The sequence below is a fragment of the Streptomyces platensis genome (genome assembly GCF_008704855.1).
GTDB classification, from domain to species: Bacteria; Actinomycetota; Actinomycetes; order Streptomycetales; family Streptomycetaceae; genus Streptomyces; species Streptomyces platensis.
In genome coordinates this window covers 6,349,536-6,464,878 of record NZ_CP023691.1, presented here as the reverse complement: position 1 = coordinate 6,464,878, position 115,343 = coordinate 6,349,536, and the positions used below count along the sequence as shown (strand labels likewise).

The window sequence follows — 115,343 nt, the reverse complement described above, 5'->3', positions numbered from 1 at the left end:
CCCCTGCTCGCGCTGCTCCCGCAGCTCGGCGATGGCCGCCTCGAAGTCGTCAAGCGAGTCGAAGGCCCGGTAGACGGAGGCGAAGCGCAGGTACGCGACCAGGTCGAGTTCCTGCAACGGCCCCAGTATGGCGAGCCCGACGTCATGGGTGGACAGCTCGGCACTGCCGGTGGCGCGCACCGCCTCCTCGACCCGCTGGCCGAGCTTGGCGAGGGCGTCCTCGGTGACCGGCCGGCCCTGGCACGCCTTGCGCACTCCCGCGATGACCTTGTTGCGGCTGAAGGGCTCGGTGACCCCGCTCCGCTTGATCACCATCAGTGACGCCGTTTCGATGGTCGTGAAACGGCGGGAGCAGTCGGGGCACTGGCGGCGCCGACGGATCGCCGTCCCGTCATCGGTGGTGCGGCTGTCGACGACCCGGCTGTCCGGGTGCCTACAGAAGGGGCAGTGCATGGCTCCACCCTCCTCACCCTGTGATATACGGACGTACGTACGCCAACGAGCCCCGCGTACCGCGACAGACCTCTGACCGGTCCGTACGGGCCCTTCGGAGCAGTCACCAGCATAGGCGATTCCCGACCCCCTGAGGGACCAGGCACCACAACTTCTGGGTGACCGAACGCATTCAACCACTAGATGTGGTGTCGGCCCGCTTACATCTGCCTACCGCGTGTCGCGGTGGAGGCGGGCCGGGCGGTCGCCCATGAGAGTACGGGAAGCCACCCGGCCGGCGGTGCGGCGGGGCCGGGATGACAGAATCGACCGGTCGGGACGGCCGGCCACCGACGCCCTCGCAGACGACGGTCCGGCCCGCCGCCCGGCCGCAAAACCCGGCGCACGCAGTCCGCTGCGGGACCGGAATGCCGCTCGGCCATACACCTAGCCACTCGATCCGGGTAGGCAATAGCCGAATATTTCACTCGAACGTGTGTTTGGCGCAACCTTTCGAAAGCAACTACCGTTGGCTAACTAGGGAGAACATTTCGAGAGGGGCCGACGTGACCACCACCGCAGACAGCGCGACCATCACCGCACAAAGCCACTCCCAGAGCCGGTTCGAGCACCCGCAGAAGGCACAGCGGCCGATGGACGACGCCACGTTGGACTCCGAAGAGCAAAAGCCCCCCCGCGCCCTGCCCGGCCGGCCCCCAGGGATCCGCGCCGACAGCTCGGGGCTCACCGACCGCCAGCGCCGGGTGATCGAGGTGATCCGCGATTCCGTGCAGCGGCGCGGCTACCCGCCGTCCATGCGCGAGATCGGCCAGGCCGTCGGCCTGTCCAGCACCTCGTCCGTCGCCCACCAGCTCATGGCGCTCGAACGCAAGGGCTTCCTGCGGCGCGACCCGCACCGCCCCCGGGCGTACGAGGTCCGCGGCTCGGACCAGACCAGCACCGCCGCGACGGAGACCGCGGGCAAGCCCGCCGCGTCCTATGTCCCGCTGGTCGGCCGGATCGCCGCCGGTGGCCCGATCCTCGCCGAGGAGTCGGTCGAGGACGTCTTCCCGCTCCCCCGCCAGCTCGTCGGCGACGGCGAACTATTCGTGCTGAAGGTCGTCGGCGACTCCATGATCGAGGCCGCCATCTGCGACGGCGACTGGGTCACGGTCCGCCGCCAGCCGGTCGCCGAGAACGGTGACATCGTCGCCGCGATGCTGGACGGCGAAGCCACCGTCAAGCGCTTCAAGCGCGAGGACGGCCATGTGTGGCTGCTGCCGCACAACTCCGCGTACCAGCCGATCCCCGGCGACGAGGCGACCATCCTCGGCAAGGTGGTGGCGGTACTGCGCCGCGTCTGACCCACCCCTCACGACCGAGCCCCGGAACCACTGCGCCGGTTCCGGGGCTCTGTTTGTGCGCCTGAGCCGGCGCCGCTTTCGCGGATGGGGTTGCTGTCCGGTGGGGGTTGCTCAATTGAGGCTTGCGGCGCAAGACCCCCCGGGTGGTGCGCCGTCTAGGCGTCGGCCTGTGGGGTCTTTGCTGCTGCGTCGATGGCGGCCAGGGAGCGGCGGACCTGGTTGCGGTCGGTGGTGTACCAGAACTCGGGCATCGACTTGCGGAGGAAGGAACCGTAGCGGGCCCGCTCCACCCTGGGGTCGAGAACGGCGACCACCCCGCGGTCGCCGGTGGCGCGGACCAGACGGCCGGCGCCCTGGGCCATCAGCAGGGCCGCATGAGTCGCCGCGACCGCCATGAAGCCATTGCCGCCGGCCTCCTCCACGGCCTTCTGCCGGGCGCTCATCAGCGGATCGTCCGGACGCGGGAACGGCACCCGGTCCATCACCACCAGCTGGCAGTTCGCCCCCGGCACATCGACGCCCTGCCAGAGGGACAGCGTGCCGAACAGGCAGGTACGGGCGTCCTCGGCGAAGGTGCGGATCAGCTCGCCGAGGGTCTCCTCGCCCTGGAGGAGGATCGGCAGATCCAGCCGGCCGCGCAGCTCCTCCGCGGCGGCCTGGGCGGCGCGCATGGAGGAGAAGAGGCCGAGGGTGCGGCCGCCCGCCGCCTCGATCAGCTCGGTGAGCTCATCGAGCATGTCCGTACGGCTGCCCTCCCGGCCCGGCTGGGCCAGATGCTTGGCGACGTACAGGATGCCCTGCTTCGAGTAGTCGAAGGGGGAGCCGACATCGAGGCCCTTCCAGAGCGGGACGTCCTCGCCCTCCGTGCCCTCGGGGGCCAGCCCCAGGGAGGCGGCGACCCCGTTGAAGTCGCCGCCCAGTTTGAGGGTGGCGGAGGTGAGGGTCACCGAGCGGTCGTCGAAGAGCTTCTCGCGCAGCAGGCCCGAGACGGACAGCGGCGCCACCCGGAGGGACGCGCCGAAGCGGTCATGGCGCTCGTACCAGACCACGTCGTACTCGGAGCCGTTCGCGATGCGCTCGGCGACGGCGTGGACGTTCTCCAGCGAGGCGAGGGCCTGCTTGCGGACGGCGTCCTCGTCCTGGACCGACTTGTCGCGGGTCGAACCGAGCGCCGAGATGACCGTACGGGCCGCGTCCCGCAGCGCCATCAGGCAGTAGCCCAGATCCTCGGGGATCTCCTCCAGGCGGCCGGGCAGGGCCAGCTCCATGAGGCGTTCGAAGGTCTCCGACGCCGTCTGGAGCTGGTCCGCGGCCTTCTCGTTGACGAGCTTGGCGGCCCGGCGGACGGCGCGGTTGACCTGGCCGGGGGTGAGCTCGCCGGTGGCGACGCCGGTGACCCGGGAGACCAGCTCATGGGCCTCGTCGATGATCAGGACCTCGTGCTGCGGGAGGACCGGGGCGCCCTCGATGGCGTCGATGGCGAGCAGCGCGTGGTTGGTGACGACCACGTCGGCGAGCTTGGCGCGCTCCCTGGCGGCCTCGGCGAAGCACTCCGCCCCGTACGCACACTTCGAGGCACCCAGGCACTCCCGGGAGGAGACCGAGACCTGGCCCCAGGCGCGGTCGGAGACCCCGGGGGTCAGCGCGTCGCGGTCGCCGGTCTCGGTCTCGTCCGCCCAGTCGCGCAGTCGCAGCAGGTCCTTGCCGAGCTTGCTGGTGGGCGTCGCCTGCTCGAACACGTCGAAGAGGCCGTCCTCCTCTTCCTGCGGGACACCCTCATGGAGGCGGTGCAGACACAGGTAGTTCGAGCGGCCCTTGAGCATGGCGAATTCCGGGCGGCGGCGCAGCAGCGGATGCAGGGCCTCGACCGTCCGCGGCAGATCGCGCTCCACGAGCTGGCGCTGGAGCGCCAGGGTGGCCGTGGCGACCACCACTCTCTCGCCATGGGCGAGCGCCGGGACCAGATAGCCGAGGGACTTGCCGGTGCCGGTGCCGGCCTGCACCAGCAGGTGGGCCTGGTCGTCCACGGCCTCGGCGACGGCCTCGGCCATCGCCACCTGGCCGGGGCGCTCGGTGCCGCCGACGGCGGTGACGGCGGCGTGCAGCAGATCGGGGAGGGAGGGCTTTGTCATAGCGCTGCAAGCCTACGCGGGACCACTGACAGCCGGGTCCGTCACGGCATGTGGAGCGGATTGGGGACGGTGCCGTGCACGGCCGCGTGCGGGCGGTCGGTGCGGTCCCGGTAACCGTCCACATGCAGACGGTTGCGGTTCAGACACAGCCGCTCGATCCGCGGGGTGAGCAGGTCGAAGGTCTCGTGCCGCTCCTTGAGAGCGGGGAAACGTTCGTGGTGGCGCAGGATCTCCGCCCGTACGAGTGACCAGAACTCGGCCTCGGGCACGCCCAGTTGGTCCGCGCACAGCGGCGCGAGGTAGCGGAAGACGCCGACGAACAGGCCGGAGTGGATGAACTGGGTGAGGAAGGCGGGCGGTTCGGTCAGCAGCACCGCCCGTACGTCGTCCGGCATGGAGTCGTGCTCAGAGAGCGGCACGGAGCTGGTGTTGACGTCGTCGACGAAGTCCTTGACCGCGAGGCGGGTGGGGACGTCGTGCTCGTCGAAGACGACGATGGCGTTCTCGCCGTGCGGGGAGAAGACCGTGCCGTATTGGTAGAGGAAGTGCAGCAGCGGCGGCAGCAGCGCGGCGAACAGCCGGGCCAGCCAGGCGCGCGGGGCCAGCCCCGAGCGGCGCACCAGCTCCGCGGTCAGGGCCCGGCCCCGGGAATCGGTCTGCAACAGCGCGGCCAGGGTGCGGGCGCGTTCGCCGGGGTCCAGCTGGCCGCTGACGGGCTCGCGCCAGATACAGCCGAGCAGCTCCTTGAACTGGTACGGGACGCCGGGCAGCCGGTCGTAGAGGGGGTGCTCGACAGTGACGGACGCGGTCTCACCGAGCAGGATCACCCGGGTCTCGTCGCGCAGATACGGGTCGGCGTCGCGCAGGCCGTGGACCCAGCGGGTGACGGCGGGCGCGGCGAGGGTGCGCTCGGTGGGCAGGCCGCGCCAGACGAGGGTGTTGAGGATGGACAGCGGCAGCTTGACCGTCCGGGCCTCGGGCCGGCTGAGGTTGAGGAAGGTGCGGATCGACTGCTGCGGCAGGCGGAGGTCGTTGTCAGTGGGCAGCGCGATGATGGATCTGTCCGCGAGTTGCGGGGCGAAGAGCGGGGCGATGGTCTCGTCCCATTGCCAGGGGTGCACGGGGAGATAGAGGTAGTCGGCGGGGTCGAAACCCTCGTCGCGGATGGTGCGGGCGAAGGCGTGCCGGGTGGCGGGGGTGAGTTCCTCGCCGTAGAGACGGTCGGGGGTGGCCAGGGTGGGGATACCGCGGTAGTGGGCGATGCTGTGGTGCGCGGCGAGCCAGGGCAGGCGCCGGGCGGTGCGGGCCTCGGGGGCCCAGGTCGCCGCGTCGGTGGCGGAGAAGCCGAGCCGGCCCTTGTTCGCGACGAGCCAGGGGTGGCCGGTCTGGTGGCCTTCGAGGGAGGCGTAGTCCAGGTCGGCGAGTTCGGCGGCGCCGAGCGCGGTGGCGTCGAGGCGGGTGTCGGCGGCGAGGGTGGCGGTCAGTTCGCGGATGAGGTGGCCGGTGGTGTCGCCGGACAGGCCCAGCACGGTGTCGTGGGCATGCGTGAGGAAGTGGAAGGGGTCGGTGTCCGGGGTGATCGAAGCGGGGTCGACGCGCCAGTGGCCGTAGGCGCCGCGTCGGGCACGGAAGCGGTAGACCAGGGCCTCGGTGACCGGCAGGCGGTATTGCGGGGTGCCGTCGGGGGCGGTGCCGTCGGGCTCGGGGGTGAAAACTTCCTCGTAGGCGAACTCCGCCAGGATCTTGGCGAACAGTCGGCGCGCGGCGTGCTGCCAGGCGCGGTGCGAGGGCTGGGGCTGGGGCTGGGGCTCAGGAGACAAGGCGGGACTCCTCGAAGCGGGACCGCCCCGGCTCGTACGGGGGACAACCGGGGCAGCGTGGTGGACGGCGGACCGGAGCGGGACCGTCGACGGACGGTCCCGGGGTCAGAGCAGGCGGCGGCGGGCGCGGTCGCGGACCATCAACGCCGCGCGTTTCGCGGGCAGTTCGATCTCGTCGGCGCAGCGGAACCCCGCGCTCAGGAAGGCCGCGACGGAGGCGGTGTTGCGCAGATCGGGCTCGGCGACGACCCGGGTGCACTGCGGGCGGTGGTCGAGGATGAGACCGGCGGTGGCACGCAGCAGGGTGCTGCCCAGTCCGCGCCCCCGGTCACCGGCCCCGCCGATGAGCAGGTGGACACCGGTGTCCTGGGGCCGGGCGGCGTAGTGGCGGGCGAGGGGGTCGAGGTCGGCGCGGTAGATCTCCCAGTAGCTCATCGGGACCCCGGCCAGCACCCCCAGGCAGGGCACGCTGCGGCCGTCGCCGTCGAGCTGGCCGCGCAGATGGGCGGCGGTGGTCTCCGGCGGCCCCGCCAGCTCCCAGAAGGCGGCGACGGCCGGATCGTTCATCCAGCCGGTGATCCGGTCGAGATCGCGGTCCGGCCGGACGGGCACGAGCGCGAACGGCCCGGCGGGTGTCTCGGCCGCGCCCCAGCCCGCCAGGTTGTCGAGCAGCGGCCCGGCGGCCGGGGCGTCCGGGGACATCGCCGGCCGCGGACCGTCGTCGGCCCGCGCGCTGCGTTCCGGCGGGTGCTGCCGGCCAAGCGTGTCAGCGGAGCTGAGGCCGGGGTCGGTGGGTGGCACGGCGACGCTCTCCTCTCGTGGCCGCGTGCCGCGTGGCCGTATGGGTCGCGGGGCGCCGGCGCCGGGGACGGGATGCGGGGGTCTGCTGTCGGGGGCCGCGGTGGGCGGCTACGGGGCGAGGGGGTTGGGCAGGGTGACGTAGACGGACTGGGTTTCGACCGGGCCGACGAGTTCGTCCAGGCCGTGCAGCCGGGTCGCCAGGTTGGCCTTGCAGCGCAGGGTGCGGGCGGCGAGCAACTGCTCCGGGAGCGGCGAGCGGTGGGCCCGCGGGGCCGCGGCGGCATCGGCGAGGAACCGGCGGAAGGCGGCGAGCAGGATCTCCTCGCGGACCAGGCGCTGGGAGCCGAAGGCCCCGATGAGGCCGAGGACGTTGTTGATGCCGAGGTAGTAGGCGAAGCGTTCGTCGGTGACGTCGTCGGCGACGAAGGAGTCGCTGGCCGCGCCGATGCCGGGCAGCCGTCGTTCCAGTTCGGCGCGGCGCGAGGTGCGGAAGTAGTAGCCCTGGTTGTCGCGGTAGCGGCCGCCGACCGGCCAGCCGTCAGGGTCCAGCAGCACCACGGTGTTCTGCTGATGGGCTTCCAGCACGATGCCGGCCGTGCCGTCGAGCCACAGCACGGGCCGTACGACCGCTTCGAGGTAGCGCAGGAACCACTCGGTGGCCACCGCGTCCAGGGGGCGGCCGGTGCGGGCGGCGAGCGTGGAGACGAGGTCTTCGAGGCGGGAGCGCACGCCGGAGCGGCCGGGCCAGGGCCGGAGGGAGGTGAGGCCGGCGATGCAGACGGCGTCGTCGGTGGTGCTGAAGGGGTTGTGGCGGATGACGACGTCGAGGCCCTGGACGGGTTCGCCGTCGAAGCCGTCGACGGCGAGATAGGCCGGGTCGCGGACGATGTCGAAGCCGGGGTGGACGGTCTGCCACTGCTTGGCGAGGCCGGTGCGCAGCAGCCGGTGCACCTCGACCCCGCGGGCCAGTTCCTTACGGAGGTTCTCCCGGCGGGAGTTGGTGATGCGCAGCCCGAGGGAGAGCTTGAGCATGGCGTCCGCGTCGGGGCGGTAGACCGTGCGGACGGAGGAGGTGGGGTGCCAGAGCGGGCCGTGGACGCCGAGGTCGTGCAGCAGACCGGCCTCGCGGAGGGCGGTGACATCGGAGCGGTCGGCGAGTTCTCTGGCCTGCCAGGGGTGCAGCGGCAACGGCACGGTGCCGTCCGGGAGTTGGCAGCCGCTCCCCGCGAACTCCCGGGTGAGATGGTCGGCCGGTACGGGCTTGCCGCGTACGGTCCAGGCGGAGTCGGCGGCCAGGACGGAGCGGTGCACGGCCATCCAGTGCAGCGGGAAGGCGCCGCGCAGTTCGGGCGAATAGGCGCGGGTCTCGGCGTCGGAGAGACCTTCGCGGCTCTTGGGTGTGGGGTGCAGCGGGTGGCCGAGGAGGAGGGACTGTTCGGCTTCGAGGAAGAGGGCGCCGTGGTCGTCGGCGGGCCGGGCGCGCCGGTCGGTGAGGAAGGCGGCGACATTGCGGACGGAGTTGGCGACCCGGCCGACGAGTTCGGTGCCGTCGCCGTCCGGTGCCTGCTGCGGCGTGGCGTCCGGTTCCGGCCGCTCCCCGCCGTCCGCCACCCGGTGCTCGCCGCCGTCGGAGGCCCGCCGGTCGCCGTGCGCGGCCTCCCGGCGCAGCATCGCGGCGAGGGTGACGGCGTCCAGCGGGGCGGCACCGGGCGGGGCGCCTTCGAGGGTGGGGGCGCCCAGGCGGTGCCAGCCCGTGGGGGACCAGTAGCGGACGGGGATGATCAGGGCGCTCGCGGCGGCGGCCCGCAGCGGGAGGCGCAGCCGGCCCTCGGCCGGGTGGTGGGTGCCGCTCTCCCGGAGCCAGCAGCGCAGGAGGTGCTCGATGCCCGCGGCGTCGGCGGCGACCGCCGGGTCCGGGTGGTCGAGCGGGTCGTGGTCACCGCGGGCGCGGTCGTGCGGGGCGGCGCCGCCATGGGCGGCCAGTCCGTCCGGGGACTCATAGGACTGCTGGTGGCAGGCCTCGTCCGGGGCCCGCCGCTGCTGGCGCGGTACCGACTCGATGATGCCCGCGCCCTGGTGGGCGGGGATGCGCTCGGCGGGCTGGCCGCCGTCGGGGCCGGGGCGTTCGTTCATGGGGTGGTGCCTCGCAATGTCGTGGGGGACGAGCCCATCGGCCCGGGGGTGGTGCGGACCGCCGCCGTGATGGCGTCGGCCAGGCGGTCGAGGATGGCGTCCGCCTGTTCGTCGGTGATGGTCAGGGGTGGCAGCAGCCGGACGACGGCGGAGTGCCTCCCGCCCAGTTCGACGATCAGGCCGCGGTCCAGGCAGGCGTCCCGGACGGCGGCGGCGAGCTCGGGGGCGGCGGGGCGGCCGCCGGTGGCATCGGCGTCGGCGTCGCGGTCGACGAGTTCGACACCGAGCATCAGGCCGCGGCCGCGGACGTCGCCGATGCAGTCATGAGCGGCGGCGAGGGAGGTGAGCCGGGCGAGCATCCGGGCGCCGAGCTCCCCGGCCCGCCGGTCGAGGCCGTTCGCGCGGACATAGGCGAGGGTGGCGGCGCCGGCGGCCATGGCGAGCTGATTGCCGCGGAACGTGCCGGCGTGCGCGCCGGGCTGCCAGGCGTCCAGTTCCTCGCGGTAGACGATCACGGCGAGCGGCAGGCTGCCGCCGATCGCCTTCGACAGCACGATCACGTCGGGCACGATGCCGCTGTGGTCCACCGCCCAGAAGGCGCCGGTGCGGCCGACCCCGGTCTGCACCTCGTCCACGATCAGCGGGATCTGCCGGGCGGCGGTGATCTCCCGCATCCGCCGCAGCCAGCCGTCCGGTGCGGGGATCACCCCGCCCTCGCCCTGGACGGGTTCCAGGATCATCCCGGCCGGGCTGGGCACCCCGCTCTTGTGGTCGTCGAGGAGGTTCTGGGTCCAGCGCGCGGCGAGTTCGGCTCCGCGCTCGCCGCCGGTCCCGAAGGGGCAGCGGTAGTCGTACGGGTAGGGCAGCCGGACCACGCTGGTGTGCTGCGCTCCCCCGGAGGCGGCCAGCGCCTCCGAGGTCATGCCGTGGTAGGCGCCGGAGAAGGCCATCAGGCCGTCCCGGCCGGTCGCGGTGCGGACGAGTTTGAAGGCGGCCTCGACGGCGTCCGTGCCGGCCGGGCCACAGAACTGGATGCGCGCCTTTTCGGCCAACTCTCCGGGCAGCGTGGCGAAGAGCTCGGTGGTGAAGGCGTCCTTGACGGGTGTGGCCAGGTCGAGGACGTGCAGCGGTGCACCGGAATCGAGGACGCTGCGGATCGCTTCGAGCACCACGGGGTGGTTGTGGCCGAGCGCCAGGGTGCCGGCGCCGGAGAGACAGTCGAGATAGCGCCTGCCGTCGGCGCCCTCGATGGTGAGCCCGCGGGCGCGTACCGGGACGATGGGCAGCGAGCGCGCGTAGGTGCGGGCGGCGGACTCACGCAGGGACTGCCGGCGCAGGATCCCCTCGTGGGCCGGCGCGGCCGGCACGGTTTCGGTCAACGCCACGGCAGTTGTGTCCTCCTGCTGGTGAGCTGCGGAAGGCCGCGGGCCCTGCGGGCGGCCCGGCCGTTCCCCGTCCGTACCAACGACGGCGGCGACGTGGGATCACGGTTGTCGCCAAGATCCTTGGCGGCGTGGAACCGGGTACCCGAGTACCGCCGTCCCCATCGTCACCGGCATAGTGGGGTGTTGCACCGGGATCTTGAGGTTCATGACAAAGAAGGAACCGGCGCAAGATCAGCTCACGTCACACCGGCTCAGTCCGATTCACCAGGGGGAACTCACCCATGCGATCCATACGTCGGCCAGTCCTGGCCGCCGCCGCTCTCACCGCCGTCCTGGCGCTGACCGCCACCGGCTGCGGGCCGGAAGGCGACAACGCGGACGCCAAGCCCACCCAGGCCGCCGGCCAGGAAGCGGGCGGGGGTGACTTCAAGATCCCTCAGGACATCCAGGACAAGCTCAGGGAACACGGCGTCGACCTGGACAAGTGGAAGAACGGCGAGTGGAAGAACTGGGACCGGGACAAGTGGCTCCGGGAAGCCGGGGAGTTCATCAACCCGATCATCAAGGACTTCTGGGACAAGGACAAGATCGACAAGGTCAAGCCGCCCCAGGACCCCAGCAAGCCTGAGGACATCTCCGAGGACCAGGGGAAGACCGACCCCGAGCCGTCCGCCGTCCCGGCGCAGGCCGTCAAGACCCCGTACACCTCCACCGCCCCCGGCGTGGGCCTGCTGCTCTTCAGCACCCCCGAGGGCGATTCGCGCTGCTCCGCCACCGTCGTCAAGGACCCGGCGCACCCCGGTAAGTCCAACCTGGTGTGGACCGCGGCGCACTGTGTGCACGCCGGCAAGAACGGCGGCTGGTACCGCAACATGATGTTCGTGCCGAACTTCAACAAGACCGGTGGTTCCGCCGCTGAGTTGAAGGGCAAGCCCTTCGAGGACCGGGTCCCCTCGGGCAAGTGGTGGGCGGACGACATGGCGACGTCCCAGCAGTGGATCAAGGCCGGCGGCGCGGTTCCGGGTGTCCCGATGGCTCCGTACGACTACGCGCTGATGCATGTGAAGTCCGAGCAGGGCACCGGCGGCAAGTCGCTGGAGGAGATGGCCGGCGGCGCCTACGAGGTCGACTTCAACGCCCCGGCGATGGCCAAGATCCCGAGCCTGACCGCACAGGGCTACCCGGCCGAGCCGCCGTTCGACGGTGCGGCGCAGCAGCAGTGCACCGACAAGCCGACCCGGCTGTCGATGGACGCCAAGAAGCCGACCATGTACCGGATCGGCTGCACCATGACCGGTGGTTCCTCCGGTGGCCCCTGGTTCGCCAAGGACGCGAGCGGCAAGCAGGTGCTGATCTCCAACATGTCGATGGGGCCGCGTCCGGCCCGCTGGTCGGCCGGTCCGCACCTGGGCCCCGAGGCCAAGACCCTCTTCGACAACATGAGCAAGAAGTGGGCGAGCAAGCAGTAGTCGCCTGAGGCGGGTGGTGCCCGGACGGCACCACCCGCTCCGCCCGTGAACAGGACGAAGGCCCGCCCCCGGTCTCCCGGGGGCGGGCCTTCTGTCGCTCTGTACTACTGCGGGCGCGTCAGGCAGCCGGCACGAAAGGCTCGAACTCGGCGGCCAGTTCCGCGTGCACCCGTGCCTTGAGGACCGTGCCCTCGGCGGTGTGCTCCTCGGAGATGACCTCGCCCTCGGCGTGCGCCCGCGAGACCAGGGCGCCCTGGGTGTACGGCACCAGGACATCGATCTCGACCTGCGGCCGGGGCAGTTCCTCGTCGAGCAGTTCCAGCAGCTCCGCCATGCCCTGGCCCGTACGGGCCGAGACCGCGAGGGCGTGCTTCTCGTTGCGCAGCAGTCGCTGGAGCACCAGCGGATCGGCCGCGTCGGCCTTGTTGACCACCACGATCTCGGGCACGTCCGTCGCGCCCACGTCGCGGATCACCTCGCGTACCGCGGCCAGCTGCTCCTCGGGCACCGGGTGCGAGCCGTCGACCACATGCAGGATGAGATCGGACTCGCCGACCTCCTCCATCGTGGAGCGGAAGGCCTCGACGAGGTGGTGCGGGAGGTGGCGGACGAAGCCGACGGTGTCGGCGAGGGTGTAGAGCCGTCCGCTGGGGGTCTCGGCCCGCCGGACGGTCGGGTCCAGGGTGGCGAACAGGGCGTTCTCCACCAGGACGCCGGCCCCGGTCAGGCGGTTGAGCAGGGACGACTTACCGGCGTTGGTGTAGCCGGCGATGGCGACCGAGGGGACCTTGTTGCGCCGGCGCTCCTGGCGCTTGATGTCCCGGCCGGTCTTCATCTCCGCGATCTCCCGGCGCATCTTCGCCATCTTCTCGCGGATCCGCCGCCGGTCCGTCTCGATCTTGGTCTCACCGGGACCACGGGTGGCCATACCGCCGCCCGCCGAACCGGAGCCACCGCCACCCATCTGCCGGGAGAGCGACTGACCCCAGCCACGGAGGCGGGGGAGCATGTACTGCATCTGCGCCAGCGAGACCTGCGCCTTACCCTCCCGGGACTTGGCGTGCTGGGCGAAGATGTCGAGGATCAGGGCGGTCCGGTCGACCACCTTGACCTTGACGACATCCTCCAGGTGGATCAGCTGGCCCGGGGAGAGCTCACCGTCACACACCACGGTGTCCGCCCCGGATTCGAGCACGATGTCCCGCAGCTCCAGGGCCTTGCCCGAGCCGATGTAGGTGGCCGGGTCGGGCTTGTCCCGGCGCTGGATGACGCCGTCGAGCACCATCGCGCCGGCGGTCTCGGCGAGGGCGGCGAGCTCGGCGAGCGAGTTCTCCGCCTCCTGGACCGTGCCCGTGGTCCAGACACCGACGAGCACCACGCGCTCCAGGCGGAGCTGTCGGTACTCGACCTCGGTGACGTCCTCGAGCTCGGTGGAAAGGCCCGCTACCCGGCGTAGTGCGGCGCGTGCCGAGCGGTCGTACTGGTCGCCGTCCCGCTCCCCGTCGATCTCGTGGCTCCAGGCGACGTCCTCTTCCATCAGGGCGTTCGCCCGAAGGCTCTCGGGGAGGCGCTGCCGGTCCTGTGGAAGGGAAGAAGAGGAGGTCATTTGATCCTTCGCGTCGTTGGGAAGCCCTCACGGGGACCTGGCGGCCCCTCCGGGACTGTCGTCATGGCGACCGCCGCGGTGATGCCGCGACCGTCGCTGATGTCAACGTCCGAGCCGTCCGGGAGATTCCCCGGCCGGGCCGGAGCCGACCTGACGATGGTCCCACGGCCGGAGAGGGCCGTCACGCGGGTTTACCGGGGCTGCCGGCGGCCGCCTTGGGTCCGCCGGGGGTCGGAGCGGGCTTCTTGGCACCGGGGCCGGGGGCGGCTCCCTTGGCGCCGGGCTTGTCCGCGCCCTTCCTGGGCTGCCACTGCGGGTGCCCGGGCATCGGCGGGGTCCGCTCGCCGTAGAGCCACCCCTGGAAGAAGGCGGTGAGGTCCTGCCCGGACACCTGGGAGGCCAGCTGGACGAAGTCGGCGGTGTCGGCCACCCCGTCGCGGTGCCGGGACACCCACTCGCGTTCGATCCGGTCGAAGGCGGCGGGGCCGATCTTCTGCCGCAGGGCGTAGAGGACCAGCGCACTGCCGTCGTAGACGACCGGGCGGAAGATGCTGATCTTCTCCCCCGGGCTGGGGGCCTTGGGCGCGGCGGGCGGTCCGCCCTCGGCGCGCCAGCCGTCGGACTGCTCGTAGGCGTGCCGCATACGGGCCTCCAGCGAGGCCCGGCGGTCGCCCTTCTCCTGGGCGAAGAGGGCCTCGTACCAGGTGGCATGGGCCTCGTTGAGCCAGACGTCGGACCAGCGGCGCGGGCTGACGCTGTTGCCGAACCACTGGTGGGCCAGCTCGTGCACCATCACGGACTCGACGTACCAGTCGGGCAGCTGACCGGCGGTGAACAGGGCCTTCTCGAAGAGCGACAGGGTCTGGGTCTCCAGCTCGAAGCCGGTCCTGGCGTTGGCGATCAGCACCCCGTACGCCTCGAAGGGGTAGGGACCGACCTTGCGCTCCATCCAGGTCACGTGGCCGGGGGTCTTGGCCAGCCAGTGCGCGAGGGCGGCCCGGTCCGCGGTCGGTACGACATCGCGGATCGGCAGGCCGTGCGGCCCGTGGCGCAGCAGCACGCTGGACTTCCCGATGGAGACCTGCGCCAGCTCGGTGGCCATGGGGTGGTCCGTGCGGTAGGTCCAGGTGCGGCGCCCCGCGCGGGCGCCGGGGCGCAGCGGCAGCCCGTTGGCGACGGCGGTCAGCTGCTGGGGCGCGGTGATGTGGAAGGTGAAGAGGGCCTTGTCGGAGGGGTGGTCGTTGCAGGGGAAGACCCGGTGTGCGGCGTCGGCCTGGTTGGCCATCGCCAGCCCGTCGGCGGTGCGGATCCAGCCGCCGTCGCCCTTGCCGCCGGGGTCGCTGGTGTGCTCGATGGTGATCTTCAGATCCTGCCCCCGGGAGATGTGGAAGGCCGGGGTGAGCACGAGGTCCTCGCCGTGCTGCTCGTGCCGGGCGGCCAGGCCGCCGATCTTCACGGAGCGTACGGCGCCGCGGGCGAAGTCGAGGTTGAGGTGATCGAGCTCATCGGTGGCGCGGGCGGTGATCTGGGTGGTGACGTTCAGCGGCCGGTCGTTGTGGCCGGAGTAGTCCAGGGAGACGTCATAGGACGTGACGTCGTAGCCGGTGTTGCCGAGGGTGGGGAAGAGTCGGTCACCGAGGCCCTGCGGCCCCACGGCCGGCGGCTCGGCCACACCGAGGGTGGCCAGCGCGGCCAGCCCAAGGGCGGCGGCCCGCAGACCGGTCCGCCGGCCCCGCCCGCTCGGGCCACGGGGCAGGACGGGGACGGGGCGGTCGGGGTCGCGGGACGGGCGGCGCAAGGGAAGGGACATGCACTACGGCTACCAACGCGGCCCCCTCCCCCGCGGGTGACGGGGCAAACGGCACCCGAACGGGCGGCGGATCGTCCACCCGTCTTACGCCGCCGGACGGAGGAGCGTCCGACGGGGCGTCAGCTTCCGGTCCCCCGGGCCCTTCAGGGGCGCAGGGCCGCGGGCTGCCGGGCGCGCCCCGCGCGCAACACATCGAAGACCCCGGGCACTTGGCGCATGGCACGCATCAGGGACGGCAGCCCGGCGGCGTTCGGCAGATGCAGCGTGTAGGTGTGGCGGACCCGCTGTTCGTGCGGGGGTTCGACGGCGGCCGACACCACGGCGGCGCCCTGGGAGGCGATGGCTTCGGTGAGGTCGGCCAGGAGCTGCGGCCGGCAGAAGGCCTCGGCCAGGAGGGTGACCCGGCAGCCGTGGCCCCCTTGGCCGGCGCCGGGCCAGCGCACCCCGACCGGCTGCCGGCCGGTGGCCGCCATCCGCGCCACGACGGGGCACAGGGCGCGGTGCACGGTGACCGTGCCGCCGCGTACGGCGAAGCCGGTGACGGCGTCCGGCGGCACCGGGGTGCAGCAGCGGGCCAGCCGGACCGACGCGCCGGGCAGATCCGCCACCGCGAGGACCGAGGCGTGGGCGACCGGGTCCGCTCCGGGGTGGTCGGGCCCTGCGGCCCGGCGGTCGGGGGGCGCCGCGCCGTGCCCCTCTCCGGGGGCTGCCGGGCGGGCGCAGGACTCCCGTGGCCCGGCCAGCCACCGGGTGATCGCAAGCCGTGCGGCAGGGGTCCGGGCGTGCTCCAGCCATTCGGGCGAGGGACCGGCCGCGGATTCCGGTGCCCTCAGCAGCTCCAGGCTGTCGCCGTCGTGCAGGACCGTGGAGAGGGTGGCGAGCCGGCCATTGACGCGCGCGCCGATGCAACAGTGCGCCCCCTCGCCGTGCCGTTCATACGCGGCGTCCACGCAACTCGCCCCGGCGGGCAGACCGATCACGCCCCCCGTGCCGCCGGACGAGCCGTCCGGCGGGGCGTCGGTGCAGAAGACGGTGATCTCCCGGTCCTGGGCGAGATCGTCGCGCAGCGAGGTCCAGAACGTGTCCGGGTCGGGGGTGGTGCGCTGCCACTCCAGCAGCCGGGAGAGCCAGCCGGGGCGGGTCGGGTCGGCCCGCTCGCCCTCGGGGGCGTCCACACCGTCCGTCGGCGCGTACGGGTTGCCGAGCGCGATCACCCCGGCCTCGGCGACCCGGTGCATCTGGTGCGTACGGATCAGGGTCTCGGCGACCTCGCCGGACGGGCCGGTGACCGCGGTGTGCAGCGACTGGTAGAGGTTGAACTTGGGGACCGCGATGAAGTCCTTGAACTCGGAGATCACCGGGGTGAAGCAGGTGTGCAGCTCGCCGAGGACCGCGTAGCAGTCGGCGTCCTCGGCCACCAGCACCAGCAGCCGCCCCAGGTCCGCGCCGGTCAGCGCGCCGCGCGCGAGGCGCACCCGGTGGACGGAGACGAAGTGCCGGGGCCGGACGAGGACTTCGGCGTCGATACCGGCCTCGTCGAGGACCGTGCGCACCCGCTGGGCGAGGGCGGTGAGCGGGTCGGAGCGGGAGGCGTACTCCATGACCAGGGCCCGGGTGGTGGCGTACTCCTCGGGATGCAGGATCGCGAAGACCAGGTCCTCCAGCTCGGCCTTCAGCGCCTGGACACCGAGGCGTTCGGCGAGCGGGATCAGCACATCGCGGGTCACCTTGGCGATCCGGGCCTGCTTCTCGGGGCGCATCACGCCGAGGGTGCGCATGTTGTGCAGCCGGTCGGCGAGCTTGATGGACATCACCCGGACGTCGTTGCCGGTCGCCACCAGCATCTTGCGGAAGGTCTCCGGTTCGGCGGCCGCGCCGTAGTCGACCTTCTCCAGTTTGGTGACGCCGTCGACGAGATAGCAGACCTCGGCGCCGAACAGCTCCCGCACCTGATCCAGCGTCACTTCCGTGTCCTCGACGGTGTCGTGGAGCAGGGAGGCGGTCAAGGTCGTGGTCTCCGCGCCGAGTTCGGCGAGGATCAGGGTCACCGCGAGCGGGTGGGTGATGTACGGCTCGCCGCTCTTGCGCAGCTGGCCGCGGTGCGAGGACTCGGCGAGCAGATAGGCCCTGGTGAGGGTGTCCAGGTCGGCGTCGGGGTGGTGACCGCGGTGCACCTTGGCGACGTGTTCGAGGGCGTGCGGGAGGCCGTCGCGCGGGGCCGGGCCGAGCAGTGCGGCGCGGCCGATGCGGCGCAGCCCGCTGAGTTCCAGTCGGCGGCGGCCGCGCCTGCGGCCCGCTGCTCCAGGATTACCAGGGTTAGTGGCCTCTGCGCTCATGGGCACCTCCGGCAGCGTCGACCGGCGGTGGAACGCGTCAGTTCGGGCGCCCGGGCCGGTGCTTGATGCTACCGAGCCCATCACGCACCGCTGTCCGCCTCTCGCTCAGCGTGATACGGATCACCCGTTCGAGCGAATCTTTTGGCCGGAACCCTTTCCCGGAGCGGGCCCGGGAGGCGGTACGCAGCGAGGCGCGTCAGGCGAGCGCGGCGGCCAGCCAGGCGGCGTCGAACGTGCCCTCGGCGACGATCTCGGCCGGGCCCGTCATCTCGACCGTGCCATCGGGCCGCTCGGTGATCGACAGGCTGCCGCCGAGCACATCGACCCGGTACGTGGCGGGCGTACCGGTCTCGGCGGGGTCGACACCGTCCCGGCGGGCGGTGGCGACGGCGACCGCGCAGGCGCCGGTGCCGCAGGAGCGGGTCTCGCCGGAACCGCGTTCGTGGACCCGCATCGCCACATGGCGCGGACCGCGGTCGACGACGAACTCCACGTTGACGCCGTCGGGATAAACCGAGGCTGGGCTGAACGGCGGTACGGCCAGCAGTTCGCCGGCGTGGGCCAGGTCCTCGACGAAGGTGACCGCGTGCGGATTGCCCATGTTCACGTTGCGGGCCGGCCAGCTGCGGCCGCCGAGGGTGACGACGACGCCCTCCTCGGGGAGTTGGGCCCGGCCCATGGAGACCGTGACATCGCCGGTCTTGGCGAGATGCACACGGCGTACGCCGGCGCGGGTGGCGATGGCGAGGTCACCGGCCTCGACCAGGCCGGCGTGCAGCAGATAGCGCGCGAAGACGCGGACGCCGTTGCCGCACATCTCGGCGATCGAGCCGTCACCGTTGCGGTAGTCCATGAACCACTCGGCCTCGTCGGCCTGGGCGTGCGCCTCGGGGTGTGCGGCGGACCGTACGACGTGCAGCAGGCCGTCGCCGCCGAGGCCGGCCCGCCGGTCGCAGATCCTGGCGACGGCGGTCGCGGGCAGATCGAGCCGCCCGTCCGGGTCGGGGACGATCACGAAGTCGTTCTCGGTGCCGTGGCCCTTGAGAAAGGCGAGGCGCTGCGTGCTGGTCACCCCTGCATCGTACGGGGAGGGCGGGGGGAGGGGTGGATGGGGCCTTGGGGGCTGGGCCTGGCGCTGGGCCTGGTGCCCTGGTGCCCGGGTGCTGGGGCCCAGGTCTGGGCGCCAGGTGCTCACCCGTACCCGCCCACCCCCCGAAGGGGGGTGGGCGGCGGGGAAACAACGGGAAGGGCCAAAGCATGAGGCGCCCTACCTTGAAGCGCGAAACCGAGTGGGTGCAAAGGGAGCCACAGGGAAACGGTCGCCCGCCCGCCCCGCCCCGCCCGGGCCACGCCTCAGCGCAGCCGGGCCACGCGCCAGATGGCCAGCGACGCCGGGATGGCCACCAGGACGGTGTAGATCAGCACCACGCGCCAGCAGGCGCGGCGGCCGGAGCCCTGCGCGGGGAGGCCGGGCCAGGTGTAGCCGACGCGGCGGGCGGCCATCATGCCCCAGCCCGCGGCGCAGCAGCACAGCAGCAGGCCGAGCATCGCGATCATCGCGCCGCCGTCGCCGCCCAGCTCGAAGGCGAGCGGGAAGGCGAACATCAGCGAGCCGAGGGCGGCGAGCGTGACGATCGGGGCCAGCTGCCACAGCCGCAGCCGGCGCGGCGGGCGCAGCTCCCGGAAGGACTCGCCGCCCTCCCCGGGGCCGTCGTCCGGGGCGTCGGAGTCGTCCAGGGTGTCCGGGTCGGTGAGCGGTCCGCTGCCGACCCCGTCAGGGCCGGACAGGCCGTCGCCGGTGCCGGGACCGTCGTCGGTCAGGGGAGCCGTGTCGGCGCCGCTGTCCGGTTGCTGCGCTCCGTTGCGAGGGCCGGCCTCCATTGCCACGCGCCCTCCCCACTACAGACTGCACGCCTCGATCGAAGGTCGATGATGACACGCCCTCAGGGGCCCGGATGACGGCCTGAGCGTCCCGATGCCATGACGTGATCAGGCTGTGACCGGTCGTTCGAGCAACGCCAGTGCCTGTCCAGGAAGTTCTCCCCGGTGCTCGGCGGCGCCGCTGAGCCAGTGGACCCGCGGGTCCCGGCGGAACCACGAGTCCTGGCGGCGCGCGAAGCGCTTGGTGGCGCGCACCGTCTCGTCGCGCGCCTGCTGCTCGGTGCACTCCCCCGCGAGCTGGGCGAGCACCTGCTGGTAGCCGAGCGCCCGGGACGCCGTACGGCCCTCGCGCAGCCCCTCGCCCTCCAGCCGGCGCACCTCGTCGACCAGGCCCGCCTCCCACATACGGTCGACCCGCCGCGCGATCCGCTCGTCGAGTTCGGGGCGTGCGACATCGACGCCGATCTGGAGGGTGTTGTAGACCGCTTCGTGGCCGGGGAGGTTGGCGGTGAAGGGGCGGCCGGTGATCTCGATGACCTCCAGGGCGCGCACGATGCGGCGGCCGTTGCTCGCCAGGATCGCGCGGCCGGCCTCGGGGTCGGCGGCGGCCAGCCGGGCGTGGAGGGGGCCGCTGCCCAGTTCGGCGAGTTCGGCCTCCAGGCGGGCGCGCACCTCCGGGTCGGTGCCGGGGAAGTCGAGCGCGTCGATGGCGCCGCGTACGTAGAGGCCGGAGCCGCCGACCAGGACCGGGGTGCGGCCCTCGGCGAGCAGCCGGTCGATCTCGGCGCGGGCCAGCCGCTGGTACTCGGCGACGTTGGCGGCGCGGGTCACGTCCCAGATGTCCAGGAGGCGGTGCGGGACGCCCTGCTGCTCCTCGGGCGTGAGTTTGGCGGTGCCGATGTCCATGCCGCGGTAGAGCTGCATGGAGTCGGCGTTGATGACCTCGCCCCCCACGTGTTGTGCGAGCGCGACGCCCAGATCGGACTTTCCGGCCGCGGTGGGACCGACGACGGCGATGACCCGCGGAGCGGGAACGACGGTGTTCACCCCGTCAGTCTCGCAAACATCACGCCCCCATCTCGAACGAGCGACGTGACGGGCCACCGATGACCTCGTTGCCTGTTGCGAGGTCCCGAGAGCCGGCGCAGCACCCGGCGCCCGCGGGCGGCGCAACGGTCCGCTCCCGGGCGGACCGGGACGTCGCCACCTGAAGAGCGTAGGAGCAGTTATGGGTGTGTTTTCGCGGTTTCGCCGCCGTAAGTCCGAGGCGCTGACGGAGGAGAGTGCCACTACGGCGGTGGCGGCCGAGGTGGAGGAGCCGACGGCGCCGGCCGTTCCGGCGCAGTCCGAGGACGCCGATCACGCCGGTCACGCCGGTCACGCCGGTCACGCCGATCAGGCCGAAGAAGCCGCGGACGGCACCGAGCGCCCGGCGGCGGCCGCCCCGGACGCCGGGGATGCGCAGGAAGCGGAGGACGCCGCGGCTGCGCCGGAAGCGTCCGGCGACGCGGCAGCGGAGGCGGCGGACGCCGGGACGCCGCGCGCGGAGCAGGCCGGCGAGAAGGCCGGTGAGAGCGCCGGGATTCCCCGGCAGCAGTCGGTGGAGGCCGCCGCGGACAGCGAGAGCGCGCGGCACCAGGCGCGCTGACCGGAGCACCGCCACAACGGCCGCGGGCGGAGCGCCTCGCGGCCGTGGGCGTACCCGTCGTGCGGCCGCGCTACGACCAGGCCGCCACGAAGTAGCCCACCCCGTAGGGGGCCTCCTCGCGGAGCAGCCGGCCGCTCCGGTCAGCGTTCTCCGCCGCCCCCGCCAGGGCCTGCCAGCAGGCCCGTCCGGACGCCTGGAGGCCGGCGGCCCGCTCCTCGTCGAGTGCGGTCAGTGCGGCGAGGTCGGCGCCGCCCAGGGCGCGGGCCACCTCGGCGTCGAAGGGCTCGGCCCGCTCGTCGAAGTAGCCGGGCGCCTTCACCGTCCGGCAGGCGCTGCCGTCCCCCAGCACCAGCAGGGCGACCCGGGGAGCGGCCGCGGCGATCTCCCGGCCCAGTTCGAGGCAGCGGTCGCGGGGCAGCGACTGCGCCACTCCCAGCCCTTCCACGGGGGCGTCGTCCCAGTCCGTACGGGACAGCAGCCAGGCGCCGACGGACAGCGACGGCGGGAGTTCCCGCTCCGGTGCGGTCTCCGCGGCGCCCAGCGGCACCTCGAGGTCCACCCCGAAGCCGCGGAAGGAACCGATGGCCCCCTGGGGGTACGGGCCGCTGCCGGCCTCGTCGGTGGGCCCGAGGACGACCAGCCGGTCGGGGCGGGCCGCGGCGAGCACGCCGATCGCGTCCAGACAGGCGGCGCGCAGTGCGTCGAGTTCGGGCGCCGCCCCGGCGGCCACCTCCGGGACGAGCAGCGGCGGGCAGGGGCAGAGGGCGGCGGCTACGAGCATGACACGCAGCGTAACGCCCCCTGGTGCGGGGCGGGTCGCCGTGCCCCGGGACCGCCTGCGCGCGGCCGGGTCAGTCGCAGCCGCAGCCGGCGGCGGGCGCCGGGCTCGGTGCCGGGGCCCCGATGGTGGGCAGGCCCAGCAGGACGCCCGTGGGCTTGTCCGCAGGGGCGGCGTTGCGCTTCTCCCAGGCGTCCCCGGCGCGGGTGCGGCGGACCGCCTTGGCCGGGCCCTCCGCCAGGAGGTGGTGCGGAGCGGCGTAGGTGATCTCGACGGTCACCACGTCGCCGGGGCGGACCGGCTCGTCGGGGCGGGTGAAGTGGACCAGCCGGTTGTCGGCGGCGCGGCCGGACAGCCGGTGGGTCGCCTCGTCCTTGCGGCCCTCGCCCTCGGCGACCAGGACCTCCAGGGTGCGGCCGACCTGCTTCTTGTTCTCCGCCCAGGAGATCTCCTCCTGGAGGGCGACCAGGCGCTCGTAGCGCTCCTGGACGACGGCCTTGGGGATCTGGCCCTCCATGTCGGCGGCCGGGGTGCCGGGGCGCTTGGAGTACTGGAAGGTGAAGGCCTGGGCGAAGCGGGACTCGCGGACCGTGTGCAGGGTCTGCTCGAAGTCCTCCTCGGTCTCGCCGGGGAAGCCGACGATGATGTCCGTGGAGATGGCGGCGTCCGGCATCGCGGCCCGCACCTTCTCGATGATGCCGAGGAAGCGCTCCTGGCGGTACGAGCGGCGCATCGCCTTCAGGACGCGGTCGGAGCCGGACTGGAGCGGCATGTGGAGCTGCGGCATCGCGTTCGGCGTCTCGGCCATGGCGGCGATGACGTCGTCGGTGAAGTCGCGGGGGTGCGGGGAGGTGAAGCGGACCCGCTCCAGGCCCTCGATCGTGCCGCAGGCGCGCAGCAGCTTGCTGAAGGCCTCGCGGTCGCCGATGTCGGAGCCGTAGGCGTTGACGTTCTGGCCGAGCAGGGTGATCTCGCTGACGCCCTCGGAGACCAGCGCCTCGATCTCGGCCAGGATGTCGCCGGGCCGGCGGTCCTTCTCCTTGCCACGGAGCGCGGGCACGATGCAGAAGGTGCAGGTGTTGTTGCAGCCCACGGAGATGGAGACCCAGGCCGCGTAGGCGCTCTCCCGCCGGGTGGGCAGGGTCGAGGGGAACGCCTCCAGCGATTCGGCGATCTCGACCTGCGCCTCTTCCTGGACGCGGGCGCGCTCCAGCAGCACCGGCAGCTTGCCGATGTTGTGGGTCCCGAAGACCACGTCGACCCAGGGGGCCTTCTTGACGATGGTGTCGCGGTCCTTCTGGGCGAGACAGCCGCCCACGGCGATCTGCATCCCGGGCCGCGCGGCCTTCTTCGGGGCGAGCTGACCGAGGTTGCCGTAGAGCCGGTTGTCGGCGTTCTCGCGCACCGCGCAGGTGTTGAAGACCACGACATCGGCGCCGTCGCCGTCCTTGGGCGCGGGCACGTATCCGGCCTCTTCCAGCAGGCCGGACAACCGCTCGGAGTCGTGGACGTTCATCTGGCACCCGTAGGTGCGGATCTCGTAACTCTTGTTGACGCCCACTGCCTGGCTCCGGTCACTGCTGCTCATGCCACAAGGGTAGGCGGTGCCGGAAGTACCTCCTGACGCCGGAGGCCCGGCCGGGATCATCCGGTACCGGGCGCGGGAAGGCCAGGAGGTCCGCTCAGAGGGCCAGCACGAGGGCGGCGCCGAGGCCGCCGGCTCCCAGGGAGAAGGCCGCACTGCGCCAGCCGCCGTGCCCCCAGCGGAAGGGCCGGTCGAGGGCGTAGCGGCCGGGGCCGGTGGCCGCGATGGTCAGTGCGACGACGGCGATGGTCAGCGGATATTCGAGGCCGCCGGTTTCCGCCCAGAGGCCCTTGGGCGCCGCCAGGACCACGGCATTGATCATCACGCCGATCAGTGCGGCGGCTGCCAGGGGGGTGAGCAGTCCCAGGGCGAGGCCGAGGCCGCCGAGGACTTCCGAGGCTCCGGCGAGGCCGGCGAAGAAGGTGCCGGGCCGGTAGCCGAGCGATGCGAAGCCCTTGGCGGTGATGTCGAGGCCCCGGCCGCCGAAGAGCCCGAAGAGCTTCTGGGCACCGTGGCCGGCCAGGATCAGTCCCACGGTCAGCCGCAGGAGGAGCAGCCCGGCATCGGCCGCGACGGGGGGTGGGCGGACGGCCTCGGACCGGGCACGGGTGTCGGGCCGCAGTGCGGTGGGCGGTTTCATGAGGTGTCGCTTCCCGCACCGGCGCATCAGAGGGCCGTGGTGGGGGGCACCGGCGCCGGTGCGCTGAGGGTGGAGGGATTCTCTTGGCGCGCGCCTGCGGGCGCGCAGTGGGGGGGACGTGCCGGGTCCCCGCTGGGTCCAGGCAGGGAGGGGCTGCCCGCTGCCGCCGGAGCGTACCGGGCGCCACTTCGCCACCGTAACAACTGCTGTTGCGGGTGCAAGCGCGGTCGGGTACCCGGGCCGTGACGACCGTCCGTTCCCGGCCCCCGCGGGCGGCGGACCGTGCCGCGCCGGCAGCCGGGAGAGCCGGTCCGGACACCGGTGACCTCATGGGACCGGCCCCACCCCTCCCTTTCCCGCCGCGGTCCTGGCAGGATCCCGCTCATGTTCACAGCACTCCCCGGCGCCGGTCGCCGGGCCTTCCAGGCGGCGATCGCGGCACTGGTCGCCCTCGGGCTGGGGCTGTGGTGGCTGATGTCGACCGGCGGTACGCCCGCGCCCGGGGGCCGGGTGACGCTGGCGACGGGCGTCCCGACCGGCGTCTACGCGCGCTACGGGGAGCTGCTGAAGCAGGATCTGGCCCATGATCTGCCGGACGTGGATCTGCGGCTGGCCCGCAGCGAGGGCTCGATCGACAATCTGCGGCAGCTGGTCGCCGGGCGCGCGGAGTACGGCATCGCGACGGCGGACGCGGTCGCCACGTACAAGATCAGGGGCGAGCCGGGCGCGGACCGGCTGCGGGCCTGTGCGCGGCTGTACGACGACTACGCGCAGCTGGTGGTGCCGAAGGACTCCGCGGTGCGCTCGACGAAGGATCTGCGGCGGCTGCGGGTCGGGGTCGGGACCGACGGCTCCGGCGTCCAGCTGCTCACCCGGCGCCTGCTGGAGGCGGCCGGGCTGGACTTCGCGAGGGACATCAAGCCGGTGCGGGTCGGTATCGACCGGATGCCGCAGCTGCTGGAGCAGCACAAGCTGGACGCCTTCTTCTGGTCCGGCGGGCTGCCGACGACGGCGGTGCAGCGGCTGGCGCAGCGCTTCCCGGTGCGGCTGGTCCAGCTCGGGGATCTGAGCGAGGCGCTGCACCGGCAGGGCGAGCGCACCCGCTACTACCGGGCCGCGGTGATGCCCGCCGACGCCTACCCGAAGGCCCAGGGCGGGCAGGCGGTGAAGACGATCGCGGTGGCGAATCTGCTGGTGACAACGGACCGCGAGGACGCCGCGCTGACCGAGGGCATCACCCGGACCGTCATCGACAGCCGGGACTGGATCGGCCGCCAGGTGCATGCCGCGCAGAAGGTGGATCTGCGGACGGCGGTGTTCACCGACCCGCTGGAGCTGCACACCGGGGCCCGGCGCTATTACGTGTCGCAGAAGCCCTGAGGCGTCCGCCCAGGGGTCGGTCCAGGGGCCGGTCCGCCAACGGAGCGGGGCCCGCACCGGGCGTACCGGTGCGGGCCCCGCTCACGGGACGCGGTGCGTCAGGCAGCGGCGATGTTCTCCGCCTGCGGGCCCTTGGGGCCCTGGGTCACGTCGAAGGTGACCTTCTGGCCCTCGAGGAGCTCACGGAAGCCCTGCGCGTTGATGTTCGAGTAGTGGGCGAAGACGTCGGGGCCGCCGCCGTCCTGCTCGATGAAGCCGAAGCCCTTTTCCGAGTTGAACCACTTGACGGTGCCGGAAGCCATGTTTTTCTCCTTCATGGGGCAAACGGGAGACCGTACTGCACGGCCTCCTTGTCGCCGAGATGATTGCCCCACACCGGAACAGGTCCGGGAAAACAAGGAACGCCCGGGGCATCCAGCCTCCGGGCGCGCACATAGTTCATGGGTACCACAACTGCAACGTCATCGACGGTAGCACAGTCGGCGGGGCCGTCGGCTCCTGCGCACCGGCTCCCTCACGGTGCGGTGCGCGGCACGGTCACGGTGACCTTCAGCCCGTGCGGCGGATGCGGGGCGTAGCTGATGGTGGCGCCGCCCGCGGTGAGCAGCGCGCGGGTGATCGACAGGCCGAGTCCCGATCCGGAGACGTTCTGGTGGCGGCCGCTGCGCCAGAAGCGGTCACCGACCCGGGAGAGCTCGTCGTCGGTGAGGCCGGGGCCCCGGTCGGCGACGGTGACGTGGACACGCTCGCCGTCCGGTGCGACGCCGACGGTGACCGGACGGCCCTCCGGGGTGAACTTCAGGGCGTTGTCGATCACGGCGTCCAGGGCGCTGGAGAGGGCCACCGGGTCGGCCCAGCCGGTGACGGCGCTCTGCCCCTCGTAGGTGAGGCCGACGCCCTTGTCGTCGGCCAGCGGATGCCAGGAGTCGACGCGGCCGGCGGCCAGCGCCGCGACATCGGTGAGCTGGAGGTCGGCGGCGGTGTGTTCGGCGAGGGCGAGGTCGAGCAGATCGTCCAGGACCCGGGCCAGGCGTTTGCCCTCGGTGCGGACCGCGGCGATCTCCGCGTTGCCGTCGGGGAGTTCGAGGGCCAGCAGCTCGATCCGCAGCAGCAGCGCGGCCAGCGGGTTGCGCAGCTGGTGGGACGCGTCGGCGACAAAGGCGCGCTGCTGCTCCAGGACGTCCTCGACGTTGTCGGCCATCTCGTTGAACGAGCGGGCCAGCCGGCGCAGTTCGGGCGGGCCCGCGGTGGCGGCGACCCGGGCGTTCATCCGGCCGGTGGCGATGTCGTGGCTGGCCGCGTCCAGGACCCGTACGGGCCGCAGCACCCAGCCCGTGAGGCGGAAGGCCGCGGCCACGGCCACGAGCATGGCCGCGCACTCGCCGGCCGCGATCAGCAGCCAGCCGCGCAGGACGTGCGAGCGCAGCTGCCCCGTGGGTGAGTCGGTCATGACGACGGCGACCACATCGCCGTCGCGGATCACCGGTGAGGCGACCGGGATGCGGCCCTTGTCGTCCCAGGGCCAGACCTGGTGCGGGTCATGGCTGCGGCGGCCGGCCAGCGCCTCGCTGAAGGCGCGTGCGGCCTCGCCGTCCTGGGGTACCGGCAGGCCGACGGGGGCGGCGGCCATGGGGGTGCGATCGCGGTAGAAGACACCGGCACGTATGCCGTAGAGGTCGTAGTAGCGCGCGAGCTCGGTACGGAGGGTGGCGCGCCGCTCGTCCTCCTCCGGGGTCTTGTTCCGTTCGTCCGCGTCGGGGCGGGCGGTGACGAACTGGGCGAGGGAGGCGAAGCGGGCGGCGTCGTCGATCCGGTCGACGACCACCCGCTGCTGCTCCACCCCGGCCGTGATGACGCCGAGGGGGATGCCGAGCGCGAGCAGGACACCGGCCATGAGGACGATGAGCAGCGGGAGGAGTCGGGTGCGCACGTGGTCGCGGCGGCCTTCAGGAGGCCGGGGCGGCAGACGCCCGCGCCCCTGGGCCGGCGGCCGGAACGACCAGGCGGTAGCCGACCCCGCGCACCGTCTCGATCAGCGCGGGCATGCGCAGTTTGGCGCGGAGTGAGGCGATATGCACCTCCAGGGTCCGGCCGGTGCCCTCCCAGCTCGTGCGCCACACCTCGCTGATGATCTGCTCCCGGCGGAAGACCACACCGGGGCGCTGGGCGAGCAGCGCGAGCAGGTCGAACTCCTTGCGGGTGAGCGGGACCGCGGCGCCGTCCACCGCCACCTGGCGGGTGGAGAGTTCAACGGTGACCGCGCCCAGGCGCAGCGCCTCGTCGGCGGTGCTCTCCTCGGCGGGCTGCTCACCGCCGCCGGGTGCGTTGCGCCGGCTCACCGCGTGGATACGGGCCAGCAGCTCACCGGTGTCGTACGGCTTGACGACATAGTCGTCCGCGCCGAGGTTGAGCCCGTGGATGCGCGAGCGCACATCGGAGCGCGCGGTGACCATGATGACGGGGGTGGCACAGAGCTTGCGGATCCGGCCGCACACCTCGAAACCGTCCTGGTCGGGCAGCCCGAGGTCGAGCAGCACCACCGCGAACGGCTCCCCGTCGTCGGGCAGCAGGGCCTTGAGCGCGTCCTCGCCGTTGCGCGCATGCACGACGGCCAGGCCGTGCTTGGCGAGCACCGCGGACAGGGCCGCGGCCACATGATCGTCATCCTCGACGAGCAGCAGTCTCATCTGGCCTCCTCCCGGGTGCATGCGTACAGGCCACAGGGCATCTACGGCGATGGGAGGCCCATGCGTCAAGAGGTGGCCACCTCCACGCCGCCATCCGTTACCCAGCCGGTACGCCGGGGACACCACCATGGCGCCGTGTCCACCGCGGACGCCGCGCCGCGCGCCCGGGGTCCCGTCGCGGCCGGATCGTTATGCTCAAGTTCCCCTCAGATGTAATGACGCTGGTCGCGGGGCGTTACTAGGGTCCTCCCCAATCGAGGAGGACGGAGCCACACGCCGATGAGCGAAGTATCGGTGACCAAGAACGCCGACGGTCCCGCGCCGGCAGCGGACCAGCTGGTCGTGCTGGACAACGTGAACAAGCACTTCGGCGCGCTGCACGTGCTCCAGGACATCGACCTGACGATCAACCGCGGCGAGGTCGTCGTCGTGATCGGGCCCTCGGGCTCCGGCAAGTCGACGCTCTGCCGCACGATCAACCGCCTGGAGACCATCGACAGCGGCAGCATCACGATCGACGGGAAGCCACTGCCGCAGGAGGGCCGCGAACTGGCCCGGCTGCGCGCCGATGTGGGCATGGTCTTCCAGTCCTTCAACCTTTTCGCGCACAAGACCGTGCTCGAAAACGTGATGCTGGGCCAGACCAAGGTCCGCAAGACGGACAAGGCGGCAGCCGCGAAGAAGGCCCGCGCCCTGCTCGACCGGGTCGGTGTCGGCACCCAGGCGGACAAGTACCCCGCGCAGCTCTCCGGCGGTCAGCAGCAGCGGGTGGCGATCGCCCGTGCGCTGGCGATGGACCCCAAGGTGATGCTGTTCGACGAGCCGACCTCCGCGCTCGACCCAGAAATGATCAACGAGGTGCTGGACGTCATGCAGCAGCTCGCCCGGGACGGCATGACGATGGTCGTCGTCACCCATGAGATGGGGTTCGCGCGCTCCGCGGCGAACCGGGTCGTCTTCATGGCGGACGGCCGGATCGTCGAAGAGGCCGAGCCGAACCAGTTCTTCAACAACCCGCGCAGCGACCGCGCCAAGGACTTCCTGTCGAAGATCCTCCACCACTGAGCCCGCAGTTGGGCCACCATCATTGCCAACACTTGCTGAACCAAAGGATGTTCACCATGAGGATTCGTAAGACGGCTGCGGCCGGTGCGGTGGTGCTCGCGCTGGCGGCGACGGCGACCGCCTGTGGCGGCGACTCGGGCGCGGCGGGCGACAAGCCGGCCGGCGGCGATGTCTTCAGCGGCAAGTACAAGGTCGCCTCGGCGCCCAAGATCGACTCGCCGGTGCTGAAGAAGGCGCAGAAGGCCAAGAAGATCGTCATCGGCGTCAAGGCCGACCAGCCGTTCCTGGGCTTCAAGGACACCACCGGCAAGTACTCCGGCTTCGACATCGAGATCGCCAAGATGGTCGCCGCCGACCTCGGCTTCTCGGAGAAGCAGATCGAGTTCAAGACGATCGACTCCAACGTCCGTGAGACCACCATCTCCAACGGGCAGGTCGACTACTACGTCGGTACCTACACGATCAACGACGAGCGCAAGAAGCAGGTCGGCTTCGCGGGCCCGTACTACACGGCCGGCGCGGACCTCCTGGTGCGCAAGGACGACAAGGCCATCACCGGACCGGACACCCTCAAGGGCAAGAAGGTCTGCTCGATCGTCGGCTCCACTCCGCTCCAGGAGATCAAGAAGAAGAAGTACGGCGCCGACACCAGCGAGCAGTCCAAGTACTCGGACTGTGTGAAGAACCTGCTGGACGGCCAGGTCGACGCGGTCACCACCGACGACGCGATCCTCAAGGGCTACGCCGCCCAGCGCCCCGAGAAGCTCCGGGTCGTCGGCAAGTCGTTCACCAAGGAGCCCTACGGCGTCGGCATGAACAAGGACGACAAGGCCCTGCGCAACGCGATCACCGACGCGCTGGAGGCCCACATCAAGAACGGCGACTACAAGAAGGCGTACGACGGCACGCTCGGCAAGTCCGGGTCGAAGTTCGTCGCCCCGGAGACGCCGCTGCCCCGCGACTGAGGCGCCGGCGAACCCACTGAACCGTGCCGCCCCGTACGCCCGCCGCGGCGGGTGTGCGGGGCGCACGGTGTCTTCACCCGCCGCTGACTCACTTCCCGCCGTCGACCCGATGACCGCTACCGCGGAGACCCCATGAACGTACTCCTCGATTATCTGCCCCAGTTCCGGGACGGATTCCTCGGAACCCTGGCGATCACCGCGTCCAGCGCCCTGCTCGCGCTGGTACTCGGCGTGCTCATAGCCGGTTTCCGGGTCTCCCCGATTCCGCCGCTGCGCGCCTTCGGGACGGCCTGGGTCACGGTGCTGCGCAACACGCCGCTGACGCTGCTCTTCCTCGTCGCCTTCTTCGTCGTACCGCAGGTCCTCTTCCAGGGTGCGAGCCCGTACGTGCTCGCCACACTGGCGCTCGGCTTCTACACCTCCTCCTTCGTGTGCGAGGCGGTGCGGTCCGGCATCAACACCGTGCCGCTGGGACAGGCGGAGGCCGCGCGCAGCCTCGGTATGACGTTCTCCCAGACGCTGGGCCAGATCGTGCTCCCGCAGGCCACGCGCACCGTCCTGCCCCCGCTGAGCAGCATCTTCATCGCGCTGACGAAGAACTCCGCGATCGCCGGAGCGTTCGGCTACGGCGAGCTGTTCAACCTCTCCAAGCTGCTCAACGACAAGGGATACGCGATCGCCTGGATCTTCCTGTGGACCGCGCTCGCCTACCTCATCATCACCTTCGCCATCAGCGCCGTCTTCCGGTTGCTGGAGCGCCGTATGGGGGTGGCCCGATGAGCGGGCGCGAGGGGCGGATCAGCACGACGTGGGTGCCACGCGCAGGCGCGGCGGAACAAAGCGAGGTAAGGGCATGAGCGGCGCCAGCGTTCTCTACGACGTACCAGGACCGAAGGCGAGGTCCCGCAACCTCGTCTACTCCGTGGTCGGCTCGCTCGCGGTACTGGCGCTGATCGTCTTCGTCGTGCTGCGGCTGAACACCCAGGGCCAGCTCGCGCCCGAGGTGTGGAACATCTTCAACAACGCCGGTGTGCGGACCAACATCCGTGACGGCCTGCTGACGACCCTGCAGGTCTTCGCGGTCGCGGCGGTGCTGTCGCTGGTGCTGGGCGTGCTGCTCGCGGTGGCACGGCTCTCGGACCACCGGCCGGTCCGCTGGCTGGCGACCGGGTTCATCGAGCTGTTCCGCGCCGTGCCGCTGCTGATCACCATCTACGCCCTGTGGGTGCTCCTCCTCAGCAACCGGGACAGCCTCGGCCTGGCCGGGAACCAGCCGCAGTTCTGGGCACTGGTCATCGGCCTCACCGTCTACAACGGCTCGGTCCAGGCCGAGGTGCTGCGGGCCGGCATCAACTCCGTGCCCACGGGGCAGCGCGAGGCCGCGTACGCCCTGGGCATGAGCAAGACGCAGGTCATGACGACGGTGCTGATCCCGCAGGCCGTGCGGGCGATGCTGCCGACGATCATCAGCCAGCTCGTGGTGACCCTGAAGGACACCTCCCTCGGCTACATCATCACCTTCGAGGAACTGCTCTTCACCGCCCGCCAGATGAGCACCAACATCATCGTCAACGGCAACGACACCTACGTGCCGTTCATCATCGTCACCGGCGCCATCTATGTCGCGATGTGCCTGGCGCTGTCCGCCCTCGCCAACTGGATCGAGCAGCGCGGCCGGCGGGCCAAGACGGGCATCGGTGTCGCCACGGCCGGCGAGCCGGTCACGGCCACCGACGCGATGGAGGTCTCCGACGCGGTGTCCGACGGCCCGGCCGCCACGAAGGACTGACGCACCGCAGGCCGCCCGCGGCCGATATCGATCCGTCCGGAGGCGGTGGCACCCTCGCCACCGCCTCCGTCACTTGACGCGAGCGGTCGCAGTGGGTTGCATACGCTGTGTGATCACGCACCGGGCTCCAACTGCCAGTTCCCGCATGTCCCGTACGTACCAGCGGCCCCGGGGAGCTGCGCCGTGGACCCGGTGATCGTCGTCGGGGCCGGCCCGGTCGGCCTCTCCCTCTCGCTCGCCCTCGCCCGCCTCGGCGTCCCGACCGTCGTCCTCGACGAGACCACCGGCCAGGAGGAGACCCGGCCCGCCCGCACTGTCGTGCTCCGCCCGGACACCGCCGCCTTCGTCGCCCGGCTCGGCTGCGCCGACACCCTGGAGAGCGCCGGCACCCACTGGACCGCCTGGCGCACGATGCGCCGCCGGCGCCTGCGGGAACGCGTCGCCTTCGCCCCGCGGACCCCGGACGGCGCGGCCGCCCCCGCCACCGCATCCCCGCTCCACCTCCCGCAGCACGCGCTCACCCGCGCCCTGCGCGCCGCACTCGCCCACGAGAAGCTCGCCGAGATCGTCACCGGCAGCCGGCTCGCCGACCTCGAACAGGACGAGCACGGCATCAGCGCCCACACCCGCGGCCCCAACGGCACGTGGTGGCGCGGGAGTTACCTCATCGGCTGCGACGGGTCCCGGTCGACCGTCCGCAAGCTGCTGGACATCCGCTTCCCGGGCCGTACGGCCGTCGAACGGCATGCGGTGGCCGCACTGCGCTGCGAGCTCCCCTGGCCCGGCGAGGCGCTGCTGCACCGCTCGCCGCCCCGGCCGGGCGGCGGACCGGGCAACGAGGTCTCCGCCCGCCCGCTGACCGGGCATGTCTGGCGGCTGGACTGGCTGCTGCCGCCCGGGCGCGAACTGGTCACCCCGGACGCCCTGGTCGCCCGGATCCGGGACTCACTGGCCGGCTGGACCAGCGAGTCACCGGCGGGTCCGGCCGACGAGACGGGCGCCGAGGGCGACACCGCGCGCCCCCGGGGGCGCGGCCACGGCCGGCTGGTCCCGCCGTACGAACTCCTCGACACCGGGGTGCACACCGTCCACCACCGCTTGGCCCGGGACTGGCGGCAGGGCCGCGCCTTCCTCGCCGGGGACGCCGCACATCTGCTGGGCGCGCTCGGCACCCAGGGCCTGGACGAGGGGCTGCGGGACGCCGAGAACCTCGCCTGGAAACTGGGCCTGGCCTGGCATCACGGCGCGTCCGATGTACTGCTCGACAGCTACCAGGCCGAGCGGCGGGGCGCGGTCGCGGCCCGGCTGCGCGCCGCGGACCAGGCGCTGCCGCTGCTGCGCGACGGCCGCTCGGCCCGCTGGCGCACCGTCCTTCCCGGCGCGGCACGCGGCCGCAGCACCCTGCTCACCGACGGCCACCTGGGCCGCGGCCCGCTCGGCGCGCCGCCCGTCTATGCCCGCACCCCGCTGGGACCGCCCGACGGGAACACCGGCGGCCTCCTCGTCGAGACACCGCCCGGCGCGCCGGTCACGGATGTGGCGGTGACCGCGTCGGACGGCTCGGTGGTACGGCTGCGCGATCGGCTCGGGCACGGACTGCTGGTGGTGCTGGTGGCACCCGGCACCGGCGTCTGGGACCGCCGGCACTGGCAGTCGGCCGGCCTGATGCCCCGACTGGCCGAAGCGGTCGACGCATTGCCGATGGACGCCGAGATCCTGGTCACCGAGGCCTATCCGGGTGCCTCCGCGCACACCGTGCTGCTCGTACGGCCGGACGGCCATCTGGTCACCGCGCTGTCCGGCGTCCGCCCGGCCGAGATGGCCGCGTGCGCGAACGCGGTACGGGGCGGGGCACACGGGCCGGTGACCGGGTCCGGCCGGGATGCCGCCGCACCCGGCGGCGGCGCGGCCGGAGAGGAGGACTCTTCCGCGGTTGACCCTGTGGGAAGCACCGTGCTTCACTCCGAGAATGACTGATCACAGCTCGCGATTCTGGCGGAGGGTCCATCTCGACCTGGTCCGCTACGCGGGCTGCATGTGTCGTCCGTCCTGTTGATCCGCATCTTCCTTCCCCGCGCGGCCACCCGCCTCCGACCGGCAGCCGCGCCTCTTCGCGATCACTCAGGACGGTTTCCGTGCCCGACGTACACACCCCTGCGCGCCCGCCTGCCCTCGGCAAGGACAGCGGGCCCAGCGCCGCCGAACTCCTCGACTTCGCCCGCCGGGCCGCCACCGACCGGGCCCTGGTCGCTTCGCTCCCGCTCGACCCCGAAGGCCGAACCTGGCTCCGGCTGGACGGGCCGGGCGGCAGCGAGGCCTGGCTGATCGGCTGGCCGCCCGGCACCGGCACCGGCTGGCACGACCACGGCGGCTCGCGCGGCGCCTTCGCGGCGGCCGCGGGTGAGCTGACCGAACAGTCGCTCGCCGCCGCGCTGCCCACCGAGGGCTGGAAGACCCTCGAACTCGCCGACGACGTGGACCGGGAGCGCCGGCTCCGCGACGGGCACGGGCGGGCGTTCGGCCCGCACCATGTGCACCAGGTGCTCAACCTCTCCGCGGACACCCACGCGGTGTCGGTACACGCCTACTACCCGCCGCTGCCGCTGATGCGCCGCTACAGCCGCACCGGGCCGGTGCTGCGGCTCGAAGCGGTCGAGCAGCCGGAGGAGTGGGCATGAGCGCGGTCGACGCACTGCTGGCACAGGCCCGGCGCCAACTGGGGCACCGGGTGGATCCCCTGGAGGCCGCCGCCCTCCAGGAGGCGGGCGGACTGCTCGTGGACATCCGCTACGCGGAGCTGCGGGAGCGCGACGGCACCATCCCCGGCGCCCTGATCGTCGAGCGCAACGAACTGGAATGGCGACTCGACCCGACCGGCGCACACCGCGCCCCGGAAGCAACGGACCACGACCTGCCGATCGTCGTCATCTGCAACGAGGGCTACGCATCCAGTCTCGCCGCCGTCTCGCTACGCCAACTGGGGCTGCACCGGGCCACCGATCTGGCAGGGGGATTTCAGGCTTGGCGGGGGGCGGGGTTGGGGGTGGGGTTGAGGGGCTGAGAGGCGTGGGTGAGGTGAGCCTTGGCCCCCGTGCCTGCGCGCACCGCCACATCCGCGCCTGGGGCCGCGCCCAGGCCTACCGTCCACCCCGAGCCTGCGTCCGCGCCAGGCCCTCGCCGCGTCCGTTGCCCCCGCCGCGACGAAGTCGCCGTTGCTTTCAGGCAGTTGCCCTTGAGCTCGGCGTCCCGCCGGGCCCGGCGCCTCGTCGAGCCGGTGCGCGGCCCCGCCCGGTCACCGGCCCCGCCGGATTCGCTGACGGCTACGGTGCCGGCCGCCGCCCCTCATATATCCAGCAGGCCATGCTGCTCCAGAAGATCCGGATCCTCGCCTTCCTCCTCCAGCGCCTGTTTGACGACGCGGAGGGCGAGGCCCTCCGGGTATCCCTTGCGGGCCAGCATTCCGGCCAGGCGGCGAAGGCGCTTTTCGCGGTCCAGGCCTCTGGTGGCACGCAGTTTGCGGTCGACCAGCTCGCGGGCGGTGGACTCCTCCTGCTCGGAGTCGAGGCGGCCGACGGCCACATCGATGAGGGCGGAGTCCACTCCCTTGGTGCGGAGTTCGCGGGCCAGGGCGCGCCGGGCCAGGCCGCGCCCATGGTGGCGGGACTCCACCCAGGCGTCGGCGAAGGCCGCGTCGTCGATCAGTCCGACGTCCTCGAAGCGGGACAGCACCTCGTCCGCGGCCTCCTCGGGGATGCCCCGCCGGTGCAGGGCGTCCGCGAGCTGCTTACGGGTACGAGGGTTCCCGGTGAGCAGGCGCAGGCAGATGGCCCGCGCCTGCTCCTCGGGCGTACGCGGTGGCCCCGACTCGGCCCTCGACGAGGAGGGGCCACCGCTGTCCTCACGGCCATGACGGCCCCTGCGGCCGCTACGGGTCTCGGCGTCGCCGGCAGCACTGTCGATCTCGTCCTCGCTGCCCGGCCATTCCGTTCGCCGCGTCATGGCGGGCTAGCTCTTGGCCGCGGTGGCCTTGGAGCCCTTGGCGCCCTTGGCCGCCGGTGCCGGAGCCACAGCCGGTTCGGCCGCCGCCACCGCGGCGTCCGTGCCGGGCTCCGCCGCCGGGTCCTGCGGCTGCACGCCGATGCCGAGCTTCTCCTTGATCTTCTTCTCGATCTCGTTGGCGAGATCCGGGTTGTCCTTGAGGAAGTTGCGGGCGTTCTCCTTGCCCTGGCCGAGCTGGTCGCCCTCGTAGGTGTACCAAGCGCCGGACTTGCGGATGAAGCCGTGCTCCACGCCCATGTCGATCAGGCCGCCCTCACGGCTGATGCCCTGGCCGTAGAGGATGTCGAACTCCGCCTGCTTGAAGGGCGGGGAGACCTTGTTCTTGACGACCTTGACGCGGGTGCGGTTGCCGACCGCGTCCGTGCCGTCCTTGAGGGTTTCGATGCGGCGGATGTCGAGACGCACCGACGCGTAGAACTTCAGCGCACGGCCACCGGTCGTGGTCTCCGGCGAGCCGAACATCACGCCGATCTTCTCGCGGAGCTGGTTGATGAAGATCGCGGTGGTCTTGGACTGGTTGAGCGCGCTGGTGATCTTGCGCAGTGCCTGGCTCATCAGCCGGGCCTGGAGGCCGACGTGGGAGTCGCCCATCTCGCCCTCGATCTCGGCCCGCGGCACCAGGGCGGCGACGGAGTCGATCACGATGAGGTCGAGCGCGCCGGAGCGGACCAGCATGTCCGTGATCTCCAGTGCCTGCTCGCCGTTGTCCGGCTGGGACAGGATCAGGGAGTCGGTGTCCACGCCGAGCTTCTTGGCGTACTCGGGGTCGAGCGCGTGCTCGGCGTCGATGAACGCGACGGAGCCGCCGGCCTTCTGCGCGTTCGCGACGGCGTGCAGGGTCAGGGTCGTCTTACCGGAGGACTCCGGGCCGTAGACCTCGACAACGCGGCCGCGAGGGATACCGCCGACCCCGAGCGCGACATCAAGCGCGGTGGAGCCGGTGGGGATGACCTCGATGGGTTCGTTCGGCCGCTCCCCCATGCGCATCACGGCGCCCTTGCCGAATTGCCGTTCAATCTGTGCGAGTGCGGCGTCCAGCGCCTTCTCGCGGTCGGTGCCTGCCATGGGTTCCACCCGATTTGCTTGAGTCGATCGCTTCACGTCCATGACGCTAACGCCTGCCACTGACAATGCGCCCGGACCCGGCTCCGGCCTGTGGATAACTCCGCGAAAAGCCCGAGGACAGCGGCCGGAACTCCCATGAGAATGGATGTTCGATTTTGGTGTCAAGCAGCCTCACCGCTACGTCGTCGGCGGAGAACCGCCCGCGCGAGGCCGCCCCGCCCCTCCGATGGTGCGCCCTTCCGTCAGCCGGCGTCCTGGCCCTCGGCCGGGGTGCCGCCCGCCTTCCTGTCCTCCAGCGGAGCCGGCGGCTGCGCGTCGTGCAGGTTCCGCCGCATACGGGCCAGGGCCCGGACCCCGCGTTCGCGTCTGCCGTGGACCCGCGGGTCGTCGGTGACCTCGTACCGCTTCACATACGCGCCGAGGAAGGCTTGCAGGGTCGCCGTCGCCGGGATCGAGATCAGTGCGCCCACCGCGCCCATCAGCGCCGTGCCGGCGACGACCGAGCCGAAGGCGACGGCGGGATGGATGTCCACCGTCTTGGCGGTGATCCGCGGCTGGAGGAGGTAGTTCTCGAACTGCTGGTAGATCACGACGAAGCCGAAGACCCACAGGGCGTACCAGGGATCGACGGTGAACGCGATCAGGACCGGCAGGGCGCCCGCGAGATAGGTCCCTATGGTCGGGATGAACTGGGAGACCAGGCCCACCCACATGCCCAGCGCCGGGGCGTACGGGACCCCCAGGAACTCCAGCAGCACATAGTGCGCGATGCCGGAGATCAGTGCCATCAGGCCGCGCGAGTAGAGATAGCCGCCGGTCTTGGCGACCGCGATCTCCCAGGCGCGCAGCACCTCCGTCTGGCGGTGCGGTGGCAGCACGGAGCACAGCGCGCGGCGCAGCCGGGGCCCGTCGGCGGCGAAGTAGAAAGAGAACAGCGCCACCGTCAGCAGGTTGAACAGACTGCCCAGCACCGTCGCAGAGACGGCCAGCACGTTGTTGGCGCTGTCCGTGACGTACTTCTGGAGCCAGTCCGACTTGAGCAGGTTGTTCTGCACCTGGACCCGCGAGAGGTGGGTGTGCAGGGTGTTGTTGATCCAGCTGATCACGGAGTCCAGGTACTGCGGGAACTCCTCGACCATGTTGGCTATCTGGCCGGCGAGCATGGAGCCCAGGAGCGCGAAGAACCCGGCCGCGGCGACGAGGATGCCCAGAAAGACCAGACCGGTGGCCAGCCCGCGCCGCATGCCCCGGGCCGCCATCCAGTCGACGGCCGGTTCGACGGCCAGCGCGAGGAAGAACGCGATCAGCACGTTCAGCAGCAGCGTGATCAGCTGGTGGAATCCCCAGGTCGCGAGCTGGAAGCAGGCCACCAGGGCGAGCGCGAGCACCATGGCGCGCGGCAGCCAGCGCGGCATCCGCGCATCGGACCGGTCCTCGGGGCGTGGGACGTCGTTGCTGGAGATCTCATCTGACTCGGGCACGAAGCCAAGTGTCGCGTACGGTCATGACATTCCCGGTCCTGGGCCGTGCCCCGGCCCTCGCCACCCGGCCCCGGGGCTCTCTTCCGGCCAGGTCAGAGCCCTGCGAAGGGCCCCGTTCAGCGTTTGTCGGACGGCACCTCCATGACCGAGCAGACCACCCGCCACACCTCCTTGGCGCTCCACCCCGCGTCCAGTGCCTCGTGCACGGTCCGGCCGCCGAGGCCGGACATCACATGATCGCGCGCGAAGGAGTCGGCATACGCCGCACCGAAGTGATCCGCCATCCGCTGCCAGAAGACCGTCAACCGCATGCCTTCAGTATCCCGCCCTGGGAGGGCAGCGGTCGCGAGCCGGTGCCACCAGGAGGAAACGGCCCTACGGTCAGCCCATGGCCGAAAACGTAAGCTCACCTTCGACTCCTCTGGCGCGAGCCGAGCGATTCGTCTGGCTGACCGCCCGGGTACTTGAGCAGCGGCTCTTCGAGTACCACTTCCTCGGCGGCGGGGCCGACCCCGTGGAGACCGCGCTCGCCGCGTACCGCAACGACGACGACGGCTTCGGCCACGCCCTGGAGCCCGATCTTCGCGGCCCGGTCAGCCAGCCGCTGCACACCGCGCACGCCCTGAAGGTCCTCGATCTGATCGGGCGGTGCGACGGCCGCCAGGTGGAGCGGATCTGCCGGTATCTGACGAAGATCTCCACCCCGGAGGGCGCACTGCCCGCGCTGCACCCTTCGCTGCGCGGCTATCCGTCCGCGCCCTGGATCCCGGTGGTCGACGACCCGCCGAGCGCCCTCCTGGCCACCGGCCCCGTGGTGGGTGTCCTGCACCGGAACGAGGTGTGGCACGCCTGGCTGTTCCGGGCCACGGACTACTGCTGGGCGGCAGTGGAGTCGATGGAGGACACCCACCCGTACGAGGTCGAGGCGGCGGTGGCCTTCCTGGACGGCGCCCCGGACCGGCCACGGGCCGCCGCGGCGGCGCAGCGGCTCGGCCGGCTCGTACGGGACCGGCGCCTGGTGCTGCTGGACCCGGAGCAGGCCGCGGACGTCCCGGTGGCACCGGGGTACGCCCCCGGGGAGCACCACCTCGCCTACGACTTCGCGCCCGCGCCCGGCTCGCTGGCCCGGGACTGGTTCACCGACGAGGAGATGGAGCGGGCGCTGGATCACCTCGTCGCGCTCCAGGAGGAGGACGGCGGCTGGCCGCTGAACTGGCGGGTGTGGGCACACGGGGCGGCGCTGGAGAGCCGTCCGATGGTGACGCTCAGGGCGCTGCTGACCCTCCGGGCGTACGGGCGTCCCCTCTAGGGCGTCCCGCAGCGCTCACCCTCCCAGGGCCCGCACCCCCGCGGTGACGGCCACGGCGACGCCGACGACCAGGAGGAACGGCGCCCGCAGGACGAGCGCGACGGCCGCGGCGGCCACCCCCGCGGCCTTGGCGTCGAGCATCAGGTGCCGGCCGTCGCTGAAGGTCTGCTGGGCGGTGAGCGCGGCCAGCAGGGCCACCGGCAGGAGCGCGGCCAGCCGTTTGACCAGCGGGCGCTCCAGGAGGCCGGCGGGTGCCGCCAGGCCGAGGTACTTGACCAGGTAGCAGCCGACGGCGGTGACGGCGATGGCGATCCAGACGTTCATGCCGGGTCCTCCTCGGTGGCGGGGCGGCTCGCGGAGGTTCCCTCCGGGCGCGCGGGCGGGCCGTGGTCGTCGGCCCGGTCGGCGCGCGGCCCCTGCGCCGTCCCCTGCCCGCGGCGCCCCTGGACGACGAGGACGGCGGGTGCGGCGAGCGCCGCGACCAGCACCGGTACACCGGTGGGCAGCAGCGGCAGCGTCACCATGACCAGCACCACGGCGAGACCGGCCGCGACCCGCTCCACGGTGTCCTTGAGCATCGGCGCCAGCAGCGCCAGGAAGACCGCGGGGCCGGCCGCGTCCAGGCCCCAGGTCTCGGTGTCGCCGAGCGCCTCGGCGCCCAGGGCACCGGCGAGGGTGGTGAGGTTCCACAGGACGTAGAGGGTCAGCCCGGTGACGGTGAAGCCGAGCCGGGCGCTGCGCCGGTCGGGCTGGGCCAGGGCGACGGCCGAGGTTTCGTCGAGGACCCAGTGGGCGGCGAACGGTTTGACCGTGGCCCGGTACCCGAGGACGGCGGACAGCCGCAGCCCGTAGAAGGCGTTGCGGGCACCCAGGAAGAACGCGCCGGCCGCGGCGGTGAGCGGGTTGCCGCCCGCCGCCAGCGCGCCGACGAGGGCTAGCTGCGAGGCCCCGGTGAACACCAGCAGGCTGAGCGCGCAGGTCTGCAAGAGGCTGAGCCCGGCGCCGGCCGAGGTCACGCCGAAGGCGAATCCGGAGAGGCCGACGGCGATGCCGACGCCGAGCGCGTCCCTGATGACGGCGGCGTCGGAGGTCGCGGGCGGTGCCGGCGGCGGTGGCGCGGCCCGCTCCGTGGTGCGTATCTCTGTCTGTTCTGGCACGTCCCGGACCTTAGGTTCCGGGACTGCCGCAGGTCTTGTACGTTCTTGCGCCCGGCGCGCACACCCCCCGACCGCGCAGTCAGAGCCGCTCCGGTCGTACCGCCCGCCTCTGGGCCGACCGCTCCCTCCGGTACGCGCCGGGCGGTACGCCGACGATCCGGGTGAAGTGCCGGTTCAGATGCGGCTGGTCGGTGAAGCCGACGGCGACGGCCGTATCGGCGGGTGTGCGGCCGGCTTCCAGGAGCCTGCGGGCCCGGCGCACCCGGGCGTCGGTGAGCCAGGTGTGCGGCGGCATGCCGTACGCGCTCTTGAAGGCCCGCAGCAGCGCGAACGGGCTGGTACCGAGCTCCTGCGCCAGCCGCTCCAGGGAGGGCGGATCGGCCATCCGCTCCTCCAGGACGGTCCGGGCGCGGGCGGCGGTCCGGGCTCCCGCGGTGCGTGGCGTACGCGCCGGGAGCGGGCCGCCGTAGCGGCGCAGCAGGAGGGCGACGACGGTCCGCAGCAGGCTGTCGGCGGCCAGGGCGTTGCCGGTCTCGGCGGCCCGGTGGATCTCGGTGATCATGCGGCCGAGCTGTGGCTCCTCGGCGGTGGTGCGGTCGAAGCCCGGGGTGCCGCGCAGCGCCGTGGTCTCCTCGGCGATCTCGGCGACGAGCTCGTAGGACGGGTAGAGCGTGGCGTAGGTCCAGCCCTCGGGTGCGCCCGCCCGCGCGGTGTGCGCGACCTCCGGGTTGATCATGATGATGCCGCCGTGGCCGGCCCGGACGGTGCCCTGCCGGAGCCCGACCTCCTCGATGCCGGAGGTCACCGCGCAGACCACATAGCCGTCGTGCGCGTGGCGGGGGAAGGAGTGCCGGACGTAGCGGGCGCGCAGCAGGTCGAGGCCGGGCAGCCCGTCGTAGCGCCAGTGGCGCGCCCACTCGCCACGCGCCCGCGGCACGGCCGCCGCGCCGGGCCCGCCGTCGGCCGCGCTCTCCCCGCTGACCATGACCATGCCGCCATTCTGCGTCCGCCGGACAGCCGTGGGCCCGCCCGTCCGAAGCGTGGACGGCCGGAAAAGGCCCGGTCGGCGGCGGTGGGCGCGGCGCGCGGGTCCGCGTTGTCAGTGGTCCGGTGCACGATGGGGGACATGGCCGAGGCAGCGTTCGAGACGTTCTCCCCCGCGACCCGCGGTTGGTTCGCCGGGGCGTTCAGCGCGCCCACGGCCGCGCAGGAGGGCGCCTGGCGGGCGATCGGCGCGGGCTCCGACGTCCTCGTGGTGGCGCCGACGGGCTCGGGCAAGACGCTCGCCGCCTTCCTCGCGTCGCTGGACGCGCTGGCGAGCAGTCCGCCGCCCGCCGAGCCGAAGAAGCGCTGCCGGGTGTTGTACGTCTCCCCGCTGAAGGCGCTGGCCGTAGATGTCGAGCGCAATCTGCGCAGTCCGCTGACGGGCATCCGCCAGGAGTCGGTCCGCCGCGGGCTGCCGGAGCCGGACATCACCGTCGGCATCCGCTCCGGGGACACCCCGCCCGCCGAGCGCCGGTCGATCGCCAACCGCCCGCCGGACATCCTCATCACGACCCCCGAGTCACTGTTCCTGATGCTGACGTCCTCGGCCCGGGAGGCGCTGGCGGGCGTGGAGACGGTGATCCTGGACGAGGTCCACGCCGTGGCCGGCACGAAGCGCGGGGCGCATCTGGCGCTGTCCCTGGAGCGGCTGGACGAGCTCCTGGCCCGCCCGGCGCGACGGATCGGGCTGTCGGCGACGGTCCGCCCGGTGGAGGAGGTGGCCCGCTATCTGTCGCCGCGGCGCCGGGTGGAGATCGTCCAGCCGCCGTCCGGGAAGCGTTTCGACCTCTCGGTGGTCGTCCCGGTGGAGGACATGGGTGAGCTGGGCGGCTCACCCGTCCAGGAGGGCGACACCGGTGAGAAGCCGTCCATCTGGCCGCAGGTCGAGGAGAAGATCGCCGACCTCGTCCAGGCCCATCGCTCCACAATCGTCTTCGCCAACTCCCGCCGTCTGGCGGAGCGGCTGTGCAACCGCCTCAACGAGATCGCCTACGAGCGGGCCACGGGCGAGGCCCTGCCGGAACACCACTCCCCCGCGGAGCTGATGGCCGAGGCCGGTGCCGCCAAGGGGGCGCCGGCGCTGCTGGCCCGCGCCCACCACGGTTCCGTGTCCAAGGAGCAACGCGCCCAGGTGGAGGAGGACTTGAAGGCGGGCCGGCTGCCGGCCGTGGTCGCCACCTCCAGTCTGGAGCTGGGTATCGACATGGGCGCGGTCGATCTGGTCGTCCAGGTGGAGTCGCCGCCTTCGGTCGCGTCCGGGCTCCAGCGCGTCGGGCGGGCCGGCCATCAGGTCGGCGCGGTCTCGACGGGCATCGTGTTCCCCAAGTACCGCGGCGATCTGGTGCAGGCCGCCGTGGTCACCGAGCGGATGCGCTCCGGCGCCATCGAGGCGCTGCGGGTGCCGGCCAATCCGCTGGACGTGCTCGCCCAGCAGCTCGTCGCCATGGCCGCGATGGACACCTGGGACGTCGAGGAGCTGCTGGCCCTGGTCCGGCGGGCCGCCCCGTTCGCCGCGCTTCCCGAGTCGGCGTTCACGGCCGTGCTGGACATGCTCGCCGGCCGCTATCCCTCCGACGCCTTCGCCGAGCTGCGGCCGCGCCTGGTGTGGGACCGCGTCGCACAGACGGTCACGGGCCGCCCCGGGGCACAGCGGCTGGCCGTCACCTCCGGTGGCACCATCCCCGACCGCGGCCTGTTCGGGGTGTTCCTGGCGGGCGGCGACTCCGGCAAGGGGGGCGGCGGGCGCCGGGTCGGAGAGCTCGACGAGGAGATGGTCTACGAGTCCCGCGTCGGCGATGTCTTCACACTCGGCACGACGTCCTGGCGCATCGAGGACATCACCCGCGACCGGGTGCTGGTCACTCCCGCCCCCGGGGTGCCGGGGCGGCTGCCCTTCTGGAAGGGCGACCAGCTGGGTCGCCCTCTGGAACTGGGCCGCGCGCTCGGCGCGTTCCTCCGCGAGATCGGCTCGCTCGCGCCGGAGGACGCCGGGGCCCGGCTGTCCGCCGCCGGGCTGGACGACTGGGCGGTGTCCAATGTGCTGAGCTACCTCGCCGAGCAGAAGCAGGCCTGCGGCCATGTCCCCGATGACCGCACGATCGTCGTGGAGCGGTTCCGCGACGAGCTCGGCGACTGGCGGGTGGTCATCCACTCCCCGTTCGGCGCGCAGGTGCACGCCCCCTGGGCGCTGGCCCTCGGCGCCCGCCTCGCCGAGCGCCACGGCATGGACGCCCAGGTGATGCACGCCGACGACGGCATCGTGCTGCGGCTGCCCGACGCCGATCTCATGGGCCTCGATCTCCTCGACGGCGACAGCGGCTTCGACCCGTCCGCCGGCCCGCCCGGACACGGCGCGGAGTACGACCCCGAGCAATCCCCCGTGGGCGCCGCCGATGTCGCCTTCGACCAGGGCGAAGTCGATCAGCTCGTCACGGACCAGGTCGGCGGTTCCGCACTGTTCGCCTCCCGGTTCCGGGAATGCGCCGCCCGCGCCCTGCTGCTGCCGCGGCGCAGCCCGGGCAAGCGCACCCCGCTGTGGCAGCAGCGCCAGCGGGCCGCCCAGCTCCTCCAGGTGGCGAGCGAGTTCGGCTCGTTCCCGATCGTGCTGGAAGCCGTCCGCGAATGCCTCCAGGACGTCTTCGACGTCCCGGGCCTGACGGAGCTGATGGGGGACATCGAGTCCCGCCGGGTCCGCCTGGTGGAGGTCACCACCCCCGAACCGTCCCCGTTCGCCCGCTCGCTGCTGTTCGGCTATGTCGCCCAGTTCCTGTACGAGGGCGACTCCCCGCTCGCCGAGCGCCGCGCCGCCGCCCTCTCCCTGGACTCCCGGCTGCTCGCCGAACTGCTCGGCCAGGCCGAGCTGCGTGAGCTGCTGGACGCCGAAGTGCTGACCGAGCTGGAGCGCGAGCTCCAGTGGCGTACGGACGACCGGCGGGTCAAGGACGTCGAGGGCGTCGCCGACGTCCTGCGGCTGCTGGGGCCGCTGACCGATGCCGAGCTGGCCGAGCGCGGTGCGGACCCGGCCTGGCCCCGGGAGCTGGCCGCCACCCGCCGGGCCCTGTCCGTACGGATCGCCGGCGCCGACCACTGGGCCGCGGTCGAGGACGCCGGCCGGCTCCGTGACGCGCTGGGCACGGCGCTGCCGGTCGGTGTCCCGGAGTCGTTCACCGAACCGGTCAAGGACCCGCTCGGCGATCTGCTGTCCCGTTACGCCCGCACCCACGGCCCGTTCACCTCCGAGCAGGCCGCCGCCCGCTTCGGTCTCGGCACGGCCGTCACCGACGGGGCGCTCCAGCGGCTCGCCGCCGCCGGCCGGGTGGTCCAGGGCGAGTTCCATCCCGCGGGCATCGGCCAGGAGTGGTGTGACGCCCAGGTGCTGCGCAGGCTGCGCCGCCGCTCCCTCGCCGCGCTGCGCGAGGAACTGGAGCCGGTGCCGCCCGCCGCGCTCGCCGCCTTCCTCCCCCAGTGGCAGCACGTCGGCGCACCGCGCCCGGCAACGGCCAGCGGTGTGTCCGCGCCCCTCGGCGGCGCCTCGCACAGCCTGCGCGGCATCGACGGCCTGGTGCGCGCCATCGAGCAGCTCCAGGGCGCCCCGGTGCCCGCCTCCGCCCTGGAAAAGCTGGTGCTGCCGTCCCGCGTCGGCGGCTACTCCCCCGCCCTGCTGGACGAACTCACCGCCACCGGTGAGGTGTTGTGGGCCGGCGCCGGTGCGCTCCCCGGCAAGGACGGCTGGCTCTCGCTGCATCTCGCCGACTCCGCCCCGCTGCTGCTCCCGCCGCCGCTCCCGCTGGAACTGACCGCGCTGCACGAGTCGTTGCTGACCGCCCTCGCCCCCGGTTACGGACTGTTCTTCCGCCAGCTCGCCGACCAGGTCCGCGCCACCACCCACCCGGACGCCACCGATCCGCAGCTGGCCGACGCGCTGTGGGACCTGGCCTGGTCGGGCCGGCTGACCAACGACACCCTCGCCCCGTTGCGCGCCCTCCTCGGCTCGGGCCGTACGGCAGGATCGACCGCCCATCGCGCCCGCCGCGCCGTCCCCCGGGGCCGGTACGGCTCGCTGACCGCGGCCGCGGGCCGCGGCGGCCGGCCCACCGCCTCCCGCTCCGGCCCGCCGACCGTGGGTGGCCGCTGGTCGCTGCTGCCCACCACCGAGCCGGACCCCACCCACCGCGCCCATGCCCTGGCCCGTGCACTCCTGGACCGGCACGGTGTCGTCACCCGTGGAGCGGTCGCCGCCGAAGGGGTCGAGGGCGGGTTCTCCGCCGCGTACCGGGTACTGGCCGCCTTCGAGGAGTCCGGCCAGGCCCGTCGCGGCTATGTGGTGGAAGGGCTGGGCGCGGCCCAGTTCGCGATGGACGGGGCGGTGGACCGGCTGCGCGCGGTCAGCACCCAGCGGGAGCGCACCGCCGATGCCGGGCTGCCGGAGAGCGGCCCGGCGCCGTCCCGGCGGGGCGGCCCGCAGCGCGCCGTGGTCCTGGCCGCCGCCGACCCCGCGAACGCCTACGGTGCCGCGCTGTCCTGGCCCGAGCCGCCCGAGGGCTCGACCCACAAGCCCGGCCGCAAGGCGGGCTCCCTGGTGGTCCTCGTCGACGGCGAGCTGACGCTCTACATGGAGCGCGGTGGCAAGACCCTGCTCATCTGGCCGCTCGGCCCCGCACCGGACCGGGCCGCCACGGACCCCCGCCTCCAGCTGGCCGTCGAGGCCCTCACGGATGCCGCCCGCGCCGGCGCCCTGGGCACCATCACCACCGAACGCATCAACGGCACCGCGGCCCTCACCTCCCCGTACGCCGTCACCCTGGAGACCGCCGGCTTCCACCCCACCCCCCGGGGCCTGCGCCTGCGCGGCTGACAACGGCAGCGCCCCCGCTCAGCACCCGCCCCACGGGCCGAAGGCTCCCGGCTCCCGGCTCCCGGCTCCCGGCTCCCGGCTCCCGGCTCCCGGCTCCCGGCTCCCGGCTCCCGGCTCCCGGCATGATGGTGGCATGCCCGAAGGTGACACCGTCTGGCGCTTGGCCCAGCGGCTCCACGACGCGCTGACCGGCGGCCCGCTGACCCGCTGCGATCTGCGCGTACCCCGGCTGGCGACGGTGGATCTGACCGGCCGCGGGGTGCTGGGCGTCCTCCCCCGCGGCAAGCACCTCCTCACCCGCTTCGAGGGCGGTCTGACCCTCCACTCCCATCTGCGGATGGACGGCGCATGGCAGATCTACGCCCCGGCCGAGCGCTGGCGCGCCGGCCCCGCCCACCAGATCCGGGCGATCCTCGGCACCGCGGACCACACCGCCGTCGGCTACCGCCTCCCCGTGCTCGATCTGCTGCGTACCGCCGACGAGCCCCGGGTCGTCGGCCATCTGGGGCCCGATCTCCTCGGCCCGGACTGGGACCCCGCCGAAGCCCTGCGCCGCCTGCTCGCCACCCCGGAGCGCCCCCTCGGCGAGGCCCTGCTCGACCAGCGCAATCTCGCCGGCATCGGCAATGTCTACAAATGCGAGCTGTGCTTCCTGCTGCACGCCTCGCCCTGGCTACCCATAGGAGCACTCCCCCGCCCGGAACACGTGCCCACGCTCGCCAAGAAGCTCCTCGAGGCCAACAAGCGACGCCCCGCCCGTATCACCACGGCCAGCGCCCGCCCCGACCGACGGCTGTGGGTCTACGGCCGGGCCGGCCGCCCCTGCCTGCGCTGCGGCACCGGTATCCGCACCGCCGACCAGGACCCCACCGCCGAGGAACGCGTCACCTACTGGTGCCCCACCTGCCAGCCGGACCCACGGGTCAGCCGCCCCACCGGCTGAACCGAAGCATCCCCGCACCACAATTGACGCCCCGTCAGATCCCTCCCTACCCTCGTCCCATGCCTCTCACGGCGTACGACCTCACGGGCCGCACCGCGCTCGTCACGGGCGCGGCGAGCGGCATCGGCCGCGCCACCGCCACCCTCCTCGCCGACGCCGGAGCCACCGTCCACTGCGCCGACCTCGACGCACAGGGCGCACAGGCGACCGCCGCGGCCATCACCGCGGCAGCCGGCTCCGCGCACGCCCACCGACTCGATGTCACCCGGCGCGAGCAGGTCGCCGCCGTCATCGACGCCGCCCGCAGCGCCACCGGCCGCCTCGACGTCATGGCGAATATCGCCGGAATCATGCACTCCGCCCCCGTGCTGGAGACCGCGGACACGGATCTGGACCGCGTCTGGAACACCAACTTCAAAGGCGTGCTGTACGGCTGCCAGGAGGCCGCCCGCGCCATGATCGCCACCGGCACCCGGGGCTCCCTCGTGAACATGGCCTCCGGCGCGATCGATACCGGCGCCCCCGGCCTGCTCTCCTACGGCGCCGCCAAGGCCGCCGTCGTCCAGCTCACCAAGACCCTGGCCACCGAGGTCGGCCGGCACGGCATCCGCGTCAATGCCGTCGCCCCGGGCTGGATCCGTACGGCGATGACCGACCGCCACACCGCACAGGCGCAGCAGCAGGCGGAGGGCCCGATGATCCGGATGTCGCCACTGGGGAGGGTGGGAGAGCCGGAAGACGTCGCCCACACCGTGCTGCACCTGGCGTCGGACGCCTCGTCCTTCATGACCGGCCAGGTCCTCCGCCCGAACGGCGGCGTCGCCATGCCCTGGTGACCGCCCCCCGGCGCTCCCGTACCCGCCGGGCCGCCCGCGCCATGGCGCGATGACAGAGACCGTCCTTACGGTTCGCCCGCGGCACGCAGTGCACCGGCAGCAGACTGAGCCCCCAGCCGCCCACCAGCACGGCCCCCTCGACCACCCCCGCCGACTGCGGCCACACCACCAGCCGGACCGCGGCCCACCACCACAGCCCCCCGGCGACGACCCCGGAGAGGACGACGGCCGCGGATATCCGGCGCCCCGGCACGGTACGCGGACGCCGTCCGGCCGGTCCGCGGGCCGCGAAGTCACGCCACCCCATGGCTGCCTCCTCCGGCCGACGCTAGACGGGTCCCGGCGCCCGGCGGGAGGGCGCACCGGGGCTTTTCCGGCGCGTAACCGGCCCCGCAAGCCCCGGAACGGCCCTGGATGCCGCCGACCCTGTCGTGCACACCCGAGAGCCCGGGCCTCAGCGCACTCCGCCGTCCGTCACTGGGCCTCGGCCTGGAACATCCAGTGATGCTTCTCCAGGTCGGCGGTCAGCCCGATGAGAATGTCCTGGCTGACCGGGTCCGCCTCCGCGGTGGCGAGGATCCGCTCGCGCATCCGGCCGATGACCGCGCTCAGCGCCTCCACCATCGCCCGCACCACGTCGCCGTCCTTGATCCAGCCGTCCTTGACCTCGGCGATGCCGCTGGTCTTGGCGACGGTGACCGCCCGCCCGTCAGGGGACACCCCGATCGCGGCCGCCCGCTCGGCCACCGTGTCGGCGTGCTGCCGTCCGCTGGCGACCACCTCGTCGAGCTGGAGATGTACGGAGCGGAAGCGCGGACCGATGACGTTCCAGTGCACCTGCTTCGCGACGAGGGAGAGATCCACCAGGTCGACGAGGGCTCCCTGGAGGGCGTTCCCGACGATGCCGCGGTCCCCGTCGGACAGTGTGCTCTTGACGACAGACATCCAGATACTCCTGTTCGGGCGATTTATCCGGTTTGGCCATCGTATAAATGAATCGCCCGTTCCGAGCTGCCCGGACGGTCCGGCCGAGCGCCCGCCGGGGCTCCGATGGGCCGCGCACCCCCGCCCCGTACGGGCAGCACAAAGCCCCGGCAGGCTGCGCCTACCAGGGCTTCGATGCGTACGAACAGGGGTGTCAGGCCGCGACGACATCCACGACGTCGGCCGGGGACTTGATGGTCACGCGGTCCTCCGGCACACCGGCCAGGGACGTGACGGACACCGAATTGAGCTTCGGCCGCACCGGCGCGGGCACCGTGTCGCTCGCGGCCGCGGACGCTGCCAGCTCGGCGAGCGCAAGCTCGTCGCTGACCTCCCGCATGAGCTCGGACATGCGCACATCCAGCGCGTCACAGATCGACGAGAGCAGCTCGGAGGAGGCCTCCTTCTGCCCCCTCTCCACCTCGGACAAATAGCCGAGCGATACCCGGGCGGAGGAAGAGACCTCGCGCAGGGTTCGGCCCTGGCGCTGACGCTGTCGGCGCAGCACGTCACCCAGCAGGCGACGAAGCAGAATCATCGCTGGCTCCCTCCTCGGACCTCGGATCCGGATCCTTCTCGCCCCACCGTACCGCCTCGGGCGGTACCAGTGCCGGGCGCAAGTACGTGTTCACTCAGGGCTGCAAACATCCATTCCCCCCGTGTTGTTCCGTATCCTGTGCCCGCATATTTTCTGTCAGTTCGCTCAACAACAGTGCGAGCACGGCGCGAATGGTGTCCTGGCGAATCCGGTCACGATCCCCCGCCAGCGACAGCCGGCGCACCGCTCCGGCACCGTCCGGTCCCTGCACCGCCACGAAAACGGTGCCCACCGGATGCCCGTCCTGCGGATCGGGGCCGGCCACACCCGTGGTGGCCAGGCCCCAGTCGGCGCCCAGCACCCGCCGCGCACCGCTCGCCATCTGCCGGGCGACCTCGCCGTCCACGGCACCGCGCGCGGCCAGCAGAGTGCCGTCCACGCCCAGCACCTCGCGCTTGACCTCGGTCGCATACGCGGTGACCGAGCCCCGGACCACCCGCGAGGCCCCCGGGACGGCGGTCAGCGCGCCCGCCACCAGGCCGCCGGTCAGTGATTCGGCCACAGCCAGGCTCTGTCCCCGCCCGGCGAGCATCTCCAGCGCCCCGGCGGCGGCAGAACCCGGCCCGCTCACCGGGCCGCGTCCCGCTCGGCGCGCACGGCCCGCTCCCGGGCCAGCCCGGCCCGGCGCAGCACCACGGCCTGCCGGACGTAGTCGAGCCCGGTGACGACGGTCAGCGCCACCGCCACCGCCATCACCCACCAGCGGAAGGTGGCCAGCGGACCGGTCAGCACCAGGACGTACATCCCGACCGCGGTGCCCTGCGCCAATGTCTTGATTTTGCCGCCACGACTGGCCGGAATGACACCGTGCTTGATCACCCAGAACCGCATCAGTGTGATGCCGAGCTCCCGGAAGAGGATCACGCCGGTCACCCACCAGGGCAGATCACCCAGCACCGACAGACAGATCAGCGCGGCACCCATGATCGCCTTGTCCGCGATCGGGTCGGCGATCTTGCCGAAGTCGGTGACCAGGTTGTACGCCCGCGCCAGATGCCCGTCGAACACGTCGGTGATCATGGCGACGGCGAACGCGGCCCAGGCGAAGACGCGCCAGACCGGATCCGTACCGTCGTCGTGCATCAGCAGCAGCACGAAGGCCGGGACCAGCACCAGCCGCAGCATCGTCAGGACGTTGGCGATGTTCCACAGCCCGGCCTGCCGGACGACCGGCGCCGTGCGCGGGCCACCCGCTGCGGATGCCGGGACTCCGGTCATCTGCCCGCCTCCTCGGTACACCCCGTGCCCTCCACCGACAGCACCTCCGCGACGAGGTCCACGCCCTCGCTCGCCACCACCTTTGCTTCGACCATACGACCGGGCTCCAGTTCCCGGTCGGTCGACAGCAGGGTGACGCCATCGGTCTCCGGGGCCTGGTGCGCGGCCCGCCCGACGACACCGTCCTCGTCGTCGGTCCGGTCGACCAGCACCCGCAGCGTCTCGCCGATCCGCTCCTCGGCGCGCTGCGCGGTCAGCTCCTCGGCCAGCCGGGAGACCCGCGCCAGCCGCTCGGCGACCACGTCCGGGGCGACCTTGTCCTCGTACGAGGCGGCCTCGGTGCCGTCCTCGTCGGAGTAGCCGAAGACGCCGATGGCATCGAGCCGGGCCTCGGTGATGAAGCGCTCCAGCTCCGCCAGGTCGCTCTCGCTCTCGCCGGGGAAGCCGACGATGAAGTTGGAGCGGGCTCCGGCCTGCGGCGCCTTCGTCCGGATCGTCTCCAGCAGCTCCAGGAAGCTGTCGGTGCCGCCGAAGCGCCGCATCGCCCGCAGCACACCGGGCGCCGAGTGCTGGAAGGACAGATCGAAGTACGGCGCGACCTTGTCGGTACCGGTCAGCACATCGATCAGCCCCGGTCGCATCTCGGCCGGCTGGAGGTAGCTGACGCGGATCCGCTCGATGCCGTCGACGGCAGCCAGCTCCGGCAGCAGCGTCTCCAGCAGGCGGATGTCGCCGAGGTCCTTGCCGTAGGAGGTGTTGTTCTCGGAGACCAGCATGATCTCCTTGACGCCCTCCCCGGCCAGCCAGCGCGTCTCCCCGAGCACATCGGAGGGCCGGCGGGAGATGAAGGAGCCGCGGAAGGACGGGATGGCGCAGAACGAGCAGCGCCGGTCGCAGCCGGAGGCCAGCTTCACGGAGGCGACCGGGCTGGTGCCGAGCCGGCGGCGCAGCGGGGCCCGCGGTCCGGAGGCCGGCGCGATGCCCTCCGGCAGGTCCTCGGGCGGGGCGGCCGGCTCGTCGGCACCGGTCTGGGCGTGGCCGGGCAGCGCGACCGCGGTGGAGCCCTGGCGCTCGGCCGGGCTGATCGGCAGCAGCTTGCGGCGGTCGCGCGGGGTGTGGGCCTCGACGTTTCCGCCGCTCAGGATGGTCTGGAGCCGGCCGGAGATATCGCTGTAGTCGTCGAAGCCGAGCACTCCGTCCGCCTCGGGCAGCGCCTCGGCGAGTTCCTTGCCGTAGCGCTCGGCCATGCAGCCGACGGCCACCACGGCCTGGGTTCTGCCATGATCCTTCAGGTCGTTGGCTTCCAGCAGGGCATCAACGGAGTCCTTCTTGGCGGCCTCGACGAAACCACAGGTGTTGACGACGGCGACATCGGCATCGGCGGCTTCCTCGACGAGCTCCCAGCCGTCCGCTGCCAGGCGGCCTGCGAGCTCCTCCGAGTCCACCTCGTTACGGGCGCAGCCAAGAGTGACAAGGGCGACGGTACGGCGTTCGGGCATAGGGCTCAGCCTACTTTGTCCCGGCCACCCCCTTGGCGAGCAGGTCTCCGCCGCCGGTCCCGGGGCCCGGGGCCGGGCGGCGGACGCCCCCCGACCAGGGCACTCAGCCCGCCTGGGGGTCCCCCGGCGTGTAGCTGAGCCGCTCCACGGTGCCCTTCTCGCCGACCTGCTTGACCTCCTTGCCGTTGACGTACAGCTGCACGGCTCCGGCGTTACCGAGGACCAGGTCGATCCGCTTCTTGTCGGTGATGGTCTTGGATTCGCCCTGCTTGAGCAGACCGTCTTCCAGGAGTTTGCCGCTGGCGTCCTTGGCGGAGATCCAGCTTTGGCCGTCGCGGGCGGTCACCTTGATCGTGACCTTGTCCTTCGGCAGGCCGGCGACGGCGCTGTCGGAGGGCTCGGGCTTGAGGGTCGGCCGGATGGTGGAGGGGTGGCGGGTGGGCGCCGGCGCCGGCTTCGCATGGGCGTCACCGGCCGCGACCGAGCCGCCGTCGCTCTTGTCGCCGCCCGTGAAGAGCGTGAAGCCCGCGAATCCGACCACGGCGACGATCGCCGCGACCATCGCCGCGGTCCAATTGGGGCGGCGCGGCTCGGAGCGGATCCGTTCGGCTTCGTAGAGCGGTGCGGCGGGGGTCGGCGCGGGCCGGCCGCCGTGCTCGGCGTCGAACTGGTCGATCAGGGGTCGGGAATCGAGGGATACGGCACGGGCGAGCGCCCGGATGTGCCCCCGGGCGTAGACGTCGCCGCCGCAGCGGGAGAAGTCGTCCTGCTCGATCGCGTGCACGAGAGGGATGCGCACCCGTGTCGTCGTACTGACCTCTTCGACGGTCAGTCCCGCTCCGATACGGGCCTTCTGGAGGGCAGCACCGACGGAAGGCCGGTCTGCTTCGGGGGAGTTGCCGATGGACACGGAGGCGCCTTTCGAGCGTGTAGCCACCTGCTGGAAGTTCAGTCTAGGGGTGGAGCGAAAGGGTCGGGCAAGCGGGAGAGCGGACTTTGTACGCCATCGGAACGCCGTCGGCGGTGCCCTCGGGCTGGATGGTGCGGCATCGTTCCCTCATCTCCCTCAACTTGACGTCTCGGCAGCAGAAACGGTTGCTTTCTTCTTTCCTACGAGTGACCCGGATGTCTGTGCTACTCGGTAGCCTCCCCCCGGATCACCGCCAGCACTCCGTCCAGTTCATCAGGCTTCACAAGAACGTCACGAGCCTTGGAACCCTCGCTCGGCCCGACGATGTTCCGCGACTCCATCAGGTCCATCAGCCGGCCGGCCTTGGCAAAGCCCACCCGCAGCTTGCGCTGAAGCATCGACGTCGACCCGAACTGGGTGGAAACCACCAGCTCAGCGGCCTGACACAGCAGATCGAGGTCATCGCCGATGTCCTCGTCGATCTCCTTCTTCTTCGCCGTGCCGACGGTGACGTCGTCGCGGAAGACGGGCGCCATCTGGTCCTTGCAGTGCTGGACGACGGCCGCGACCTCCTCCTCGGTCACGAAGGCGCCCTGCATGCGCACCGGCTTGTTGGCGCCCATCGGCAGGAACAGCCCGTCGCCCTTGCCGATCAGCTTCTCGGCGCCCGGCTGGTCGAGGATGACCCGGCTGTCGGCGAGCGAGGAGGTGGCGAACGCGAGCCGGGAGGGCACATTGGCCTTGATCAGGCCGGTGACCACATCGACGGACGGGCGCTGGGTGGCGAGCACCAGGTGGATGCCTGCCGCGCGGGCGAGCTGGGTGATGCGGACGATCGAGTCCTCCACGTCCCGCGGCGCGACCATCATCAGGTCCGCCAGCTCGTCCACGATGACCAGCAGATACGGGTACGGCGCCAGCTCGCGCTCGCTGCCCTCGGGAGAGCTGACCTTGCCGCTGCGGACCGCCTCGTTGAAGTCGTCGATGTGCCGGAAGCCGTAGGCGGCGAGATCGTCGTAGCGCAAGTCCATCTCGCGCACCACCCACTGGAGCGCCTCGGCGGCGCGCTTGGGGTTGGTGATGATCGGCGTGATCAGATGCGGGATGCCCTCGTACGCGGTCAGCTCGACGCGCTTGGGGTCGACCAGCACCATCCGGACGTCCTCCGGCGTGGCCCGGACCATCACCGAGGTGATCAGGCAGTTGATGCAGGAGGACTTGCCGGAGCCGGTGGCACCGGCCACCAGGACGTGCGGCATCTTCGCCATGTTGGCCATGACGTAGCCGCCCTCGACGTCCTTGCCGAGCGCCACCAGCATCGGATGGTCATCGCCCGCCGCGTCAGCCAGCCGCAGCACATCGCCGAGGTTGACCATCTCGCGGTCCGTGTTGGGGATCTCGATGCCGACCGCGGACTTGCCGGGGATCGGGCTGATGATGCGGACGTCGGGGCTGGCCACCGCGTAGGCGATGTTCTTGGCCAGGGCGGTGATCTTCTCGACCTTGACCGCCGGGCCGAGCTCGACCTCGTAGCGGGTGACCGTCGGGCCGCGGGTGAAGCCGGTGACCGCGGCATCGACCTTGAACTCCTGGAAGACCGTGGTCAGCGCGGTCACTATGGCGTCGTTCGCGGCGCTGCGGGTCTTTCCTGGACCGCCCCGGGAGAGCAGGTCCAGGGAGGGCAGCGAGTAGGTGATGTCGCCGGACAGCTGGAGCTGCTCGGCGCGGGCCGGCAGCTCACCCGAGGGCTCGGGCGCGGCCTTGGTGAAGTCCGGCACGGCCGGGGTGCGCTCGTTCGTGGACGGCTCCGGCTCCGCGCCGCGGGCCGGCGGCACCGTGCCGCTCTCCCCCGCGGTGTCCTCACCGTCGCGGCCGCGCCGCTCCCCGGAGATGCTGCTGCTGAGGCCGGCGACGAGCGGTGACGGCTGGACGCCGTGCAGCACCGCGCCGTCCAGCGCGGCGGCGGCCGCGGCGGCGACGTCCACCGCGTCCATCGGCCGGTCCGGGTCGGACTGTGCGGAGGCCCGGCGCGGCCGGCGCCGCTTGGCCAGCGCCGCTTCCTCTATCGCGTCCGGGTCCTGCGCGGCCGGTGCGGCGGCGCTGCGGCGCGGCTTGCGTACGGGCTGCTCGCGCCACTCCTCCGCGTAGTCCTCGACCTCGTCGTACTCCACCTCGGGATGCACCACGCCCAGCTTGATGCCGAGCGCCCGCAGCCGCTGCGGGATGGCGTTCACCGGCGTCGCGGTGACCACCAGCAGCCCGAAGAGGGTCAGCAGCGCCAGCAGCGCCACCGCCAGGGTCTGTCCGACGGTGAAGATCAGCGGCTTGGACGCGACCCACCCGAGGTAGCCGCCGGCGTCCTGTATGGCGGCCAGGCCGTTGTCCCGGCCCGGCGAGCCGCAGGCCATCGCGACCTGCCCGAGGACGCCGACCACCAGCGCGGACAGCCCGATCACGATCCGGCCGTTGGCCTCCGGCTGCTCGGGGTGCCGGATGAGGCGTACGGCGATGCCGCCCAGCAGTATCGGTACGACCAGATCGAGCCGGCCGAAGGCGCCGGTCACCAGCAGCTCGACGAGGTCGCCGACCGGGCCGCTGAGGTTCGACCAGGTGCCGGCCGCGATCACCAGCGACAGCCCGAGCAGCAGCAGCGCCAGTCCGTCCTTGCGGTGCGCCGGATCGAGGTTCTTCGCGCCGCGGCCCACACCGCGGAACATCGCCCCGATGCCGTGCGCGAGCCCGAGCCAGCAGGCGCGGGCGAGACGGTAGACCCCGCCGGTGGGTGACGGCGCCGGTTTGGGCGCGGCCTTCTTGGCGGCGGTCTTCTTGGCCGGTGCCCTCTTCGCGGCCGCCTTCTTGGCCGGCGGCTTCGCGGGTGTTTTCTTCGCGGCGGTCTTCTTGGCGGCGCCGCCCGCGGTCCGTCCGGCGCGCTGCTTCGAGGGGCCCGCCGTGCTCTGGGTTCCCTTGCCGGACGTACGTGAGGCCATGGCGACGAGATTACAGGCGAACGCAGGCATGACACGAGCGCACGGCGCTTCACCCGAACGTGTCGCGCGCCCGTCTCATGAAGGGGTGTCAGTTACCCCGCGACGCTTCCCGACCCCGGCTCCAGGGCGTCCAGCGCCCTGCGCAGTCCGGTCAGTTTGCGCTCCAGATGCGCCGCGGTGGCGACCGTCGCCGCGTCCGCCGTCTCGTCCAGCTGCTTGGACAGCGCCTCGGCCTGCTCCTCGACCGCGGCCAGCCGCGCGGAGAGCTCGGCGAGCAGCCCCGCGGACTCCCGCGCCTCGTCGGCGCTCGTCCGTCCGCCCTCCAGCTGAAGCCTCAGCAGGGAAGCCTGCTCCCGCAGTTGGCAGTTCTTCATGTACAGCTCGACGAACACCGAGACCTTGGCGCGCAGCACCCACGGGTCGAACGGCTTGGAGATGTAGTCCACCGCGCCGGCCGCGTACCCGCGGAAGGTGTGATGCGGGCCGTGGTTGATGGCCGTGAGGAAGATGATCGGGATGTCCCGGGTCCGCTCGCGCCGCTTGATGTGCGCGGCGGTCTCGAATCCGTCCATCCCCGGCATCTGCACATCGAGCAGAATCACCGCGAAATCGTCCGTGAGCAGTGCTTTGAGCGCTTCCTCCCCGGACGATGCCCGCACCAGTGTCTGATCGAGCGCAGAGAGGATCGCCTCCAGCGCCAGCAGATTCTCCGGCCGGTCATCGACCAGGAGGATCTTGGCCTTCTGCACCATGGCCCGTCCTCCTCGCCCCGGCATCGAACCGGACGCCGCCCCAGGGGACGACTCCGTCATGCCGCCCGTCCTTGTGCCGGTCATGGTAGCTGCACCCCGCCTGTCGCCACACCCTGTCACCGCGATGTCACTGTGCACGTTGCAGAAACGCAGACAGGGACCAGAAGGTTCCCCGAATCCCACGCCTCCACACGTCCGCGGCAACACTGAGTCAGCACGCGATGATCCCCTTTCCCCTCCATACTGGACGCTCCGTCACTCCGCCCGCATCCATTGCTCCATGACCGACAACAGATGATCGGTATCCACCGGCTTGGTCACGTAGTCGGAGGCTCCGGAGTCGATGCTCTTCTCCCGGTCGCCCTTCATCGCCTTCGCGGTCAGCGCGATGATGGGCAGTCCGGCGAACTGCGGCATCCGGCGGATCGCCGCCGTGGTCGCATAGCCGTCCATCTCCGGCATCATGATGTCCATCAGGACCAGCACGATGTCGTCGTGCTGCTCCAGGACCTCGATCCCCTCGCGCCCGTTCTCCGCGTAGAGCACCGACAGCCCGTGCTGTTCCAGGACGCTGGTGAGGGCGAAGACGTTGCGGATGTCGTCATCCACGATCAGCACCTTCTCACCGTGGAAGCCGCCCTCGAAAGCCGGGTCCACCAGATCCTGGCCGTTGCCGAGCCAGGGCTCCTCCGCGGGCTGCTGGGGAGCCGGCTGCGGCGGCGCCGGGGGCGCCTGCTGCGGCGCCGGGGACGGCTGCCGCCCGGAGAGCTCGAAGCGCCGCGGGGTGCCCTGAATCGCCCGGCGGCGGCGCCGGTTGAGGCTGGAGCCCTGCTCGTGCTCCGGCTGCTCCTCGGCCTCCTGCTGCCCGACCTCCGTCTCGCGCGCCTCCGCGTCCATCGCGATGCCGCCGGCCACCAGCTGCGGGTAGCCCTGCGGCGGCAGCCCGCCCGGGTTGTGCGGCAGGTAGAGGGTGAACGTGGAGCCGCGGTTCGGCTCACTCGCGGCGTGGATCTCGCCGCCCAGCAGCCGGGCGATCTCCCGGCTGATGGACAGGCCCAGACCCGTGCCGCCGTACTTGCGGCTGGTCGTGCCGTCCGCCTGCTTGAACGCCTCGAAGATGACCCGCATCTTGCTGGAGGCGATGCCGATCCCGGTGTCGGTCACCGAGAAGGCGATCATGTCCGCGTCCGGGTCGCGCAGGGAACCGTGCTCCAGCAGCTGCTCCCGGATGGCCACCGGGACATCCGCGCCGGCCGGCCGGATCACCAGCTCGACGGCGCCGCTGTCGGTGAACTTCACCGCGTTGGACAGCAGATTGCGCAGCACTTGGAGCAGCCGCTGCTCGTCGGTGTGCAGTGTCGCCGGCAGCTCCGGGGAGACCCGTACGGAGAAGTCGAGTCCCTTCTCCGCGGTCAGCGGCCGGAACGTGGCCTCCACGTAGTCGACGAGCTGGACCAGCGCGATCCGCGTCGGGCTGACGTCCATCTTGCCGGCCTCGACCTTGGACAGGTCGAGAATGTCGTTGATCAGCTGGAGCAGGTCGGAACCGGCGCCATGGATGGTTTCGGCGAATTCGACCTGCTTCGGGGAGAGATTCCCCTCGGCGTTATCGGCCAGCAATTTGGCCAGAATCAGCAGGGAGTTGAGCGGTGTGCGCAGCTCGTGCGACATGTTCGCCAGGAACTCCGACTTGTAGCGCATCGAGACCGCGAGCTGCTCGGCACGCTCCTCCAGGACCTGCCGCGCCTCCTCGATCTCGGTGTTCTTCACCTCGATGTCGCGGTTCTGCGCGCGCAGCTGCTCGGCCTTCTCCTCCAGCTCGGTGTTGGACAGCTCCAGCGCCTTCTGCCGGCTCTCCAGCTCGCCCGACCGCTCCTTGAGCTGCTCGGTCAGCTCCTGCGACTGCTTGAGCAGCACCTCGGTCTTGGTGTTCACCGAGATGGTGTTGACGCTGGTCGCGATCATCTCGGCGATCTGGCTGAGGAAGTCCTTCTGGATCTGGGTGAACGGCTGGAAGGACGCCAGCTCGATCACCCCGAGCACCTTGTCCTCGAACAGCACCGGCAGCACGATCACATTGGCCGGCGGCGCCTCACCCAGCCCGGAGGCGATCTTGAGATAGCCGGACGGGACGTTCTCGACCAGGATCGTGCGGCCCTCCTCCGCGGCCGTGCCGATCAGGGTCTCGCCCGGCCGGAAGGTCGTCGGCATCCCGCCCATGGCGTAGCCGTACGAGCCCATCAGCCGCAGCTCGTACGCACCGGCCTCGCCGCCGTCCGCGCCGATCTCCTGGCTGTCGGGCTGCGCGGCGAGGAAGAACGCGCCGTGCTGGGCGGAGACCGCGGGCGAGAGCTCGCTCATGATGAGCGTGGCGACGTCCTTGAGGTCGCGCCGGCCCTGCATCAGACCGGAGATCCGGGCGAGATTGCCCTTGAGCCAGTCCTGTTCCTCGTTGGCGAGGGTGGTCTCCCGGAGCGTGGAGATCATGGTGTTGACGTTGTCCTGGAGCTCCAGGATCTCGCCGGCCGCGTCCACATCGATCCGGACGTTGTGATCGCCGAGGGTGACCGCCGCGGCGACCGCGGCGATGGCCCGCACCTGACGGGTGAGGTTGCCCGCCATCTCGTTCACCGATTCGGTCAGGTCGCGCCAGGTGCCGGCCACGCCGCGCACCTGCGCCTGCCCGCCCAGCTGGCCTTCCGTCCCCACCTCGCGGGCCACTCTGGTGACCTGCTCCGCGAAGGACGACAGCTGGTCGACCATGGTGTTGATGGTGGTCTTCAGCGCGAGGATCTCGCCCCGCGCATCGATGTCGATCTTCTTGGTCAGATCACCCTTGGCGATGGCGGTGGTGACCATGGCGATGTTGCGGACCTGGCCGGTCAGGTTGTTGGCCATCGAGTTCACGGACTCGGTGAGGTCCTTCCACGTACCGGCGACGCCGGGGACGCGGGCCTGACCGCCCAGGATGCCGTCGGTGCCCACCTCGCGGGCCACTCGCGTGACCTCGTCGGCGAACGACGACAGCGTCGTGACCATCGTGTTGACCGTGTCGGCGAGCTGCGCGACCTCGCCGCGCGCCTCGACCGTCACCTTCTTGGTGAGGTCTCCGTTGGCAACTGCCGCCGAGACCTGGGAGATGTTCCGCACCTGGATGGTCAGGTTGTTGGCCATCAGGTTCACGTTGTCGCTGAGGTCCAGCCAGATGCCGGTGGCACCCGGCACCCGCGCCTGACCGCCCAACTGGCCCTCGGTGCCCACTTCTCGGGCCACCCGGGTCACCTGCTCGGCGAACGACGACAGCTGGTCGACCATCGTGTTGACGGTCGTGACCAGTTCGAGGATCTCGCCCTTGGCGTCGACGGTGATCTTCTTGGAGAGGTCACCACGGGCCACCGCGGTCGTCACCTCGGCGATGTTGCGCACCTGCGAGGTGAGGTTGTTCGCCATGAAGTTGACGGACTGGGTGAGGTCCTTCCACGTACCGCTGACGCCCTGCACCTCGGCCTGGCCGCCGAGGATGCCCTCGGTGCCCACCTCACGGGCGACCCGGGTGACCTGCTCCGCGAACGAGGAGAGCTGGTCGACCATGGTGTTCAGGGTGTTCTTCAGCTCCAGGATCTCGCCCCGGGCATCCACGTCGATCTTCTGCGACAGGTCACCGCGCGCGACCGCCGTGGCGACCTGCGCGATATTGCGGACCTGGGCCGTCAGGTTGCCGGCCATGCCGTTCACGGAGTCGGTCAGATCGCGCCAGACGCCCGCGACGCCCGGCACCTGTGCCTGACCGCCCAGCCGGCCGTCCGTACCGACCTCCCGGGCGACCCGGGTGACCTGCTCGGCGAAGGCGGAGAGCTGGTCGACCATCGTGTTGATGGTGTTCTTCAGCTCCAGGATCTCGCCGCGCGCGTCCACGTCGATCTTCTGCGACAGGTCACCACGCGCGACCGCCGTCGTCACCTGCGCGATCTGCCGCACCTGTGAAGTCAGGTTCCCCGCCATGAAGTTGACGGAGTCGGTCAGCTCCTTCCAGGTGCCGCTGACGCCGTCCACCCGGGCCTGACCGCCCAGCCGGCCCTCGGTGCCCACGTCCCTGGCCATCCGTGTGACCTGGTCGGCGAACGACGACAGCTGGTCCACCATGGTGTTCACGGTGTTCTTCAGCTGAAGCATCTCGCCGGAGACATCGACGGTCACCTTCTGCGAGAGGTCACCGTTGGCCACCGCGGTCGTCACCTGGGCGATGTTGCGCACCTGCCCGGTGAGGTTGCGGAAGGCGGTGTTCACGGAGTCCGTGAGGTCCTTCCACGTCCCCGCGGCACCGGGCACCGCCGCCTGGCCGCCCAGCTCGCCCTCGACCCCGATCTCCCGCGCAACGCGCGTCACTTCGGCGCCGAACGACGACAGCTGACCCACCATCGTGTTGACGGTGTTCTTCAACTCCAGCATTTCACCGGCCACATCGACGGTGACCGTCTGCGAGAGGTCACCGTTGGCGACCGCCGTCGTCACCTGCGCGATGTCCCGCACCTGCGCCGTCAGGTTGCGGAAGGCGGTGTTCACCGAGTCGGTGAGGTCCTTCCACGTGCCGGCCGCGCCCGGCACCTGCGCCTGACCACCGAGCTGGCCCTCGGCGCCGACCTCGTTCGCCACCCGCGTCACTTCGTCCGCGAAGGTCCGCAGCGTCTCGGTCATGGTGTTGATCGTGTCGGCCAGCTGCGCGACCTCGCCGCGTGCACTGACCGTGACCTTCTGCGACAGATCACCATTCGCGACGGCCGTGGTGACCTGCGCGATCCCGCGCACCTGCGCGGTGAGGTTGCCGGCCATGAGGTTGACCGAATCCGTCAGGTCCTTCCACACGCCGGCGACGCCGGGGACCTGCGCCTGACCACCGAGCTCACCCTCCGTACCGACCTCACGGGCGACCCGTGTCACCTCGGAGGCGAACGAGGAGAGCTGGTCGACCATCGTGTTGACGGTGTTCTTCAGCTCCAGCATCTCGCCGGAGACATGGACGGTCACCTTGCGCGACAGATCACCCTTGGCCACCGCCGTGGTGACGAGAGCAATGTCACGTACCTGCGCCGTCAGCCGGGACGCCATGGTGTTGACGGATTCCGTGAGGTCCTTCCACGAACCCGACATTCCGCGCACCCGTGCCTGGCCGCCGAGCTTGCCCTCCGTACCGACCTCACTGGCCACTCTCGTGACCTCGTCGGTGAAGGCGGAGAGCTGATCCACCAGCCCGTTGACGGTCCGGCCGACCTTCAGGAATTCACCCCGCAGAGGGTGCTCCGAAGAACTGTCCGAACTGCGCGAGCGCAGATCCATCCGCTGTTCCAGGTCGCCCTCGGAGACCGCCGACAGCACCCGTCCCACCTCGGAGACGGGCCGTACGAGGTCGTCGACCAGCGCGTTCGAGGCGTCGATCGCCGCGGCCCAGGAGCCCTCGGCGGCGCCGACCTCCAGCCGCTCCGTGAGTTTTCCCTCACGCCCGACGACCCGGCGCACCCGCGTCAGCTCGCCCGTGAGGTGCAGATTGCGGTCCGCGACCTCGTTGAAGACCGCCGCGATCTCCGACATGACGCCGTCGCCGGAAACCGTGAGCCGTTTGCGGAAGTTCCCGTCCCGCATGGCCACCAACGCGACCAACAGCCGATTCAGCGCAGCCGTATCCACTTCGGTCGTCCCGTTGTTCCGGGATCGTCCGCCTTTCGCGCGCGTGCTTGCGCCCCGCGCCGCTGCGCCAGACTCCACCGTGTCCCTCCCGCAGGGTTGACCGTTCTACCCGGGCTTTCTCTTGATACTTGCCCAGTGTTTCACCATGGCTCAACCAGGCCATAACAGTTCGGCAGCATCGCACACCGTCCCGGTGCACGATTGGGGCGGAAACACACGTGACCGGCATCCTTGGGTGCGGCGAAGGTAAGTAACCTGGCATACGGCTGTCCACCGCCCCGGCCATGGAGCACGGGCGGTGGGGCGAGCACAACAGGTATTCGGAGGGGCGCCGCGACCATGGGGGAGCAGATCACCGACACACGCATGAGGAGACCAGTGATCACCGCGCGGGCCGCCGCAACCTTCGAGCCGGTCGGGCGCTCCGTCGCCACTGCCCGTGCGTTCGTCCGCGACACCCTCCAGGGCTGGGGCTGCGCCGACATCGTCGACGACGCCGTCGTCCTGACCAGTGAGCTGGTGACCAACGCGGTGGTGCACGCCGGCACCGCCGCCGATGTGCTGTGTCTGCGCCACGACGGCGGAGTGAAGATCTCCGTCGCCGACCGCTACCCCGAACGCGAGATCCCGCTCCAGAACGCCGGCCAGGTCGTCGTCCACCCCGACCGCGAGGGCGGCCGCGGCCTGCTGCTGTGCGGCGCGCTGGCCTCCCGCTGGGGCGTCGAGTACACCGCCGCCCAGAAGCACGTGTGGTTCCAGCTCGATCTGCCCGAGCGCCCGGCCGGCACCCGCTCCGCGGGCCCCGCGCTGCCCGTGGACGCCCTCCCGGTCACCGACGCCCGGGTCCGCGTCGCCGTGATCCAGATCGACCGCGGCGGCTGCATCAGCTTCTGGAACGAGGACGCCCAGGACCTCTTCGCCTATGACCCCGAGCAGGTCATCGGCAAACCGCTCACCGATTTCGCCGCCTGGCCGCACACCCCCGGCACCGGCACCGGCATCGCCGAGGCGCTCCAGCTGTCCCGCTGGGAGGGCTCCTACGGCATAAGGGGCGCCGACGGCCGGGTCGTCCCGGTCTACGCCTCCCACCTGCGCGTCCGCGACGCCGACGGCGAGGCCTCCACGGTCTGCCTCCTGGTGCGCGACCACGAACGCGCGATCCTCCAGAGCCCGCAGCGCACGCCCGCCCCGGACGCCGCCTCCCAGGCCGCCCAGGCCGAGGGACGCCCGTCCGACCCGTTCGAGGTCTTCATCGGCTCCCCGGCCCCGGACGACCTCGACGGCCTGCTCCAACGCACCGTCGAACGCGCCCGCGACATGCTCGACGGTGACGCCGCCTACCTCCTCCTGGCCACCGACGACGAGACCGAGCTGGAGGTCCGCGCCTCCACGGGCCTGCCCTCCGCCCGCCAGCGGTTCGCCCGCGTCCCCGTCGAGGCCGGATCCGGACGCTACGGCTCCGCCCGGATGCCCGCCGTCCACGAGGACCTCACCGCCGTCCCCGGCGCCGTCCCCCTCCTCAGCGGCACGGGCATGCGCTCGGTCGTCACCGTCCCGCTGAAGGTCGAGGGCCGGCTGACCGGCTCCCTCGGCGTCGCCGCGGAGGGCGCCGGCCGCTACACGAACGAGGAGGCGCTGCGGCTCCAGTTCGCCGCCGACCGCATCGCCCTCGCCGTCGAACGCGCCCGGCTGACCGAGCTGGAGAAGCTGCGCCGCGGTTCCCTCTCCTTCCTCGTCGAGGCCTCCGACCTCCTGGCCGGCACCCTCGACCGCGACCAGACCCTGGCCCTGATGGCCCAGATGACGGTCCCCACCCTCGCCACCTGGTGCGCGGTCTACACCGTCGCCGACCCGACCTCCGAGCCCGAACTCTCCTACGTCCTGCACGAGGACGAGGACCGTATCGACGGCCTCAAGACCCTGCTGATGAAGGTCGATCCGCCCGAGCCGGTGCCCACCCCCGGCGCGCGGGTATGGACCGCCCCCAGCGACGCCGCCCACGACGCCGCACTGCGCACCTCGATGCGCAGCCTCGGTCTGGGCAACTCCGCCCGCCCGTCCACCGGTCCGGGCGCCACGCTCGCCACCGCCTCCGCCGTCGGCGGCGAGACCGTCGTGCTCCCCCTCGTCGCCCGCAACCGCGTCATCGGCATGCTCACCCTGGGCAAGCCCACCGAGGAGCACTTCCGCCAGGAGATCCTGGAACTCGCCGAGGACCTCTCCCGCCGGGCCGCGCTCGCCCTGGACAACGCCCGCCTCTACTCCGAGCGCACGGCCATCAGCCAGTCCCTCCAGCGCAGCCTGCTGCCCCCCGAACTGCCCGTCATCCCCGGCGTGGAGGTCGAGGTCATCTACCGCGCGGCCGGTGAGGGCAACGAGGTCGGCGGCGACTTCTACGACCTGTTCCCCATCCGCGACGGCGCGTACGGCTTCGCCATCGGCGATGTCTGCGGCACGGGCCCGGAGGCCGCCGCGGTCACCGGCCTGGCCCGGCACGCACTGCGGCTGCTCGCCCGCGAGGGCTTCGGCGGCCCGGCCGTCCTGGAGCGCCTGAATGCCGCCATCCTCGACGAGGGCGCCCGCAGCCGCTTCCTGACGCTCCTTTACGGCGAGCTGTGGCCGCAGGAGGACGGCAGCGCCGTCCTCAAGGTCGTCTGCGCCGGCCATCCCCTGCCGCTCCGGCTGCGCCAGGACGGCACGGTCGAACCGGCCGCCGAACCCCAGCCGCTCCTCGGCGTCATGGACGACCTGGAGCTCTACGAACAGACCGTCACCCTCGACCCCGGCGACGTCCTGCTGTGTGTCACCGACGGCGTCACCGAACGCCGCGAGGGCACCCGCATGCTCGGCGACGACGGCCTCACCGACGTCCTGACGACCTGTACGGGCCTCACCGCCGGCGCGGTCGCCGCCCGCGTGCTGCGCGCCGTGGAACGCTTCGCCGCCGAACCCGCCTCCGACGACATGGCCATCCTCGCCCTGCGCGTCCCCGAGTTCCAGGCCGGCTGACCCCGGGGCAGCGGCCCGTGTGAACCGGCTCACAGCCGCCCGGCCGCTGCTCCTGTCACCACCTGCACCCTTGCGTGCAGTGCAAGGCACCGTTGCCTGCCTTGCACTGGAGTCATCCCCAACGGGCGCCCACGCTACGGACCATGACTTCCACACCCGCCGGCAAGCCCGGCGACCTGCTCGCCGTCGTCAGCCAGACCGGTTCGACCGTCACCTTCTTCGACGCCGCCACCCACGAACGTCTTGAGGTGCTGCCGGTCCCGCCGCAGCCCCATGAGCTCTGCTACGACCCGGACCACCGGCTGCTGTACTGCGCCAGCACCTACCGCTCCGGCTTCTACAACGCCCACCAGGGCCGGTCCCACCAGATCACCGTCATCGACGTCGACACCCGCAGCATCGTGAAGACCCTCGACACCGCCCCCGACCACGCCCCGCACGGTCTGGCCCTCGACCGCGCCCGCGGCCGGCTGTACGCCAGCGTGGAGGCCACCGACACCGAGCCCGGCGGCGTCCTGGTCCTCGACACCCGCACCCACGCCCGTATCGGCCGCATCTCCACGATGGCCCCCGGCCCGCACTGGTTCGCCGTCACCCCCGACGGACGGTTCGGCTACACCACCAACAAGGAAGCCCCGTTCGTCTCCGTCGTCGACCTCGAACGCGATGAGTGCATCGGCCGCGTCCCCGTCACCGGCAGCGAGGGCCTCGCCGTCGCCCCCGACGGCCGTCATGCGTACGTGGCGGCCCCGAAGGCCAACTTCACCGCCCCACCCTCCGAGCCGACGGGCATCCACGTCATCGACACCGCCACCCACGAGATCATCCGCACCCTCCCCACCAAGGGACAGGTCATGCCGGTCCACGCCACCTCGACCGGCCTGCTGCTGGCCGGCGAACTGCGCCTGAGCAGCACAGCCGGCGGCTCCCTGGACGCTCAACTTCCGGGAGTCCTGACCGTCTTCGCCGCCGATACCCTCGCCCCCGTGGGTGAGGTCGAGGTCGGCCGGGCACCCCTCACCATCACCTCCTCCCCCGACGGCCGCCTCGGCTATGTCTCCGCGAATCTCTCCCACACCGTCACCGTCGTCGACCTCACCACCCTGAGCCCGCTCGCCACCCTGGAAGTCGACCGCGCCGATATGTCGGGCGCCCACGGCCTGGCCTATATCGAATCCCCGCAAAACTGACGCCCATTGCGCACCGCGTCCCAACACGACAAAGGCCCCCGCCATTTGGCGGGGGCCTTGTCCTCTGGAGCCCCAATACGGAATCGAACCGTAGACCTTCTCCTTACCATGGAGACGCTCTGCCGACTGAGCTATTGGGGCGCGGCAACGGAATAGATATTACCCCAACTCGGCGGCAGGTTCGAACCGCACCCGGGCCACTCGCTAAAACGCCGGCTGAAGCAATCCGCCCAGCGCATTGCACGCACCGACCATCTTGTGCAGCTCCCGCCGCGACATCCCCGCATGCACAGGCAGCGCCAGCGTCTCGTCCACCGCGCGCTCCGTCTGAGGCAGAAACACATCCCGCCGCAGCCCCGGCATCCGGTACACCGGAGCCAGCACGGGCACCCGGCACGCCACCCCCTTGGCCCGCAACGTCCGCGCGAACGCGTCCCGGTCCGGCCGCCCGTTGCCCGGCACCCGCACCACATACTGCTCGTAGGTGTGCCCCGCCGCCGGCGTCGGCGTTCCGACCCCGTTGAGCCTGCTGTCCAGATAGGCCGCATGCGTCCGGCGCAGCTCCGCGCCCTCCGGGTCCGCCCCGGGCTCGTCCTCCACCAGCACCAGCAGGCCGTGCCGCTGGCCCACTTCACGGATCCAGCCGGCATCCGCCCGCCGCCCGAAGCGGTTGACCGCCACGACGGCCGCGGTCTGACTCGTCACCACGTCCGACACCGCGGCCGGGTCGAGGCAGTAGCTGTCGCCGTCCACATCGGCGAACACCGGCACCGCGCCCAACTCCACCACGGCCCGGGTCACCTCGGCGCTGCCGTACGCCGGCACCACGACCTCATCACCCGCGCGCACACCGGCTGACTTGAGCGTTCCTACTGTCCGCATGACACGGATCCTGGTCAGCTGAGATGAACTTCGAGTTACGCCCATCACCCGGGGGGCAGAACAAAAAAGCTCCGGTCCCTGAACCAGAGGTTCAGGGACCGGAGCTGAAAAATTGTTCGGCGGCGTCCTACTCTCCCACAGGGTCCCCCCTGCAGTACCATCGGCGCTGAAAGGCTTAGCTTCCGGGTTCGGAATGTAACCGGGCGTTTCCCTAACGCAATGACCACCGAAACACTATGAAGATATCAACCCGGACATGACACAGGTCGTTACTTCAGAACCTACACAGTGGACGCGAGCAACTGAGGACAAGCCCTCGGCCTATTAGTACCAGTCAACTCCACCCGTTACCGGGCTTCCATATCTGGCCTATCAACCCAGTCGTCTACTGGGAGCCTTAACCCCTCAAAGGGGGTGGGAGCACTCATCTCGAAGCAGGCTTCCCGCTTAGATGCTTTCAGCGGTTATCCTTTCCGAACGTAGCCAACCAGCCATGCCCTTGGCAGGACAACTGGCACACCAGAGGTTCGTCCGTCCCGGTCCTCTCGTACTAGGGACAGCCCTTCTCAATACTCCTACGCGCACAGCGGATAGGGACCGAACTGTCTCACGACGTTCTAAACCCAGCTCGCGTACCGCTTTAATGGGCGAACAGCCCAACCCTTGGGACCGACTCCAGCCCCAGGATGCGACGAGCCGACATCGAGGTGCCAAACCATCCCGTCGATATGGACTCTTGGGGAAGATCAGCCTGTTATCCCCGGGGTACCTTTTATCCGTTGAGCGACGGCGCTTCCACAAGCCACCGCCGGATCACTAGTCCCTACTTTCGTACCTGCTCGACCCGTCAGTCTCACAGTCAAGCTCCCTTGTGCACTTACACTCAACACCTGATTGCCAACCAGGCTGAGGGAACCTTTGGGCGCCTCCGTTACTCTTTAGGAGGCAACCGCCCCAGTTAAACTACCCACCAGACACTGTCCCTGATCCGGATCACGGACCCAGGTTAGACATCCAGCACGACCAGAGTGGTATTTCAACAATGACTCCACAACCACTGGCGTGGCCGCTTCAAAGTCTCCCACCTATCCTACACAAGCCGAACCGAACACCAATATCAAGCTATAGTAAAGGTCCCGGGGTCTTTCCGTCCTGCTGCGCGAAACGAGCATCTTTACTCGTAATGCAATTTCACCGGGCCTATGGTTGAGACAGTCGAGAAGTCGTTACGCCATTCGTGCAGGTCGGAACTTACCCGACAAGGAATTTCGCTACCTTAGGATGGTTATAGTTACCACCGCCGTTTACTGGCGCTTAAGTTCTCAGCTTCGCCACACCGAAATGTGACTAACCGGTCCCCTTAACGTTCCAGCACCGGGCAGGCGTCAGTCCGTATACATCGCCTTACGGCTTCGCACGGACCTGTGTTTTTAGTAAACAGTCGCTTCTCGCTGGTCTCTGCGGCCACCACCAGCTCAGAGTGCAAAACTCATCACCAGCAATGGCCCCCTTCTCCCGAAGTTACGGGGGCATTTTGCCGAGTTCCTTAACCATAGTTCACCCGAACGCCTCGGTATTCTCTACCTGACCACCTGAGTCGGTTTAGGGTACGGGCCGCCATGAAACTCGCTAGAGGCTTTTCTCGACAGCATAGGATCATCCACTTCACCACAATCGGCTCGGCATCAGGTCTCAGGCTTCATGCTGTCCGGATTTACCTGGACAGCGCCCTACACCCTTACCCCGGGACAACCACCGCCCGGGCTGGACTACCTTCCTGCGTCACCCCATCGCTTACCTACTACCACCTTGGATCGGCGGCTCCACCACGTCCCTTTGTCCGAAGACTCCAGGCCGGCTTCACGGCCTTAGCATTAATGGATTCGATATTGGGCGTTTCAAAGCGGGTACCGGAATATCAACCGGTTGTCCATCGACTACGCCTGTCGGCCTCGCCTTAGGTCCCGACTTACCCTGGGCAGATCAGCTTGACCCAGGAACCCTTAGTCAATCGGCGCACACGTTTCCCACGTGTGTATCGCTACTCATGCCTGCATTCTCACTCGTGAACCGTCCACAACTCGTTTCCACGGCTGCTTCACCCGGCACACGACGCTCCCCTACCCATCACAGCCTCCGTTGGGAGTATTGCTGCAATGACATGACTTCGGCGGTGTGCTTGAGCCCCGCTACATTGTCGGCGCGGAATCACTTGACCAGTGAGCTATTACGCACTCTTTCAAGGATGGCTGCTTCTAAGCCAACCTCCTGGTTGTCTCTGCGACTCCACATCCTTTCCCACTTAGCACACGCTTAGGGGCCTTAGTCGATGCTCTGGGCTGTTTCCCTCTCGACCATGGAGCTTATCCCCACAGTCTCACTGCCGCGCTCTCACTTACCGGCATTCGGAGTTTGGCTAAGGTCAGTAACCCGGTAGGGCCCATCGCCTATCCAGTGCTCTACCTCCGGCAAGAAACACACGACGCTGCACCTAAATGCATTTCGGGGAGAACCAGCTATCACGGAGTTTGATTGGCCTTTCACCCCTAACCACAGGTCATCCCCCAGGTTTTCAACCCTGGTGGGTTCGGTCCTCCACGAAGTCTTACCTCCGCTTCAACCTGCCCATGGCTAGATCACTCCGCTTCGGGTCTTGGGCACGCTACTCAACGCCCTATTCGGACTCGCTTTCGCTACGGCTTCCCCACACGGGTTAACCTCGCAACATACCGCAAACTCGCAGGCTCATTCTTCAAAAGGCACGCAGTCACGACACAAGGAACAAGTTCCTTGTGCGACGCTCCCACGGCTTGTAGGCACACGGTTTCAGGTACTATTTCACTCCGCTCCCGCGGTACTTTTCACCATTCCCTCACGGTACTATCCGCTATCGGTCACCAGGGAATATTTAGGCTTAACGGGTGGTCCCGCCAGATTCACACGGGATTTCTCGGGCCCCGTGCTACTTGGGTGTCTCTCAAACGAGCCGCTGATGTTTCAGCTACGGGGGTCTTACCCTCTACGCCGGACCTTTCGCATGTCCTTCGCCTACATCAACGGTTTCTGACTCGTCTCACAGCCGGCAGACTGTGAAAGAGAGATCCCACAACCCCAACCACGCAACCCCTGCCGGGTATCACACGTGACTGGTTTGGCCTCATCCGGTTTCGCTCGCCACTACTCCCGGAATCACGGTTGTTTTCTCTTCCTGCGGGTACTGAGATGTTTCACTTCCCCGCGTTCCCTCCACACTGCCTATGTGTTCAGCAGCGGGTGACAGCCCATGACGACTGCCGGGTTTCCCCATTCGGACACCCCCGGATCAAAGCTTGGTTGACAGCTCCCCGGGGCCTATCGTGGCCTCCCACGTCCTTCATCGGTTCCTGGTGCCAAGGCATCCACCGTGCGCCCTTAAAAACTTGGCCACAGATGCTCGCGTCCACTGTGCAGTTCTCAAGCAACGACCAGCCACCCACCACCCCAACCCGAAGGCTGAGTTCACTGGGGCCAGCATCGCGAAGGTCCAGACATCAGTCCGTACCCTCAGATACCCAACAACGTGCCCGACCCACTCAATCTCCCGGAAGCGTTCCACGCCGAAGCAGTACTAACTTCCAGAGAATCAAGTGTGCCGAATAGTCAACGTTCCACCCATGAGCTAACCACCGTCGAACATTTGCCGACGTAGTGGCTCTGGATCTCTTACGAGATCTAGATGCTCCTTAGAAAGGAGGTGATCCAGCCGCACCTTCCGGTACGGCTACCTTGTTACGACTTCGTCCCAATCGCCAGTCCCACCTTCGACGATTCCCTCCCACAAGGGGTTGGGCCACCGGCTTCGGGTGTTACCGACTTTCGTGACGTGACGGGCGGTGTGTACAAGGCCCGGGAACGTATTCACCGCAGCAATGCTGATCTGCGATTACTAGCAACTCCGACTTCATGGGGTCGAGTTGCAGACCCCAATCCGAACTGAGACCGGCTTTTTGAGATTCGCTCCACCTCGCGGTATCGCAGCTCATTGTACCGGCCATTGTAGCACGTGTGCAGCCCAAGACATAAGGGGCATGATGACTTGACGTCGTCCCCACCTTCCTCCGAGTTGACCCCGGCAGTCTCCTGTGAGTCCCCATCACCCCGAAGGGCATGCTGGCAACACAGAACAAGGGTTGCGCTCGTTGCGGGACTTAACCCAACATCTCACGACACGAGCTGACGACAGCCATGCACCACCTGTACACCGACCACAAGGGGGCGCCTGTCTCCAGACGTTTCCGGTGTATGTCAAGCCTTGGTAAGGTTCTTCGCGTTGCGTCGAATTAAGCCACATGCTCCGCTGCTTGTGCGGGCCCCCGTCAATTCCTTTGAGTTTTAGCCTTGCGGCCGTACTCCCCAGGCGGGGAACTTAATGCGTTAGCTGCGGCACGGACGACGTGGAATGTCGCCCACACCTAGTTCCCAACGTTTACGGCGTGGACTACCAGGGTATCTAATCCTGTTCGCTCCCCACGCTTTCGCTCCTCAGCGTCAGTATCGGCCCAGAGATCCGCCTTCGCCACCGGTGTTCCTCCTGATATCTGCGCATTTCACCGCTACACCAGGAATTCCGATCTCCCCTACCGAACTCTAGCCTGCCCGTATCGAATGCAGACCCGGGGTTAAGCCCCGGGCTTTCACATCCGACGTGACAAGCCGCCTACGAGCTCTTTACGCCCAATAATTCCGGACAACGCTTGCGCCCTACGTATTACCGCGGCTGCTGGCACGTAGTTAGCCGGCGCTTCTTCTGCAGGTACCGTCACTCTCGCTTCTTCCCTGCTGAAAGAGGTTTACAACCCGAAGGCCGTCATCCCTCACGCGGCGTCGCTGCATCAGGCTTTCGCCCATTGTGCAATATTCCCCACTGCTGCCTCCCGTAGGAGTCTGGGCCGTGTCTCAGTCCCAGTGTGGCCGGTCGCCCTCTCAGGCCGGCTACCCGTCGTCGCCTTGGTAGGCCATCACCCCACCAACAAGCTGATAGGCCGCGGGCTCATCCTTCACCGCCGGAGCTTTCCACCACCAGACCATGCGGTCGGTGGTCGTATCCGGTATTAGACCCCGTTTCCAGGGCTTGTCCCAGAGTGAAGGGCAGATTGCCCACGTGTTACTCACCCGTTCGCCACTAATCCCCTCCCGAAGGAGGTTCATCGTTCGACTTGCATGTGTTAAGCACGCCGCCAGCGTTCGTCCTGAGCCAGGATCAAACTCTCCGTGAATGTTTACCGGTAATCCGGTGAAACACACACGAGAGCGGAACGACCAGACGGAATAGGTCCGGTCGTTCACAGCGTCCTCGCTGTGTGTGCCATCCGCACCACATGGGCGGGATGGACTTTTCAAAGGAACCTCATCCTCCGGAAGTGTTTCCGGTGGACGGGGTATCAACATATCTGGCGTTGACTTTTGGCACGCTGTTGAGTTCTCAAGGAACGGACGCTTCCTTTGTGCCTGTCTCACCAGGCTCTCCGGGCGCTTCCCTTCGGTCTTGCGTTTCCGACTCTATCAGATCCTTGCGGGCCCGATTTTCGCCGGTGCGTTTCCGCCTTTCGGGCTTCTTCGCGTTTCCGACTTTACCAGATCCGATTTCGTTCCGTTTCCGGTTCGAATCGTTCCGATTTCCCGTCGGAGGGGAGTGCCTTTCGGCTGATCCGACTTTATCAGATTGCTCTGGGTCGGAATTCCGCCCGGCTTCGCGGGGTGCTCCGTACGCACAGCGTGCGGCGCTTCCCGGTCAGGCGGAGCCGTAAACGTACTGGAGCGGGGCGCCTGGATGCAAATCCAGGCGCCCCGCTCCGACTTGAGTACGTTCGTACGACTCTGTGCGTCAGACCTCGACGACCACGGGGAGGATCATCGGGCGGCGGCGGTAGTTGTCCGACACCCACTTGCCGACCGTGCGGCGGACCAGCTGCTGGAGCTGATGGGGCTCCGTGATGCCGTCCTGTGCCGACTTGGCCAGGGCCTCGTCGATCTTGGGCATCACGCCCGAGAAGGCGGCGTCGTCGATGCCCGAGCCACGGGCGTGGATGTCCGGGCCACCGACGATCTTGCCGGTGGTGCTGTCCACGACCACGTAGACCGAGATGATGCCCTCGTCGCCGAGGATCCGGCGGTCCTTGAGGTGGGCCTCGGTGACATCGCCGACCGAGAGGCCGTCGACGTAGACGTAGCCGGCCTTGACCTTGCCGACGATCTTGGCGACGCCGCCGACCAGGTCGACCACCACGCCGTCCTCGGCGATGACGATCCGGTCCTTCGGCACTCCGGTCAGGGCGCCCAGCTCGGCGTTGGCCCGCAGATGGCGCCATTCGCCGTGCACCGGCATGAGGTTCTTCGGCTTGCAGATGTTGTAGAAGTACAGCAGCTCGCCGGCCGAGGCGTGGCCCGAGACATGGACCTTGGCATTGCCCTTGTGGACCACATCCGCGCCCCAGCGGGTGAGGCCGTTGATCACGCGGTAGACCGCGTTCTCGTTGCCCGGGATGAGGGACGAGGCCAGGATCACCGTGTCGCCCTGGACGATCCGGATCTGGTGGTCGCGGTTGGCCATCCGGGAGAGGGCGGCCATCGGCTCGCCCTGAGAACCCGTGCAGACCAGCACGACCTCGTCGTCCGGGAGATCGTCGAGCACCTTGACGTCGACGACCAGGCCGGCGGGGACCTTCAGATAGCCCAGCTCGCGGGCGATGCCCATGTTGCGGACCATCGAGCGGCCGACGAAGGCGACCCGGCGGCCGTACTCATGGGCGGCGTCGAGGATCTGCTGGATGCGGTGCACATGGCTGGCGAAGCTGGCGACGATGATGCGCTTCTGGGCGTTCGCGAAGACCGTGCGCAGGACGTTGGAGATGTCCCGCTCGGGTGGGACGAAGCCCGGCACCTCGGCGTTCGTGGAGTCGGAGAGCAGAAGGTCGATGCCTTCCTCGCCGAGTCGCGCGAAGGCGGGGAGGTCGGTCAGACGGCGGTCCAGCGGGAGCTGGTCCATCTTGAAGTCGCCGGTGTGCACGACCATGCCCGCGGGGGTGCGGATGGCGACCGCCAGCGCGTCCGGGATCGAGTGGTTGACCGCGACGAATTCGCAGTCGAACGAGCCGATCCGCTCGGTGTGGCCCTCCTTCACCTCAAGGGTGTAGGGGCGGATGCGGTGCTCCTGGAGCTTGGCCTCGATGAGGGCGAGGGTCAGCTTCGAGCCGATGAGCGGGATGTCCGGCTTCTCGCGCAGCAGGTAGGGGACGCCACCGATGTGGTCCTCGTGCCCGTGGGTGAGCACGATGCCGTCGATGTCGTCGAGACGGTCCCTGATGGACGTGAAGTCCGGAAGGATCAGGTCGATTCCGGGCTGCTCCTCCTCGGGGAAGAGCACTCCGCAGTCGACGATCAGCAGCCGGCCGTCGTATTCGAAGACCGTCATGTTGCGGCCGATTTCACCCAGGCCGCCGAGGGGGGTGACGCGCAGGCCACCCTTGGGAAGCTTCGGCGGGGCGCCGAGCTCAGGATGCGGATGACTCAAAAGACTCTCCTCACCACACGCGCCACGCTGCCGTCGAGGGCACGTGGCGCGCATGACATTCGTGCACTTGCTGTAGGGCGATTGTTGGTCCGTATTCAGTTATGAAGTCTGTGATCAGAGCTGTACCCCGCCGGCGGCAAGATCGCGCGTCAGTTGCTCGGTCTCCTCGGGGGAGAGCTCCACGAGCGGCAGCCGCAGCGGACCGGCCGGCAGACCCTGGAGGCCGAGCGCGGCCTTCGTCGTGATGACTCCCTGGGTGCGGAACATGCCGGTGAAGACGGGCAGCAGCTTCTGGTGGATCTCGGTGGCCTTGGTGACGTCGCCGTTGAGGTGGGCGTCCAGGAGGGCGCGCAGCTCGGGGGTCACGATGTGGCCGACCACGGAGACGAAGCCGACGGCGCCGACCGACAGCAGCGGGAGGTTCAGCATGTCGTCGCCGCTGTACCAGGCGAGGCCGGAGCGCGCGATGGCCCAGCTGGCGCGGCCGAGGTCGCCCTTGGCGTCCTTGTTGGCGACGATCCGGGGGTGCTCGGCGAGCCGGACCATGGTCTCGGTGTTGATCGGGACACCGCTGCGGCCCGGGATGTCGTAGAGCATCACCGGCAGCTCGGTGGCGTCCGCGATCGCCGTGAAGTGGCGGAGCAGGCCCTCCTGCGGGGGCTTGCTGTAGTACGGGGTCACCGCGAGCAGGCCATGGGCGCCGGCGTCCTGGGCGGCGCGGGCCAGCTCAAGGCTGTGGTGGGTGTCGTTGGTGCCGGCTCCGGCGACGACAAAGGCGCGGTCGCCCACCGCATCGACCACGGCGCGGACCAGCTGCGATTTCTCCGCATCGCTGGTGGTCGGGGACTCTCCGGTGGTGCCGTTGACGATGAGACCGTCATTGCCGGAGTCCACCAGATGGGCAGCGAGCCGCTGCGCGCCGTCGAGATCGAGAGCGCCATCCGGCGTGAATGGCGTGACCATGGCGGTCAGCACCCGCCCGAAGGGGGTCTGCGGTGTGGAAGTCGGAGCCATGGGTCCCACGCTACTCGTAGCTCACCGCGGGTTGCGCCTCTGGGGAGCAAGGATGTGGACACCGGCACTGCCTGCTCGGGGGTTCAAGCAGTGCCGGGTCCGTCTGTTCAGCGTAAATGAACTTCTCAAAATGCCGCAATCCGGACACTTCGCACGTCTGTCCTGCGCGCCCCCGTAACCGGCCCGCGGCCTGGGCCTTACGGAGCGATCCGGCCATTCGCATTGAATGCGCCGTACGTGAGCGGCATGAGCTTGGCCCAGTGGGCCTCCATCTGCTCGCCGACCATCTCGATCTCGCGCTGCGGGAAGGACGGCACCTTCGCCTGCTCGTGCTGGGTCCGCAGGCCCAGGAAGTGCATCAGGGAGCGGGCATTGCAGGTCGCGTACATCGAGGAGAACAGGCCGACGGGGAGCACCGCGCGGGCGACCTCGCGGGCGACGCCGGCGGCGAGCATCTCCTGATACGCCTCGTAGGCCCGGCGGTAGGAATCCTCCATGACGCGGCCGGTGAGCTCGGCCTGCTCCTGGGTGCCGTCGACGAATTCGTACTTGCCGGGGCGGCCCTGCTGGACGAGCTTGCGCGACTCACCGGGGACGTAGAAGACCGGGTCCAGCCGGCGGTAGCGGCCGGATTCCTCGTTGTACGACCAGCCGACGCGGTGCCGCATGAACTCGCGGAAGACGAAGATCGGCGCGCTGATGAAGAACGTCATGGAGTTGTGCTCGAACGGGCTGCCGTGCCGGTCCCGCATGAGGTAGTTGATCAAGCCCTTGGAGCGCTCCGGGTCCTTCTGGAGCTCCTCAAGAGACTGCTCGCCGGCCGTGGAGACACGGGCCGCCCACAGCACATCGCTGTCCGCGGCGCTGTGCTTGACCAGCTCGACCGTCACCTCGCTCCGGAAGCTGACGGCTGCGCTGTCGGGGCTCGCAGCGCTCTCGGCAGGGGTCTGGGACACCGGCGGTTCCTTCCGTTCGTTCCTCGTGCGCGCCCAGCCTACGACCCGCCACTGACAGCTCAGGAAATGCGACATGATGGTGCATTAGCTGCAAAACGGGCACTCTGTAGCAGCCTGCGGAGCGCCAGTTGATAATTTTCACAGAAGTCTCGGAAAACGGGCACCAACCGGACTCCGCAGACGTCTAACCCTGTGACAGTGCCCACTTCGAGGTTCCTAGGAGAGCCCGCTCATGTTCCGCCGGCGAGAGCCCGTCCCGTTCGCCTTCGTTGCCGAGGCAGACCGGTTCCGCAGCAATGTCACTCCCCCGCCGCGACAGCGCGCTTCCCGCGCGCAGCTCCTCGGCCAGTCTCTCATCGCGCTGACAGTCATGGGTGGCCTGACCGGCGCCCTGCTGTTCGGCGTCCCCGCCCTGTCGCAGGACAGTTCCGGGGCGAGCCGGGTGCATCAGTCCGAGGCACATCGCTGAACGGGCGGGCGGGGCGTGCCGGAAAGTGGTTCCGCTCCGCCGGTCCCGATAACCTCACCGGTCACAGCTTCCAACAGCGTGCCCATGAGTGAGGATCAGCCGTGCCCCTGCCCTTCCTGACGGCCGACCGCGACCTCGACACCGGGGCCGCGGAGACCGCCGCACTGCCGCATGACGAGCCCGACCACTGGCGCCGTCCCTACCGCCCCGGACCGTGGCGGGTAGGGGCGGCGGCGGTGCTTTTGCTGCTCGCGTCGTTCGTTCTGCTCTCCGCGATGATCATCGCGATGGCCGGCTCGCTGCCCGGCGCCGCGGCCTGTGCGGCCGTGGGGGCGCTGATGATCGCCCTCGCCCTGCGGCTGCTGCGCGTCGGTCTGTGGGTCAGCGCGCAGGGTCTGCGCCAGGTGAACCTGCTGCGTACGGCGACCGAGCCGTGGAGCGCCATCGCTGCCGTGCGCACCCGCCAGCAGCCGGTGCGCTGGCTGGGGCTGCCGCGGACGGTGCAGGGACAGGCCCTGATCATCGAGCGGACGCAGGGGGAGCCGTTGCGCACCCTGATCACCGACCACAACGGCGACTTCCTGTCCCGTCCGGAGGCCTTCGAACGGGCCGCGGACGTCCTGGAGGCCTGGGCGGCGGAGCACCGCGGCTGAGCCTTCGCTGCTCGTCCGTGGTGGCGCCCGCCGGGCGCCGTGTGCCTACGGGGCAGGACCGGTCGGCCCTGCCCCGTAGGACAGCTCAGGCAGCCGGGACGGCCTTGTGGTCGTGCAGGGCGATGGCGCGCTGCATCGCCTTACGGGCGCGGGGGGTGTCCCGGGCGTCGTGGTAGGCCACCGCGAGCCGGAACCACGTACGCCAGTCGCCGGGCGCTTCCTCGGTCTCGGCCTGCCGCCGGGCGAAGACCGCATCGGCCGCGTCCCGGTCGATCCGGCCGCCGGGGGTGCGCTGGAGCTCGTCGGCCGGCGGTGCGCCCTCGGCCTCCAGCACCCGCGCCAGCCGGTGGGCGTCGCGGGCGAAGCGGGTGTTGTGCCAGAGGAACCAGCCACCGATGCCCGGCAGCAGGAAGGCCACCGCTCCCATGCCCATGGCCGCCGGCTCGCCGGTCAGCAGGAGGAGGACGCCTTCCAGCGCCACCACGCCGAACACCAGGATCAGCACGGTGGCGAGGAAGAAGTACGTGATCTTTCCGCCCATATCCGTCAGCCCAGGTCGAGGAAGTTTTCCAGGCCCACGGTCAGGCCCGGAGTGTTCACCACCCGGCGCACACCGAGCAGGATGCCCGGCATGAAGCTGCTGTGGTGGAGGGAGTCATGGCGGATGGTGAGGGTCTCGCCCTCGCCGCCGAAGAGCACCTCCTGGTGGGCCAGCAGACCGCGCAGCCGTACGGAGTGCACGGGAACACCGTCCACGTCCGCGCCGCGGGCGCCGTCCAGCGCGGTGCTGGTGGCGTCCGGCTGCGGGGCGCAGCCGGCCTCCTCACGGGCCTTGGCGATCAGCTGAGCGGTGCGGGCGGCGGTGCCGGACGGGGCGTCCGCCTTCTTCGGGTGGTGCAGCTCGACGACCTCGACCGACTCGAAGAACCGGGCCGCCTGCTGGGCGAACCGCATGGTCAGCACCGCACCGATGGAGAAGTTCGGGGCGATGAGCACGCCCGCCCCGGGCGAGGCGGCGAGCGAGGTGCGCAGCTGCGCCAGGCGCTCATCGGTCCACCCGGTCGTCCCGACCACCGCGTGGATACCGTGACGCACACAGAAGTCGAGGTTGCCCATCACCGCGCCGGGGTTGGTCAGCTCGACCACGACCTGGGCGCCGGCCTCGACCAGCGTCTCCAGCTTGTCGCCCCGGCCCAGCCCGGCGACCAGCTCCATGTCCTCGGCGGCCTCGACGGCCCGTACGGCCTCGGAGCCGATGCGTCCCTGGGCTCCCAGTACGGCCACGCGCAGCTTGCTCATCGTTTCCCGTCTCTCTCTTGGTGGTATCGCAGCGGGGCCTATGCGACGACGTCGTCCAGCCGGGCCGCCTGCCGGTCCTTCAGGGGGCCGATGACGGACAGCGAGGGACGGGTGCCCAGGACGTCCCGGGCCACCTCGCGCACCTCGTCCGGGGTGACGGCGGCGATCCGCGCGAGCATCTCGTCGACCGACATCTGCTCGCCCCAGCACAGCTCGCTCTTGCCGATGCGGTGCATCAGCGCGCCGGTGTCCTCCAGGCCGAGGACGGTCGAGCCGCGCAGCTGGCCGATCGCGCGGTGGATCTCGTCGTCGGTGAGGCCCTGGGCCGCCACCTGGTCGAGTTCGTCGCGGCAGATCTTGAGGACGTCGTGCACCTGGTTCGGGCGGCAGCCGGCGTAGACACCGAACAGCCCGCAGTCGGCGAAGCCCGAGGTGTACGAGTACACGCTGTAGGCCAGGCCGCGCTTCTCGCGGACCTCCTGGAAGAGGCGGGAGCTCATCCCGCCGCCCAGGGCGGTGTTCAGCACGCCCATCGCCCATCGCCGGTCGTCGTTGCGCGCCATCCCGGGCATCCCGAGGATCACATGCGCCTGCTCGGTCTTGCGGTTGAGCAGTTCGACGCGGCCGGCGGTGCGGATGGCGCGGTTGCCGGAGCGCGGCGCCATCGGGACGGCGTCCGTCCGGTCCAGGGCCCCGGCCTGCTCGAAGGCGCGGCGGACCAGGCGGACGACCTTGGCGTGGTCGATGTTGCCGGCGGCCGTGACGACGAGGTGGGTGGGGTCGTAGTGCTTCTTGTAGAAGCGGCGGATGCGCTCGGGGGTGAGGGCGTTGACGGTGTCGACGGTGCCCAGGACCGGGCGGCCGAGCGGGGTGTCACCGAGCATGGTGTGCGCGAACAGGTCGTGCACACAGTCGCCCGGGTCGTCCTCGGTCATCGCGATCTCTTCGAGGATGACGCCGCGCTCGGCGTCCACGTCCTCGGCCTCCACCAGCGAGCCGGTGAGCATGTCGCACACCACGTCTATGGCGAGCGGCAGATCGGTGTCCAGCACCCGCGCGTAGTAGCAGGTGTACTCCTTCGCGGTGAAGGCGTTCATCTCGCCGCCGACCGCGTCGATGGCGGCGGAGATGTCCAGCGCGCTGCGCCGCTCGGTGCCCTTGAAGAGCAGGTGCTCCAGGTAGTGCGTGGCGCCGTTCAGAGACGGGGTCTCGTCACGGGAGCCGACGTTCGCCCAGATCCCGAAGGTGACGGAGCGGACCGTCGGCAGTGTCTCGGTGACGATGCGCAGACCGCCGGGGAGGGTGGTCCGGCGGACCGTGCCGGCGCCCGCGGTGCCCTTGAGAAGCGTTTGGGTACGGGCGACGGCCCGCCCCTCCGTGGAGGTGCGGGCCGTCGTCGTGTGCGTACGGGACGTCACTTGGCGGCGTCGTCCTTCGTGCCTTCGGCCGCATCCTCTTCCTCGATCACGGGGATCAGGGAGAGCTTGCCGCGCTGGTCGATCTCGGCGATCTCGACCTGGACCTTGGCGCCGACCGCGACCACGTCCTCGACGTTCTCCACGCGCTTGCCACCGGCGAGCTTGCGGATCTGCGAGATGTGGAGCAGGCCGTCCTTGCCCGGGAGCAGGGAGACGAACGCACCGAAGGTGGTGGTCTTGACGACCGTGCCCAGGTAGCGCTCGCCGACCTCCGGCATGGTCGGGTTGGCGATGCCGTTGATCGTGGCGCGGGCGGCCTCGGCGGCCGGGCCGTCGGCGGCACCGATGTAGATGGTGCCGTCGTCCTCGATCGTGATGTCGGCGCCGGTGTCCTCCTGGATCTGGTTGATCATCTTGCCCTTGGGGCCGATGACCTCACCGATCTTGTCCACCGGGATCTTGACGGTGATGATCCGCGGGGCGTTCGGGGACATCTCGTCCGGAACGTCGATGGCCTCGTTCATCACATCGAGGATGTGCAGACGGGCGTCGCGGGCCTGCTTGAGCGCGGCGGCCAGGACGGAGGCCGGGATGCCGTCCAGCTTGGTGTCCAGCTGGAGGGCGGTCACGAAGGTCTTCGTGCCGGCGACCTTGAAGTCCATGTCACCGAAGGCGTCCTCCGCACCGAGGATGTCGGTGAGGGCGACGTAGTGGGTCTGGCCGTCGATCTCCTGGGAGATCAGACCCATGGCGATACCGGCGACCGGGGCCTTGAGGGGCACACCGGCGTTCAGCAGCGACATGGTGGAGGCGCAGACCGAGCCCATGGACGTCGAGCCGTTGGAGCCCAGCGCCTCGGAGACCTGGCGGATCGCGTAGGGGAACTCCTCGCGGGTCGGCAGCACCGGCACGATGGCGCGCTCGGCGAGCGCACCGTGGCCGATCTCGCGGCGCTTGGGCGCACCCACGCGGCCGGTCTCACCGACGGAGTACGGCGGGAAGTTGTAGTTGTGCATGTAGCGCTTGCGGGTCACCGGGGAGAGGGTGTCCAGCTGCTGCTCCATGCGGAGCATGTTGAGGGTGGTGACGCCCAGGATCTGGGTCTCGCCACGCTCGAACAGCGCGGAACCGTGCACCCGCGGGATGGCCTCGACCTCGGCGGCGAGCGTACGGATGTCCGTGACGCCGCGGCCGTCGATGCGCTTCTTCTCCTTGATGACGCGCTCACGGACCAGGCTCTTGGTCAGCGAACGGTACGCGGCGGAGATTTCCTTCTCGCGGCCCTCGAACTGCGGGAGCAGCTTCTCGGCGGCCACGCTCTTGACGCGGTCCAGCTCGGTCTCGCGCTCCTGCTTGCCGGCGATGGTCAGCGCCTGGGAGAGCTCGTCCTTGACCGCGGCGGTGAGCGCCTCCAGGACGTCGTCCTGGTAGTCGAGGAAGATCGGGAACTCGCCGACGGGCTTGGCAGCCTTGGCGGCGAGGTCCGACTGGGCCTTGCACAGGACCTTGATGAAGGGCTTGGCGGCTTCCAGACCGGCGGCGACGACCTCTTCGGTCGGGGCCTCGGCGCCATCCTTGACCAGCTGGATGGTCTTCTCGGTGGCCTCGGCCTCGACCATCATGATCGCGACGTCGCCGTCCGGGAGGACCCGGCCGGCCACGACCATGTCGAAGACGGCGTCCTCGAGCTCGGTGTGGGTCGGGAAGCCCACCCACTGGCCGTTGATCAGGGCGACACGGGTGCCGCCGACCGGGCCGGAGAAGGGCAGGCCGGCCAGCTGCGTGGAGCAGGAGGCGGCGTTGATGGCGACCACATCGTAGAGGTGGTCGGGGTTGAGCGCCATGACCGTCTCGACGATCTGGATCTCGTTGCGCAGGCCCTTCTTGAAGGAGGGGCGCAGCGGGCGGTCGATCAGGCGGCAGGTGAGGATCGCGTCCTCGGAGGGGCGGCCCTCACGGCGGAAGAAGGAACCGGGGATCTTCCCGGCTGCGTACATCCGCTCCTCGACGTCGACGGTCAGCGGGAAGAAGTCCAGCTGGTCCTTCGGAGTCTTGGAAGCGGAGGTGGCCGACAGCACCATGGTGTCGTCGTCCAGGTACGCCACGGCGGAACCGGCGGCCTGCTTGGCCAGGCGGCCCGTCTCGAAGCGGATGGTGCGGGTGCCGAAGGAACCGTTGTCGATCACGGCTTCGGCGTAGTGGGTCTCGTTCTCCACCAGGAATATCTCCTCGTATGTGTCCGCTGCCCGTGTGGCAGGGGACCGTCTTCGGTGGAGCGCCGGTACGGGCCGGTCTTCGATCGAAGCACCCGGAGTGAGAGCCATGGAGTGTCTCCATGGATCGCCCGGGGGCCACTACCGAGGACCGGCGGCCAGGTGGCGCTCCTACCGCGTTCGCTTTTTGCGATATGGCACCAGACTACAAAGCTTCCGTCCACCTCGCGGCGGGACGGGGTCCGGTGCGTATGGCAAAGGGAGCGGCCCCCGGGTGGGAACCGCTCCCTCTACGGCGTCTTACTTGGCGCCCGCCGCGCCGCGGCGGATGCCCAGGCGCTCGACCAGCGCACGGAAGCGCGTGATGTCCTTCTTCGCCAGGTACTGCAGCAGGCGGCGGCGCTGGCCGACGAGCAGCAGCAGACCACGGCGGGAGTGGTGGTCGTGCTTGTGGGTCTTGAGGTGCTCGGTCAGGTCCGAGATCCGGCGGGAGAGCATCGCGACCTGAACCTCGGGGGAACCGGTGTCACCCTCCTTGGTGGCGAACTCGGCCATGATCTGCTTCTTCGTAGCGGCGTCGAGCGACACGCGGTACTCCTCTTGGTTTCGGTCCGTGAGCGCCCCTGGATTTGCTGCACAGGGAATCTTGGATGACTCGACCGGACCGTCACACAGCGTACCAGCTGGCAACGGCCCCCCGACCGGCTGGTCGGGGGGCCGTGGAAAAGCCGGTGAGCGGGGGCCTAGCTGCTGCTGGTGAGGCCGCGCACCGTGGCGTACACGTCCAGGACCGCCAGGCACAGCGGCACCAGGGACAGCAGGACCACACCGTCGAAGAGGTCGAAGATCCGGCCCCAGAAGGGGGTGACGCCCTTGCGCGGGACGACGAGGCCGACGCCCACCAGGAGGGCGGCACCCGCCGCGATGCTGCTGGAGAACCAGACCGTGCGGATGTTCAGCGGGCCGGCGTCCCGGAAGCGCTCCAGCTCGACGAAGATCTCCGTCGGCGGGTTCAGCGCGATGCCGAGGATCAGCAGGACGATCGTGAGGATGCCCGCGATGGTCAGGCAGGCGACCTGTGCGGTGTAGTCGAAGAGCCGGGCGCGCAGCATGACCGTGATGCCCGCGGCCAGCGCCAGCAGCTGGGCCCACATGTTGTCGGAGAAGCCGAGGACCGCACCGGCCGAGCCGACGACCAGGGCGGCGCAGCCGGCGACCAGACCGAGCAGCAGCTCGTGTCCGCGCTTGGCCTGGTTGCCGATCTTGACGAAGTCGACGGACTCGGTCTCGCTGCTGTTGTCGTACGAGCCCTTCGCGATCTGGTCGGGCGACTTGTAGCCGATCGGCAGCCTGGCGAAGCGGGCGGAGAGGCCGGGCAGCCAGGCGACCAGCGCGATGGCGACGACGGCGGTGACGGCGGCGACCTCGATGGGTGCGGCGTCGGTGAGGATCGCGGCGAAGACCGCGAGGGTGCCCATGGCGGAGAGGAACGCGGCGGCGACGAAGGGTGCGTCACCGCGCGGCAGCAGGACCACCAGGAGTGCGGAGGCGATCAGTACCGTCACACAGCCGACGAGGAGGTGCAGCCGGCCGGGGCCCGCGCCCTCCTCGACGGGGAAGATGCCGGAGCCGGCGAGCAGCAGATGCGGGAGCGAGGCCAGGCCCAGTGCGATGGAGGAGCCGTGGTCGTCGTAGACACGGGCGCGGACGCCGGCCAGCGCGACCAGGACGATGCCGACGACACCGGCGATGATGCCGGGCAGGCGGTGCATGTCGCGGTCCAGCGGGTTCGAGAACCACAGGGCGAACGCCATCATGACGAGCAGGAGCACACCGGCGGAGAGGCCGACGACATGCATGAGGTCGTCGCTCCAGCGGCTGCGGTTGCGCTTGACCGCGGAGGCGACGGCGTCGGAGACATCGTCGAAGACCGGGAGCGGCAGCGACTCGGCGAACGGCTTCAGAAGAAGAAGGTCGCCGTCGAGGATCTGCTGCTGCGCGAGCGACTGCCCGGCGTCAAGTACCGTGCCGTCGCGGCGTACAAGGTGATAGCCGGTCGGGGCGCCCTCCGCCTGGGACTGACCGGAGAGCCGCAGAATCTCCGGGTAAATGTCCACGAGTGCGACGTCTTCCGGCAGAGCCACATCGATCCGTGCGTCCGGCGCGGCGACTGTGACCCGGCAAAAGCCGGTGCCAGTGCTCGTGCTCACCTGGCGGTTCCCCCTATCCGTTGGGCGTTTTGTCGCTTCGCGCGCCGTATATATAGAGCCGTCACTATGGGGCTGCGGCACGCTCGCGAGGCGTCAGCGTACCGTCCAATTCGGCGGCCGCCCCACCCGCCCCGAGACTTGACGCTTAACAGTAGGATCAACGCCTGCGTCGGGCCAAGTACTTGGCTCGGGGGACCGTCGAATCCAACGGGGGCGGTCCGAGACTGCGAGATGCATGAAGGACTGATGCCTCGGTGAGCGTTGTCATCGTCAAGCGCCCGCCCCGCGCGCTGCCACCTCAAGTCCCCTCGGAGGAGGTGACACTCGAGGCACCTCCGGAGCTGCCGCGTGAGGGTGAATCAGAGAACATGCTGATGACCCTTATGCCCATGATGGGCATGGCGTCATCGGCGGGATTCTTGTTCATGGGCAATCAGCCGTTCATGAAAATCATGGGCGGCTTTATGGTGGCGTCCACTCTGGCAATGGCGATCGTGCAGATCGTCAAGGCCCGCCAAGGGCCTTCCGGGCAAATGCTCCAAGAGCGCCAGGATTACCTCAAGTACCTTACGCAGAAGCGAAAAGAGGTACGGCGTACCGCGCGTAAGCAGCGGGACGCGCAGCTGTTCACCCACCCCGACCCGAGCCAGTTGTGGTCCATCGTGGCCGAGGGCAAACGCGTCTGGGAGCGCCGGGCGAGCGACCCGGACTTCGGGCAGGTACGGCTGGGACTCGGGCCGCAGCAGCTGGCCACTCCCCTGCGGGCCCCGGAGACCGCGCCGGTCGACGAGCTGGAACCGCTCACCGCGCATGCGATGAAGGAGTTCCTCGACAAGCACGGGCACTTGGACAACCTGCCGCTGGCGGTCTCGCTGCGCGCCTTCTACCACCTGACCGTCTCCGGCGACCCGGACACGGTCTACGGCGCCTCGCGCGCCCTCGTCGCCCAGCTGTGCACGCTGCACTCGCCCGAGGACCTGGTGGTGGCCGTCGTCGCCGCGCCCGGTGCGCAGGCGGAGTGGGAGTGGACGAAGTGGCTGCCGCACGTGCAGGACAAGACCACGGACGGCGCCGGATCGCGCCGGCTGGTCGTCGGCGACCTCGGTGAGATCGAGGAGCTGCTGGCGGACGACCTGGAGGGCCGCGGCCGGTTCAACCCGCAGGGCACTCCGGTGACCGACGCCCCGCATGTGGTGATCGTGCTGGACGGCGGCGAGGTACCGATGGACTCGGTGATCGCCGGGGCCGAGGGCCTTCAGGGCGTCACCATCCTGGAGGTCGTACCGGGCGATCTGGACGAGATCCGGGGCGGTCTGGCCGTCCAGGTCCAGCCGGGCAAGCTGGTGCTGGAGTCGGCCAGCGGCGCGGTCTACCACGGTGTCTGCGACACCCTGTCGATCGCCGAGTCGGAGGCGCTGGCGCGCCAGCTGGCCCCGCTGCGGGCGGGTTCGGGCGCGGACGGTGAGGAACCGCTGCTGTCGAACCTGGACTTCACCGATCTGCTGAACCTCGGTGACGCCGGTTCCGTCGATGTGTCGCGTACGTGGCGGCCGCGGACGCTGCACGAGCGGCTGCGGGTGCCGATCGGTGTCGACAAGGACGGCCAGCCCGTCATGCTCGACATCAAGGAGGCCTCGCAGGAGGGCATGGGCCCGCACGGCCTGTGTGTCGGTGCGACCGGTTCCGGTAAGTCCGAGGTGCTGCGCACCCTGGTGCTCGCCCTCGCGGTCACCCACTCCTCGGAGACCCTGAACTTCATCCTCGCGGACTTCAAGGGTGGCGCCACCTTCACCGGTATGTCCGAGATGCCGCACGTCGCGGCCGTCATCACCAACCTCGGTGAGGACGTCACCCTGATCGACCGCATGCGCGACTCGATCACCGGTGAACTCCAGCGCCGTCAGGAGCTGCTGCGCTCGGCGGGCAACTACGCCAACATCACCGACTACGAGAAGGCGCGTGCCGCGGGTGCCCCGCTGGACCCGCTGCCCTCACTGGTGATGGTGCTCGACGAGTTCTCCGAGCTGCTGACCGCCAAGCCCGACTTCATCGACATGTTCATCCAGATCGGCCGGATCGGCCGGTCGATGGGTGTGCACATGCTGCTCGCCTCGCAGCGCCTGGAAGAGGGCAAGCTGCGCGGTCTGGACACCTTCCTGTCCTACCGGCTGGGTCTGCGGACGTTCTCCGCGGCCGAGTCGCGGACCGCGATCGGTGTGCCGGACGCCTACCACCTGCCGAACGTCCCGGGTTCCGGCATCCTCAAGTACGACACCGAGACGATGGTGCAGTTCAAGGCCGCGTACGTCTCGGGTCCCTACCGCGGCCCGGGTGCCGGCGGCGGCCCCGGCGGCAGCCGGACCCGGCGTCTGCCGGTGCCGTTCACCGCGGCCCCGGTCATCGAGCAGATCATCGAGGACCCCACCCCGGTCGAGCCGGTCGAGCCGGAGCAGGACGACGCGCTGGCCGACACCGTGCTCGACGTCATCGTCCAGCGCATGCAGGGCCAGGGCCCGCCGGCGCACCAGGTGTGGCTGCCGCCGCTGGACGAGCCGCCCACGGTCAACCAGCTGCTGCCGACGCTCGCGGTCACGCCCGAACGCGGCGTGCACGCACCGGAGTACACCGCGCTCGGCAAGCTCGTGGTGCCGGTCGCGCTGGTGGACAAGCCGTTCGAGCAGCGGCGTGACGTGATGTACCTGGACTTCTCCGCGGGCGCCGGTCACGGTCTCGTCGTGGGTGGTCCGCAGTCCGGTAAGTCCACGCTGATCCGGGCCGCCATCGCCTCGTTCGCGCTCACCCACACCCCGGCCGAGGTGCAGTTCTACTGCCTCGACTTCGGTGGCGGCGGCATGCTGAGTATGGAGGGCCTGCCGCACGTCGGTGGTGTCGCCTCGCGTCTGGACGCCGAGAAGGTGCGCCGTACGGTCTCCGAGGTCGTCGGCATCCTCAACGAGCGTGAGGAGTTCTTCCGGGCCAACAGCATCGACTCGATCAGCACCTACCGCCAGCGGCGGGCCTCGGGCGCCTACCCCGACCAGAAGTGGGGCGACGTCTTCCTGGTCATCGACGGCTGGGCGACGTTCAAGACCGACTACGAGCAGATGGACCCGGTGATCCTGGACATCGCCGCCCGTGGTCTCGGTTTCGGTGTCCACCTGATCATCGCCGGTGCGCGCTACACCGAGGTGCGGCCCGCGCTGCGCGACCAGCTCCTCAACCGTGTGGAGCTGCGGCTGGGTGACCCGATGGAGTCGGAGTTCGACCGCAAGCGCGCGGAGAACGTCCCGATGGGCAAGCCGGGTCGCGGTATGTCCCCGGAGAAGCTCGACTTCCTGGCGGCGCTGCCGCGGCTGGACGGGATGAGCGACCCGGAGACGCTCAGCGACGGCGTCGCGAACCTGGTGTCGACGGTCAGCGAGCACTGGCAGGGCGAGCCCGCCCCCGCGGTGCGGATGCTGCCGACGATGCTGCACGTCAACGAGCTGCCCAAGGGCAGCGACTACCCGGATCACGGGATCGCGATCGGTGTCGACGAGACCACGCTGTCGCCGGCGTTCATCGACTTCGAGACCGACCCGCTGCTGGTCATCTACGGCGAGAGCGAGTCGGGCAAGTCGTCGCTGCTGCGGCTGCTGACCAAGCAGATCGCCGAGCGGTACCCGTCCGACAAGGCGCTGATGGTGGTCTCCGACTACCGCCGCGCGCTGCTCGGCGAGGTCCCCGAGAGCCATCTGTACAAGTACTGCGCCGCGGGGCCGCAGTTGCAGGAGGTCATCAGCGGGCTGGCCGGTTCGCTGGGCCGGCGGATGCCGGGCCCGGACGTCACCCCGGAGCAGCTGCGCAACCGCAGCTGGTACGACCTGCCGGACGCGTTCGTCATCGTGGACGACTACGACCTGGTGGCGACCAGCAGCGGCAACCCGCTGCAGCCGCTGCTGGAGTACCTGCCGTTCGCCCGTGACCTGGGTCTGCGCCTGATCATCGCGCGCAGCTCGTCGGGGGCCGGACGATCGTCCTTCGAGCCGGTGATGCAGCGCACCAAGGAGCTCGGTGCGCAGGGTCTGATCCTCTCCGCCGATCCGGCCGAGGGGCCGCTGATGGGCAACATCAAGGGGCAGAGCCTGACGCCCGGACGGGCCACGTTCATCACGCGTAAGCGCGGTGCGCAGCTGGTCCAGACGGGCTGGCTGCCGGCGAACGGCCGCTGACCGGGTTCAGACGAAACGGCGGTGGGGCGTCCCTCTCAGGAGGGGCGCCCCACCGCCGTTTTGCCGTCGGTACGCGGTGTGTCCGCGCCCGTGCCGACCGACCGGCGAGCTGTCAGCCGAAAGCGCCGTGCTGGGTGACGTCGGGAGAGGGCCGGCCGGAGGCCTCGCCGCCGGCCGCCGGGGTGTCCTTGGCCGGGGCATCGGCGGTGGTGGCGGTGGCGGGCCCGTCGGCCGTCCCCTTCTTCTCCTGTCCGGCCTTCGGGGTCCGCTCCTCGCCGGGGGCCGGCTCGGCGACGGCCGGCTGGGTCCGTACGCCCTTGGCGATCCCCTCGCCGCCCCGCGTCCTGGCCTCGCCGGCCTTCGCCGGTCCGAACGGGTCGGGCCCCTGTGCGGCGGTGGAGGTCTCCCAGGTGTGGCCGACGACCGGCCCCCGCGACTGGCCGCCCCCGCCACCGCGCTTGCCGAACGCGCCGCCGAGGCCGTTGGCGAGCTGGCCGAGCGCCATGAAGCCATAGGCGACCTCGGTGCCCGACGAGGACGAGGAGTTGGCGGAGTTCCTGGCCGGCGCGGACTCGTGGTGTTCGTCGCCGCCCTTGTCCTCGGGCGGCGCGGCGGCCGCGTTCTCCAGGTCGGCGGCGGCCAGTTCGAAGGCCGGCAGGGAGTCGTCGACGGACCGCTTGAGGCGGTGCCACTCCCCCGCGAACGCCTCACCGGCCGGGCCGTGCCAGTTGGCCGCGGCGGCGGTGCCGACATGCCGGTCCAGATCGCGCACCAGGCCGTCGAGGTGCTTGCCCATCTCCCGCCAGCCGGCCGCCGCTTCGTGCAGGGCCTGGGGGTTGCGTCGCTCGCTCACTTGACGCTCCGCATCATCTCGACCAGCTCGTCCTCGGCCGCCTGCGTATTCGCGACGGTCTCCTTGATCCCTCCGCCGACCTCGGCGAGCCGCTGCTGAAGCTGGACGAGCGCCTGCTCGGCCTGCTCGTACAGCTCACGGAACGGCCGGGCCTCCTCGTCGCTGCCGAAGCCGTTCCGCAGGGCCTCGGCATCGGCCCGCCGTCTGAATGCGGCCAGCTGCCGGCTCAGTTCTTCCGCGCGTATCTCGAAGGTCGCACCGAGCTTGTGCAACTCCTCGGTACTGAGCCGGACTTCGTCGGACATCATTTCTCCCCGAATTGAATGACAGCTACCTGCCAACATCGCCTCAGGTCTAGCACACCCGCAATAGGCCTGAAGCACTCTCCGGAGCGGGTGGAGCGCGAACCGCGGAATGCATACGGAGCAATTTGCGGCAATACCGACAACCCCCGCCTTGACGACCTGTTCACACCCGTCATTAGACTTCAGGACGCCGGTGCAGCACATGCGGTTGCTGTGCCACCACGTTCAAGGGGGCAGGGATGAGCAACGAGCGGCAGATCCAGGACGAGGACCTGATGGACGTCGCCCAGGATCCGGAGCAGGCGCACCGGCTGCGTAAGGCACTGAAGGTCCTGGCGGACAACCCCAACGTCGGCGGCAAGCTCCAGGAGATGGCCAAGGAGGTCCTCTCCGGCCGTATCGGCATGAAGGACGCGATCCAGACGCCGGGGTACATGGACGCGCTGGGCGACCGGATGAACCAGATCCGGCGGGCCGCGGAGGACCAGACCATGGCGGAGCGCGAGGAGTCGCGCGAGAAGTTCGCCGCCTGGCAGAAGGAGCAGGAAGCCAAGGAGGACGAGGAGCGCGCCGAGCGTGACGGCCCCTCGGGCACCATCGTCAGCACTCCGCGGCGCGGCGGCCGGGGCGGCGGGCACCGGGGCTGACCCGCTCTTCCCGTGGTCGGTGCGCGGGGCCGGACGCGCAGTGCGGCGACCGGCCCGGCAGCGCGGCGGGACTGTTCCTTTCCTCCGCCGAAATCCGTTCAAAGAGTCCATAGAGGCGATACGGAAGAAAGCAGATCGGCCGCCGGATTCATGGACGGATCTGCTTCCTTTCCGCACACGGGATTCCCGCTTTCTCCACACCGCGCCCCAGGAGCAACGCACTTAACGCGAGCCTCGCCAGCCACCTTGCACAGTCCCTCGACAAGGGGCCCGGCCTGCGTGTTCCAGTTCCGGCACAGCCACCCCCGCACCGTCCCCGGCGGGCGGTCCGGATCATAGGATCGGCCGGTACACGCAGGAATCCACAAAGGTGGAGACGGGATTGATGGGGGACGAGGAAGCCATGAGCGCCTCAGACGAAGGAATCGCCGCAGCGGCCGGATATGCACCTCATCCGTACGTCGGCGGCCGCACCGCGGCGTTCCGCGCGCTCGCGGCCTGGCGGATGCGGTGGCCCGGCGCCCCGCGCGTCATCGTGCTCACCGGAAACCCGGGCAGCGGGCGTTCGCGCCTGGTCACCGGCTTCCTGATGATGTGCGATCCCGGCTACCGCAAGCAGCTGCCGCTGGACGATCTGGACCCGGCGACCGTGCCCCCCGACCTCCCGGCGCCCGCCGTGCCGAACCCCTCGGGGCGCACCGCGGCCCAGCTGTTGTGGGTCATCGCCGATCATTTCGGACTGACCGCGGACCGTGTCGAAGACATCTTTCCCGAACTCGCCGCTCGTGAAGAGCCGGTGACGATTGTGGTGCCGGACGTCGACCGGGCCGGCCCGGTCCGTGCCGCGCACGAGCCGGCCCGCCTCGTACGGGACGTGCTCAAGCCGCTCGCCGCCACCGGGACGGTGCAGCTGCTCGCCGATGTGCCGCGCGAACTGGCCGCGGAACTGGCGGAGTCGCTGCCGTCCGGCCAGGCGCAGATCATCGATCTCGACGCGCCCGAGTGGGCCGATCCGAAGGGTCTGGTGCGGCACGCCGAGACCGCGCTCGACCCCGGCGCCGGGGCGCCGGAACTGCCCTTCACCACCGACCCCGCCGTGCGCCGGCCGCTCGCCAAGGCCCTTGCCGGGCGGGCGGACGGCAGCCGGCTCACCGTCCAGCTCGCCGTGCAGTCGCTGCTCTTGCAGCCGGAGGGCTTCGACCCGGCGGACGAGTCCCTGCTGCCCGCCACCGTCGGCGAGGCCCTCGACCTGCATGCCCGCCGGCTGGGCGGCGATCCGCAGACGCTGCGGCTGCTGCTGGCACCGCTCGCGTTCGCCGAGGGTGACGGGCTGCCCGTCCAGCTGTGGGGTGTGCTGGCGAATGCCGTGGCCGGATGGGACATGAGCCAGGATCTCGCCGACGGCATGCTGCTGGCCGCGCCGTTCATCCAGCCGGTCGAGCCGGACGCGGAGGAGGATGCGGACGGCGAACCGCCCTGGGGCGAGACCGGGGCCGGCAACGACGACGGCCGTATGCTGCTGCGGCTTCAGCACCCGGGGATCGCCGAGGAGATCCGCTCCGGTCTCCCGGACGTCCGGGACGCCCAGACCAAGATCGCCATGGCGCTGCTGGAAGCGGTGCCCCAGCAGAACTGGGCGAAGGCCGACCCGTACATCCGCGACCATCTCGCCGCCCACACCCTCGAAGCCGGGCTGCTCCCCCAACTCCTCACCGACCCGGGCCTGTTCGCGCACGCCGACCCGGTGACACTGCGGGCCGCCATCGAGGCCGTACCGCTGGAGCAGCTGGGCGCCCCGGCCCGTACGTACCTGCGCACCGCTCCGCTGCTGACCCGTTCGCAGGCTCCGGCCGACGTGCGGGCGGCGTTCCTGGAGAGCGCGTTCGTCGAGGACGGGCTGGCTCCGTACGCGGAGGCGCTGCACACCCTCGGCTTCGACCTGCCGTGGCGCACGCTGTGGAGCGTGCCGCTGGCCGGCGTCCGCGCCGTGACGACCGGTTCGCTGCCCCAGGAGGGCGGTGAGAGCGCGGCGGCGGAGACGGACCCGGGCACGGATGCCGGATCCGGCGCGGAAGGGCCCTCGCCCTCGTCCGGCCCGGCAGCCGCGCTCCGCCCGGTGGCCGCCTTCGTCGTCCCCGAGGGCACCCCCGGCTCCCGTACGATGCCCGGCCCGGACGGCGACGCCTCCGAGGGCGGCGGCAGTGCGCTGCTCCTCCACGACCTGCTGCGGCCCGGATATGTCGACGCCGACCCGACGCAGGTGCAGCTGCCCTCCGAGGAGGCGAGGGCGGCGGCTCCCTTCGGGTTCAGCCGGGGCGCCGACTACCTGCGGGTCTGGGCCCGCGCCGGCCAGGAGGTGGTGGCCGCGCTGCTCTCGGACACCCCGCTCACCGGCGCCGACCTCTCGCCGGACGGGGTGCTGGTCGTCGCCACCGAACGCGGGGTGACCGCCCGGCAGATCCTCGCCGCGGCTCCCGCGGCCGCGCCCACCGTGCCCGCCCAGCGCACCGGCGCCGCCGACTCCGCTGCTTCCGACGGCCTCGAAGGAGACCACACGTGATCAACCAGGCGCAGGCACACGCCACCGCCGCCCGCTGGCTCAACCCCGAGGGACATCAGGGTCCCCCGCGTGAGGTGGCCATGCAGGAGTTCGACCTCGGCTGGGTGGTGTGGGCCGTACCGCCGCCCCCGGAGGTCGACCCGCAGACGGGGCAGCGGCGCCCGCCCGCCGAGGTCGGCGCCGCCTGCGGGGTCGTCGACCGGGCGTCCGGTGAGCTGACGGTGTGGCCGTCGGTGCCGGTCGACGAGGTCGTACGGATGTATCAGCACAAGCACGGTGCCGGGTCCGCCGCGGCTCCGGCGGCCCCCGCCGAGCCGCCGGTCACCGGCCCCGGCAACACCGCCGTCGCGACCTACGCCGATCCGTCGACCGGCGAGGAGACCAGCCTCGCCCGCGTCTCGGCGCCCGGTCAGCCGCCCGCCGAATTCCAGCTCTACGACGAGCTCCAGCGGCTGGGCGTGCACCCCGCGAACGTCCGCGCGGTGCACACCGATCTGCGCTCGGCCCTGCTGCCCGGCGGCTACCCCGGCGACTTCATCCTCCGCACCTTCCCGAACGCCACGTTCTCCTGCACGGAGGGCTACGGCATGCGGCCCGAGGAGCGCGCCGAGGGCGTCGCCGGACTGCTGCGGCACGTCGAGATGATGCATCAGCTGGCGGGCCGGCAGGCACCGCCGCGACCGCACCGGGTGCCGGTGCCGCAGCGGGTCGAGGCCGCACCGCAGATGCGGGACGTGGCCCTCGGCAAGCACCTCGTGGAGGTCTTCGGGCCCCAGGGTGTCACCCGCCCGGACGCCGATGATCTCGCCACGACGCAGCTGCCCGAGGCCACGAAGGGCACGCTGATCTGGGCCGGTCTGCCGGCTCAGGTGCCGTTCTTCTTCACCGCGGACCGGCCGGAGGCCCCGCCCGCCGGCGGGCTGTTCCCGGACGTGGCGACCTACCTGCGCGCCACCGGCACCGAGGCCAAGGAACAGACCCTGGCCACCCTCGCCGGCTACGTCCGGATCGGCACCGACGGCCTCTACACACTCGCCGTCCAGTGCACGGCCGCGGAGGAGAACCAGAACCTGGTCGGCACGGTCTGGGCGGTCCAGCCGTCGTCGGGCGGCGGCCGGTTCGTCAACCGCACGCTGTCCGCCTACTTCCGCTCGCTCGCCCTGCTGGCCACCACGCGCGCGCAGATGCAGGGCATGGACCCGTACGCGGCGGGAGCGGCGGTCGCCGCCTTCCAGGAGCAGATCGCGGCGATCGACTCCTGGGCGCTGGACGACGACAGCAACTGGTGGTCGCTGGTCATCGAGCAGATGTGGCACGGCTTGTTCTGAGGGACCGGGGGCTTCGGGGGCTTCGGCCCCCGTCTGTCCCTCCCCCGGCCGTCAGGGCAACAACAGCCAGTCCGAGGCGAGCGCGGCCGCCAGGCCGATGCCCAGCAACCAGGTGCCGAGCCGGGTGCGCCCGTTACGGCTGAGTTCGATCACCACCCCGCAGAGCACCAGTGCGGCTCCGTACACCCCGACCACCAGCACCGACGTACGCGACGCCAGGCGCACCACGAGCACCCCCGCCATCGCGGCCATCAGTACCGAGGCCAGGACGATGCGTATTCGCCGGGCTTGACGGGGTGTCAGTCCCACACGGCTCTCGGTAAGGGGCTCTTCATTGCCGGGTACGTCCATGAGCGGGAATGCTACGGGACGAGTGATCGCCGGACGGCGCCGATCCCCCGCGAGGTTCAACTCGCCCTGCACGTAGGCAGATCGATCAGGTGCGCTCTCCTTACGCTCTCCGTGCGCTCCCCTTGCGCTCTCCTGGAGAACGGATTCCGAACCGGGCCCGCCACGGGAACGCTCAGCACTCACAAACTCAGCGAATGCTTGACCAGCGGCGTACCCATATTTAACCTTCCCTTTCAGTACGTCGCCGTGGCGACCGCATCCGCGCCGCCCACAAGGTTCGCCAATGCCTCAGGTAGGGCAATTGCCCAGAATCTCAACGACGTTGCCACCCCTCGATGCCCACGTTCCCTCCACACTTCTCGCCTTGACATGCCCGCATTCAGATCGCCTAATGTGAGCTCGTTAAGAACGCGACAAGTATCGCGCGGGACACCGCAAAACGGGGGCAATGGTGGCAGGCAAGGCGTTTGACGTCGATCCGGATGTGCTGCGCACGCAGGGCAACGCGTTTGTGCACATCGGCAGCGATTTCTCCAAGGCGTCGAAGAAGCTTCAAGACGATCTTGAAGGCCTTGGCAGCCCCTGGGAGAACTGCGACTTCGGCGATATTTTCGAAACGATCTACACGCCCGTCAGGGACGGCATGTTCGAGTCGATGGACTCCCTGGGCGAACGCCTCGAAGACATCGGCGACAAGCTCCAAAGCATGGGCGACTCGTACACGGATTCCGACGAGCAGGGCATTCACACCATCAGCGCGGTGGGCCGCCCGGCCATCTGACGCCGCCCCTGCCCCACATGAGGCCCGGTGGGCCTTTCGCCCCCGCCTCACCCTCCCTTCCTCTCCTTCTCCACCACCGCCTTTCCCTTCCACTCCACTCAGCAATCGGTCGACACTGCACGGGGGACGATCACTGTGTCTTTGACGCTGCCAGGCGAGGTAGCTTGGGTCCTGGACCTCCTCGGCTATAACTGGCCCGACGCCGACGAGGACAAGCTCCACGAATGCGCGCAGGCCTGGCGCAACTTCGCCGAGTCGGTCAATCAGGCGTCCTCCAAGGGCTCTTCGGCAGCCAGTGAAGTCGTCTCCGCCAACTCCGGCGAGGCGATCGAGGGTTTTTCGAACGAATGGGGATCCTTCTCCGGCGGCGGGAACAGCGGGGACAACTACCTCCGCGACGCCGCCGCTGCGGCCGAGGTCATCGCTCTCGCCTTCGACGCGGCCGCCATCGCCGTTCTCGCCGGCAAAATCGCGGTCATTGTCCAACTCGTCATCCTGGCCACCGAGATCATCGCGGCCCAGGCCGCCGCACCCTTCACCCTCGGCCTTTCCGAGCTCGGTGCCGCAGGGGCCACCCAAGCGACCCGCGTGATGGTCCGCCAGATCCTCGACAAGATCAAACGCGAGGTCATGGAGGCGGCCACCAAGGCCATGGAGCACGCCACCATGGACGCCATCAAGAAGATGGCGAAGAAGGCGGTCTCCAAGGAAGCCCGCAAGATCGCGGCGGACTATGTGAAGAAGACGGTCAAGGAGACCGTCAAGGACAAGGTCGTCGACCAGGCGAAGGAAATCGCCCGGGACAAAATCGTCGAAGAGGGCAAGGCCAAGGCCCAAGAGGCCGCCACGGAGATGGCCCAGAACGTCGCACAGCAGGGCATCGAAAGTCACTTCGGCGCCCGCGACGGAATCGACTGGGGCGAAACCACCGACATCGCCAAGGACAAGGCCGGCGAATACGTGGACGGCATCAAGGAAGGCGCCCAGGACTACAAGGACGGCGTCGCCAGCCTCGCCGACCCCGGCACCTACATCGACCACGCCAAGGAAGACCTCACCAACCGCGGCCTGGACCACGCCCAACGCCACGTCGACCGCCGCACCGGCGGCGCAGCCACCCGCAACCAGGACACCACCGACGAGGTCCGCTCGGTCTTCGGCTGATCCGGCATCCGACGACGGCCATACCAGAAATCGGGCCCACAGCCTCCTCGGCTGTGGGCCCGATCCCGTCCCCTCGCTCTCACTGCCCCGGAGGCCGGGTGGGAGGTGCCGACGGGTACGCACCGGGGTTCCCCGGCTGCTGGTAGAACCCGTACTGATGCTGAGGCGGAACGCCGGCACCGCCACCCGGACCACCGAAGCCGGTGCCGCCAGCAGGCGGACCGTTGCGGCGCTTGTTGGTGGCAACGACCACACCGACAACAATCCCCAGCACGACCACCACGCCGAGAACGATCCCGGCGACGGCGAGGGGGCTCAGGCTGCCCGCCGCATCGCTCACACCCCCCTGAGCCTCGCTCCCTGGTGCGTCCGCACCTGCCCCGGCAGAAGTCTCCGTCTCCTTCGGCATGGTGAGCGGCCCGTTCTTCGCCCCGGCAGGGATGTTCTCCGAGAGGGCCCGGTACGGGCGAATCACTCCGTAGCCGTACTTGGGGTCAGGGGACGAGATACCCGTCTTGCCCTCGGGAGTGATCGCCGTCTTCGTGAGCCGATGCGCGACCTGCCCCGCGGTGAGCTCCGGGAACTTCGAACGCACAAGGGCTGCGGCGGCCGATACATAAGCCGTTGCGTCAGAGGTTCCGGTGGCCTGCCGGTACTTCATGGAGGTACCAGCGGAATAGATCTTCTCGCCGGGAGCGATCAAACGAATGTGGGCGCCGTAGTTGGACTCGCCCAGGACCTCGCCGCCCTCGGCGACCGCGCCGACCGCCAGCACACCGGGCGCCGCCGCTGGATACGAAGGCTTATTGGTGCCGTCGTTACCGGAACCGGCAACCAGCAGCACGTCCTTCTTCACGGCATAGCTGATGGCACTCTTTTCGTTCTCCGTCAGTGCGTAAGGCCCCGCGAAGGACATGTTGATGACCTTGGCGCCGTGATCAACCGCGTATCGAAGGGGACCGTCGATATTGTTCGCGTCTCCCCCCATCGATTCATTCCTCTTGATCGGAAGGATCTTCGCATCTGGCGCCAGACCCATGATGCCGTCGCCGTGGCGGGGACCGTGCCCATGCCCCGCGATCAAGGCAGCCATGGCCGTTCCGTGATCATCACCGGTTTCGTGATCTGCCGTACCACCCCCGTCGGCAAAGCTCTTCCCCGGAAGCACATTGCCCTTGAGGTCGACGTGCTCCCCGTTCACCCCGGAGTCAATGACCGCCACGGTGACGTTCTTACCGCTCGACTCTTTCCACACCTTCTGCGCATTGAAGGCGTCAAGCGCCCACTGCCCGTCCCGGATGTAGTCCGCCGAAGCACTCGGCGCGGCGGTGAAGAGCAGCGCTCCTGCGGCCGCGAGGCCACCCACGGCACGCAGCGTCCGCGCGAAGCGCATGCCATAACCCATAACACCTCTCCTCAACAGGCTGCGGCCCGCAGTTCGAAAGCTGCGGGCCACACCTTTGATGAAACAGTTCGGGGTTACCGCCCGGGCGGCTGCGTGGGCGGCGCCGACGGATACGCCCCGGGCGCGCTCGGCTGCTGCTGATGACCCGGGTGCGGCGGATGCGGCACAAACCCACCGGGGCCGCCCGGTCCGCCGTACCCACCGGGGCCACCCGGAGGCGGACCATTACGCCCGCTCTTCTTCTTGACCACCAGCACAACGATCAGCACGACGACGAGGAGGCCGACCACACCACCGACAATGCCGATGATGACGCCCGTACTCATGCCCTTGTCGCTCTCGGCTGCCTGCTGAGCGTCCTTGCTGGATGCGTTGGACGAACCGTCCTTGAGCGCAGGCAACGGCCCGTTCTCAGATCCCTTGGGCATCTTCTTGATGAGCGCCTGCCAGGGATTGACGATGCCGTAACCGTAGTGGCGGTCGGGAAGCTTCTTGCCCTTCATGCTGTCCGGCAGAACAGCGGTCTTCACCAGACGGTTGGCAACCTGGCCTGCGGTGAGGTGAGGGAACTTGGCGCGGACGAGGGCAGCGGCGGCGGAAACGTACGCTGTGGAGTCTGACGTGCCATTCGCCAAGCGATAGGGAGTCTCAACTCCCGCCGACCGGATATGAAGCCCTGGACCCAGCAGCTTGATATGAGAGCCGTAGTTAGAGAACTTCCAGACCTTGAGGTCAATGTCCATCGCTCCGACAGCGAGAACCCCCGGTACCGAAGAAGGAAGACGAGGAGTGCTGGAGCCAGAGTTTCCAGATGCCGCAACTAGCAGGACGTCATGCCTCCGGGCATAGTCAACAGCGGCCTTTTCAGCAGGTGACGTATCCCCGAAGTCCTCGAACGACATGTTGACGACCTTCGCGCCGTGGTCCACGGCATACCTCAACGGTTCCGCGTAGGACTCCTCCTTGTCACGAAGGTCAATTCCCACGGGAAGGATCTTGGCATCAGGCGCCAGCCCCTTAACACCGTCACCGCCACCAGGCCCATGCCCGTGCCCAGCGATGAGCGAAGCCATGGCGGTGCCATGCTCATTCTTCCCATCCGGGCGGTCTGCCGTTCCGCCATCGAGGAAACTCTTGCCAGGAAGCACATTCCCCTTGAGGTCGGGGTGACTTCCGTCTACGGGGTCGTCGATGACCGCGACGGTGACGCCCTTGCCGGTTGACACCTTCCAGATGTCGTCAACTCCGAAGGACCTCAAAGGCCACTGCTCATGCCTGATTTGGTCTGCCGAAGCAACCGGCGCGGTGCCGAAGAGCAGTGCCCCCGCCACCACCGCGCCGCCCACCGCACGCAGTGTCCGCGTGAAGCTCATGCCATAACACCTTCCTCACAGAGCTGGGGCCCGCAGCCCGAGAGCTGCGGGCCCCAAGCAGGTCTGCCGTTTGCTTGCCCGGCCGTTCCTACTCGATGACCGGGGGAGCCACATTATGCTTCGGCGTCCAGGTCTCCTCGTCTTCCACAAGGTAGTCAGGACGGTTCGCGTCGTTCCCGCCGCCCTCGCCCCGGCCACCGGACGCACCATGCATGCCGCCCATCATGCCTGCCGGGCGACGTCCGCTACCCGAATTGGCCCCGGCCCCGGATGCGGTTCCCCCTCGGCTGCGGTGCAGGCCGGCCCCACCCTGGGCTCCGCCGCTGCTGGCTTTACCACCGGGCGACCCGATGATTCCGCCCTTCTGCCGCGCTTGGGCACCGCCGGCGCTGACGCCCCCGCCACCGCCGCCCTTCCCTGCGCCACCGCCATGTGCGCCGGCCATGCCGGGCATGCCGGCACGGCCGCCCGCGGGGGAACCGCCCGGGGTGGTCCCGGGTGTGCCGCCCTTGAGACCGCCAGGGCCACCACTCTTGAGACCGCCGGGGCCACCGCCGCCCTTGAGACCGCTAGGGCCACCGCCCTTGAGACCGCCGGGGCCACCACTCTTGAGGCCACCAACCCCAGGCATGCCGCCCGGCATTCCGGACAAGCCAGGCCCACCGCCGGGGCCACCGCCGGTGGGCGCGTGGAGACCGCCGCCACCGGGGCCGCCACTGGGGGCTTTGAGGCCCCCGCTGGGTCCACCGTGGAGGCCGTCAAGGCCAGTCCCCACACTGGGCCCCTTAGGCTTCAGTTCGCCCAGACCACCGCTGACACCCGGATCCTTCAAACTCGGGGGGCTGGGCATCTTGGGGGTGCTACCGGGGTTCGCGCCCCGCTTGGGGAGCTTGAGTCCACCCCCGCCACCCTTCGATCCACCACCCGTCGGAATCATCGGGGTGTTAATGGCGCCTGGATCGTTTGACGGATCCTGTTGGTGGTCGGGGATCTTGTCGTCGCGGCCAGTACTCCCTGGCGCCGGCGCCTTGAGCGCCTTCGAGGCCCTTACGAACGACGAGCCCAGCTGCTCCATGGCGATCGTCGACTCAAGCCGGAGCGTCTGTTCATCGTCCAAATCGTCCTTGTTCGCCTCCAGGAGACCCGAGGCGCTATCGCCCCTCTTGAGGGCTTCGTCCAGCTCATCGTCGGAGATCGACCACCCCCAGTCATTCAGATCGCCGAAATCCCAGCTTTCGCTCTTCGTCCTGACCTTGTCGATGGCCGTCTGAAGAGCTTCGGCCGATGCATCCATGACCTTCGCCGTGTGAGTGCACCAAGGTTTGCCGGCCTCGAAGTTCGCGATGATCTGCTGAGCCCTCTTGCGGAAGCGTTCAGCGGACTCGCCCTGCCAGTGTTCCATCACCTTGTCCACGGCCTTGGAGAAACTCGTCTTGTGAGTCTCCAGGTCGTCGGCAACGTCCTGCCAGTGCTGAGCGACAGAGTAAAGAACTTCGGGCTTAGCACCGTCGAGCATGTCCTTCAGGCCATTGAAGTTGCTCTGGTTGAAGTCCGTTACATGCCGAAAGCTCTCGTACCTCTCCTCAGGCACGCCGCTCTTGCCTTCACCCACCTGTGGGCCCCCTTTTCTTCAGTCGGCGATCAGCCAACCACCGTCAGTGGATATTGTTCTCGTGCTCGGCGTCGTCGTAGGCTTCCTTCGTCTTCTTGGACTTCTGCCCAAAGTCCTCGACCAATTTCTCGATCTTTCCGACGATCTCGTCCTCGATGAACGCCTTCATGTCCGCGTGAGCCTTGTGCAGCATTTCGTGCTCAACGTACTTCTTGCCCAAAGAACTTGACGGCAGGAAAGTGCCACTGCCGGCCTTACCCTTCGTCCCGTTCATGTCCTTCAGTACGCCGTTGAGCTTCCTGACCACCTCGTCCAAGGCATCCAGGTCAACGCGATATTCCTTAGCCATTACTGGCCTCCCCGTGAGATGTCAGTCCGTTCTTGCGGCGCCAGTCGCGAAGGGCGATCGAGGAGCCGACAACCGCGGCAACAGCCAAAAGCCCGCCGCCGACGATGTAGATGGAGATGCGGGCGCGCCGTTCCTCGGTGGATTCTCCGATGGTGACGGCGGCCGGCTGGATGTTGGAGCCGTCAGCCGCGTTGGAGGGCTTGTCCGGCTGGGGTGAGGCGGTGGGCCTGGTGTCGTCGTTGAGGGCGGCGACCGGGTCGACGACGCCCCAGCCGATGTTGTGGTCCGCCTTCGGGCGCACGCGCTCCGCGGTCTTCTCCAGGTGCCAGATGACCTGCTGCGGAGTCCAGGCCGGGCTGTCGTGCAGATGCTTCGCGATGAGGAGGGCCGCGGCGCCCGCGGCATAGGGTGCGGCGAAGCTGGTGCCCTGGTCGACGCAGTTACCGCCGTCGGGGACGGTGGAGACCATGTTCACGCCCGGCGCGGCGATGTCGACCCAGGCTCCCGGCTGGGAGAAGGGGGCGCGCTCGTTGTTGCGGTCCGAGGCGGCAACGGACAGCACATTGTCGAACTGCTGGAAAGCGGCGGGGTACATGTTCTTTTCCTTACCGCTCGCGCCGTCGTTTCCGGCCGATGCGACGATCAGGACGTTCTGTGCGGCGGCCCGCTGGATCGCTGCCCTGAGGGGGCCCAGCTTTCCCGGGCCGGCGTCCGTGCCCTGGGAGATATTGATGATGTTGACCTTCAGCCGGACCGCATAGTCGATGGCGGCGGCGAGGCTGTCGGCGGTGCCGGCCTTCTCCTCGCTGGTCTGCTGCAGCGGGATGACCTTCGCCTTGGGGGCGATTCCGTAGAAACCCGAACCCAGCTTCGGGCGGGCGGCGATGATGCCGGCGACCTTGGTGCCGTGGCCGACCTGATCGACGGTCGGCTTGCCGCCACCGGCGACGAACTTCTTGCCGGCGCCTTCGATGTTGGGCTTGATCTGCGAGTTGCCCGCGTCGATGCCGGTGTCGATGACGGCGACCCGGACGCCCTCCCCGTGGGTGTCGGCCCACATCTGATTGGTGAGGAGGCGCTGGAGCGACCAGGGAGTCTCTTTGATGTCGTTGGTCCCGAACTTGCACTCACCACTGTTGAGCGGCACGTTCGGGTCGTCCGCGGCCGCCGGGACAACGGCGAGGCTCGACAGGCCGACGATGCACGCCGCCGTGACCAGCGCACCCGCCGCTCGGCGACGGTGCCCGGTTCGGTGACCAATGGCGCGAGATCCCACGGGCTTTCTGCTCTCCATGTGTGGCGAATTGGGCAGGAACGAAGGGTGAGAAGACGGAGGCGGAGGGGTGAAGGAGTGGTGGACGGCAGAAGGGCGAGCGCACTGATGCAGCGCGCTCGCCCTCATGGACCACTGTGCGAGCAGCCGGGCTGCTCAGGTCTGGCCGTCTCCGGCTCGACTGACCGGAGGTCAGCCGCCCCAGATACCGGAGTTCTTGTGCTCAGTGGCCTGGTAGTTCTGAGCGGCCTGGTCCAGCGCCTTGGCGATGGCCTCAAGCGTCGAGTGCAGGGAGGCAGCGCGCTGGTCCCACTCGCGCTGGCGGGCCTGGTAGCCCTCCTGCGCCGCACCTTCCCAGCTGGCGGCGATCTTCTTGACGCCCGCCTCGAGGTCGTCGAGCTGCTGGCGGATGTTGTTGGCCGTACCGCGCACGTCGGAACTGGCCTGCGAGATCGTCGCGAAATTAACGAGGATCTGGCCTGACATGGTGTCTCCTCAGGAGTAGGTGATGCCTGGTCGATTCGCACACCACAGCGGGCCGGCGGTATTGACCGGCGGGCCCGGGCTGCGGCGGCTGGGCCGTTGCGCCGCGGTCAGCGGCGCGGCCCCATCATCCGAACGGGGAAGCCGAGGCGGAGATGTGCGAGATCGACTGCGCCTGCTCCTCTTCGGAGGCGGAGTAGTTCTTGGTGGTCTCGTCGATCGCTTCCTTGATCTCACCCAGAAGCTGGTTGAGACGGTTGGCGTCCTCGTTCACCTTGGACTGGAGCTGGTTGTACGAGGAGGCCGCAGCACCCTTCCACCCAGACGTGATGGTGTCGACGACCGTGTTCAGGCGCGAGATCTCGCCCTGGATCGACTGGTTGACCGAGGAGATCTTGCCGCTGAACGCGACCATCTCCTCCTCGGTGGTTGTGTACTGCTGACCAGCCATAGTCAACGTCCCCCATGAGACTCGTACGTCGTACCGCACCGGGCAGCCACAGGCGCTCGCGCGGCAGGCATCTCCTGCTGACGCCTTTGGCTACTTTAACCACTCGATATGGGTCTCCCCAACAGGGGGGAGGACTGTTGTGACGGGATCACAACAATGCCAACTGGCCGTCAGCGAAACGTCGTTCACGGGAAACGGACAGATGTGCCGCTATCGGTCATTCGCCAACAGGCTCGGCCCGGTGAAGATCTCCCCGAGAAGGCTGTCGTGATCCGGCGCGGAAATCCGCGGTGGCGGAATCCGGGGTACGCCGAAGGCCGCACCGAAGGTCCCTTTCCGGGGCTCGGTACGGCCTTCGCTCATATCAGGACGACTGCGGCTTCTTGGCGCTCTGAATGTCCAGCGACGGTCCGGTGGAGAGAAGTTCGGACCAGGCCTTCATGATCAGCGGCGGATGGGTGCCCTCGTAGCCGAGGTGGACCTTCGCCTTGTCCTGTTCGTCATCGGCCTTGCCGGCCTTGCTTTCGCTGTCGTTGTTCCTCGGCAGCGGATAGCGCAGTCCGGTGTCGGTGACCAGGAACTGGCTGCCGCTCGTCGCCGCGGAGGTGCGCACCTCCGTGTAGAGCAGACCGCTGCCGGGGGTGACGTATGAGTTGGCTCCGGTGGCAATCTTGACCGGGTAGTCGCTGCCGACCCAGGTCTGCATGTCCGGCACGCCGTTCTTGTATCCGAGCTGCTTCTCCTCGCCGCCCGGCAGCTTGTTGTTCTTGCCGTTGTAGACGCTGCACGAGACGCCGTTCCGGGTGGGACGGGTCAGCCCGCCGGTCTGGGAGCCGTGCTCGAATTCGTTGGCCACCGAGAGGCTCTCGGTGGGCCACGGGGAGGGGAACGTGCCGAAATTCCCCATGAAGAACGACAGGTTGTCAGAGGCGTCCCGCTTCGGGTCGATGCTGTTCACGGCGATCTGTACGGGCTTGATCCGCGAACCGTCACTGTGCAGCTTCTCGGCGTTCGCACCCTCCTCCAGGAGGTTCGCCACGAAGTCCGTCACCTGCTCCACGCCGTCCTGCTCCACGACGTACTTCTGACCGCTGCTGTCCTGGAGGATCGAACCGACGGTCCTGGCCCGCGCCGGGACCTTCGGGTCGCTGGTCTGGCCCCCCGCCCCGGCGACCGCGGGCATGCTGATGCCGAGCTGGCGCGGGAGCACGAGCAGGGTGTCCATGAAGTCCTGTGACACCGGCTGGGGCTTGGCGGAGCGGAAGATGATGCGGCGCAGGGTGTCGTTGACCGCTTCACTCCCCCCGTTGAACTCGAAGGCCTTGCCCTCGCTGTCGACCAGCCACTTCTTGTGCTGCGGGTCCTCGACGAACAGCGCCTGGCTCGGGCCGAGTTTGCCCTTGCCCTCGACGGCCTGCTTGTCCTTGCCGCCCAGGATGAACACGGACTGCTGGGGCTTGCTGTTGAGGCCGCTGCCGGGACGGTTGCACACCGCCCAGGTCTTGGGCGCGTCGGCGTCCTCTGTGGTGGGCAGCCGGTCGGGGGCGTAGGGAATACCGATGGCCGGTCCGTGCGGGATCTTTCCGTCCAGCTCTTCTTCCTTGACCTTCACGACCTTGAAATTCGGGTCGATGAGCAGCCGGGCGGAGGCGAGGTTGAGGATCGGGTGCAGCAGTTTCTGCTTGCCCTGCTTCAGGACGATATAACGTGTGGTGGATTTGTCCCCGACGATGACATTCTTTCCGACCTCGTCCCAGCCTTGCGGGGCAACAGGCTTGAGAATGCCACAGGCACCGAATCCCACAAGCATCACGACCCCCATCATGATGCTCGGCACCACCGCCTTCAGGGGCCTGGGAGCACTCTCGATCGAACCGTTCGGCAGCGGCTTCAGAAATGCCGCATTCGTGCGCTTTCGAGCGAACGAATACGCATTCAGCTCGTCCCGACGTGATGCCATTGTTGCTTTCTCTCCCCGCCTGTCGGATCCACATCGACCGCCCCCGGCACTCACGCCGTAGCGCCCTCTACTATGCCGTGTGTCGATCGACCCGTACGGTACGGGTGCCACCTTCCAACGCACCAGTCTCAGCGGCGGCCGATACGCCTAGAGGCCACACCACCAGTAGAGGAGCAGGCCGGGGGATGTCCAGCGCCACCAGGGCTCGACGCCGCAACGGGCGGCAACAGCAGCAACAGCCTTCCGCTGCACCGCAATACGCGGGAAATGCTGGCCAAAACGGCACAGCTCCGGGCAACAGAGAAAATGGCGGCCGGCGTTCCGCGGCCCGCCCGGCAGGTCCGGTGGCACCGCGGCTGCGCCAACAGGCCGGAACCATCGGCGGAGTCCGGGTTCAGCAGCTGGCCATCATCGAACTCGCCGCGGCCCTGGTACTGGTGGGCTGGTCGATCCACCCGGCCGCACTGACCGCGGCCATTGTGATCGCGGCAGTTCTGGTCATTTTCGCGCTCGGCCGGCGGCGAAGGATTCCGCTGCCGGAATGGATCACCACCGTGCGTGCCATGAAGCGCCGCGGCAAGGAGAGCATCTCCGCGCTCGCGGCCACCCAGGGCGTCGACCCGGCGATCGCCCCGGTGGTGGAGTGCGAACCGGCGCTGCGCACCTATGAGTTCACGACCGAGTCGGACCAGCGCGCCATCGGGTTCGTCGGTGACGGTACGTTCCTGACCGCCCTCGTGCAGGTGGACGCCCGTGACGAGCCGCTGCGCCCCGAGCGCGGCAGCCACATGCTGCCGCTCGAGGTGCTGCACACCGCGCTCGACATCGAGGACATCCACCTGGAGTCGGTGCAGTTCGTCCAGTACACCCAGCCCGCCCCGGCCCCGCATCTGCCCGAACAGGCCGTCGCGGCCCGCTCGTACGCACCGCTCCAGGCCCAGGCGCAGACGCCCGCACTCCAGTTGACATGGATCGCGCTCAAGCTCGACCCCGAGCTGTGCTCGGAGGCGATCGATGCCCGCGGCGGCGGGATGGAGGGCGCCAAGCGTTCCCTGCTGCGCGCCGCCGACCAGCTCGTCAGCCGGCTGACCGCGCACGGGGTGCGTGCCAGGGTGCTCGCCGAGCGCGAGGTGGTGGCCGCGATCGGCACCGCGGTGTGCGTCAGCCCGCGGGCCGCCAACGGTGCGATGGGGCGTGACGGACGAGCCGCCCGCCGCACCCAGGAGACGACGCGGGCGATGCGCTGCGACGACCGCTGGCACTCCACGTACTGGATCGGCCGGTGGCCCCAACTGGGCCAGGGCGGTGCCCCGTTGGCGGCCATCACCCAGCTGCTGACCAGCACCAGGGCGATGGCCAGCACCTTCGCGCTGACCGCCACTCACGGCAGCGGCCGCGCCCCGGCCATCTCGGGCTACGTCCGCCTTTCCACCCGCAGCGAGAACGAACTCACCTCCGCTCAGAGCGAGTTGGAGCGCCGTTCCGGTTCCGTGAAGGTCGGCCTCGTCCGGCTCGACCGGGAACAGCTGCCCGGCCTGCTGGCCACGCTCCCCCTCGGAGGTACCCGCTGATGGCCTCTCCCACCTATCAGCCCCGTGTCAACACCAGCGGCAACGGCTGGCGCAACCCCCCGCTCGGCGGCAGCGACGGCGGCCACCGGCTCTCGCACCAGCCGCGCCCGGACGAGGACCAGTCGGGGCCGACCGGTCCGAAGCCGAGGCCCGGTTACGGCCTGCGCGGTCCGCGGCGCAGCCCCCATGTACTGACGGCCGAATCGCTCGCCTCGCTGACCTTGCCGGTCGGCGACGACGGCGTGATCATCGGCATCGACCCACAGAACCAGCCCGCCGTGCTGAGCCTGCTGCGGCCCGCGCCGATGGAGATCGCGCTGGTCGGCAGCATGTGGATGGCGCAGGTGCTGGCGCTGCGTACGGTCGCCGTCGGCGCCCGGGTCGCGGTCGAGACCGCGCGGCCGCCGGCCTGGGGCCAGATGGCGCAGGCCGCGGGCGGCGGACAGCAGTGCGTGTCGGTCCATGACGTGCGCCAGATCGCACCCCAGGGGCCGTCGGTTTCCAGCCCGGTGCTGGTCGTACGGGACATGGGCGCACGCCCGCCGCGCAATCAGCTCGCCCCGAGCCCCTGGCAGTCGGTGCTGACCGTGCTGCCGTTCCTCGGGCCGCGGTCGCCGCAGATGCTCAGCCGCGCCGATCTGGTCGGTCTCCAGCGGCTTTCGCCCGAGGAGGCGGAGGTTGTGACGCGAATCATGCGGCTGCCGGAGCAGGTCGGCGCGGTGCTGCCGACGCTCAGCGACAACGCCATGCTGTGGTGCTCGCGCGAGGGCCACCAGTTCGTCATGACGCAGCCGACAGAGGCGGAGACCAACCTGCTCGGCGGGCCGCGCCGGATGGACTGACCGTCATTCCGGGCCGGTCGCCCGCGGAGCGCTGTGCGCACCGCGTCCGCAACCGGCCACGGGGCACGACCTACGGGCGCATCCACGGGTGCGCCCGTAAGCGTGCGAAGGGTATGAAGACGACATGACATCGACTGCCGTTATGAGCCGACTCTTGATTAGGCTGTATGGGAGAGCCGCAGGAGCACAGCACGACGGCACTCGATACGGGGATGGAGACAGCTAGTGTTGGCGCAACCCCGGGTGGTGTGTTCCGACTTCCGCTACATCCGATCGATCCGCCTGTATCCGGTCCTGCCGTTCAGGTGCGTTGCAGTACACCAGGAGGCACAGTGAACGAGCAGGAGGCTTTCCGTCCGGACGGAAACGATCCTGACGACGACCAGTCCGAGTTCGACCTGACCGGTGAGTTCAAGATCGATTTCGCCGCACCGGCCTGGTACGCGAGCAACGACACCAGTGGTGGCGGCGCGAGTGCCGGCGCCTCGTCGGCGGCTCCTCCTGCGTCTTCGCCCGCCACTCCGACCGCCGGGGCCCAGCCCCCCGTCGGACAGCCTCTGGGCCAGCCGCTCCCCGGGCCCGCGGAGGCCGCGCCGCCCGGTTTCCCGACGCTGCGCCCCCAGGAAACGGGCCATGACGCCCCGGTCGCCGCCACTCCTCCGGACGCGCCGGAGGCTCCCTCGGAGCCCGCACCGGCCGCGAACGAGGGTGCCGGCACCGGCAATCGGCGCGCGGGTACGGGCACCGACCCGTCGGCCTCGCTCTGGGACGACGACGAGGACACCGAGCCGGAGGCGACGCACGCGTCCGAGCCCGAGGTCACGTCCACCGGCGCGGCGCCGCAGACGGAGACCCCGGCCGTGCCCGCCCCCGTCGAGGAGAGTGCCCCGGCCCCTGAAGCGGCGGTGCCCGCACCGCCCGCCCCCGAGGCGGCCATGCCCGAGGCGCAGCCCGCACCGGCCCAGCAGCCGCACCAGGGCGTGCCCCAGCAGGGCATGCCCGTACAGGGTGTGCCGCAGCAGGGCCTTCCGCAGCAGGCGGCTCCGCACCAGGCGATGCCCCCGCAGGCGGCTCCGCACCAGGCCCCCCAGCAGGGTGTTCCGCAGCAAGGAGGGCCGCAGCAGGGCGCTCCCTGGGGTGCCGCGGCGGACGGTCAGCAGCAGGGTGTGCCCGGACAGGGCGGGCTGCCGCCGCTGCCGGCCGAGTACCAGCCCGCGGACCCGCGGACGGCACAGGCCCAGGCCCAGGCCGCTCAGCAACAGCCGCAGCAGGCCCAGCAGCACGCACCGGCCCAGCAGCAACCGCAGGCGCAGCCGCAGCCGCACGCCCAGCAGGCGGGGCAGCCGCAGGCCCAGCAGCCGCAGGCCGGGTACCCCCAGGGGCAGCACGCCCAGCAGGCCGGCTACCCGCAACAGCAGCAGGGCGCGCCCGCGCAGCAGCAACAGCCCGCGTACGGCTATCCGCAGCCCGCGTACGGCTACCCCCAGCAGGCCCAGCAGCAGCACGCGGCCGCGCAGCAGTCGGCTTACGGCTATCCGCAGACCGGTGCGCAGGGCTACCCGCAGCAGGGCCAGGCGCAGGCCGGTTACGCCCAGCAGCACGCCGCCCAGCAAGCAGCACAGGCGCAGGCCGCTCAGGCACAGGCGGCGCAGGCCCAACAAGCCCAGCAGGCACAACAGGCGCAGCAGGCCCAGGCAGCGCAGGCACAACAGGCCCAGCAAGCACAACAGGCCCAGGCCCAACAAGCCCAGGCCCAGCCCCAGCAGGCGCAGTACCAGCCGCTGCCCGGTCAGCAGGCCGGCGACCCGAACGCCGCGGCCAACTACGCGTCGTACTCACAGCCGGGCCAGCAGCAGCCGCAGCAGCGGGCCGCCCCCGGCGCACCGCTCGGCTACAGCGCCGCTGTCGAGCTGACCTCCGACCGGCTGCTGCGCAACCAGCCCAAGAAGCGCAAGCCGGGCGCCAATGCCCAGCCGTCCAAGTTCAAGCTGGGCGCGAAGAAGGAAGAGGCGGAGCGGCAGCGCAAGCTGGAGCTGATCCGTACGCCGGTGATGTCCTGTTACCGGATCGCGGTGATCAGCCTCAAGGGCGGCGTCGGCAAGACCACGACCACCACGGCCCTCGGCTCCACCCTCGCCTCCGAGCGGCAGGACAAGATCCTGGCGATCGACGCCAACCCGGACGCCGGCACGCTCGGCCGACGGGTGCGCCGGGAGACCGGTGCGACCATCCGTGACCTGGTGCAGGCGATCCCGCATCTGCACAGCTACATGGACATCCGCCGGTTCACCTCACAGGCCCCCTCGGGCCTGGAGATCCTCGCCAACGACGTCGACCCGGCCGTCTCGACGACCTTCAACGACGACGACTACCGGCGGGCGATCGATGTCCTCGGCAAGCAGTACCCGGTCATCCTCACCGACTCGGGAACCGGTCTCCTCTACAGCGCGATGCGCGGAGTCCTCGATCTCGCCGACCAGTTGATCATCATCTCCACCCCGTCCGTGGACGGTGCCAGCAGCGCGAGCACCACTCTGGACTGGCTGTCCGCGCACGGCTACGCCGACCTGGTGCAGCGCGGTATCACGGTCATCTCGGGTGTCCGCGAGACCGGCAAGATGATCAAGATCGATGACATCGTGTCGCACTTCGAGACCCGTTGCCGCGGCGTCGTGGTCGTCCCCTTCGACGAGCATCTCGCCGCCGGTGCCGAGGTCGACCTCGACATGATGCGGCCCAAGACCCGCGAGGCGTACTTCAACCTCTCCGCCCTGGTGGCCGAGGACTTCGCGCGGGCGCAGCAGGCACAGGGCATGTACCCCCAGCAGCAGATGGGCGGGGATCCGTACGCCCAGCAGCAGATGGGCGGCGACCCGTACGCACAGCAGCAACAGCAGTACGCCCAGCAGGGCCAGCCGCAGCAGCCGCAACAGGGCCAGCCGCCGGCCGGCTACCCGCCGCAGCAGGGTGGCTGGACCCAGCAGCCGCAGCAGGGCCAGCCGCCGGCCCACTGGCAGCAGCAACAGCCCGCTCCGGACGCACCGCAGCCGGACGGGCCCGGCCTGGCGCCCGGGTGGCAGCAGCAGCCGCCTCCGCAGTAAGGCGGGCGTAGCGCAATACGGGGCGGGGCCCGGTACCTGAGAGGTACCGGGCCCCGCCCCGTATCACGTCATCCCCCGGACGAGTGAACTCCTCCCGGCCTAACTCCGGGCGGAATCAGTCGAGTTGGGGAGGGTGGTGCTTCCAGGGCGCCGGGAGACTACCGGCCACCCCGCCGCGGACGAGCCCCCGGACGAGCTGCCGCGACAGGTCAGCCGCGGAGGAACGCCAGGACCGAAGCGGTCTGCCCGAGGATCGCGTGGCCGGCCTCGGGCAGGAGGTGCACGTTCGCGTGCGGGACACCGTGCCGGATGCGCCGGGCGGTGCCTTCGGAGTCGAAGAGGACATCGCGGCCACCGACGGTCACCTGCACGGGCATCGTCAGACGGCCCAACGCGCCGTCGGAGAAGACGGGCAGCCGCTCCGTACGCGGCTTGAAGTGCGTGAAGATCAGCGCCACTTGGTCGAGGACGTGCCGCTGCTCAGGCAGCTCCAGACCCGCCACGATTCCTGCCGACCGGCGTATCCCACGGCGCCCGAAGAGGCGCAGCGGCAGAGCCTTGACCAGCCAGCCCACCTTCTGCCTCCCCAGGCCGCCGGGGCACAGCAGGGCCAGGCGCGTCACCCGCTCGGGCCGGCGGGTGGCGTAGTCCAGCGCCGTCCAGCCGCCGAGGGAGGCCGCGACCATCGAGGCGCTCGTGATCCCCAGCCCCTCCAGCACATCGTCCAGCCACAGCGCACAGGCGTCGGAGGCCAACGGCGGGCGGGACGGCGCGCTCAGGCCCGGCTCGCCGACGAGGTCGACGGCGTAGGTGCGGAAGTGCCGCGCCCAGGAGGTGATGTCGTCCTGCCACATCGTGGCGTTCGCTCCCGAGCCGTGCAGCAGCAGCACGGGCGGCGCGTCCCGGGGGCCGGAGGCCAGGACGAAGGTCTCGCCCTCGCGGGTCGGCACCCGCAGCTCCTCGGCCGGTACCGGCCAGGTGCGCAGCGCGTCCCGGTAGCGCCGCAGGATCTCCCCCGCACCGGCCTCGGACCGGTAGATCGTGGTCATGACGAAAGTCCCCCTCCATGGAGCCGAACAGCCGGGCGGTGCCGGACGGGCCGCCCAGGACGATGGCCGCCCTCCGGGACCGCTCCTCGTCGCATGGGCACGGGACGGCCGGGGAAGCAGGGAGTCGAGAGACCGCGCCCCTCACCCCGCCGCCGCGATCAGCCCCCGTGCCAGCTTCACGTCGATCGCCATCCGCTCCAGCAGGGCGTCGAGGGTGTCGAACTTTTCCTGGCCGCGGATGTAGGCGAGGAAGTCCACGCCGACGTGCAGGCCGTACAGGTCCAGGCCGACGCGGTCGATGGCGTAGGCCTCGACGGTGCGGGTCTTGCCGTCGAACTGCGGGTTGGTGCCGACCGAGATGGCCGCCGGCATCGCCTCGCCCTCCACCTGGAGCAGGCCCGCGTAGACACCGTCGGCCGGGATCGCGGTGTGCGGCAGGGTCTCCACATTGGCCGTGGGGAAGCCCAGTTCGCGGCCGCGCTGGGCACCGCGTACGACGACGCCCTCGACGCGGTGCGGCCGTCCGAGGACCTCCATCGCACCGGCCACCTCGCCCTCGGCCACCAGCCGGCGGGTGAGCGTGGAGGAGAACGGCTCGCCGCCGCCCGCCGCACCGCGCTCGTAGAGGTCGATGACCTCGACGGTGTAGTCGTAGGTGATCCCGAGCTCGGCCAGGGTCTCGACGTTGCCGGTCGCCTTGTGCCCGAAGCGGAAGTTGGGGCCCTCGACGACGACCTGGGCGTGCAGCTTGTCGACCAGCACCTTGACCACGAAGTCGGCCGGGGACAGCTTCGAGAACTCCTTGGTGAACGGGAGGATCAGCACCGCGTCCACCCCCAGCCCGGCCATCAGCTCCGCGCGCCGGTGGTGCGGCGCCAGCAGCGGCGGATGGGTACCGGGCCGTACGACTTCGCTCGGGTGCGGGTCGAAGGTGACGACCACGGCGGGAATCCCCAGCTCACGGGCGCGCGCGACGGCCTTGCCAATGATCAGTTGGTGGCCGCGGTGCACTCCGTCGTACGAGCCGATGGTGACGACGCTGCGCCCCCAGCCCTCGGGGATGTCCTCCAAGCCACGCCAGCGCTGCACTGTGCCCGCTCCTCGCCCGAACCCTTGTCCGTCCATTGCGCCACGTCGGCATGGCGCAGGTCTAAGACTGCCATGCCGCGGGTGGTGCTCCACGCGAAGGGTGGCTCAGCGCAGCCGTCCACCGCCGGGAGCGCGGGCCCGAGGCGGGGCCTCCACACGGTCCGGAGCACATGTCCGGCCCGCTTCACCCGCCCGTCAGCTGTGGCATCCGGCGAGCGTGGCCCGCGCCCCGGGGCCCACTACCGCCGCCCACTCCCCCGGCTCGTCCGCCACCCAGTCCTGCACCCGCCGGGCGAAACCGGGCACCCGCCGCCCCAGCTCCACCAGCCGCCTGTCGAAGCGGGCCGCCCCCTCCGGCGTACGGACCAGCAGCGTCCCGGTGCGGTGCACCAGCTCCCGGGTGCGCTCGGCCGGCCGCCGCTCCGCTCCCTCGGCGGCCGTCTGTAGCAGCGCCTCCAGCACCCGGGTATCCGGGCCGGTCTCCTCGTACCCCCCGTGCGGCGCCGCGTACGAGGCCTCCTGCGTCAGCAGCACCTCCAGCAGCTCGCGGCGCAATGGTGCCGAGTCGCCGGAGCCGGCCTCGGCCACCACCGCCGCGAGCGCGCACCGGACCGGTACCGGGTATCCGGTCAGCAGCT

Annotated in this window: 88 protein-coding genes, 1 tRNA gene and 3 rRNA genes (2 of these 92 cut by a window edge); 29 read left to right on the top strand and 63 right to left on the bottom strand. The window is 70.2% G+C overall.

The window, feature by feature from the left end:
* On the bottom strand, positions 1–453 hold the 5' portion of the coding sequence (gene nrdR, locus CP981_RS28680) for a transcriptional regulator NrdR (protein ID WP_085925266.1). Its footprint begins 78 nt before the window's first position; only the first 453 of its 531 coding nucleotides appear in the window; it begins with the start codon at positions 451–453; its stop codon lies beyond the left edge, outside the window.
* A gap of 545 nt (positions 454–998) precedes the next feature.
* Between nrdR and lexA the strand changes: the two genes are divergently transcribed.
* Positions 999–1,796, top strand: coding sequence for a transcriptional repressor LexA (gene lexA, locus CP981_RS28675; RefSeq protein WP_042159846.1), 798 nt, complete (start codon positions 999–1,001; stop codon positions 1,794–1,796).
* 155 nt (positions 1,797–1,951) lie between these two features.
* Here the strand turns inward: lexA and CP981_RS28670 are convergent, their stop codons facing one another.
* From CP981_RS28670 to CP981_RS28650, 5 genes are all read right to left on the bottom strand, one after another.
* Positions 1,952–3,928 (bottom strand): ATP-dependent DNA helicase, encoded by a 1,977-nt coding sequence (locus tag CP981_RS28670; RefSeq protein WP_085925265.1) that lies wholly within the window; start codon positions 3,926–3,928, stop codon positions 1,952–1,954.
* A 41-nt stretch (positions 3,929–3,969) separates the two neighbouring features.
* Positions 3,970–5,748: an IucA/IucC family protein gene (locus CP981_RS28665; RefSeq protein ID WP_085925264.1), complete on the bottom strand. Its 1,779-nt coding sequence runs from the start codon at positions 5,746–5,748 to the stop codon at positions 3,970–3,972.
* A gap of 105 nt (positions 5,749–5,853) precedes the next feature.
* Positions 5,854–6,549, bottom strand: a complete 696-nt coding sequence (locus tag CP981_RS28660) for a GNAT family N-acetyltransferase (RefSeq protein WP_107429535.1) — start codon at positions 6,547–6,549, stop codon at positions 5,854–5,856.
* Between the two features lie 108 nt (positions 6,550–6,657).
* The gene (locus tag CP981_RS28655) at positions 6,658–8,682 is read right to left on the bottom strand and encodes an IucA/IucC family protein (RefSeq protein WP_085925263.1); all 2,025 of its coding nucleotides are present in this window, start codon (positions 8,680–8,682) and stop codon (positions 6,658–6,660) included.
* Positions 8,679–10,067: a diaminobutyrate--2-oxoglutarate transaminase family protein gene (locus CP981_RS28650; protein WP_085925262.1), complete on the bottom strand. Its 1,389-nt coding sequence runs from the start codon at positions 10,065–10,067 to the stop codon at positions 8,679–8,681. The genes CP981_RS28655 and CP981_RS28650 overlap by 4 nt, the downstream gene beginning before the upstream one ends.
* 281 nt (positions 10,068–10,348) lie before the next feature.
* Here CP981_RS28650 and CP981_RS28645 point away from each other — a divergent pair, with 281 nt between their 5' ends.
* Complete coding sequence (locus tag CP981_RS28645; protein WP_085925261.1) at positions 10,349–11,536, top strand: trypsin-like serine peptidase; 1,188 nt, start codon at positions 10,349–10,351, stop codon at positions 11,534–11,536.
* Between the two features lie 118 nt (positions 11,537–11,654).
* Here CP981_RS28645 and hflX read toward each other — a convergent pair whose 3' ends face one another.
* The 6 genes from hflX to miaA all read right to left on the bottom strand — a co-directional run bounded on the left by hflX (position 11,655) and on the right by miaA (position 20,216).
* Positions 11,655–13,142 (bottom strand): GTPase HflX, encoded by a 1,488-nt coding sequence (hflX, locus tag CP981_RS28640; protein ID WP_085925260.1) that lies wholly within the window; start codon positions 13,140–13,142, stop codon positions 11,655–11,657.
* Between the two features lie 181 nt (positions 13,143–13,323).
* Entirely contained in the window at positions 13,324–14,952 is a 1,629-nt protein-coding gene (locus CP981_RS28635; protein ID WP_085925259.1) for a M1 family metallopeptidase, read from the bottom strand.
* 143 nt (positions 14,953–15,095) lie between these two features.
* Positions 15,096–17,288, bottom strand: a complete 2,193-nt coding sequence (locus CP981_RS28630) for a RelA/SpoT family protein (protein ID WP_085925258.1) — start codon at positions 17,286–17,288, stop codon at positions 15,096–15,098.
* A 196-nt stretch (positions 17,289–17,484) separates the two neighbouring features.
* Positions 17,485–18,360, bottom strand: coding sequence for a diaminopimelate epimerase (dapF, locus tag CP981_RS28625; protein ID WP_085925257.1), 876 nt, complete (start codon positions 18,358–18,360; stop codon positions 17,485–17,487).
* Between the two features lie 281 nt (positions 18,361–18,641).
* The gene (locus tag CP981_RS28620) at positions 18,642–19,169 is read right to left on the bottom strand and encodes a hypothetical protein (protein ID WP_085925256.1); all 528 of its coding nucleotides are present in this window, start codon (positions 19,167–19,169) and stop codon (positions 18,642–18,644) included.
* 108 nt (positions 19,170–19,277) lie between these two features.
* A complete protein-coding gene (gene miaA / locus CP981_RS28615; RefSeq protein ID WP_085925255.1) occupies positions 19,278–20,216 on the bottom strand; it encodes a tRNA (adenosine(37)-N6)-dimethylallyltransferase MiaA in 939 nt (312 codons plus the stop codon).
* Between the two features lie 187 nt (positions 20,217–20,403).
* Here miaA and CP981_RS28610 point away from each other — a divergent pair, with 187 nt between their 5' ends.
* Complete coding sequence (locus tag CP981_RS28610; protein WP_143658881.1) at positions 20,404–20,817, top strand: hypothetical protein; 414 nt, start codon at positions 20,404–20,406, stop codon at positions 20,815–20,817.
* A 70-nt stretch (positions 20,818–20,887) separates the two neighbouring features.
* Here the strand turns inward: CP981_RS28610 and CP981_RS28605 are convergent, their stop codons facing one another.
* From CP981_RS28605 to CP981_RS28595, 3 genes are all read right to left on the bottom strand, one after another.
* A complete protein-coding gene (locus CP981_RS28605) occupies positions 20,888–21,598 on the bottom strand; it encodes a class III extradiol dioxygenase subunit B-like domain-containing protein (protein WP_085925253.1) in 711 nt (236 codons plus the stop codon).
* Between the two features lie 70 nt (positions 21,599–21,668).
* Positions 21,669–23,183, bottom strand: a complete 1,515-nt coding sequence (gene miaB, locus CP981_RS28600; protein WP_085925252.1) for a tRNA (N6-isopentenyl adenosine(37)-C2)-methylthiotransferase MiaB — start codon at positions 23,181–23,183, stop codon at positions 21,669–21,671.
* A gap of 94 nt (positions 23,184–23,277) precedes the next feature.
* Positions 23,278–23,820 carry a DoxX family protein gene (locus CP981_RS28595; RefSeq protein WP_085925251.1) on the bottom strand — a complete coding sequence of 181 codons (543 nt, stop codon included), beginning with the start codon at positions 23,818–23,820 and terminating at the stop codon, positions 23,278–23,280.
* A gap of 384 nt (positions 23,821–24,204) precedes the next feature.
* Between CP981_RS28595 and CP981_RS28590 the strand changes: the two genes are divergently transcribed.
* On the top strand, positions 24,205–25,200 hold the full coding sequence (locus CP981_RS28590; RefSeq protein ID WP_085925250.1) for a TAXI family TRAP transporter solute-binding subunit: 996 nt from the start codon (positions 24,205–24,207) through the stop codon (positions 25,198–25,200).
* 98 nt (positions 25,201–25,298) lie between these two features.
* Here CP981_RS28590 and CP981_RS28585 read toward each other — a convergent pair whose 3' ends face one another.
* The 3 genes from CP981_RS28585 to CP981_RS28575 all read right to left on the bottom strand — a co-directional run bounded on the left by CP981_RS28585 (position 25,299) and on the right by CP981_RS28575 (position 27,887).
* Entirely contained in the window at positions 25,299–25,502 is a 204-nt protein-coding gene (locus CP981_RS28585) for a cold-shock protein (RefSeq protein ID WP_042160117.1), read from the bottom strand.
* 212 nt (positions 25,503–25,714) lie between these two features.
* Positions 25,715–27,130 carry a HAMP domain-containing sensor histidine kinase gene (locus CP981_RS28580; protein ID WP_085925249.1) on the bottom strand — a complete coding sequence of 472 codons (1,416 nt, stop codon included), beginning with the start codon at positions 27,128–27,130 and terminating at the stop codon, positions 25,715–25,717.
* A gap of 16 nt (positions 27,131–27,146) precedes the next feature.
* A complete protein-coding gene (locus tag CP981_RS28575; protein ID WP_085925248.1) occupies positions 27,147–27,887 on the bottom strand; it encodes a response regulator transcription factor in 741 nt (246 codons plus the stop codon).
* 279 nt (positions 27,888–28,166) lie between these two features.
* Between CP981_RS28575 and CP981_RS28570 the strand changes: the two genes are divergently transcribed.
* The 8 genes from CP981_RS28570 to CP981_RS28540 all read left to right on the top strand — a co-directional run bounded on the left by CP981_RS28570 (position 28,167) and on the right by CP981_RS28540 (position 34,767).
* Positions 28,167–28,952, top strand: a complete 786-nt coding sequence (locus CP981_RS28570) for an amino acid ABC transporter ATP-binding protein (RefSeq protein WP_085925247.1) — start codon at positions 28,167–28,169, stop codon at positions 28,950–28,952.
* A gap of 56 nt (positions 28,953–29,008) precedes the next feature.
* Positions 29,009–29,917 (top strand): glutamate ABC transporter substrate-binding protein, encoded by a 909-nt coding sequence (locus tag CP981_RS28565; RefSeq protein ID WP_085925301.1) that lies wholly within the window; start codon positions 29,009–29,011, stop codon positions 29,915–29,917.
* 132 nt (positions 29,918–30,049) lie between these two features.
* Complete coding sequence (locus CP981_RS28560; RefSeq protein ID WP_085925246.1) at positions 30,050–30,697, top strand: amino acid ABC transporter permease; 648 nt, start codon at positions 30,050–30,052, stop codon at positions 30,695–30,697.
* A 73-nt stretch (positions 30,698–30,770) separates the two neighbouring features.
* Positions 30,771–31,706, top strand: coding sequence for an amino acid ABC transporter permease (locus CP981_RS28555; RefSeq protein ID WP_085925245.1), 936 nt, complete (start codon positions 30,771–30,773; stop codon positions 31,704–31,706).
* 183 nt (positions 31,707–31,889) lie between these two features.
* Entirely contained in the window at positions 31,890–33,683 is a 1,794-nt protein-coding gene (locus CP981_RS28550) for an FAD-dependent monooxygenase (protein ID WP_085925244.1), read from the top strand.
* Complete coding sequence (locus CP981_RS39410; protein WP_311044721.1) at positions 33,676–33,762, top strand: putative leader peptide; 87 nt, start codon at positions 33,676–33,678, stop codon at positions 33,760–33,762. Before CP981_RS28550 ends, CP981_RS39410 begins: the two co-directional genes overlap by 8 nt.
* 79 nt (positions 33,763–33,841) lie before the next feature.
* Complete coding sequence (locus CP981_RS28545) at positions 33,842–34,384, top strand: cupin domain-containing protein (protein ID WP_085925243.1); 543 nt, start codon at positions 33,842–33,844, stop codon at positions 34,382–34,384.
* Positions 34,381–34,767, top strand: coding sequence for a rhodanese-like domain-containing protein (locus CP981_RS28540; protein WP_085925242.1), 387 nt, complete (start codon positions 34,381–34,383; stop codon positions 34,765–34,767). Before CP981_RS28545 ends, CP981_RS28540 begins: the two co-directional genes overlap by 4 nt.
* A 281-nt stretch (positions 34,768–35,048) precedes the next feature.
* Here the strand turns inward: CP981_RS28540 and recX are convergent, their stop codons facing one another.
* The 4 genes from recX to CP981_RS28520 all read right to left on the bottom strand — a co-directional run bounded on the left by recX (position 35,049) and on the right by CP981_RS28520 (position 38,622).
* Positions 35,049–35,705, bottom strand: coding sequence for a recombination regulator RecX (gene recX, locus CP981_RS28535; protein WP_085925241.1), 657 nt, complete (start codon positions 35,703–35,705; stop codon positions 35,049–35,051).
* Positions 35,706–35,711: 6 nt separating this feature from the next.
* Complete coding sequence (gene recA / locus CP981_RS28530; protein ID WP_085925240.1) at positions 35,712–36,830, bottom strand: recombinase RecA; 1,119 nt, start codon at positions 36,828–36,830, stop codon at positions 35,712–35,714.
* A 242-nt stretch (positions 36,831–37,072) separates the two neighbouring features.
* Complete coding sequence (locus CP981_RS28525) at positions 37,073–38,311, bottom strand: AI-2E family transporter (RefSeq protein WP_085925239.1); 1,239 nt, start codon at positions 38,309–38,311, stop codon at positions 37,073–37,075.
* Between the two features lie 116 nt (positions 38,312–38,427).
* Positions 38,428–38,622: a DUF3046 domain-containing protein gene (locus tag CP981_RS28520; RefSeq protein ID WP_042159897.1), complete on the bottom strand. Its 195-nt coding sequence runs from the start codon at positions 38,620–38,622 to the stop codon at positions 38,428–38,430.
* A gap of 77 nt (positions 38,623–38,699) precedes the next feature.
* Between CP981_RS28520 and CP981_RS28515 the strand changes: the two genes are divergently transcribed.
* Complete coding sequence (locus CP981_RS28515; RefSeq protein WP_085925238.1) at positions 38,700–39,620, top strand: hypothetical protein; 921 nt, start codon at positions 38,700–38,702, stop codon at positions 39,618–39,620.
* Between the two features lie 15 nt (positions 39,621–39,635).
* Here the strand turns inward: CP981_RS28515 and CP981_RS28510 are convergent, their stop codons facing one another.
* The 3 genes from CP981_RS28510 to CP981_RS28500 form a co-directional block, all read right to left on the bottom strand.
* Complete coding sequence (locus CP981_RS28510) at positions 39,636–39,944, bottom strand: AzlD domain-containing protein (RefSeq protein WP_085925237.1); 309 nt, start codon at positions 39,942–39,944, stop codon at positions 39,636–39,638.
* Positions 39,941–40,777 (bottom strand): AzlC family ABC transporter permease, encoded by an 837-nt coding sequence (locus CP981_RS28505; RefSeq protein WP_085925236.1) that lies wholly within the window; start codon positions 40,775–40,777, stop codon positions 39,941–39,943. Before CP981_RS28505 ends, CP981_RS28510 begins: the two co-directional genes overlap by 4 nt.
* A 79-nt stretch (positions 40,778–40,856) precedes the next feature.
* The gene (locus tag CP981_RS28500; RefSeq protein WP_085925235.1) at positions 40,857–41,768 is read right to left on the bottom strand and encodes an AraC family transcriptional regulator; all 912 of its coding nucleotides are present in this window, start codon (positions 41,766–41,768) and stop codon (positions 40,857–40,859) included.
* Positions 41,769–41,903: 135 nt separating this feature from the next.
* Between CP981_RS28500 and CP981_RS28495 the strand changes: the two genes are divergently transcribed.
* The 3 genes from CP981_RS28495 to CP981_RS28485 all read left to right on the top strand — a co-directional run bounded on the left by CP981_RS28495 (position 41,904) and on the right by CP981_RS28485 (position 48,455).
* Positions 41,904–46,676, top strand: coding sequence for an Lhr family helicase (locus tag CP981_RS28495; RefSeq protein WP_085925234.1), 4,773 nt, complete (start codon positions 41,904–41,906; stop codon positions 46,674–46,676).
* A gap of 133 nt (positions 46,677–46,809) precedes the next feature.
* Positions 46,810–47,619, top strand: a complete 810-nt coding sequence (locus tag CP981_RS28490) for an Fpg/Nei family DNA glycosylase (RefSeq protein ID WP_085925233.1) — start codon at positions 46,810–46,812, stop codon at positions 47,617–47,619.
* A 59-nt stretch (positions 47,620–47,678) separates the two neighbouring features.
* The gene (locus CP981_RS28485) at positions 47,679–48,455 is read left to right on the top strand and encodes an SDR family NAD(P)-dependent oxidoreductase (RefSeq protein WP_085925232.1); all 777 of its coding nucleotides are present in this window, start codon (positions 47,679–47,681) and stop codon (positions 48,453–48,455) included.
* On the opposite strand, the gene CP981_RS28480 is transcribed toward CP981_RS28485, so the two are convergent.
* The 10 genes from CP981_RS28480 to CP981_RS28435 all read right to left on the bottom strand — a co-directional run bounded on the left by CP981_RS28480 (position 48,403) and on the right by CP981_RS28435 (position 63,163).
* Positions 48,403–48,762: a hypothetical protein gene (locus CP981_RS28480; RefSeq protein ID WP_190839080.1), complete on the bottom strand. Its 360-nt coding sequence runs from the start codon at positions 48,760–48,762 to the stop codon at positions 48,403–48,405. The genes CP981_RS28485 and CP981_RS28480 overlap by 53 nt on opposite strands.
* 167 nt (positions 48,763–48,929) lie before the next feature.
* Complete coding sequence (locus CP981_RS28475; protein ID WP_085925231.1) at positions 48,930–49,400, bottom strand: Dps family protein; 471 nt, start codon at positions 49,398–49,400, stop codon at positions 48,930–48,932.
* A gap of 193 nt (positions 49,401–49,593) precedes the next feature.
* The gene (locus CP981_RS28470; protein WP_006602725.1) at positions 49,594–49,977 is read right to left on the bottom strand and encodes a helix-turn-helix domain-containing protein; all 384 of its coding nucleotides are present in this window, start codon (positions 49,975–49,977) and stop codon (positions 49,594–49,596) included.
* 94 nt (positions 49,978–50,071) lie between these two features.
* Positions 50,072–50,608: a CinA family protein gene (locus CP981_RS28465; protein ID WP_085925230.1), complete on the bottom strand. Its 537-nt coding sequence runs from the start codon at positions 50,606–50,608 to the stop codon at positions 50,072–50,074.
* The gene (gene pgsA, locus CP981_RS28460; RefSeq protein WP_085925229.1) at positions 50,605–51,255 is read right to left on the bottom strand and encodes a CDP-diacylglycerol--glycerol-3-phosphate 3-phosphatidyltransferase; all 651 of its coding nucleotides are present in this window, start codon (positions 51,253–51,255) and stop codon (positions 50,605–50,607) included. The genes CP981_RS28465 and pgsA overlap by 4 nt, the downstream gene beginning before the upstream one ends.
* The gene (rimO, locus tag CP981_RS28455; RefSeq protein WP_085925228.1) at positions 51,252–52,754 is read right to left on the bottom strand and encodes a 30S ribosomal protein S12 methylthiotransferase RimO; all 1,503 of its coding nucleotides are present in this window, start codon (positions 52,752–52,754) and stop codon (positions 51,252–51,254) included. Before rimO ends, pgsA begins: the two co-directional genes overlap by 4 nt.
* A 103-nt stretch (positions 52,755–52,857) precedes the next feature.
* The gene (locus CP981_RS28450; protein WP_085925227.1) at positions 52,858–53,664 is read right to left on the bottom strand and encodes a helix-turn-helix domain-containing protein; all 807 of its coding nucleotides are present in this window, start codon (positions 53,662–53,664) and stop codon (positions 52,858–52,860) included.
* A gap of 224 nt (positions 53,665–53,888) precedes the next feature.
* Positions 53,889–56,651, bottom strand: coding sequence for a DNA translocase FtsK (locus CP981_RS28445; RefSeq protein WP_244329817.1), 2,763 nt, complete (start codon positions 56,649–56,651; stop codon positions 53,889–53,891).
* A gap of 92 nt (positions 56,652–56,743) precedes the next feature.
* Positions 56,744–57,403, bottom strand: a complete 660-nt coding sequence (locus CP981_RS28440) for a response regulator (RefSeq protein ID WP_085925225.1) — start codon at positions 57,401–57,403, stop codon at positions 56,744–56,746.
* Positions 57,404–57,658: 255 nt separating this feature from the next.
* Positions 57,659–63,163, bottom strand: a complete 5,505-nt coding sequence (locus tag CP981_RS28435; protein ID WP_085925224.1) for a HAMP domain-containing protein — start codon at positions 63,161–63,163, stop codon at positions 57,659–57,661.
* A 261-nt stretch (positions 63,164–63,424) separates the two neighbouring features.
* Here CP981_RS28435 and CP981_RS28430 point away from each other — a divergent pair, with 261 nt between their 5' ends.
* Positions 63,425–66,094, top strand: a complete 2,670-nt coding sequence (locus CP981_RS28430) for a SpoIIE family protein phosphatase (RefSeq protein ID WP_425282171.1) — start codon at positions 63,425–63,427, stop codon at positions 66,092–66,094.
* 143 nt (positions 66,095–66,237) lie between these two features.
* Positions 66,238–67,284, top strand: coding sequence for a YncE family protein (locus CP981_RS28425; protein ID WP_085925222.1), 1,047 nt, complete (start codon positions 66,238–66,240; stop codon positions 67,282–67,284).
* A gap of 65 nt (positions 67,285–67,349) precedes the next feature.
* On the opposite strand, the gene CP981_RS28420 is transcribed toward CP981_RS28425, so the two are convergent.
* From CP981_RS28420 to thyX, 8 genes are all read right to left on the bottom strand, one after another.
* Positions 67,350–67,425 (bottom strand) — tRNA-Thr (locus tag CP981_RS28420).
* A 63-nt stretch (positions 67,426–67,488) separates the two neighbouring features.
* Positions 67,489–68,166, bottom strand: coding sequence for a DegT/DnrJ/EryC1/StrS family aminotransferase (locus CP981_RS28415; RefSeq protein ID WP_085925221.1), 678 nt, complete (start codon positions 68,164–68,166; stop codon positions 67,489–67,491).
* Between the two features lie 114 nt (positions 68,167–68,280).
* Positions 68,281–68,397, bottom strand: a 5S ribosomal RNA gene (rrf, locus tag CP981_RS28410).
* Positions 68,398–68,470: 73 nt separating this feature from the next.
* Positions 68,471–71,591 (bottom strand): 23S ribosomal RNA (locus CP981_RS28405).
* 301 nt (positions 71,592–71,892) lie between these two features.
* Positions 71,893–73,421 (bottom strand): 16S ribosomal RNA (locus tag CP981_RS28400).
* The 16S, 23S and 5S rRNA genes sit together here, the layout of an rRNA operon.
* A 608-nt stretch (positions 73,422–74,029) precedes the next feature.
* A complete protein-coding gene (locus CP981_RS28390) occupies positions 74,030–75,715 on the bottom strand; it encodes a ribonuclease J (protein ID WP_085927397.1) in 1,686 nt (561 codons plus the stop codon).
* A gap of 114 nt (positions 75,716–75,829) precedes the next feature.
* On the bottom strand, positions 75,830–76,729 hold the full coding sequence (gene dapA, locus CP981_RS28385; protein ID WP_085927396.1) for a 4-hydroxy-tetrahydrodipicolinate synthase: 900 nt from the start codon (positions 76,727–76,729) through the stop codon (positions 75,830–75,832).
* Between the two features lie 197 nt (positions 76,730–76,926).
* The gene (gene thyX, locus CP981_RS28380; protein ID WP_085927395.1) at positions 76,927–77,685 is read right to left on the bottom strand and encodes an FAD-dependent thymidylate synthase; all 759 of its coding nucleotides are present in this window, start codon (positions 77,683–77,685) and stop codon (positions 76,927–76,929) included.
* Between the two features lie 232 nt (positions 77,686–77,917).
* On the opposite strand from thyX, the gene CP981_RS28375 reads away from it, so the two are divergent.
* Positions 77,918–78,154 (top strand): hypothetical protein, encoded by a 237-nt coding sequence (locus CP981_RS28375; protein WP_085927394.1) that lies wholly within the window; start codon positions 77,918–77,920, stop codon positions 78,152–78,154.
* A 101-nt stretch (positions 78,155–78,255) separates the two neighbouring features.
* A complete protein-coding gene (locus CP981_RS28370; protein WP_085927393.1) occupies positions 78,256–78,807 on the top strand; it encodes a PH domain-containing protein in 552 nt (183 codons plus the stop codon).
* Positions 78,808–78,892: 85 nt separating this feature from the next.
* Here CP981_RS28370 and CP981_RS28365 read toward each other — a convergent pair whose 3' ends face one another.
* From CP981_RS28365 to eccD, 6 genes are all read right to left on the bottom strand, one after another.
* Entirely contained in the window at positions 78,893–79,348 is a 456-nt protein-coding gene (locus tag CP981_RS28365) for a hypothetical protein (RefSeq protein ID WP_085927392.1), read from the bottom strand.
* A 5-nt stretch (positions 79,349–79,353) separates the two neighbouring features.
* A complete protein-coding gene (dapB, locus tag CP981_RS28360) occupies positions 79,354–80,106 on the bottom strand; it encodes a 4-hydroxy-tetrahydrodipicolinate reductase (protein WP_085927391.1) in 753 nt (250 codons plus the stop codon).
* A 38-nt stretch (positions 80,107–80,144) separates the two neighbouring features.
* Positions 80,145–81,524 carry a M16 family metallopeptidase gene (locus CP981_RS28355; RefSeq protein WP_085927390.1) on the bottom strand — a complete coding sequence of 460 codons (1,380 nt, stop codon included), beginning with the start codon at positions 81,522–81,524 and terminating at the stop codon, positions 80,145–80,147.
* Positions 81,521–83,740 carry a polyribonucleotide nucleotidyltransferase gene (locus CP981_RS28350; RefSeq protein WP_085927389.1) on the bottom strand — a complete coding sequence of 740 codons (2,220 nt, stop codon included), beginning with the start codon at positions 83,738–83,740 and terminating at the stop codon, positions 81,521–81,523. The genes CP981_RS28355 and CP981_RS28350 overlap by 4 nt, the downstream gene beginning before the upstream one ends.
* A 297-nt stretch (positions 83,741–84,037) precedes the next feature.
* Positions 84,038–84,325, bottom strand: coding sequence for a 30S ribosomal protein S15 (rpsO, locus tag CP981_RS28345; protein ID WP_006602744.1), 288 nt, complete (start codon positions 84,323–84,325; stop codon positions 84,038–84,040).
* A 155-nt stretch (positions 84,326–84,480) separates the two neighbouring features.
* Entirely contained in the window at positions 84,481–85,947 is a 1,467-nt protein-coding gene (gene eccD, locus CP981_RS28340) for a type VII secretion integral membrane protein EccD (RefSeq protein ID WP_085927388.1), read from the bottom strand.
* Between the two features lie 254 nt (positions 85,948–86,201).
* Here eccD and eccCa point away from each other — a divergent pair, with 254 nt between their 5' ends.
* The gene (gene eccCa, locus CP981_RS28335; protein WP_085927387.1) at positions 86,202–90,158 is read left to right on the top strand and encodes a type VII secretion protein EccCa; all 3,957 of its coding nucleotides are present in this window, start codon (positions 86,202–86,204) and stop codon (positions 90,156–90,158) included.
* Positions 90,159–90,270: 112 nt separating this feature from the next.
* Here eccCa and CP981_RS28330 read toward each other — a convergent pair whose 3' ends face one another.
* Together CP981_RS28330 and CP981_RS28325 are read right to left on the bottom strand one after the other, a co-directional pair.
* Positions 90,271–91,011 (bottom strand): WXG100 family type VII secretion target, encoded by a 741-nt coding sequence (locus tag CP981_RS28330; RefSeq protein ID WP_085927386.1) that lies wholly within the window; start codon positions 91,009–91,011, stop codon positions 90,271–90,273.
* Complete coding sequence (locus CP981_RS28325) at positions 91,008–91,316, bottom strand: hypothetical protein (protein ID WP_085927399.1); 309 nt, start codon at positions 91,314–91,316, stop codon at positions 91,008–91,010. The genes CP981_RS28330 and CP981_RS28325 overlap by 4 nt, the downstream gene beginning before the upstream one ends.
* A gap of 239 nt (positions 91,317–91,555) precedes the next feature.
* Between CP981_RS28325 and CP981_RS28320 the strand changes: the two genes are divergently transcribed.
* The 3 genes from CP981_RS28320 to CP981_RS28310 all read left to right on the top strand — a co-directional run bounded on the left by CP981_RS28320 (position 91,556) and on the right by CP981_RS28310 (position 95,851).
* Entirely contained in the window at positions 91,556–91,963 is a 408-nt protein-coding gene (locus tag CP981_RS28320) for a hypothetical protein (protein WP_085927385.1), read from the top strand.
* Positions 91,964–92,366: 403 nt separating this feature from the next.
* Positions 92,367–94,523 carry an ATP-binding protein gene (locus CP981_RS28315; RefSeq protein WP_244329815.1) on the top strand — a complete coding sequence of 719 codons (2,157 nt, stop codon included), beginning with the start codon at positions 92,367–92,369 and terminating at the stop codon, positions 94,521–94,523.
* On the top strand, positions 94,520–95,851 hold the full coding sequence (locus tag CP981_RS28310; protein ID WP_085927383.1) for an SUKH-4 family immunity protein: 1,332 nt from the start codon (positions 94,520–94,522) through the stop codon (positions 95,849–95,851). Before CP981_RS28315 ends, CP981_RS28310 begins: the two co-directional genes overlap by 4 nt.
* 51 nt (positions 95,852–95,902) lie before the next feature.
* Here the strand turns inward: CP981_RS28310 and CP981_RS28305 are convergent, their stop codons facing one another.
* Positions 95,903–96,202 carry a hypothetical protein gene (locus tag CP981_RS28305; RefSeq protein ID WP_085927382.1) on the bottom strand — a complete coding sequence of 100 codons (300 nt, stop codon included), beginning with the start codon at positions 96,200–96,202 and terminating at the stop codon, positions 95,903–95,905.
* Positions 96,203–96,650: 448 nt separating this feature from the next.
* Between CP981_RS28305 and CP981_RS28300 the strand changes: the two genes are divergently transcribed.
* Positions 96,651–96,983, top strand: coding sequence for a WXG100 family type VII secretion target (locus CP981_RS28300; RefSeq protein ID WP_085927381.1), 333 nt, complete (start codon positions 96,651–96,653; stop codon positions 96,981–96,983).
* A gap of 135 nt (positions 96,984–97,118) precedes the next feature.
* Positions 97,119–98,147: a WXG100-like domain-containing protein gene (locus CP981_RS28295; RefSeq protein WP_167536160.1), complete on the top strand. Its 1,029-nt coding sequence runs from the start codon at positions 97,119–97,121 to the stop codon at positions 98,145–98,147.
* Between the two features lie 79 nt (positions 98,148–98,226).
* On the opposite strand, the gene CP981_RS28290 is transcribed toward CP981_RS28295, so the two are convergent.
* From CP981_RS28290 to CP981_RS28255, 8 genes are all read right to left on the bottom strand, one after another.
* Complete coding sequence (locus CP981_RS28290; protein WP_244329814.1) at positions 98,227–99,552, bottom strand: S8 family serine peptidase; 1,326 nt, start codon at positions 99,550–99,552, stop codon at positions 98,227–98,229.
* Between the two features lie 74 nt (positions 99,553–99,626).
* On the bottom strand, positions 99,627–100,925 hold the full coding sequence (locus CP981_RS28285; protein ID WP_085927379.1) for a S8 family peptidase: 1,299 nt from the start codon (positions 100,923–100,925) through the stop codon (positions 99,627–99,629).
* A gap of 88 nt (positions 100,926–101,013) precedes the next feature.
* Positions 101,014–102,537: a WXG100 family type VII secretion target gene (locus CP981_RS39260; protein WP_143659020.1), complete on the bottom strand. Its 1,524-nt coding sequence runs from the start codon at positions 102,535–102,537 to the stop codon at positions 101,014–101,016.
* A 43-nt stretch (positions 102,538–102,580) separates the two neighbouring features.
* Positions 102,581–102,886, bottom strand: a complete 306-nt coding sequence (locus tag CP981_RS28275) for a hypothetical protein (protein ID WP_085927377.1) — start codon at positions 102,884–102,886, stop codon at positions 102,581–102,583.
* Positions 102,879–104,033, bottom strand: coding sequence for a type VII secretion-associated serine protease mycosin (gene mycP, locus CP981_RS28270; RefSeq protein WP_244329813.1), 1,155 nt, complete (start codon positions 104,031–104,033; stop codon positions 102,879–102,881). Before mycP ends, CP981_RS28275 begins: the two co-directional genes overlap by 8 nt.
* Before the next feature lie 318 nt (positions 104,034–104,351).
* Entirely contained in the window at positions 104,352–104,645 is a 294-nt protein-coding gene (locus tag CP981_RS28265) for a WXG100 family type VII secretion target (RefSeq protein ID WP_018093366.1), read from the bottom strand.
* A 124-nt stretch (positions 104,646–104,769) separates the two neighbouring features.
* Positions 104,770–105,093, bottom strand: a complete 324-nt coding sequence (locus CP981_RS28260) for a WXG100 family type VII secretion target (protein ID WP_085927375.1) — start codon at positions 105,091–105,093, stop codon at positions 104,770–104,772.
* A 364-nt stretch (positions 105,094–105,457) separates the two neighbouring features.
* Positions 105,458–107,053 carry a type VII secretion protein EccB gene (locus CP981_RS28255; protein WP_085927374.1) on the bottom strand — a complete coding sequence of 532 codons (1,596 nt, stop codon included), beginning with the start codon at positions 107,051–107,053 and terminating at the stop codon, positions 105,458–105,460.
* 344 nt (positions 107,054–107,397) lie between these two features.
* Between CP981_RS28255 and eccE the strand changes: the two genes are divergently transcribed.
* The 3 genes from eccE (at position 107,398) to CP981_RS28240 (ending at position 112,567) form a co-directional block, all read left to right on the top strand.
* The gene (eccE, locus tag CP981_RS28250; protein ID WP_085927373.1) at positions 107,398–108,624 is read left to right on the top strand and encodes a type VII secretion protein EccE; all 1,227 of its coding nucleotides are present in this window, start codon (positions 107,398–107,400) and stop codon (positions 108,622–108,624) included.
* Positions 108,624–109,466 (top strand): hypothetical protein, encoded by an 843-nt coding sequence (locus tag CP981_RS28245; RefSeq protein WP_085927372.1) that lies wholly within the window; start codon positions 108,624–108,626, stop codon positions 109,464–109,466. Before eccE ends, CP981_RS28245 begins: the two co-directional genes overlap by 1 nt.
* A 332-nt stretch (positions 109,467–109,798) precedes the next feature.
* The gene (locus CP981_RS28240) at positions 109,799–112,567 is read left to right on the top strand and encodes an SCO5717 family growth-regulating ATPase (RefSeq protein ID WP_085927371.1); all 2,769 of its coding nucleotides are present in this window, start codon (positions 109,799–109,801) and stop codon (positions 112,565–112,567) included.
* A 209-nt stretch (positions 112,568–112,776) separates the two neighbouring features.
* On the opposite strand, the gene CP981_RS28235 is transcribed toward CP981_RS28240, so the two are convergent.
* From CP981_RS28235 to CP981_RS28225, 3 genes are all read right to left on the bottom strand, one after another.
* Positions 112,777–113,616: an alpha/beta fold hydrolase gene (locus CP981_RS28235; protein ID WP_085927370.1), complete on the bottom strand. Its 840-nt coding sequence runs from the start codon at positions 113,614–113,616 to the stop codon at positions 112,777–112,779.
* 141 nt (positions 113,617–113,757) lie between these two features.
* The gene (locus tag CP981_RS28230; protein ID WP_085927369.1) at positions 113,758–114,705 is read right to left on the bottom strand and encodes a bifunctional riboflavin kinase/FAD synthetase; all 948 of its coding nucleotides are present in this window, start codon (positions 114,703–114,705) and stop codon (positions 113,758–113,760) included.
* Positions 114,706–114,900: 195 nt separating this feature from the next.
* Positions 114,901–115,343, bottom strand: partial view of a hypothetical protein gene (locus CP981_RS28225; protein WP_085927368.1) — the 3' portion only. Its footprint extends 3,640 nt past the window's final position; 443 of the gene's 4,083 nt are visible here — the last part of the coding sequence; its start codon lies off the right edge, out of view — the gene reads right to left on this strand; the stop codon is at positions 114,901–114,903.

Excerpts from the sequence above, each read along its gene's own strand:
- CP981_RS28305 (WP_085927382.1), bottom strand. The coding sequence starts at position 96,202 with ATGGACGTACCCGGCAATGAAGAGCCCCTTACCGAGAGCCGTGTGGGA.
- CP981_RS28495 (WP_085925234.1), top strand. The coding sequence starts at position 41,904 with ATGGCCGAGGCAGCGTTCGAGACGTTCTCCCCCGCGACCCGCGGTTGG.
- CP981_RS28260 (WP_085927375.1), bottom strand. The coding sequence starts at position 105,093 with ATGGCTGGTCAGCAGTACACAACCACCGAGGAGGAGATGGTCGCGTTC.
- CP981_RS28520 (WP_042159897.1), bottom strand. The coding sequence starts at position 38,622 with ATGCGGTTGACGGTCTTCTGGCAGCGGATGGCGGATCACTTCGGTGCG.
- CP981_RS28265 (WP_018093366.1), bottom strand. The coding sequence starts at position 104,645 with ATGTCAGGCCAGATCCTCGTTAATTTCGCGACGATCTCGCAGGCCAGT.
- CP981_RS28635 (WP_085925259.1), bottom strand. The coding sequence starts at position 14,952 with ATGTCCCTTCCCTTGCGCCGCCCGTCCCGCGACCCCGACCGCCCCGTC.
- dapB (WP_085927391.1), bottom strand. The coding sequence starts at position 80,106 with ATGAGCAAGCTGCGCGTGGCCGTACTGGGAGCCCAGGGACGCATCGGC.
- CP981_RS28565 (WP_085925301.1), top strand. The coding sequence starts at position 29,009 with ATGAGGATTCGTAAGACGGCTGCGGCCGGTGCGGTGGTGCTCGCGCTG.
- CP981_RS28255 (WP_085927374.1), bottom strand. The coding sequence starts at position 107,053 with ATGGCATCACGTCGGGACGAGCTGAATGCGTATTCGTTCGCTCGAAAG.
- CP981_RS28595 (WP_085925251.1), bottom strand. The coding sequence starts at position 23,820 with ATGAAACCGCCCACCGCACTGCGGCCCGACACCCGTGCCCGGTCCGAG.
- CP981_RS28325 (WP_085927399.1), bottom strand. The coding sequence starts at position 91,316 with ATGTCCGACGAAGTCCGGCTCAGTACCGAGGAGTTGCACAAGCTCGGT.
- CP981_RS28315 (WP_244329815.1), top strand. The coding sequence starts at position 92,367 with ATGAGCGCCTCAGACGAAGGAATCGCCGCAGCGGCCGGATATGCACCT.
- hflX (WP_085925260.1), bottom strand. The coding sequence starts at position 13,142 with ATGACCTCCTCTTCTTCCCTTCCACAGGACCGGCAGCGCCTCCCCGAG.
- CP981_RS28425 (WP_085925222.1), top strand. The coding sequence starts at position 66,238 with ATGACTTCCACACCCGCCGGCAAGCCCGGCGACCTGCTCGCCGTCGTC.
- pgsA (WP_085925229.1), bottom strand. The coding sequence starts at position 51,255 with ATGACCGGAGTCCCGGCATCCGCAGCGGGTGGCCCGCGCACGGCGCCG.
- CP981_RS28510 (WP_085925237.1), bottom strand. The coding sequence starts at position 39,944 with ATGAACGTCTGGATCGCCATCGCCGTCACCGCCGTCGGCTGCTACCTG.
- CP981_RS28475 (WP_085925231.1), bottom strand. The coding sequence starts at position 49,400 with ATGTCTGTCGTCAAGAGCACACTGTCCGACGGGGACCGCGGCATCGTC.
- CP981_RS28440 (WP_085925225.1), bottom strand. The coding sequence starts at position 57,403 with ATGGTGCAGAAGGCCAAGATCCTCCTGGTCGATGACCGGCCGGAGAAT.
- CP981_RS28290 (WP_244329814.1), bottom strand. The coding sequence starts at position 99,552 with ATGGGTTATGGCATGCGCTTCGCGCGGACGCTGCGTGCCGTGGGTGGC.
- CP981_RS28285 (WP_085927379.1), bottom strand. The coding sequence starts at position 100,925 with ATGAGCTTCACGCGGACACTGCGTGCGGTGGGCGGCGCGGTGGTGGCG.
- dapA (WP_085927396.1), bottom strand. The coding sequence starts at position 76,729 with ATGGCTCCGACTTCCACACCGCAGACCCCCTTCGGGCGGGTGCTGACC.
- CP981_RS28515 (WP_085925238.1), top strand. The coding sequence starts at position 38,700 with ATGGCCGAAAACGTAAGCTCACCTTCGACTCCTCTGGCGCGAGCCGAG.
- CP981_RS28470 (WP_006602725.1), bottom strand. The coding sequence starts at position 49,977 with ATGATTCTGCTTCGTCGCCTGCTGGGTGACGTGCTGCGCCGACAGCGT.
- CP981_RS28605 (WP_085925253.1), bottom strand. The coding sequence starts at position 21,598 with ATGCTCGTAGCCGCCGCCCTCTGCCCCTGCCCGCCGCTGCTCGTCCCG.
- rimO (WP_085925228.1), bottom strand. The coding sequence starts at position 52,754 with ATGCCCGAACGCCGTACCGTCGCCCTTGTCACTCTTGGCTGCGCCCGT.
- CP981_RS28560 (WP_085925246.1), top strand. The coding sequence starts at position 30,050 with ATGAACGTACTCCTCGATTATCTGCCCCAGTTCCGGGACGGATTCCTC.
- CP981_RS28585 (WP_042160117.1), bottom strand. The coding sequence starts at position 25,502 with ATGGCTTCCGGCACCGTCAAGTGGTTCAACTCGGAAAAGGGCTTCGGC.
- CP981_RS28430 (WP_425282171.1), top strand. The coding sequence starts at position 63,425 with ATGGGGGAGCAGATCACCGACACACGCATGAGGAGACCAGTGATCACC.
- CP981_RS28490 (WP_085925233.1), top strand. The coding sequence starts at position 46,810 with ATGCCCGAAGGTGACACCGTCTGGCGCTTGGCCCAGCGGCTCCACGAC.
- CP981_RS28570 (WP_085925247.1), top strand. The coding sequence starts at position 28,167 with ATGAGCGAAGTATCGGTGACCAAGAACGCCGACGGTCCCGCGCCGGCA.
- CP981_RS28375 (WP_085927394.1), top strand. The coding sequence starts at position 77,918 with ATGTTCCGCCGGCGAGAGCCCGTCCCGTTCGCCTTCGTTGCCGAGGCA.
- CP981_RS28590 (WP_085925250.1), top strand. The coding sequence starts at position 24,205 with ATGTTCACAGCACTCCCCGGCGCCGGTCGCCGGGCCTTCCAGGCGGCG.
- miaB (WP_085925252.1), bottom strand. The coding sequence starts at position 23,183 with ATGAGCAGCAGTGACCGGAGCCAGGCAGTGGGCGTCAACAAGAGTTAC.
- CP981_RS28235 (WP_085927370.1), bottom strand. The coding sequence starts at position 113,616 with ATGACCACGATCTACCGGTCCGAGGCCGGTGCGGGGGAGATCCTGCGG.
- CP981_RS28365 (WP_085927392.1), bottom strand. The coding sequence starts at position 79,348 with ATGGGCGGAAAGATCACGTACTTCTTCCTCGCCACCGTGCTGATCCTG.
- CP981_RS28575 (WP_085925248.1), bottom strand. The coding sequence starts at position 27,887 with ATGAGACTGCTGCTCGTCGAGGATGACGATCATGTGGCCGCGGCCCTG.
- CP981_RS28300 (WP_085927381.1), top strand. The coding sequence starts at position 96,651 with ATGGTGGCAGGCAAGGCGTTTGACGTCGATCCGGATGTGCTGCGCACG.
- CP981_RS28445 (WP_244329817.1), bottom strand. The coding sequence starts at position 56,651 with ATGGCCTCACGTACGTCCGGCAAGGGAACCCAGAGCACGGCGGGCCCC.
- CP981_RS39410 (WP_311044721.1), top strand. The coding sequence starts at position 33,676 with ATGACTGATCACAGCTCGCGATTCTGGCGGAGGGTCCATCTCGACCTG.
- CP981_RS28415 (WP_085925221.1), bottom strand. The coding sequence starts at position 68,166 with ATGCGGACAGTAGGAACGCTCAAGTCAGCCGGTGTGCGCGCGGGTGAT.
- CP981_RS28655 (WP_085925263.1), bottom strand. The coding sequence starts at position 8,682 with ATGAACGAACGCCCCGGCCCCGACGGCGGCCAGCCCGCCGAGCGCATC.
- CP981_RS28320 (WP_085927385.1), top strand. The coding sequence starts at position 91,556 with ATGAGCAACGAGCGGCAGATCCAGGACGAGGACCTGATGGACGTCGCC.
- CP981_RS28245 (WP_085927372.1), top strand. The coding sequence starts at position 108,624 with ATGGCCTCTCCCACCTATCAGCCCCGTGTCAACACCAGCGGCAACGGC.
- CP981_RS28275 (WP_085927377.1), bottom strand. The coding sequence starts at position 102,886 with ATGGCTAAGGAATATCGCGTTGACCTGGATGCCTTGGACGAGGTGGTC.
- CP981_RS28630 (WP_085925258.1), bottom strand. The coding sequence starts at position 17,288 with ATGAGCGCAGAGGCCACTAACCCTGGTAATCCTGGAGCAGCGGGCCGC.
- CP981_RS28540 (WP_085925242.1), top strand. The coding sequence starts at position 34,381 with ATGAGCGCGGTCGACGCACTGCTGGCACAGGCCCGGCGCCAACTGGGG.
- CP981_RS28670 (WP_085925265.1), bottom strand. The coding sequence starts at position 3,928 with ATGACAAAGCCCTCCCTCCCCGATCTGCTGCACGCCGCCGTCACCGCC.
- recX (WP_085925241.1), bottom strand. The coding sequence starts at position 35,705 with ATGACGCGGCGAACGGAATGGCCGGGCAGCGAGGACGAGATCGACAGT.
- CP981_RS28485 (WP_085925232.1), top strand. The coding sequence starts at position 47,679 with ATGCCTCTCACGGCGTACGACCTCACGGGCCGCACCGCGCTCGTCACG.
- recA (WP_085925240.1), bottom strand. The coding sequence starts at position 36,830 with ATGGCAGGCACCGACCGCGAGAAGGCGCTGGACGCCGCACTCGCACAG.
- CP981_RS28480 (WP_190839080.1), bottom strand. The coding sequence starts at position 48,762 with ATGGGGTGGCGTGACTTCGCGGCCCGCGGACCGGCCGGACGGCGTCCG.
- CP981_RS28645 (WP_085925261.1), top strand. The coding sequence starts at position 10,349 with ATGCGATCCATACGTCGGCCAGTCCTGGCCGCCGCCGCTCTCACCGCC.
- CP981_RS28500 (WP_085925235.1), bottom strand. The coding sequence starts at position 41,768 with ATGGTCATGGTCAGCGGGGAGAGCGCGGCCGACGGCGGGCCCGGCGCG.
- CP981_RS28620 (WP_085925256.1), bottom strand. The coding sequence starts at position 19,169 with ATGGAGGCCGGCCCTCGCAACGGAGCGCAGCAACCGGACAGCGGCGCC.
- CP981_RS28555 (WP_085925245.1), top strand. The coding sequence starts at position 30,771 with ATGAGCGGCGCCAGCGTTCTCTACGACGTACCAGGACCGAAGGCGAGG.